The sequence below is a fragment of the Streptomyces tardus genome, assembly GCF_018101125.2.
GTDB classification, from domain to species: domain Bacteria; phylum Actinomycetota; class Actinomycetes; order Streptomycetales; family Streptomycetaceae; genus Streptomyces; species Streptomyces tardus.
Genome location: NZ_JAELVF020000001.1, coordinates 2,981,977 through 3,097,319, shown reverse-complemented (window position 1 = coordinate 3,097,319; position 115,343 = coordinate 2,981,977). Strand labels below are relative to the sequence as shown.

Here is a 115,343-nt window from a genome sequence, read left to right as displayed (position 1 = left end):
GACGTGTCGCAGGAAGTGACGAACCTGTACACAGACGGCATCACGGCACGGAAAGGTGCCTTCACCAAGGAGTGGACCGACCGGCTGCGCGAGGACATCGAGACCGCCTTCGAGGAGGCGCGCTCCCGACCCGACGGCGCGGTGGGGCGGGGTCCGCACCGCTACTACGTGGAGATACACCCCGAACAGCTGCGGGGGTTCGTGGACCTCGTCGAGCATCCCTGGGTCCGATCCGTGGCCACCGCCGTCCTCGGACCGGACTACCGCATCGTCGAGCTCGGTTTCGACGTACCGCTCGCGGGCGCGGTCAACCAGCCCTGGCACCGCGACTTCCCCATCCCCGAGGAGACGCGCACCGAACGTCGCCTCACCTCACTGGCGTTCAACCTCACCGCGGTCGACACCACCGAGGACATGGGCCCCTTCGAGATCGCCCCCGGCACCCAGTGGGACGACGAACCCGACTTCGCGCACGGGATGTTCCCTCCCCGTGAGCGCTACGGCCGCTACGAACAGCGCGCGGTGCGCAAGTACCCGCAGCGGGGCGACATTTCGGCCCGCAGCGCACTGACCGTCCACCGCGGCACCAGGAACGAGTCGACCGCGGCGCGACCCGTTCTCGTACTGGGCGTCGACGGGCCCGGGGCGAACAACGCCGACCGCCACGACACCGCTCTCACGCGGAGGTACTGGGAGGCGCTGCCGGAGCGGGTGCGCCACCACCTGAACTGCCCGGTCGTCGACAAACTGACGCCCATCACCCAGAAGCACACCATCGAGGGCCTGGTGATGGGAGACGAGTAAGGCGGTGCGGGGCAGGCCGCACCTGGTTCGTCGAGGGCGGGACGGCCCCCCGCGCACAGCGGCCCTCGCCGTACGCCCCGGCGAGGCGTCGCAGAGGGTTCGGCACGGGCACCGGACCCTGCGTCGGGATCGGGCAGCGGGTCCGGGCAGCGGTCAGGCGTCGGGGTCGGAGAAGAGGAGTTCGGCGGCGCGCCGGGTGATCTCCTGGCGGGTGTGGCCCGGGTGGTCGGCGGCGATGAGGTCGCCGGCGATGGCGGCCGAGAAGGCGAGCAGGCAGCGGGCCTCCAGTTCGACGCTGTCCGGATAGCGGTCGGCGAAGCTGCGGCGCAGATAGCCGATGCGCTCGTTGTCGACGCGTCGCAGTCGTTCGGCGACCTCGGAGTCCCGGCGGGCCCAGTCGCGGACGGCCAGGTCGATCGGCAACAGGTCGTCGGAGAAGGTGAGTTCGGCGGCGCGCTTGGTCCTGTCGAGCGCACTGTCGCCCTCGCGCTCGGCCTGTGCGATGACGTCGGGGACGCTGCGGCGCTCCCAGTCGTCCAGCATCTCGGCGAGCAGCGCGTTCCGGTCGGCGAAATACCCGTAGAAGCCGCCCTTGGTGACGCCGAGCGTACGGGCGAGCGATTCGACGCGCACCGCGTCGGGCCCGCCGGCGGCCAGTGCGCGCAGGCCTGCGTCGATCCATGCCTGACGTGGGGTACGGGCTGTCGCCACCGGGGGCCTCCGTTGCCTCGATCTCGTACTGACGACTCGCACACAGAAGCGCACTGCCGACCTGTGCCGCCGATCTCATTCATACGCAAGCGTACAGATGTTGGTAGCGTGGCGTTATACGCACCCGTACAGAAGAGTCGGCGCGCGGAAGGCCGGCTCGGGGAAGAGGTGTTCGCGATGACGCACTCCGAGCGGCACGCCGACCGACCGACCGGCCCGTGCGTGACGGGCGCCCGGCTCACCGCTGCCGCCGGCTGGACCTCCGTCGCCTTCGGTGCGACCCACGTCCGGTCGCGCCGCGCGATGTGCGCGAGGGCCTGGCGGACGGTCTGCGCGAGGGCGGGTGGAACGGCTTCACCCTCGAACCCTCCACCACACTCGCCGAGTTCAGACGTTCCGAGGCCTTCTGGGGCACCTTCGGCAGCTTCGGGGCCCCGATGCTGGTGTTCGGCTCCCACGTCGTGTGGTCCGCCCGGCGAGGCCGGCGCGTACCGGGGTGGCTGGGCTGGGCGCTGGTCGCGTGGGGCGCTCCGCTGAGCTTCGTCCTGCCGAAGTCACCGGCCTGGACGGTGCCCGCGATCGGCGCGCTCCTGATCCTCGGCGACCGCAACCGGCGGCGGAACCGGCAGCACTGACCGACCCGCTGTCGCGGTCGCCGAGACTGCCGGAGCGAGCGCCTCAGTGCCCGCCGGTGGCGGCCTCGGCGGTACGGATGGCGTCGCGGTAGGTGCGGGCCGCGGCGCGCAGCGCGGTCTCCGGATCGGTTCCGGCCAGCTCGGCACGGGCTGCCAGCTCCAGCAACTCGTAGCCCACGCCCTCGCCTTGGGGCAGCGCAACGTCGAGCCCGGCGGAGTGTGCGCGGCCGACCAGCTTCGCGGAGAGCGCCAGTGCGGGCTGCCCGAGCGGAACCCCCTCGGTGACCGAGGTGCGCTGCTTCTCGACGGCCTTGGTGCGCAGCCAGAGCGCCCTGACGTCCTCGGGGGTCTCGGCCGTCTCCTCGCCGAAGAGGTGCGGGTGGCGGTGGATGAGCTTGTCCACGATGGTCGCGGCGACATCGTCGACCGAGAACGGCTCGTCCGGGTCCTCCTGCGCGATCCGCGCGTGGAAGACGACCTGGAGCAGTACGTCGCCGAGCTCCTCGCGCAGCTCCTGGCGGTCGCCGCTCTCGATCGCCTCGACGAGTTCGTACGCCTCCTCGATGCCGTGCTTGACCAGCTCCTTGTGCGTACGGGTGCTGCTCCACGGGCAGCTCCGCCGGATCTGGTCCATGATCTCGACGACGTCCAGCAGCCGCGCTCCCGGCAGGTCGTAGGAACCGGGCAGCAGTTCCAGCAAGGGCATCGTCTCCCGGCCGGAGCCGGCCAGCCGGGCGAGGCCGTCGGTCAGCCGCGGCTCGCCCTGCGCGCCCGCGATCACCACGACGGTACGGCCGGGCAGGCAGCGCTCGACCAGTTCGCGGGCGTCGGGCAGCGGGCCGAGCACCGGTTCGACCCCGGCCTCCCGCAGATACGGCAGCTGCGGTTGCCGCTCATCCGCGCACAACACCGAGTCGGCGGCGCGCAGTTGCTCCCACGCGGGCCAGGACAGCAGCCCGGGCGCCACCCGGTGGCTGGTGGTGAGCAGGACGATTCGGCCGGGCTCGCCGGTCTCGGCAGTGGTCATGCCCCGAATCTAACGCCCCCGCTCGGCCGCCCCGCTCCGGGCCCGCCCCACGCTCCCCGGCACTCCTCCGACCCCGGGTGCGGCTCTTCATTCAGTGCATGAGGCATCCATCACTGCGGATCCCGCTGCGGGTGGGTGCGCGGGTCCGGCTGCGGGAGCGGGGGCGCCGGCCGGGCGGAGGAAGCGGGCGCGCTCTCCCAGCGCACCGCGCGCACCGCGGGAAGGGCCAACACCGCCGTACAGAGCAGGAGTTGGAAGACCGCCGCGAAACCCAGCACACCGGCGACACCGGCCGATTCGGCCACCGGCCCGGCGAGCGCCATCCCCACCGGCCCGCCCACGAACGCACCCATGGTCACGTAGGAATTGACCCGCGAGAGCGCGTCGAGGGGAATGTGGTGCTGCACGGTCGTCATCCACAGGCTCATGTTCACGGCGATCCCGACTCCTGCCAGCGCCGCTGCCGCGCACACCACCGGCAGCGGTGCGGTGAACGCCAGCGCGGCCGGCGGCGCGACCGTCGGAAACCCGCAGGCCACCGCGACCACCAGCGGACGGGAGGGTCTGCGCCCCAGCACCAGCAGACCGCCGCAGACGGCTCCCACGCCGTAGAGCGCCATCACCGCGCCCCAGTCGCCCGCCCCGCCGTACTCCCGGTCGGCCGAGGCGGGACCGAGCACCAGGTACGGGCCCCAGACCAGCAGGTTGAACAGCGCGCCGTAGGCGGTGAGCGTGTACACCCAGGAGCGGGCGGTGAACTCGCGCCAGCCGTGCCGCAGATCGCTCAGATACGTGCTCGCCGGCCCCGTGCCGCGTGGGTCCACCGGTGGGAGGAAGAACAGCAGCAGCACCGTCAGCAGATAGGCGCCCGCCGCCGCGGACAGGCCCCAGGCCGGGGAGCCGAGGGCGACCAGTGCGCCGGAGAGCGCGGGCCCGGCGATCGTCGCGGCCGAAAAGGCCAGCCCCAGCAGGGCGTTGGCGTCGGGCAGAGCGCCGCGCGGGACGAGCAGTGGCGCCATCCCCTCGTACGCGGGCCGGAAGAACGCCTCGCCCGCGCCGCTCAGCACGGTGAGCGCGACCAGCGACCACAGCTCCAGCCGCTCCGCCGCGTACAGCACCACCAGCAGGACCAGCGCGGACGCCCGCAGGCAGTCGGCCGCCATCATCAGCGCACGCCGGGGCAGTCGGTCACCGAGCACGCCACCGACCGGCAGCAGCAGCACCACCGGCAGGATGCGCGAGGCCATCACCAGGCTCAGGTCCGACAGCGAACCGCTGATCCCCAGCGCCGTGAAGGCCAGTGCGAGCGGGGTCATCGCGCTGCCGAGCTGCGAGGCGAGGTGGCCGGCGAAGAAGACCGGGAAGCCGGGCCGCGCGAACGCCGCCAGCCGACCTCCGGTCATGACACCCACCACGCCCCGCTCATGCAGCGAGGAAGCCGTCGGACCGGCTCAGTCGGCCGTCGGACCGGCTCAGCCGTGGTCGTGGCCGTCCTCCGGGCCGTGGCCGCCCGCCCCGGGCTCCTTCTCGACGGTGGCCTTCAGCCAGCTGCGCTCGCCGTCCGCGAGCTGGAACTTCTCCATGTCCCAACTGCCGTACCGCGGGCTGACCTTGATGCCCATCTTCTTGGAGGTCTCGACCAGCTTGGCGCTGATGGTCTCGTCCGCCTTCGGGTCGCCCGCCTTGACGCCGAGCGCCTGGATCAGCTTGTTGAAGAGCAGCGTGGTGCGGTACGAGTCGTTGATCTGGCTCGGCGCGAGCGCGTTCTCGCGCAGCAGGGAGCTCTCCAGCTCGGCCTTGCCGCCCGCCCGCTTCTGGTCGGAGGCGCGCGCCTCCTGCACCTCGCGGCGGCTGACCCGTACGCCCTCGTCGGCCGCGGCGCGCGCGATGACGCGGGAGCTGATCATCTCGTTGAGGTTGTAGTGGCCGAGCCGGCCGGAGCTGCGAATCAGTTCGCCCCCGCCGTCACCGGCGCGCTGCGCGTCGCGGACGGCCTCGGAGCGCGACTGCACCTGGGAGACCGTGATGCGCTCGCCGTCCACCACCGCGGCGGCACCCGCCCGGGTTTCCTCACTGCCGCAACCCGTGAGCAGCGGCGCGGCGACCGCCAGCGCGGTGGCGGCGACTGCGACGTGGGACGCGGACCTGCGGCGGTGCATGGGACCTCCTGGCTGCGGCGGCGGTCGTGCGGCTGTGCAGCGACCCGGCGGCCACGATCTTAGGCACCGGGGAGGCCCGGTCTCCACCACTTGGACAGAACTTCGAATCGCCGGGCCCGCCCCGGGGCAGGCCCGAACGGGTCCCGCACCGTTCCGGGCAGGGTTGCCGAGGTTCGGTTCTGTCCGGTTCGGGCCGTTTCGGCCCCGGTCGGCGCGGGTGGCCGGGGCCGGATCGTTGTCCCACTCGTCGTCCCGGCTCGCTCCGGCCTTTCGTTCGCGGGCTGGTTCCGGCTGGTCGTTCCGCGCTCGTCAGGTGCGAACCGGCATGATCTCGCGCAGAGTTGCCGTGTTGGCGCGGGTGATCTCCCACAGCCGTTGCTGCCGTTCGTGCACGTCGGCGACGGCGTCGTCGTGGTCGTTCAGGATCGCCCCCGCGCGTTCCACGAGTCGGTCGGCCAGATGCGGGTCGTGCACCGACAGGCCCCACTCCGGACGTTCGATGTCGGTCAGGAAATAGACCATCTTCGGGTGCGAGACCAGGCTGAGGATCGGCGTGCCGCAGCCGAACGGGATCATCCCGGCGTGGCCGCGCATACCGATCACCAGCCGTACGCGGGCGAAGAGTTCGTGGATCTCCGCGTTGCTGCGGTCGTAGAGGCGTTCGACGGGCAGGGTGAGCCCGTGGGCCCGGCGCAGATCGGCGACCAGCCGTTCGTCGTCCGGCATGTGCGGGGCGTACCGCACCTCGGCGTGGTCGCTCAACGCCCTTACGGCGCGGGCCAGTTGGTCGAGAAAATGCCCGTAGTCGTGCCCGAAGCGGTGGCCGGAGCGGTCGTAGGCGCAGTTGAGCAGGACGGTGTCGGTACGGGACGCGGGGTCGGCCCAGCCGGGCTGGATGTGCCGGGTGACGGTGGTGGGGCAGGGCTGGTAGCCGACCCGTTCCCTCAGCTCCTCGGGCAGCAGTGCGCGCACCCGTTCCACCGAGCCGTGGTTGCGCAGGCCGACGAAGTCGGCGCGTTCCACCAGAGTGCGGAGGCTGCGCAGGAAGCGCTTGCGCCGGTAGCTCTGGCCGTCGAAGACGTTGTAGCCGACCGCGAACACCGCGACGGGCACCTCGATCCGGCGCAGCAGCTCGTCGGGGACGTTCCACTGCCAGCCGCTGTGCCCGTTGGGCACGGTGTCCGGCAGGAAGAGGCCGCCGCCACCGATGACCAGGCCGCGGCGGGCGTTGACCGCCGCGAGTGCGTCCTCGTCGAAGAGGTGGTGGGCGTCGACGCCGTGCCAGCGGGCGGGGCCCGGCTCCTCCGGCTCCAGACTGCGCCGCACGGCTTCCGGCAGCACCTTGTCGCCGGCGTTCTCCTGGCCGGTGGCGTAGAGCGCGACGTGGGCGAACTGCTCGCCGGACACGGGGCGTTGACCGGCCCGTGAGCCGGCCGGGGTCGCCTCGCCCGGGTACGACGCCGGTGCCGCGTCGAGCTGGAACGGCTCCGGGCGCAGCTGCGCGCGGCACTCGCGGTGGGTGGGGTCGACGGCCAGCCCCTGACGCGCGTACTCCTGCGCAGCCGCCGCGTCCCCCCGTATCCGGGCGAGTTTGGCCAGTCGGCCGAAGGCGCGCGGGGCGACCTCGGGATCGGCGGCAGCCAGCAGGAAGTGGGTACGGGCCTCGTCGTAGCGCGAGAGCGCCGACAGCGCCCGGCCCAGGGTCTCGTGGAAACGGGGCTGGTTTGCCCTGGCCCCGGCGCCGGCGAGCACCTCGACGGCCTCCTCGTACTCGCCCGCGGCCAGATGGACGGCCCCGAGCCGGTGCGCGAGGTCCACGGTGGGGCGGGAGGCCAGGACGGAGGGCGCGAAGTGGCGGAGGAGATCGGGGTGTTGGGGCGCGCGCAGGGCGCAGTAGCGAGCACGGAAGGTCTCGTCGTCCCACTCGTGGGCGGCCCAGGCTTCGTCGACCGGCCCGAATCCGGGGCGGCGCCACGCCCAGGGCCGGTGGTCGGTGTGCAGCCGCAGCACGCGCGCGTCGGAGGGTTCCGGCAGCGGCGTGTCACCGTGCAGCCGTCGTACGGGGAAGTCGTGGGCAGCGCCGAGCAGTTGATCGGCACTCGCCGCCAACTCGGCCGGCGAATCGACCTGTTGGGCGTCCGCGGTCTGGAAGACCAGCAGCCCGTCCGGGTCCGGCGCGAGCTCGTCCGGGTGCGCACCGACGGGCTGAAGCACCGCCGCGGTGCCGGTGTTGATCCGCAGCAGGGGCGAGAGGTCGCCGCGCACCAGCATGCCGGGCGTGAGCGCGATCAGCGTGTCGTAGCCGGTGGTCCGCAGCAGGTCGGCGCGGCTGCTCCCGCGCCGCTCCACCAGTCGCGGGTGCAGTCGGCGCAGCGGTGTGATCCGCTCCTCGGGCAGCTCGGGGCGGACCAGTACGAAGTCCTCGCACAGCTCGGGGTTGGACAGAGCGAGACTGCGCAACAGCACAGCCAGACCCGGGAGTTCGGGCTCGGTCGCGAAGCAGACGAAGGCGACGCGCCGCTTCCCGGTGAGCCGCGCCGCAGCGGCGGACGCAGAGGAGGCGGTGTAGGGGGCGGTGCGAGGCGCGTTGCCGGGCGCGGGGTCGGCGGGGGTTTCGGCGGTGGTCATCTCAGCGTGATCCTCGTCTGGTCGCAGTCCTGGGCACGGGCACGCAGCCAGTCGAGCTCGGGCGCCCGCAGCGTCCGGGACAGCGGTGCGGCGGTGCGAAGCCCGATCCGGGGGCTGACGTCCAGGAAGTCCAGCAGCCGCAGCACCACAAAGGGGGTGGACGGTGTCTCGCCCCACTGCTGTTCGTCGCAGAGAGACGGGTCGGAGAGGGGCCGGCGCAGCCCGGCGTCGCCCACCCGGCCCTGCGCGCCCGGGGCCAGTGAGCGGATCGCTTCCGCCCACGGGCCGGGGCGCGGCGATTCGTCCAGCACGATGCGGATCGCGGCGCGCGTCGTCCAGCCCCCGCGGCTCCCGGCACGGGTGGCATGCACATCGACCGGGCCGGTCACGGAGGCGGGCAGCTCGTCGCAGCGGACCACCACGTCGTACGCCCCGGCGGGCGGCTCCACCTCGCCGGTCAGCACGCAGACGGTGCGGCCCTCCAGCCGGCCGCGCAGCTCGTGCACCCCGAGCGGCCGGGCGTCGGCGAGGTGGCCGTCGGGCGCCGGGTCGAGCGCGAGAAGGCGGCGGTGCCGGCCGTGGAGCACGGCCAGCCGTGCGACGTCGGGGTGCGCGGCGCCGTGTGCGGCGAGCGCAGCGGTCAGGTGCGCGGTGAAGGCGTCGCGCACCTCCGGCAGCGGCCGGCCCCCGGCCACGGCAGCGGCGAACACCCGACCCGGACCGGACCCGGAACCGCCCGCCGCTTCCGCGACGTCCGGCAGCAGGCCCGCCGCTTCATCCAGCAACTCCCGCTGCTCGCGCAGCACTTGAGGGCGGAGCAGGCACCGGGGTTCGGCGCCGTCCAGCGCCGCGTACCGCTCGTGGGCGACGATCGCCTCGGACAGTCGGCCCGACTCCTCCAGCGCCCGTCCGCGCAGTCGCCAGGCGCCCTTGGAGCGGGGGCGCAGCGCGACGGCGGCCTCGGTCAGGGCCAGTGCCAGCTCACGTTCCGGTGCGCCGCCGGCATCCAGCGCCGGCGCGACGGCCCCGAGCAGCTCGTCCAGCGGCACGGCGTCCAGCGGCACGGCGTCCTGGCGCACGGCGTCCGGCTCGTCCGGTCGCAGCGCGTACAGCAGGCCGCCGAGAGCCGCGACGAGCGCCGCGGGCGGACCGCCGCGACTCGGGTCCGGGTGGGCGAGATACCCGGCGCAGCTCCGCTCGCAGCGGCGCAGCATCGCCACTGCCTGCGGTGAACCGCCCCTGAATGTACGGGACTTGGGCCGCAGCAGTCGGGCCGCTTGTCGTCTCATGAATCTCCACCGCCGGGTGCTGGAGGCCGCACTGTGCCCCACCCGTGGCCCACGGCACCCAAGGGCCGGGCACACAGCGCGTGAACAGTCGGCGAACCCCCTGTGCGCGTCGCCGCGCCTGCGCGGGCAGGCGCGCGCCCGGGCCCGCAGTTGTCCCCCGGGGGACAACTCTCGGTCCTCGCCGGCGGTCCCCGCGCGCCCGGGCCCGCGCGCGGGATGCACATCCGCGGCTCCCGAACCGCGTCGGCCGGTCGTGGGGGCGAGTTGTTCTGCTGTTGGGTCGCAGTACACCTGTGGCTGGGTCGGCTGCCGGAAGGTGTCCTGGTGCCGAACAAGCAAGCCGTCACCGAAACGGAACCAGGGTCACCGGCCGGAGCAGCGGCGCGGTCCACGCGTCCGGACGCCCCCGCCGACACCTCGCCGCCCGCGAAGCCCGCACGCCGCGAGCACCGCGTCGACATCGATCTGATGCGGCTGATCTGCTCCTGCGCGGTGATGCTGGGCCACGTCGGGGCCACCTTCATCAGGGCGGTGGACCGCCAGGAGGAGAACGGCGCCGGAGCGTACTGGGTCGGCCACATCGCGGACTCCGCCAACGAGTTCGCCGTCCCGATGTACTTCGCCATGGCCGGCTGGGCGGTCCTGGCCGGCGCCCCGCCGCGGGACGGCCGTGCCGCCCGGCAGCGCCTGGTGCGCAACGGGCTGCCGCTGCTGGCCTGGACGGCGATCTACCTCCTCTGGGCCTGGCTGCGCAGCCGCAACGACGAGCCGATGACGGAGCTGGCGTTCACCTCGCTCTTCGGCTCGGTCCAACCGGCCTACCACCTGTGGTTCATGTACGTGTATCTGCCGCTGGTGGCAGTGCTGGCCTTCGTCGTCCTGCTGCGGGCCGGCCAACGGCCGTGGCTCCTGGGCGCGTTGCTCGCCGCCGTCGCGGTGGCGCCGGCGGCGATGGAGACGGCCGAGAAGGTCACCGGCTGGGACGGCCCGCCGGTCAGCTGGGGCTTCGGCACGTACTCGCTCGTCTACGCCGTCCTCGGCGCGCTGCTCTTCGCGCTCCCCAGGGGCGTGCCCGACCGCTACCGCTGGCTGCTGGTGCCCGGCTGTCTGGCCGCCTTCGCCGGCTGCCTCTGGTACAACACGCAGGTCCACTACGTCATCCCGAACGCCCACCTCTTCGTCGCAGCCCTCACCGGCAGCATGCTGCTGCTGGTCCACCGCGTGCGCGTCCCCGAGCGCTTCCGCCCGCGGGTCTCGCAGCTCGCGGGGGCGGCGCTCGGCGCATACATGGTGCATGTGATCGTCGTCGAGGAACTGGTCGTGCCCAGGGTCTCCGCCGACCTCGGCGCCCCTGCCGCCGCCGTGCTGCTGCCGGTGCTCTGGCTGACGACGATCGTGCTCTCCTACGCCGCCAGCCTTCTGTGGGGCCGTCTGGGTCTGCGCAAACTCCTCGGCTGAGCGCGGAAGTTCGACAGTTCGGCAGCGCACAGAGGCGCCGCCCGGCGGCCGGTGGCGAGGTCAGGGGCGGGCGGCGGCGGTGACGATGGCCCTGACCTGGTCGACGACGGCGGTGCGGTCGGCCTCGAACTGCGGGTCGGTCACGGCGTCGCCGGTTGCGAGGTGGAGGATCGGGGTGTGGACGTGGCCGGCGGGGATGTCCCCCTCGGTGGCGTCGCGCAGCAGGGTGTTGCGGTAGGCGATCTCGTTGGAGAGATAGTCGCCGCCGCCACCGGCCCGCGCCTCGGAGCCGGGGGTGGGTCCGTCGGGGCGGAAGACCGGCTCGGTCTCGCCCTCGGGGATCTCAGTGACGCCGGTGTTGTGGATCACCGGGAACGGCGATCCGTCCGTCGCGTCGATGACGGCCTCCGCGTCCAACGTCGAGTCGGACCACTGGGGTTGGGGCGTGACGGTGGGGACGCCGTCGGGGATCGGCGCGATTTCCTCGGTGCCCTCGTTCTCGTTGTCGTCGAAGCCGCCGCGCCAGGCGCCGTTGTGCTGCTCCAGGTCGAACTGCCCGTCCCGGCCCTGGCTGACGGTGATCACCGCGTCGGCCGGACGCTCTCCGGCGTGGTGCGGTACGAGCGCCCGCTCGACCGTGCCGTCGGTGAAGTCCCGCCAGCGCACCGGAAAGAGCATCGCCTCCACGACCACGACACCGTCGGCGGTCTCGATCACCGCGCCGTCCAGGGCCAGTGCCGCCGCGCCCGAGGGGTTGGCCTGGCGGACGTCGTTGTCCAGTTGGAACGGGTCGAAGCCGGTGACCACGACCCGTTTGACGTCCGAACTCCCGTACTCCTCCGGGAAGTCGGCGTCCGCCTGACCGCGCGAGCGGCGGTCGGTCTCGGCGACCAGCCCGGCACGGTCGGCCGCGTCCAGCGAGAAGTCCGGCTGCCAGCGGTTGAGCGCCGAGGTCATGCCCAGCCGCGCCCAGTACAGCGGCCGGTCGTCTCCCGCGCTCAGCTGCTCGCCGTCCTTGCCGCCCCGGTCGCGATTGCCGCCGTTCGCGCCGTCCGGCTCGTCGGGCGACTGGACCCGCTCCACCGCGGAGCGCCAGAGCGCGTCCGCGTGCCGCTCGACGACGGTGCGCGCCTCGTCGAGGTCGGTCGCTGCGCACAGCTCGCGGGTGAACTCCGCAGCGGTGTCCGCCAGTTGGGAGCGGCGCAGGATCTCCTGCGGCACCTCGCCGTCGAGCCGGGCCTCCTCGACGGTGGCGCCCTCCTCGCCGAGGCAGTCGGCGGTAGGGCCCGCCGCCTGGGCCGGGGCGCTCAGCCCGAGGGCGGGGGCCACGACGATCGCCGCCGCCGCGAGACGAAGGCCAGTTGGCTGGATGCGCACGCCGACTCCACTCCACTGGTGTACCCGCACGCCTCGCGCGGGCCGGAACGCGCGGAACGTAACAGCTGCCGTGCCCCCGCCACCACCCCCACAGGCCCGGTGTCCATCCACAACGACCGGTCGGCTCCCCAGCACCCGACCGGCCGCCCGCGCCGGCCCGCACCCGCGCCGCACGCGCGAGACCGCAGCCTCGCGCAGCAACAGCCGGTGGCCGGCCACCGGCTGAGCCGGCAACGGCGACAACCGACCGCCGTACGGCACCGGGCGGCGGTACGGCAGGTGCCGAACGGCGCGCCAGGCGGCACGCGGTACGGCGGCGCGGCGGTACGGCGGTACGGCGGCGGGAAACCGCCGTACCGCGGAGCCGTGCCGCTCAGCGGCCGGTGGCGGCACGGCGGGCGGTGAGTCCGCGCTTGGCCCTGCGCAGCATCCGCAGCGCATACGAGCTGCCCGGCACCCGTCGCAGCTGTCCGACGACGCCGGGCGGTGCCATCCCGCCGGGCAGTTCCAGCGCGGTCAGCCGGCGCTTCTTGAAGTAGCGCGCCGTGCGCGGGCCCAGCTCCGCGGAGAGCCACCGAGCGGTGTCGGCCCTCAGCGAGGGGTAGAGCTTGGCCTGCATGCAGTAGCCGACCGCCCGTACCAGCGCCGAGGTCGTCCCGTCGGTCCGCTCGCGCACCAACTGCCCCTGCGCGCCGGGCCCTTCGCCGGAGAGCTCGGGCACCAGCCAGTCGACGAGCGTCACCGGTACGCGGTTGCTGTTCTGGTAGGGCGTCAGCCGCTCGAGCAGCTGGTCGGTGCCGACCCGGGCCACCGGGATGCCGTAGTACGTCGAGGCGGTGAACATCGCGGTGGAGAAGCAGCCGACCACCAACTCCGGTCGCACCCGGTCGAACACCGTCTCCGCGAGCATGGGCGCGTCCAGCACCACCAGCTCGACGTCGGCCGCGGCGGCGGCTTCGGCCAGCGAACGCGAGTAGCTCGCGGGCGCGGTCGGGTGCGGTTTGAAGAGCACGGTGCGGTGGCCGGCGGCTGCGACACCGTTCAGCATCCGGATGTGCTGCTGCTCCTCCTCACGTGCGGTGAGCAGGTTGAGCGCGGCCAGGTACTGCCCGAGCAGTACGGCGGTGGCGCGGCGGGCGGTGGCGTCCAGGACGTCGGCCGCGTTCTCCGCGCCCGCCGCGACCTGGCTGATCTCGTCCAGCACCGCGCGGAACGCCGTGTCCGGGACCGGCTCGGCGGGCACCTGGTACTCCGAGAGCAGCAGCGGCACCAGCCCGGGGACCAGGTCGAGGTGGAGCAGCCGCTGCACCCGGCTGGCGGTGGCCTGGCGCAGCTTCTCGCGGGTGGGCCCGTAGCTCATCAGCCCGTCCGCGTACACCTCGATGTCCGCCTCGGCGAAGATCGAGGCGAGCGAGGCGGCGGGCGCGGCGTGCACCGACTCGACGACCAGCGTCAGCCGGCCGCGTACGCCCCAGCGGTCGCTCAACAGCCGCTGGAGCAGCGGTAGTTCGCGTTCGGACGGCGCCCAGGCCGAGGGGTGCAGCGGTGCGATGGTCTCGTTCCAGTCCACGACCGTGTCGAAGCGGGCGGCGAGGGTGCGCCAGCCGGCCGTCTCCGGCAGTCGGGTCGCGGTCTCGGGCACGGACGCGTTGTGCGAGGTCAGCAGGATGCGCCGGGTGCCCTCGCGGCTGCCGAACCGGCCGGCGTCCAGTGCGGCGGAGAGCGTCGCCAGCCCGTACAGCGTGGAGACCTCGAAGACCAACGTCCGTTCGCTGTCCGCCTGTTGCGCCGTCGCCGCCATGCCGTTCCGCTCCTCGTCCGCGCCGTCCGCGCCGTCCGCGCCGTTCGCGTGGCTCGCGCCGCCCGTGCCGTTCACGCCGCCCGCGTCGCTTTCCGCGCCCGCGTCGCTCGCCCGTTCGCCGGTCACGCCGCCGCCTTCCGGGCCGAGCCGAGCAGACTGCGGAGCACGCCGCGCCGCTCGGGGTTCAACTCGCGCAGTGTGGAACGGAGTACGTCCTGCGGCATCCGGCGCAGCGCGGCTGCCGCCTCTCGTCGCAGACGCTTCGCCGCCGTCGCCTCGTACTCGTGCGCGTTGCCCGCGTGGAAGGCGATCATCGCGCAGTAGGTGCGCACGATCTTCGGCAGGAAGCGGGCGGCGTCGGGGTGTGCGCAGACCTCGTCGAGGATGAGGTCGTGCGCCGGGATGAAGTCCAGCTGGCGGGCGTCCTTGATCTGGGTGAGCGAGGTCGTCACACCGCGGCGGTAGAAGACCCCGTGCAGTCCGACCGTCGCGCAACTGGCCGCGCGCAGATAGAGCTTCCAGATGAAGACCCGGTCCTCGGCCGTGCGCAGCGGCGCCTCGAAACGCAGGTCCAGCTCCTCCAGCACCGAGCGCCGGTAGACCGCCGCCCACACGAAGGGGTAGTCGACCATCGTCGCCATCTCGGCCGGGGCGATACCGTCGCGCGGGTCGAGCACCACGCCGCGACGGCGGGCCGGAGCACGGCGCACGACCCGCTCCCTCCCGGTCGCCTGGACATGGTCGGTGCGGACGAAGTCGCAGTCCAGCCGCTCGATGGCGGCGGTCAACTCGTCCAGGTAGCCGGGGGCGTACCAGTCGTCGCCGTCCAGGAAGGTGACGTAGTCACCGCGCGCGTGCTCCAGGCCGGTGTTGCGCGCCTGGGAGATGCCTCTGTTGGTCTCGTGCCGCAGCAGCTTCGCGCCGGGCAGCTCGTCGGCGGCCTGACGCAGAATTTCCGAGGTCGCGTCCGTCGAACAGTCATCGACCAGCAGGAACTCCTTCTCCGCTCCTGCGTTGCGCGCGAGCGAACGCAGCATGTCGGGCGCGAAGTCCTGCACGTTGCGGCAAGGAACGATCACAGAGAGTTTGGGCACGTGGAATCCAGTCACCGGGTCGAGGAATACCCGGAACGGTAAACACCGCGTTCGCACAGCCGGTACGTACAGGCAGCGCGGCGGTAAACGCTCGCCGTACTCTCAGCCAACCCGATCCGGCCCGGACGCACCCGACGTGCCCGGACGGCCCGCCCCCGGCACCGGCGGGCCCGGCAGCGGTGGACCGTCCGGGCGACCGGCCGGCCGACCGGCCGACCGCGGACTGTCCGGCCCGGGAACCGCACGCGCCACCCGCGCTCGGTGCGTCAGTACGCCACCTGCGCGGTGACCGCCCGGTGCTCCGAGTACGCGCCCCCGGTCACGTCCTCCGTGACGGTCGCCGCCCTGCTGAAACCGCTGCCACCCTTGGCGAGGATGTAGTCGATCCGGTTGTTGGCGGTCGTGTGGTGCTCGGGCGGGCACACCGGTCCGCCGCACAGCTGCGCGATCGGGTCCCGAAAGCCGCGGTCGTACCCCTCCTGCCACCAACCGGCCGCGCTCGTCTTCGCGTTGGCGTCGCCGGCGACGATCCGTAGGTCGCCGCCCAGCCGGTCGACGGCCTCGTCGGCCTCCTTGACGTTCTCGGCCGCGCAGTCGGGACCGTTCCAGGTGCCGGTCGGCCAGTGGATCGAGGCCACCGCGACCTCCTTGCCGGCGACGCTGTCGTGCAGCAGTACGCCCACGTTGTGGACCCGGTCCTGACTGGTCTCGGTGGGCGTCAGATTGCGGCAGGGGCCCGTACCGCCGGTGGGGGCGTCGGAGCGCCAGCGGGTCTCGTCCTTGAGCGTCAGCCGCTCGGTGCGGTAGACGACCGCGTTGGTCTGCTGGTTCTTCAGCTTGCCGCAGGGGCTAGTGCGGCCCATCGAGCCGGGCTCGGGGATCGCGATGACACCCTCGTAGGTGCCCGGCAGATCGGCCGTCAGACGGGCGGTCAGCTCGTCCAACTGCCCCTGGTCGGAGATCTGTTGGACGGTGAAGATGTCGGGCGCCGCCGACTGCTTCGCGAGGTGGGTGAGCAGCCGCTCGAAGTCGTAGTCGTCGGAGCAGTCGACCGGCAGCATGTTCTCGATGTTGTTGTTCCAGACGACCAGCGGATCGGCTGCCGACGCCTCCCCCGCCGCTGCCGTACCGGCGGCTCCGGCCCCGGCTCCGTACGCGGACGCGGACACGGACACGGACACGGCGAGCAGGGCCAGGGCGGCGAGTGCTCCACGCAGCGGGGCGCGGCGGGTTCGGGACACGGTGACTCCTTCGCGGGTTCGCCCAGCCGGTCGACGGCCTCGTCGGCCTCCTTGACGTTCTCGGCCGCGCCGACGTGATGCACGTGGACAACAAGGCGGGCGGCGCCCGGCCCGTCTGCGGGCCGGGCGCCGACGCGTCAACAGGCCTGGCGCTGGCCGGTGTTCTGGGTGCCGGCCATGCCGACCGCCGTCTCGTCGCCGATGTCCGTACCCGCGCCGCGCGCGATGTAGCAGGAGTAGCGGGTCTTGTTGATGACCTCCAGGTGGATGTGGGCGCCCGTGTCGCCGTTCACCTGGTAGCAGCTGGAGTAGCGGAACCGTCCGGTGGTGCCGAGCGGCGTCCAGGGGCCGACGGAGGCGCCGACCTCGATGCCGCCCGCCTTGTTGTCCACGTGCATCACGTCGGCGCGGCCGATCACCTCGCCGGTGCTGTCGTTGCGCGCCTCCAGCCCGATGAGCCAGCCGCCGTCGGCCAGGTTCCCGGTGGCGCAGCCCGCGCGGACGGTGACGACGGTCGTCGAGACCGGCGCTCCGGAAGCGGTCTTGGTGCCGAACGGGGAGACCACGGTGGCGCCCGGGTTCTGGTAGATGTCCACCGACCAGTCGTTCTGGTGGCCCCAGTTGGAGAAGACCGTGTGGTGGTCGGAGGGGTCGCTGAGCCCGAAGCGGTTCCAGGTCGAGGCGCCCTGGATCGGGGAGTAGACGTTGACGGGGTCCGTGGCCTGCGGCGACACGGAGCGGGTCTGCGGCGAGCCCGAATCGGATTTCGCCGACCCGGTCTTCGTCGCGTCGAGCGCCTGGCCGCCGGGGGCGGTCAGCAGCACCGAGCCGGCCACCAGGGCGGCCACCGAACCGATACGGGTGAGAAGCTCGGAACGCACCATGCCTCCTGTGGGGGGGGGGAGCTGCGGGGACAGAGGTGGAACACCCACGGCCGGGCGGAAGGACCGCCGCCGTTACCGGCGCGCAGAGGCGTGAGTAAAGCACCGAACCGCCCCGAGCGGCGCATGACCGATGTCACCAACCGCAGCACCGCTCATGCTCTCAACCGGCTTTGCGACAACAGCAGTTGACGTCTTTCGCCGCCCAACACCCGTTCGACGGACCGCACATGATCGGACTCCGCCCCGAACTCCCGTCCCACGCAACGGCGTCGGCCCCGGACTGGCCGGGGCCGACGCCGAGAGCTCAGCGGGACGACCTCACAGGGGTGCGGACTCCTCGGGCTCCACATGTGCGCGGAACCGCAGCCGCCGGTAGTCGGCGTACCAGATGCCCTCGCGCCGCAGAGTGGGCGCGGCCAGCTCCCCCACCCTGGTCAGCACGGTCGCCCTGAGCTCCTCGGGAACGTGGCCGATCAGCGCGGAGCCGAACATCAGCACCCAGTCGGCCAGCCCCTCCGAGCAGGCGCTGAGTTCGGTGGGCCGCGCGAAGTACTCGACGCTGTCGACGGTGAAGCCCTGGCGCTCCAGCAGCGTCGCGTACTCGGCCGGGGTCGGGAAGTACCACGGCACCCGCATCCCCTCCGCGAGTTCGTGCTCGGCGAGCGCGGCACGCACGGCGTCGACGATCGCGGCGATGTTGCGGGCGCCGCCCATCTCGCCGGCGAAGCGGCCACCGGGCCGCAGCGCCCCGCGCACGGAGGCCAGCACCTCCGCCGGGCGGGTCATCCAGTGCAGCGCGGCGTTGGAGAAGACGGCGTCCACCGGCTCGGAGACGGTGAAATCGTGCCCGTCGGCGAGCTGTACGGGCTGGCCGAGGCGAGCGGTGGCAGCCGCGACCATGGCCGGATCGCCGTCCACGGCGGTCACGGTGGCGCCGCGCTCGGCGATCAGCGCGGTGAGATGCCCGCTGCCGCAGCCGAGATCGAGCACATGCTCACCGGGCTGTGGATCGAGAAGGTCCACCACGGCCGTACCGAGCGCGGCGACGAAACCGAACTGGCTGTCGTAGCGCGCCACGTCCCATGCGGCCGGGTTGTCGGCGACGTTCGGGGCGGAAGGCTGGTGGTACACGGTGCTCATCCTCGGACGGTGTGGGGGCGGGTGGTTCTGTCGCGGCACGGGGGTACGGCTGTCCCGTTGTGGGGTCGGGGCTGTCGCAGCCGGGTTCGGACCGGCGTTCCCACTCTCCGCGGCCGGGGCCGCGGGACAAGTCTCCTCACCGATTTCGCGCAGAGGATTCCTCTTCCGGCAGCGAAATCGTCCCACCTCACAGCCGTACCGCCTGCCGCCCCGCCGCCGAGTGACCGCCGCGCCCGCGGGGAGGCCGACGGCAGCGCCCGCCGTACGGGCCCCGCGGGCACTGCCGCGGAGCCGCCTCGTTCGCACCCCTGCTCGGAGCGCCCCGCGGCGCGCGCATCGAGCGCCCCGGGCCGGCAATGCGCCCCCGATCTCGGCGCATTCGACCGGCAAGCGACCGAATTGCAACTACCCAAAGTGCGCAGGCGATAACAAACTGTTGAGGAATCACAGGAGGCATTCATGGACACGACACCGGCACCCTGGGGAACCAGCCGCATGCGCCCGTACCCGAGCGTGATCGCCGCGCCCGCCGCCGGGTTAGTCCTGGACCACGCCACCCAGACCGCCCGATGGGTCGACCCGGACGGCGTCCGGGTCCCCACGATGGACCGGCACAGGCGCTCGCAGACCAGCAAGGAGACGAGCACCAGGACCAGCCTCGACGGCACCACCGACGAGGGAAGCGACCAGGAAGGAGACAGCGATTGACCAGCGGTCGGCCCGTGATCGTCGTCTCCCGGCTGGACGACGCGACCTGCGACCTCGTCGTGGAGGAGCTCAACAGACGCCATGTGCCGGTGGTTCGGCTCGATCCCGGCGACTTCCCCGAAGAGGTCGCCGTCTCCGTCGTCGTCGGCGGCTGGGGCCTGGACGGGGAGCTGCGCACGCCCAGCCGGTCCACCGACCCGACCCGAGCCAGATCGGTGTACTGGCGACGCCCGAGCCCCTACACCGCCCCGGCGGGGGTCACGGGCCAGGACGCGCGCTGGTGCCGCGAGCAGGCCAGGTACGGGCTCGGGGGCATCCTCTGCTCGCTCCCCGGGGCGTACTACCTCAACCATCCGTGGCAGAACCAGCAGGCCGAGCACAAGCCCGCGCAGTTGGCGACGGCCGTCCGGTGCGACTTCGACGTCCCTCCCACGCTGATGACCAATGTGCTCTCCACCGCACGGAAGTTCGCCGAGGAGCACGGCCCTGTGGTGTACAAGCCGTTGCGCAACACCGAGTACCGGGACACCGACCGAGGCGCGCTGACCGTGTGGGTCGACGAGGTGAAGGCCGCCGACCTGGATGCCGGGGTCGCCCAGACGATGCACCTGTTCCAGAAGCAGGTGCCCACGGTGGCCCACCTGCGGGTGACGGCCGTGGGGGGCGAGATCTTCTCGGTGCGGATCGACGGCTCGCCCGGCCTGGACTGGCGGCGGCACTACGAGGAGCTGAGCTACACGCTCGTCTCCACTCCGCCACGTCTGGCGCACCGGATCGAGCGGTATCTCAAGGTCTTCGGCCTCACCTTCGGCGCATTCGACTTCGGCATCGACCGTGACGGACGCACCTGGTGGTTCGAGTGCAACCCGAACGGGCAGTACGCCTGGTTTCCCGAACCCATCACCCGCAGGATCGTCAGAGCGGTCGCCGATCGGCTCCAACACGCGGGAGAGCCCTATGCACCCTGAACCGCCCCAGCGCCCCGGCCCCTCGCAGCAGGGCCCCGGCCCGTCGGAGCTGCGCGGCCGTCTCGCGGCGGAGGTCGCCGGGGTCGGTCCGGCGCCTGCGCCGGAGTGGCTGGACGCCGTACGGGCCGTGCCCCGCGAGCTGTTCCTCGGCAGCGCCGTCTACCGGCCGGTCGGCACCGCGTGGAGCCCGGTCCGGCGCGAGCAGGTCGGCGAGCAGGAGTGGCTCCGGATGGCCCACCGGGACACCACCTGGGTCACCCAGGTCGACGGTCTGGACGCGGCGGACGCCGAGGGCCCCGTCACCGGCAGCCCGACGTCCTCGGCGACGCTGCCCTCCCTCGTCGTGCGCACCGCTGAGGTGGCCGAGCTGCGCGAGGGCGAGACAGTGCTGGAGGTGGGAACCGGGACGGGCTACTCGACCGCGGTACTGAGCCACCGGCTGGGCGCGGAAAACGTTGTCAGCGTCGAGTACGACCCGGGCCTCGCCGCACTTTCGGCCGTGCGGCTCACCGAGGCCGGCTACGCCCCGAGGCTCGCCACCGGCGACGGGCTCCAGGGCTGCCAGGAGCACGCACCGTACGACGCCGTCATCGCCACCTGCTCCGTGCGTTCGATCCCGCCGCCCTGGTTCTGGCAGCTCAGGGACGGCGGCTCGATCACCACCACGGTGAGCGGCTGGATGCCCTCCGCCGGCCTGATCCGCCTCACCCTCGACGAGGAGGGAGTGGCGCACGGCCGCTTCGCCCCGGACAACGTCACCTACATGCTCGCGCGTCCGCACGCTCCCCCGCCCCGCTCCGTCTTCTTTCGGCAGGAGGGCGAAAGGCGCGGCGCGAGGGTGGATCCGAAGCTGCTGGATCGCTGGGAGGGCCGATTCGTCGCCCAACTCGCCGCGCCCTCGGCCGAGTTGGTCGACAGCGCGCACGGCATCGTGCTGCGCGACACCGCCACCGGCTCACAGGCGTGGTGCGAACCGGACGGTGAAGGCTGGGCGGTCCACCAGCACGGGCCGCTGCGACTCTGGGACCGCGTGGAAGAGGCGCTGGAGACCTGGCAGAGCTGCGGAGCACCGGACATGACCGGCTTCGGGATGACTGCCACGCCGTGGGAGCAGACCGTGTGGCTCGGCTCGCCGGGCGGCCCGAGCTGGCATCTGCCGATCTGATCCGACCACTCCGGGAGGGTCTGGGCGGTAACGGGCGTCGGCGCGGGAGCAGGGGCGGGGGCGGTCAGGAGAAGGCGAGGACCAAGCGGCCCAACGGTCGCGTCGCGCGGTCGCCGGGTGGCTCGCCGCGGATACCTGCGTGCACTGCCCGGAGGTCGAATCCGATCTCCACGAGAGCACCTCCGGGCGGGAGTTGGCCGGAGGGTTTCCGCGAGGACGTGGAGATCACCGCCGACGTGGACTCCAGCGTCGGCGTGCCGGTTCTCACCAACAGCACCTTTCGCGACCGCAGTTGAGGCACGCAGACGCTCAACGGCCTGGTGACGGCGTGACGTTCGCGCCCGCCCCGGCCTTGCGTTCGGCGAAACGACGGCGGGCGGCGTCGATCTCGGGCAAGTGGCGGCGGGTCCAGGCACACATGCCGTTGACGGTGCCGCGCAGCGCCCCGCCGGCCTCGGTGAGCCGGTACTCGACGCGCGGCGGCACCGCCGGATGGACGGTCCTGTGCACCACGCCGTCGCGCTCCAAGCCGCGCAGGGTCTGTGTGAGCATCTTGTGGCTGATGCCCCCGATCTCGACACGCAGCTCGGTGAAGCGCAAAGTGCGGTCGCCCAGGACGTTGATGATCAGCAGGGACCACTTGTTCGCCACCCCCGCGAAGATCTCGCGGGCGAGTGAATCGGCACGCAGCACATCGGCTTCGTCGGGCGTGGGCTGCTCGGTTTCCATCAGGTTCCTCTCTCACTCGAAAGTGCGTTCTTCCACGTCAGCCCTCACTTTCCTACGGTGAGCGAGTAACCGGAAGTGACCTGGGAGGGCACTTTCATGGCCATTCTGAAGACCTGCGCACGCCTGTGGGCCGACGACCTCGACCAGGCGCTGCCGCTGCTGGAGGAGTTGACGGGCGAACGGCCGCATCTGCGGCTGGGTTTCGAGGCGGTCGGACTGGCCGCGGTGGGTGATTTCCTGGTCGTCGCGGGACCGGCCGAGGAGCGCGCGAAGTACAGCCACGCCTCGGCCACGGTCGTCGTGGACGACCTCGACACGTTGCGGACGACGCTGAAGGCGACCGGCGCCACCCTCACCACCCCCGTGACGGACGGCCCGACGGGACGGTTCCTCTACGCACGCCACCCGGGCGGCGCGGGCGTCGAGTACGTCCAGTGGCACCCGGAGCTGGTCAGCCGGATCCTCCGCGACTGAACGGCCGTACGGCGCGGGCGAGTTCGCCGGCCGCACCGCAGGGACGCCGGTCAGCAGGCTGCGGGCGCCGGTCAGCGCCGGCTGGTCGGCGGAGTGCGGGCCGCCCTCACGGGGCGAGGTCGGCCGGGCGGGTGCGGAGCTTGGCGGCGATACGGGCGAGGGCACGCCGGTCGGCCGCGGTGAGCGGGTCGATGACCAGCTCACGGACCGCACGCACATGGGTGGGGGCGGCGGCCAGCACGATGTCGTAACCGGCGTCGGTGAGGCGGGCGAGGGTGTAGCGACCGTCCGCCGGATCCGGGGAGCGCTCGACCCAGCCGCGCTGCTCGAAGCGCTTGACGACGTTCGAGAGGCGGGAGAGCGATCCGTTGGCGAGGAAGGCCAACTCACTCATCCGCAGGCGGCGTTCGGGCGCCTCGGAGACGTGACTGAGGGCGAGGTACTCGAAGAGGCTGATGCCGAACTCGCGCTGGAGCGGCTGCTCCAGCCGGCCGGGCAGCAGTACGGCCATGGAGATCGCCCCGGTCCAGGCGTCCTTCTCCTCCGCATCGAGCCACTGGACGTCCTCGGCGGGTTCATCACGAGGTTCCGAAGGCGGTGGGCTGGCCATGGAGGGGATTCTACCAACGGGATTGACTTCACGCTTGAAGTAGAATGCTGTTACGTTTACTTCAATCGTGAAGTCGCGGCGTGCTCGTGCAGACGGGCCCCGCGCAGACGTACCCATGCAGTCATGCCTGTGAGCGTCCGCGACCAGCTGCACCACGTGCTGCGCGCCGAACGCCGACGCGCGGCCGTCCACCGCCTGAGGAGAGGAACGAGACCATGACCGAGTCGACAACCCGCACCGACGAGCCCGAGTTCACCATCACCCCCGGGTACGGCGACTGGCTCCGCAAGGAGCTCCACTACAGCCAGGCCGTGCGGATCGGGGACCGCGTGGAGATCTCGGGCCAGGGCGGCTGGAGCGAGGAGTTCGAGTTCCCCGAGAGTCTGGAGGAGGAGATCGTGCGCGCCTTCGACAACGTCGGGCGCACCCTCGCCACCGCGGGTGCGAGCTGGCACGACGTGGTCGCCATGGACACGTACCACGTACCCACCGCCCCCGACACGATCGGCGAGGACCACAACCGCACGATGGTGGAGCAGATGCGGCTCCGCCTCGGCGACCGTGCGCCGATCTGGACGCAGATCGGCGTGCCGGCGCTCGGCGCTCCCGGGATGCGGGTGGAGATCCGAGTGACGGCCCACCTCGCACCGAGGCGCGACCGCCCGGCATCCGCATAACGACCGCACGGCACGGGCTGCTCGTACGGCGCGGGACCCGGTACGTGCAACACGTGCCGTACGAGCCGTACGTGTCCCGGCCGGGCGAGGCCGGGCGCGGCCGGGCGCGGCTGTCGGGCGAGGCCCGTGAACAGGGCCTTTCGCGACGGTGGTTCCGCGCATAGCGTGCACGGGACGGAGGTGCCGCACGGCACGCGGCGCACCACGGCCGCCGCAGCGGACCCCGGACGGCGACGGACGAACGGACGACGGAGGCCACGCCCGTGGGGACGAGCAACGGCGGCGAGCAGCACACCGCACACGAGGGCGGACCGTACGGGGCGCTGCGCCAGCTGCTCGACGGCCGCTGGACCTGCCGCAGGTTCCGCCCCGAACCGGTTCCGCGGGAGACCGTCGAACGGCTGCTGCGACTGGCGCAGCGCACGCCGTCCTGGTGCAACACCCAGCCGTGGCAGGTGGAGTTGACCGAGGGAGCGGGCACGGAACGGTTCCGCGCGGCGCTCCTGGAGCACGTGCGCACCCAGCCGCCGGCGCCGGACTTCCCGTTCCCCGAGCAGTACGCCGGCGTCTACCGGGACCGGCGCCGCGCCTGCGGCTTCCAGCTCTACGACGCCCTCGACATCGCCCGGGACGACCGCGAGGGCCGCTGGCGGCAGACGCTGCGGAACTTCGAGCTCTTCGACGCCCCGCACGTCGCCCTCGTCACCACCGAGGCCGACCTCGGCGTCTACGGCGCGGTCGACTGCGGGCTGTACCTGAACTCCTTCCTGCTCGCCGCGCAGAGCCTGGGCCTCGGCGCCGCACCGCAGGCCGCCCTCGCCTCGTACGCGCCGTTCGTGCGCGAGCACTTCGGGCTGCCGGAGAACCGCCGGGTCGTCGCCGGTGTCTCCTTCGGTCACCCGGATCTCGACCACCCGGTCAACGGCTTCCGCACCGCCCGCGAGGACGTGCCGACCGCAGTGACCTGGCACCCGAACTGACGCCGCAGCAGCGCCCGTTCACCCCTTCGGCCTGCCGGACGTCCTCCACGTGCTCTGTCCGCCGAGCCGACGACCGACGCCCACGAGTCGTCATCGGCAGGGCGAACGTCGCCCGAAGCCGAGCGACTCGACGGGCTCGTGAGAGCGCCCAACAGGCGGGAGCCGACGCCGTACTCTGGCAGTGACGAGCTGTGCAGAGAGGGGCAGGCCAGTGTCCTCAGACGCTACTCCGAACCCGTACGCCGAGCCGGTCGCCTTCGGCCAGCGCATGCAGATCCTGCGGTCCCGCCGTGGCATGAGTCGCGGAGTGCTGGCCGGTCTGCTCGGAAGGTCCCCGAGTTGGGTCAAACAGGTCGAGGGCGGGCGCCTTCAGATGCCGAAGCTTCCGATGGTGCTGCGCATCGCCGAAGCTCTCCGGGTCCGGGACCTCTCGGAGCTGACGGGAGAGGCGTCCACGGCAGTGCCCCTGTTCGCCGGTCCGGGACACCCGCGCCTGCCGCTCGTGCGCGAGGCCGTGGACGAGTTTCCGCTCACCACGCACCGACAGGCACCGCCAACACGTCATCTGCGGGAGCGACTTGTCCGCGCGTGGAGCGCCAGACACTCGGCAGCGAACCATCGCGACGTCATCGGCGCACTTCTGCCGGATCTCATCCGGGACGCACAACTCACCGTGGCGCAGGCGGAATCGGCGGACGAACGGCGTACCGCTCAGGCACTTCTGGCCGAGGTGTACAGCCTCAGCCAGTTCTTCCTCGCCCATCAACCGGACCCGTCCTTGCTGTGGCGGGTCGTCGAACGCGCCATGGTCGCCGCCCAGCAGTCCGAGGACCCGCACACCATCGGGGTCGCGGCATGGCTGGCGGCCCAGGCCCACCGCGACAGCGGGCACAGCCACTTCGACGCCGCCGACGCCGTGACCATGCGGACCCTGCACCACCTCGAACCGTTCCTGCCGGCCGCGAGCGACGAAGTGCTCGCCATCGCGGGGGCCCTGCGATTCGAGGCCGGTCACACAGCAGCTCGGCGCGGGGCGTCCGGTACGGCCTGGCGCTTCTGGGACGAGGCCCGCGCCGTGGCGGATCGGCTCCCGCCGGACTACTTCCATCCGGTGACCTCCTTCTCCCGTGCGGTGATGGGAGCCCACGCGGTCACCGTCGCGGTGGAGCTTCACTCGGGGGCGGAGAGCGTCCGACAGTCGGCGGCGGCGGACGCGACGTCCATCCCCTCCCGGCCGCGACGCGCGCGACATCGCATCGAGGAAGCGCGCGGCTATCAGCTCGACGGCCGCTCGGAGGCCGCACTGGCCGCGCTCGCCGGAGCGTACGAAGCAGCGCCGGAGACGGTCCGCTACAACGGTTACGCACGGCGCATCGTTCTGGAGGAGGCGGAGTCGAGAAGCCCCGCCCAGCGGCGCCGAGCAGGTGAACTCGCCGTCAGAATCGGCGCACTGGCGTCATGACACCGGGCACAATCTGTGCCCCTTCTCCTTTCTCGGCGGCCCTACCGTCACCTGTCGAGCGGCCCGACCCGCGCCCGGGTGAGTGGTGCGGGGTGGGGCCCCGAACTGACGGGAGTGCATGAGGTGTTGCGAGATTTCACGGGTGGTTGCGAACGGTTCGCGGGGCGGTCGACGTCCGCGCTCGGGCGGGTGCCGGACGGTTCCCAGGCGGTTTCCGCACGGGCGTACGGCGCAGGGGCGGGGACGTCGTGAGCGGTGGAGAGCGGCCCCGGCTCGCGCCGTGGAGCGGCGAGGACGGCAAGCCCTGCTATCTGGTCACCGACGACGACTGCCGCCTCGCCCGCCTCGCCGACCGGATGGAGGCCGAACAGCTGGCCATAGGCGTCCGGTTGCTCGACTTCGCGAGCGACCTGGTGACCGACGGAAGCACCCACCCGCACGAAATGCGTTTCCTCGCACGCCGGTTGAGCGAGGCACTGCGCGACGCACTGCGCGTGGCCGACAGCAGAGGCGATCGACTCCCCCGCGCCGACCGCGCGGCCGCTCCCCCGCCGGACCCCGACGACCGGCGTTCGGGCTGGACCGAACGCCGCTCCGCGACCGGAAGCCGCTGAACCCGCGCCCGGTCGGGCGGTGTGCGCCGTTCCCCGGCCGCCGAGCCGACGACCGACGCCCACGAGCCGCCGCCACCGACAGGGCGAACGTCGCCCGCAACGACACCAGCCCCGAACAGCGGCCGGTTGATACGCCTCAGAGGCCCGGGCCATGGTGGCCGCAACAATTCGTTGCGCTCTGAGAACACGAACTAGGCTCGTGGCATGGCTGACTTCCTCCAGGTGTCCACCGCAACGGAAAACCGCGAACAGGCTGTGGAACTTGCTCGCATCGTGGTCACAGCGGGCCTGGCCGCCGGAGCCCAGGTAATCGGGCCGATGGTCTCCGCCTTCTGGCACGCCGGCGAGTTCGGCACGGGCGAAGAGTGGCAAGTTCTCCTCAAAACCCACAGCACTCGATACTCCGACCTCGAAGCCCACCTTTTGGCCCACCACCCGTGGAGAAACCCCGAGGTTTCAGCTGTGGAGATCGTCGCCGGCTCCGCCGCGTACTTGCGCTGGGTGGCGACGACCACCGATTCGCTTCCCTCGGAATAGAAGCCTCAACTCCTGGCGCGCTCAAGGACGTCAGCCACCGTGCTGAGGTCGCGGTGTTCACCGAGCCGGGCAAGCACAGGCGCGAGTCTCGCGCGTGGACGCACCGAGGCGACCCCGGCACAGAGATCGAGGGCACGACCGGTGACCGCTGCTGACTGCTCGATTTCGCCTGCGTTCAGGTAGGAGTCGGCGAGCCACGACAGGTACAGGCTCTTGTCGCGTGCGTGAGTGTCGTCGTATTCGCGGAGAGCCTCCTCCAACACAGGGACAGCTCGCAGTGGCCGACGCAGTTCAGCCCAGCATCGACCAGTCATGATCTTGATCTCGGTCTGATCGACCCACGCCGCCCAGTCGGGCTGCGGCTCACCGTCGTCGTCGTTCAATGCCGCTTCCGCCGCGTCGAGCGCCTCTGCTGTCTCTCTTGGCTGCCCCGCCAAAGCATGCGCCCACGCCAGACGTTCGTGCAGCAGCGCGCGTACTCCGCGCGGAGCGCCGGTGCCGGCGGTACGGCACGAGCGAATCGCGAACTCAACTCCCGCCTCCCTGCTCCCGTTGGACTTCTGATAAGCGAGGAAGGCGAGAGCGTTACCGGCGAGAGCTTTGTCTCCTGCTTCGGTCGCCGCCCTGTAGCTCTCCTCGTACAGACCACTGGCGTCGGCATGCTTGCCTCCGTCGAAAGCGGCCCATCCCGCCTGCTGTGCCTGCTCGGCAAGAACCGACAGCAGCTCGCGGCCTGTTCTCTCCGAGTAGTCGCACTCTCGTGCCATGCGCTTGGTGGCTTGGTACTCACCGAGATAGATGCGGTAGGTGTCTCCTCCGCCGAGGACATCGTCCAGTCGCCGCAGGCGAGTAGTCCGTCTGCGCAACTGACTCGGAATGCTGTGCCCGATCTGCTGCCCCACCACGATTCGGTCCAGATCGGAGAAACCGACGGCCATCCCTGCACCGGCCGTTGCCCTGAAGAAATGCCGACGTTTCACTGTGCCTCCTTCGCTGGTGGCGGTGTTGGCATCTGGAGACGCGCAACTGGCGGGGCAGGAAGACTCGTTCGTCTCCCAGTCCCGAGCCGCGAGCCCGAGCAGACGACCGGGAATGCGCAAGGCATCGGAGATCCTGGCAACCTTCTCGAACGAGGTGATGTTGCCGCGACCTCGAGCAAGGAGCCCGACACGTTCCGGCTTGATATCGCACTCTGCGGCGATCTTCGAGTAACTGATCCCGAGTTCGCTGCGGGCAAGACGGAAAACGGTGCCGAAGTCGTGAGCCGCGACAGCGATCTTCACGTCTTCCCGATTGAGGAAAACACCCGGCAGCGCTGTCGGTGGTCGGTATTCGGTCATCCGGTGCCCATCGCGTCTGTGAGCAGCATTGTGCCCGATCAGTCGGGACAAAAGCCTACCCATGATGGGGATACCCGAGGGAGGGAAGGCAGCCGACCGGCAGAGCAACAGGGTTGGGGCTGACAAAACCCGCGCCCGGGTGAGTGGTGCGGGGTGGGGCCCCGAACTGACGGGAGTGCATGAGGTGTTGCGAGATTTCACGGGTGGTTGCGAACGGTTCGCGGGGCGGTCGACGTCCGCGCTCGGGCGGGTGCCGGACGGTTCCCAGGCGGTTTCCGCACGGGCGTACGGCGCAGGGGCGGGGACGTCGTGAGCGGTGGAGAGCGGCCCCGGCTCGCGCCGTGGAGCGGCGAGGACGGCAAGCCCTGCTATCTGGTCACCGACGACGACTGCCGCCTCGCCCGCCTCGCCGACCGGATGGAGGCCGAACAGCTGGCCATAGGCGTCCGGTTGCTCGACTTCGCGAGCGACCTGGTGACCGACGGAAGCACCCACCCGCACGAAATGCGTTTCCTCGCACGCCGGTTGAGCGAGGCACTGCGCGACGCACTGCGCGTGGCCGACAGCAGAGGCGATCGACTCCCCCGCGCCGACCGCGCGGCCGCTCCCCCGCCGGACCCCGACGACCGGCGTTCGGGCTGGACCGAACGCCGCTCCGCGACCGGAAGCCGCTGAACCCGCGCCCGGTCGGGCGGTGTGCGCCGTTCCCCGGCCCGGCGTGCGAGAAGCCGCCGAACTCCTCCTATGCAGAGGGGAGTTCGGCGGCTCGTGGCAGGGTGCGCCCGGGGGCGGGCCGTACGGGTCAGCCCGCGTCGCGGTAGGCGGCACCGCTGGAGTTGGCGTTGGCGCCGTTGTAGAGACCGGTTTGGTAGGTGTCGGTGGAGAGGGTGAACCAGGCGTAACGCTCCAGGTGCGGCAGCGAGTTGAGCATCTCGGTGGAGGAGCGGACGAAGGCGGTCTGCTCCTGCTCGCTGGGGTAGCGCGGCTGCGAACCGGTGAAGTCGATCAGCGCGTACTCGGTGAGCCAGACCGGCTTGCCGTAGCGCTCGGCGACCGCGTCGAGGTAGGAGCGCAGGTGGTCGGTGGCGTTCGGGCCGAAGTCGGCGCCGTACCAGTGGACCGGGATGAAGTCGACGCGCAGACCGCGCTCCTCGGCTCCGCGCATGAAGCGGTCCAACCAGCCGCCGGCGACGTCGCCGCTGTGCGCGACGGCGGGTGCGCCCAGGCGCAGACCGGTGGACTCCAGTCGCGGCCAGAGGTCGAGGGCCTCCTCCACGCTCATCGCGGACTGCTCGCCGAGGTCCGGCTCGTTGAAGCCGAGGAGCTGACTGCCCTCGCGGGCGGCACGGTCGAGTTCCTCGTCGGTGACCGAGTCCCGGCCCCAGATCATCGGCACGAACTCGGTGCCGTCCGGGGTGGCCAGGTCGGGGCCGGAGGCCCAGTTGTAGTACCAGGAGGCGTTGACATCGGCCAGCGCCTGGTCCGCGCCGGGCGCGGGGCGCGCGCTGACGCCCTTGCCGTCCGCGGCGGCGGGCGCGGAACCGGCGCCCGCCGAGGGAACGAGGACGGACGCGGCGAGCAGCGCGCAGAGGAAGGTGAGGACCAGTCGTACCGGTCCACGCCGGGAACGTGAACTCCTGTGCTTTCGGGCGGTGTTCAGGGCAGTGCCCCTTTCGGGTCGAAAGAGTGCGACGAGCGGGCGGCGCCCGATGGGGCGAGCCGCCCGGGCCGCGGTACGGGTTCGGCGGCGCCGGTCGCGCGGCTCGCGGATCGCGACACGGGAGCACGGGCCGCGATACGCGCGAGGCGCCGGCGTGGGGTGAGCGGTGCGGGAGCATCGCGCTCCCGGCCCGTGCGGTCAGCGGGCGGTGACGGTGAAGCGGCGGGGCTCCGGGTCGGCGGCGGCGCCGGAGACGTCGGGTTGGCCGTCGCCCATGACGTCGTCGCTGGGGAAGGCGTAGCCGATGGGGGTGTGCTCGTGCACCAGCCGAGCCCAGTGGTTGGTGGTCTCGGCGAGGTAGAAGTCCTCGGCGGTGGGCCCGCTGGGCTGGTCCGCGTGGGAGAGGACCGTGCTGCGGTTGAAGGCCGCCGAGACGCGTGCCATCAGCCCGCGCCGCACCTCGGTGTCGTCCGGACGCTGGGTGAACGGACCGCGGTCGCAGCTGAACACATCGCGGGAGACGGGGAGTTCGAAGCGGTCGCCGCTCTCGGGGAAGACCAGGGTGTCACCCTCGACGCGACCCTCCAGCACACCGCGTCCGCCCTGGAGGTCGACCCGCAGCGGCTCCTGCCGGTACTTGGCCCAGACCTCCTGCGCATAGTCGTCGTAGTAGTCGCCGAAGGGCATCTCCTCGGGCGGGAGGTGGTCGTGGCGTATCTGGTGGATGTGCGGGGCGATGACGCGCCGCACCCCGTCGCCGTCCGGGTGGGGCACCGAGAGGTCGGGCCAGGGCCGGCCGTCCTTCTCCGCCTGGGTGCGCAGACCGTCGGTGATGCGTCCGGGCGCACCCGGTTCGGGGGCGGCGACGGTGTGGGTGCCGGTGCCCTCCAGGGTGAGGCCGAGCGGGAGCCGGGGCACCATGTCGACGTAGCTGAGGTTGGCGTAGAGCATCTGCTCGTTGAAAGTGAACTCGGCCCAGAACCAGTCGAGTCGGTGGTTCGGATCGTTCGGGTCGTGGATCGGTACGTCCAGCAGTACCGGCCCGGGGTCGACCAGCAGCTCCAGGCGGGCGTCGCGCACGACGTAGACGCGGGCGCGGTGCATCCGCGGCAGCGTGAGCACACGGGGCTCCTCGCCGGCGGCGGGCATCGCGATGGAGCAGTCGACGGGCAGCGGAGTGCGTCCGTCGGGCGACTCCGGGTAGTAGGTGCTGCCGTCCTCGCGGAGCAGCATCCAACGGTCGGTGCCGAGTTCGAGACCGGCGACGTAGGCGCGCAGCTCGCCGGCGGAGGAGTCGTTGGCGAGGGCGAGTTCGCAGGTCTCGGGTGCGGCCGGGGCGCCGCGTGCCGCGCCGGGCGCGGGCCCGGCGGCGGCGCGGGCAGCCGGTGGCAGCAGCAGCGTCGGGAGTGCGGCGGTGGTGGCCAGCAGTGCGCGGCGGGAGATCACGGGCTGCTCCGGAGGTGTGGGGGTGGGAGCGCTCTCAGGGGTTCGCATGCTCACACCCCGCCCTGCCACCGTCAACGGGTACGTACCGGTATCGTGCCGGGCCTCACGACCCGGGCACGCCGTACACGCAACCGGGCCTGCACATCGTCCAGTTGGGGCCCTGCAGCCTCGACGCACACCGGTGACCGGGCAGAACGCGCGAGCAGCGCGGGCAGCGAGCGGATCGCGCAGGCCCCGCCCTCTTTGCGGCACCACTTATTGCCTGACTAGAGTCAGAGAATGGACACCGAGCGGCGGACACCCGGGCAGCAGGTCGAGCAGGTGCGGCGGTTCAACCGGACCGTCGCCGAGCACGTCGGAGTGCTGCACGACCAGTACCTGGGCGGCGCCCGCCCCTACGGCCAGGCGCGGCTGCTCTGGGAGATCGGCGACACGGAAACCCACGACGTCCGCAGCGTACGGGCCCGACATTCCGGCTACATCAGCCGGCTGCTGCGCGCTCTGGAGGCCGACGGCCTCGTCGCGGTCGAACCCCACCCGCGCGACCGGCGCGTACGGACCGTGAGGCTGACCGACGCCGGCCGCACGGAACGCGCCCAGCTCGACGCGCGCAGCCAGGACCTCGCCGGCTCGCTGCTCCACCCCCTCGACCCCGCCCAGCGCACCCGACTCACCGCCGCCATGGCCGAGGTCGAACGGCTGCTCACCGCCTCCGTCGTCTCGGTGGAGACCCTCGACCCCGACCACCCCGACGCCGTGCACTGCCTGCGCTCCTACACCGCCGAACTCGGGCAGCTCTTCGACAGCGGCTTCGACCCCGACCGGACCCTGCTGCCCGACCCGGGCGAACTCCGCGCCCCGCGCGGGCTGTTCCTCCTCGCACGGCTGCACGGCGAACCGGTGGGCTGCGGCGGACTCAAGCTGCCCGCCGACGCCCCGGCCGAGATCAAACGCCTCTGGATCAGCCCGCAGGCCCGCGGCCTCGGTCTCGCCCGTCGCCTCCTGTCCCAACTGGAGTCCCGCGCCAACGACTTGGGCCGCAAGGTCGTACGGCTGGACACCAACCGGGCACTCGAAGCGGCCACTCGCCTCTACCGCACCAGCGGCTACACCGAGGTCCCCGCCTTCAACGACGAGCCCTACGCCCACCACTGGTTCGAAAAGCATCTCGCCTGACGACCACCGCATCCGGTCCGGCACGCCCCGGCCCGGACCGCGGATCAGATCGTGCGCAGGTGGGCGGGCTCGGTGGTGTCGAGAAGGCGGGGGTCGGGCGCCTCGCCGGACATGCGCAGCGCGCCGCGGGCGAAGCGGAGCAGCAGCGGCCAGTTGCCCGGCTTTCTGCGGTCGACACCGCCGAGCAGCTGCTTCAGGAGGGTGAGCGAGTCGAAGTAGATGCGCTCGCTGACCAGCCGCTCGTCGGTGTCGAAGACGAAGTACGCCGTCATCCGTACTCGAAAGCGTGAACCGGTCGGCGGGAGCGAGCCGAACGGGCCACGGTGGGTGCCGATCAGCCAGAACTCCGCGACCACCGCGTCGTGGCTGTGCCGCAGATCGATCAGCTCGTGGTGCTGGTCGGGGAAGGCGACCCGGGTCGCCCGGTAGTAGTCGCGCACCGCGCTGTCGCCGTCGTGGACGGTCATGGTGGCGACGACCTCGTAGTGCGGGTGCGGGAAGGTCGCCAGGGTCGCGTCCCAGTCCTGGTCGACCTCGTCGCGGAAGTGGTCGAGCACCAGCTTCTGGCGCGCCCGCAGCACCTCGGGCGCGGGAAGGACGGTGGGGTCCGTGGGTTCGGTGGACCCTGCGGACCCTGTGGGGCCTGTGGACTCTGTGACGCCGGTGGGATCGGTGGGTTTCGTGGGGGACATGCCGCCTCGCTGGTCGGGGGTGACGAGCGGGGCCGGATGGGCACGCAGCGTCCAACGGGCCCCGTGCATACGGGAGTTGCGATGGTCACGCTCTCAACGAGGGAGCGCGCGCCGCCGTTCCCGCCGCCTGCACGGCACACCGGCGCCGACGCGCCCGGCGCCGTGCGTCTCGACACGCTCCCCCGCCCCGCGGCCACACCGCCCGTACGCTGCCCCCGACACCGCCACCCACAGCTCCGCCGACGAAACCCGCCGCCGGCCGGGAACAACCACCGGTGCGCGCCGGTTCGCACAGGCAGGACCGGCGACGAGGCCGGCGGGCCGGGTCCCCGGAGGTCCGGAGCCGTCGGGTCGAGAGCCGAGAGGTCGAGAGGAAGTCCCATGAGTGTGACGACGAGGATGCCCGCCGCCTTCCTCGGGCACGGCAGCCCGATGAACGCGTTGGAGCGCAACCGGTACACCGAGGCGTGGCGGGAGTTCGGGCGCTCGGTGCCCCGCCCGCGCGCGATCCTCGTCGTCTCCGCGCACTGGTACACCGGCGCGACCGCGGTCACCGCGATGCCCCAGCCCCGTACCATCCACGACTTCTACGGCTTTCCGCAGGAGCTCTTCGACGTGCGGTACGACGCCCCCGGCGACCCCGAGATCGCGCAGATGGTCTCGGACGTCGTCAAGCCCACCTGGGTCGGCCACGACGTGGACAGCTGGGGCATCGACCACGGCACCTGGTCGGTGCTGCTGCACGCCTTCCCGGACGCCTCGATCCCGGTGCTCCAGCTGTCGCTCAACGCCTTCAAGGACTTCGACCACCATCTCGACCTCGGCCGCAGACTCGCGCCGCTGCGCGACCAGGGCGTCCTGATCATCGGCAGCGGGAACATCGTGCACAATCTGCGGGCCGTCGACTTCGACCGCCCCGACGCGGGGTTCGACTGGGCACGCCGCTTCAACGAGAGCGCGCGGGAAATCCTGGAATCCGACCCGACCGGGGTCGCCGCGCTCGACGGCCACCGCGACTTCGACCTCGCCGTCCCCACCCCGGACCACTACCTCCCGCTGCTCTACCTCGCCGGCCTCGCCGACAGCGAGCCGCTGGACGTGCTGGTCGACGGCTACGCAGCCGGCTCGCTGTCGATGACGGCGTACACGCTCGGTCTGGACCGCCGCCCGGCCGACAGCGGGGCGAGCGGCGGCGCCGCGACCTCCCGCTGCGACGCCCCACCCCTGGACTCCAACCTCTGACCGCCGGGCCGCAATCCGACGGACCGCAACACCCGCCCGCGCCCCGTCGTCCGCACGCACCCGCACTCGCCTCGGCGGCGGGCTCAGATGCCGCCGCGCATCAGCAGCACTCCGTTCTGGCCGCCGAAGGCGAACGAGCTGGAGAGCAGGAGGCCGTCGGTGAGCGGCGCCGGTTCGTCCAGCACCAGGTTGAGGTCGATCTCGTCCCGGTCGATGTCCGCCCCGCTGACGTTCAGGGTGGGCAGCGCCACGCCGGCGCGGGCGCTCTCCAGACAGACGATCACCTCGAAGGCACCGGCCGCGCCGAGCGGGTGGCCGTAGTAGGACTTGGTCGAGGACACCGCGGGCCGGTGCGGGAAGACGGCCGAGTAGACCTCCGACTCGACCCGCTCGTTGAGGGTGGTCGAGGTGCCGTGGGCGTTGATGTACACGACGTCCTCGGGCCGGTGGTCGTCGGAGAAGACGCCTTCCACCGCGCGCCGTACGCCCGCCGCGTCGGGGGTGATGAGCCCGGCGGCGTCGGAGGAGGCGGCATAGCCGACGATCTCCCCGAGGATCGGCGCCCCGCGTTCGCGTGCGGACTCCAGGTCCTCCAGAACGACCGCTCCCGCGCCCTCGGCCATCACAAAACCGCTGCGGTGCCGGGAGAAGGGTATGGAGGCGCCCTCCGGGTCGCTGCTGCTGTTCAGGGCGCCCAACTTCCGGAAGGGCTCCATCACATGGTCGAGCACGCACGCCTCGGCGCCGCCGGCCACCGCGCGCGGCAGCCGCCCGGAGGCGACCGCCCGGTACGCCTCGCCGATGGCGACCGTGCCGGAGGCGCAGGCCGCGGCGGTCACCAGGGACTCGCCGCGCAGCCCGTACTCGATGCCGATCGCGGAGGCGATCATGTTCATCAGGCCCTTGACCACCAGCAGGGCGTGCACCGAGCGGGTGCCCTCGGTCGCGCCGCGGGCGAACTCCTGCTTGATGGTGCCTATCCCGCCGATGGAGGAGCCGAAGTAGACCCCTGTGTGCAGGGCCTTGTCGGGGTCCTCCAGCAGTCCGGAACGGCCCAGGGCCTCGCCGGCGGCGGTCAGTGCGAGCAGAGTGCAACGGTCGGACGCCCGGCGGCGTTTGGGCGAGATCCCCTCGTCCCAGCCGTCGGGCACCCGGGACACCAGCGGGATGCCCTCCACTCCGCTGGGCACGAAGTTCGTACTGCCCTTGGACAGCGACTGCCAGAACTCCTCGGTGCCGTGGCCGATGGGGCTGACCACGCCCGTTCCGGTCACGACGACCCGGCGCTGATTGGTCGGCATCATGATGGGCTCCTCATTTTCTTGTGGGCGTGAAGAAGGAAGACGGACATGAGCAGGGCCAGGAGCGCACCGGTGAGGAGTGGCACTCCGAGCCCGGAGGCAACCGGGACATACGCGCTGAAGTCGTACATGATCCCGTCGAAGAACCACCGGACCACCCGCACTGCGAGGAGCTGCGAGAGCACCACCGCGAGCACCGCGGCCGGGGCGGTGAAGCCGAAAAGGGCGCGCACCAGGACGCGCGGCCCGTGGCCGTTGAGCCGCATGACCCGCAGGAACTCCTGCTGGGTACCGAGCACGAACCGGTAGAGCGCGAGCAGCATCAGGACCAGCAGCAGGCAGGCGAGCCCGATCAGCAGCCCGATCTGCAGGTTGATGATCTCCACGATGCTGCGCCCCGAGGAGACGATCTCCTCCTTGGCGACCGACTGCGTGCGCCCCTCCAGCTGCGGGTGGGCGGAGCCGGTGAACAGCACCGGCACCCCGGACTCCGTGCCGCCGCTGCCGCCTCCTTCGGCCGCCGCTGCCAGCCCGCCCGCGGGCAGATAGACGTAGGAGGAGGTCGTCTCGTCGGTGACGCCGGTGATCCGCAGCGGGTGGACGCGGGTTCCGTCCAGCGAGCGCAGGGTCAGCAGGTCCCCGGTGCCGATCCCGTACTTCTCCCGGAACGCGCTGGTCACCACGGGGCCGGTGGTGCTGCCGAAGTACCGTGAGCGCGGCGGCACTTCGAAGACGCTCTGGGCGGTGCCCGAGGCGTGGTAGAGGGTGCTGAGCCGACCGGCCTCGTCGGTGCCGCGGGCCGGCCCTTCGCTGCCGGAACCGTCTGGCAGCACGTACATGTGGCTGAACGGCGTCTGGTCCTCCAACGCCTCCAGGTAGGAGTCGACCGAAACCCGCAGCGAGAGCGAGAAGTTGACCAGGAACGCCACCACCAGCAGCAGCACGACGGTCGCGACCGGCTCGCGCGGGTTGCGCAGCCCGCGCACCAGCCGCAACCGGTAGCCGGCGTCGGGCAGCCACCGCAGTCGCGCCAGCGGCAGCCGTCGACGGCGGACCGTCCTGGCGGGACGCCCGGGGTAGAACATGCGGTACGCGGCCCAGTTGAGCAGCGCGAGCAGCAGCCCGATCGCGAGCGACGCCAGTGCCCACGTTCCGAGGTCCACGGACATCCGCGGGTAGTCGTAGAGCTTGGCGTTGATGTCCATGGCCGGTCCGGCAGCCGCCAGCGCCACGGCCGAGGCCACCGTCCAGCCGACCAGCAGCGGCGCCAGTGGGTCCCGCAGATGTCTGGCCATGGCGCGCCGCCGGTGTCCGAGCAGGTCGAACGCCTCCAGGTCGGCCGCCTCCCGTTTGCGGTTCTCGAAGTGGTGGACGGCGAGCAGCGCGAAGATGATCACGAGGAAGATCCCCAGGATGAGCAGCGCGAGATCGCGCGGCCCCTGCGAGTCGCCGATCGCCTGCTGCACCCGGGAGTTGTTCTGCACGTCGCGCACGGTCGCGGCCTCGTACGTCCCGCTCATCCGCGCGACGTCGACGGAGGCGTCCCAGAACACGGTGGTGCGGGCCGCCTCCCGCCAGTGGGCGAAGGTCTCGGCGGTGACGAAACCGACCCCGAAGCGTTCGTGGTTCGGCTGGAGGACGATCTCGCTGTTCTTGACCGCGATGAGGTCCGGGGCCGCCGCGTAGCCCACCACGGTCAGTCGGCGCTCGCCGGCGGTGATCCGGTCGCCGAGCGCGATGCCGTGCGCCTGGGCGTAGCGCCGGTTGAGCAACAACTCGTCGGCGGCGCGCAGTTCACGGCCGGAGACGATCTGATGGCGGTTGATGCGCTCCCTGGGCTGCCCCAGCCGCAGCACCGAGGAGCCCGGCCCGGTGACGTCCGCCGTCCGGGTCGTCTCGTAGCCCGGGGTGCCCTCGGGCGGTACGTCCTTCCCGGACGCGGGCTCGAAATGGCCCGCCTCCCGGTGGTGCGAGGCGGCGAAGTCGTCCATGCCGCGCAGGGAGGAGGTGGCCGCCACCAGGAAGGTGAGGCCGAGCGAGAGCCCCAGTGCGACGACGCCCAGCAGCACCGCCAGATCCGTCCGGTTGCGCCGCAGCCGGCGGCGGGCGCGGCGGGTGAGCAGCGTGTCCAGCCGGTCGCTCACCACTCCAGCTCCCCCGCCGGACGCGGATCGGGGACCACGGTGTCCGAGACGACCTCGCCGTCGTGCAGCCGCACCACCCGGTCGGAGATCTCGGTGACCATCTCGTTGTGCGTGATCATGACGACGGTGACACCGTTCGCGCTCACCTCCTGGAGCACACAGAGCACTTCGCCGGCCGAGGTCCCGTCGAGGGCGCCGGTCGGCTCGTCGCAGAAGAGCACGTCGACGTCCCGGTTGAGCGCGCGCAGGATCGCCGCCTTCTGCTGCTGGCCTCCCGAGCACTGGTCGGGGAAGTGGTCCAGCACGTGCTCCAGTCGCCAGCGGGCGGCAAGTTCGGCCGGGCGGGGCGCCATGGGCCGGTCCAGCTCGACGTTCTCCCGCAGCGTCAGATCGCTGATGAGGTTGTACTCCTGGAAGACGAAGGCGGTGTCCTCCCGGCGGAACCGCTGGGTTTGGCGCGGGGACAGCGCGTGCACCTTCGTGCCGCCGACCTCCACCGTGCCCGAGTCGACGGGTTCCAGACCCGACAGGCACCGCAGCAGGGTGGTCTTGCCCGATCCGGAAGGGCCCAGGATCGTGCAGATCCGGCCTCGTTCGACGGTGAGCGAGACCCCGCGCAGCACCGCGAACTCCCTCGGAGTCCCGGCGAAGAAGGTCTTGCGCAGGGCTTCGGCGTGCAGCGCCGGCCGGCGGGAACCGGCCGGCGCCGAGGGCTCAACGCTCATCGTCGGCGCGGCCGATCAGCACGTAGTGGGAGTAGTAGAGGCTGTCGGCCGGCAGCACCTCACGGACCGCGAGTCCGGCGGCGGCCAGATCGTCCCGGAAGGCGTCCCAGTAGACGACCGAACGGAAGTGCACCAGCGTGCGGTTGAGCAGCACCTCCGCCAGCAGCAGCGAGTTCCCGGTTTCCGAGGCCCAGCGCTGGATGCGCGGAGCCGGCGAGTAGCGGTCGATCAGCGCGCGCTGGTACTCCTGGAAGTCGGGAAAGTACTGGCCCACCACGTAGGTGCCGCCGGGTGCCAGCAGTTCGCGCACCCGGGAGTAGAACTCCACATGCCGCGAGCGGTCCAGATAGAACAGCATGTAGCTGCTGAGGATCATGTCGAAGCGTTCCTCGGTGCGCCATTCGAAGAGGTCGGTGGAGACGACCTCCGCGTCCACCCGGCCGGCCAGCCGTTCCCTGGCCGACTCCGCCACCTTCGGGTCCAGTTCCACCCCGACCACCCGGGGCGCGGGGCGCAGCTGCGCCGGCGGCTCCAGATGCCGGCCCTCGCCGCAGCCGATGTCCAGGAACGAGGCGGGCTGCAGCCGGCGGCAGAGCTTCCGGTAGGAGCCGGAGGTGTAGAGCCGGTACGCCAGTTCGCCGAGGTCGGAGTAGAAGACCGTGTCGAAGGAGGGTTTGACCTGCTCGTAGAGGCTCATCTCCTCCAGTTCGAGGATGTAGCGGCACAGCACCATCAGGTAGTGCACATCGTCGCGGCGCAGATGGGGCGGTGTGTCCTCACCCCGGTCCTCCTCCAACACCCCGCCGCGCGCGACCAGTTCGCGTATCCGCTGATAGTCGGCGCGGTCGCGCCGCCAGGCGGGCGTGTCCTGTGCGGCGGGGTCCTCGGACCGCACCACGGCCGCGTAGTCGGGGCGCAGCCGTGCCCGGGGCGCGCGCTGCTGGAGACGCACCACCCCCAGGTTCTCGGCGAGCGCCAGCAGATCGTGGTGGATCTCCTCGGACATCCCGGTTCGCGGCGTGAGATCCCCGTCGGGGAACTCGCGGCGGATCACCGAGACCACGATGTGGCGCAGGAAGCCCTTCAGACGGTGCAGGACCACCAGTTGGAACAGCGGGCTGCTGCGCTCTCCCGCCAGGTGCGCGGCGCGGGTCAGCAGGGAAGCGATCGGACGGTGCGGAGGACGGGCGGCGAGCCGGTGCCGGGCGGCCTCCAGTGCGGTGATCTTCATGCGGCGGGCTGCTTCTCTCGGAGGGTGGCGAGGGCGGACAGGGTGTGGTCGATGTCGGCGGGCGAGTGGCCGCGGGAGACGAAGAAGCGCAGCCGCGCCTCCGACTCGGCCACCGCGGGGTAGGTGATCGGCGCGACGAAGACCCCGGCGGCGTCCAGCTCCTTCGACAGCTCCACCGCACGCGCGGTGTCGCCGGTGATCAGGGGGACGATCGGGGTGCCGTCGCTCAGCCCGGTGTCGAAGCCCAGCGCCCGTACGCCTTCGAGCAACCGGGCCGCCGAGGAGTGGAGTTCGTCCTGCCACTGCGGGTTGTGCGCGCTCATCCGCAGGGATTCCAGGGCCGCCGCGGTGTTGGCGGGCGTCATCCCCACGCTGAACACGAAGCCGGGCAGGTTGTAGCGCAGATAGCGCACGAAGTCGCGGTTGCCGGCGAGGTAGCCGCCGCAGCTGTTGAACGATTTGCTGAGCGTCCCCATCAGGATGTCGACACGCTCCGGGGAGATGCCGAAGTGCGAGCAGATGCCGCGCCCGGAGGCTCCCATCGTGCCGAAGGAGTGCGCCTCGTCGACCATCAGGAAGACGTCGTGCTCCTCCTTGAGCTTCACCAGTTCCGGCAGGTCGCAGATGTTGCCGTCCATGCTGTAGACGCCCTCGACGACGACCACGATGTTGCGGAACCGCGGGCGCAGCCGCTTCAGTTCGCGCGCCAGATGGCCCATGTCGTTGTGGTGGAAGGGGCGGCGCTTGGCGTCCGAGAGCAGTGCGCCCTGGATGATGCTGTTGTGGGCGAGCGAATCGTGCAGGATCAGGTCGTTCTCCCCGAAGAGGTGACCCAGCACGTTGACGTTGGTGCTGTGGCCGCCGACCTGGAGCACCGCGTCGTCGACCCCGATGAAGTCGGCGATCTCCCGCTCCAGTTCGCGGTGGAGCGGGATCTCGCCACCGATGATCCGGCTCGCGGAGACCGAACTGCCGTAGGTCTCCACCGCGGCGCGCACGGCGTCGGTGATCTGCGGGGCGCCGTTGGAGTCCAGGTAGTTGTAGCTGGCGAAGTTGACCAGCTCCCGCCCGCCGACGGAGACGTGCGCGCCGGCCACCCCGTCGTGCGGGATGAAGTACGGAAGGTGCGGCGAGGCGTCCAGGAAGGCGTTGAACGCCGTCACCGACTCCATCCGCTCGATACCGGCCCGCTGCCGGGGCACGGCGGCGACCGGCGTACCGGTCAACTGCCGGAGCGCGCCGCGCAGGGCGTCCACGGCGACGTCGTCGCGGAACAGTTCGTGGTCGGCGCTGAGGTCTCCGAGCAGCGGGTACTTCTTCGTCATGCTGGAGATCAGGTCCATCACCATCAGGGAATCGAAGCCGAGGTCCCTGATGAGGAGGTCGGGCCCGTGGATCTCCTCGGGCTGGAACATGCCTATCTGCGCGATGCCCTGCAGCAGGTCGTGCTCGATGTCGGACATGGTTCTCCTTCGTGTGCGATGGCGATGGCGGTGTCTGTGGCGGTGCGGAACGGTGGCGCCCATGCGGTGAGGCGGGCACCGAACAGCCTTGACGCATTGGGTGACGAGCGAATCGCCGTGTGTGACACACAGTGGGTGGGCGGAAGCCACACCGGGGCATCCGGGCAGGCAGGCGCAGGGACAGTGCGGGCCGGCTCTGCGGACGGCTCGCTGGACGAAAGCGATGTACGCGGGTGGAAGCGGGTGGAGAGGAGCGCCGGGAGGCCCGGCCTCACCTCACGGGAAGCAGCTCTCGGAGGAAGCGCGCGGCGTTGACCGCGCCGTCCTCCCGGGCCGCGACGGCGGCGAGTTCACGTGCGCGCCCGCGCATCGGCTCGGAGTGCAGACAGCGGCTGAGCGCACGGGCCAGCCCCGCTTGCGTCACCGTCGAGGGCGAGAGGCGTACGGCGTTCCCGTAGCGCGCACAGGCCTCGACGTTGAACCGCTGCTCCAACTGCAGGGGCAGCCCGACGAACGGCTTCCCTCCCAGGCACGCGGTCTGCACGGACCCCTGGCCGCCGTGCAGGATCGAGGCGTCGATGTACGGGCCCAGCCGGTGCGCCGGAAGCAGCTCGGTGAGGTGGACGTTGCGCGGTACGCGGGCGAGGTCGGCCGGACCGAGATAGCCGCGCACCGGGGCGACCACCTCGACCGGAAGCCGCTCCAGTGCCCGCAACAGCCGCATCAGCAGCGCTCTGTTCCCCGAGCTGCCCAGCGCCAGATAGACCAACGGCCGCTTCCCCGCGGCGAGTTCGAGAACGCGCTCGGGCACCGCACCCGGCAGTCTCGCGAAGATCGGGCCGATCAACCGGTGATTGGCCGGAAGACTCCGCGCGACGTCCGTGTCCATGACCGCCCCGATCTCGGTGAGCAGGTTGTGGTCCGCCTCCAGAGCGGCGAGCGTCGGCCCCGGCAGGGCGACGCCGAACTCCTTCGGCACGGTGCGGAACGCCCGGGGCTTCCACATCACCCGTGGCGCCACCGCTCTGACCAGCCCCGCCGCACCGCGGTTGACCCCGCGTCGCACCGGCCCTCGACCGGCCAGCAGCGGCACCTCCCGCAGCTGCCGCAGATGCGGCAGGGAGTAGGCGTACGGCTTGGGGAAGACCAGTGGGATCCCGTACGCCCTGGCGGAGACGAAGGCGCTCATGGTCGCCCCGATCACCACCGCCTCGGCGCCGAACTCCTCGTAGGCGGCAATCTCCGCGCGAACCCTGCGGCGCACCACGTCCTCGGTGAACGGATGGCGCACCCCCTTGCCCTGATCGACCCGGATGAGCTGTCGGGCCTCCTCGCGGCTCAGCCGCGGGGAGAGGGGGCGAAATCGGAATCCGGCCTCTCGAATCAGACCGGCGAACTCCTCGGAATAACCGAGGAATTCAACTTCACAACCCGGCTTCGCGGTCAGATGGCGTGCAACCTCGATAGCCCTGGTTGTTTCCGCCAGATTGAATGTCTCCGGCGCGAAAACAATGCGTTGCGGCATGGCGCTGTCCCCGAAGGCGGCGGCCCCGGCGCGCCGGGGCGCGCGACAGGAGCGGTGACGGTTCGTTGCGGAGCAGGGCACGTCCGGTTGCCGTGGGCGCATCGGAAGGCGTCCGGGCGGGCGCGGGCGCGCCAAGCGTGGAACACGCTCGGAATGAGCAGCCGTCGGATCCGTCAGCGGAGCGACACGGGCCGGCCCGGCCCGGCATCGACACACCTGCGACGTAAGCGATTGAACGGCGCAATGGATGCGCCTATGAATTCCCTCATGAAGATCATCCCCCGTGCGCGGCGCAGCCATTGGAGTGCGCCAGATCGTGGAAATGAGCCTATCCGCCATTCCATGGTCGTCAAGGGCGATGCCGCTCCGCCTGACGGTTACTCACGCGTACCGCAGTGCAATCCCGTAGCGGAATGGAAACGACCGGTCGGCGCGCCAAAAGTCCGCATTCGACAAATCACCACGCCAGCGCCACGCGGACGACGCGGGGACGATCATCGACAAACGACCCATACGCTCGAGAAGTGACGTGTGTCACTCACAACTCCACGAGGTGGACACGTCCGGAACACATCGCTTTACAGGCTGATTTCAGCTGTCATGACCGCGCTCAGGACTCCCGACCGGCACGCCGGCCCGCCCCGACCCGCTCCCGAAGCGCACAGCGCCGCGCCCAGTACCGCCGTACCGCGTACCACGTACCGCGTACCGCGTACCGCTACGAACCCACGATCGTCGTCAGGAACTCCCCCACCCAGGCGAGGAGTTCACGACCGACCAGCGGCTTGGCGCCGATGTTGCCCGGCTTCGGCCGCGGCACCAGCACCTGCTGCCGGTCCGGCTTGATCAGCGCACCCTTGTACACCCGCTTGAGCCTGAGCTCCTGGCTCTCGCGCAGCTCCACCGGCGAGAAACGGATGTTCGCGCCCTGGAGGGTGATGTCGGTGACGCCGCAGGCACGGGCCAGCATCCGCAAGCCCGCGACCAGCAGCAGGTTCTCCACCGGCTCGGGCAACTTGCCGTAGCGGTCGGTGAGTTCCTCCCGCACCGCGGCGATGTCCGCCTCGGAGTTGGCCGAGGCGATCGCCCGGTACGCCTGGAGCCGCAGCCGCTCTCCGGGCGCGTAGTCGTGCGGGACGTGCGCGTCGACCGGCAGCTCGATCTTCACCTCCAGCGGCGGCGCCTCCTCCACGCCGTCCTCCAGCGCGGCCCGGTAGTCGGCCACCGCCTCGCCGACCATGCGGATGTACAGGTCGAAACCGACCCCCGCGATATGGCCCGACTGCTCGCCGCCGAGCAGATTGCCCGCACCCCGGATCTCCAGGTCCTTCATCGCCACGTACATGCCCGCACCCATCTCGGTGTGCTGCGCGATCGTGGCCAGCCGCTCGTGCGCCGTCTCCGTCAGCGGCTTCTCCGGCGGGTAGAGGAAGTACGCGTAACCCCGCTCCCGGCCGCGCCCCACCCGGCCGCGCAACTGGTGCAGCTGGGAGAGGCCGAAGTTGTCGCCGCGCTCGACGATCAGGGTGTTGGCGTTGGAGATGTCGATACCCGACTCCACGATCGTCGTGGAAACCAGCACGTCGAACTTCTTCTCCCAGAAGTCCACCACCACCTGCTCCAGAGCCGACTCCGACATCTGGCCGTGCGCCGTGGCGATCCGCGCCTCCGGGACGATCTGACGCAGCCGCGAGGCCGCCCGGTCGATCGACTCCACCCGGTTGTGGATGTAGAACACCTGGCCCTCGCGCAGGAGTTCACGACGCACCGCCGCGCCGATCTGCTTCTCCTCGTACGGGCCGACGAAGGTCAGCACCGGATGCCGCTCCTCCGGCGGGGTGGTGATCGTCGACATCTCACGAATACCGGTGACAGCCATCTCCAGGGTGCGCGGAATCGGCGTCGCGGACATCGTCAGCACGTCCACGTTGGCACGCAGCTTCTTCAGCTGCTCCTTGTGCTCCACGCCGAACCGCTGCTCCTCGTCGACGATGACCAGGCCCAGGTCCTTGAACTTGGTCGACGAGGAGAACAGCCGGTGGGTGCCGATCACCACGTCCACCGAACCCTCCCGCAGCCCGTCCAGCACCGCCTGCGCCTCCGTGTCCGACTGGAACCGCGACAGCGCCTTCACCACCACCGGGAACTGCGCGTACCGCTCGTTGAAGGTGCCGAAGTGCTGCTGCACCAGCAGCGTCGTCGGCACCAGCACCGCGACCTGCTTGCCGTCCTGAACGGCCTTGAAAGCGGCCCGGACCGCGATCTCCGTCTTGCCGTACCCCACATCGCCGCAGATCAGCCGGTCCATCGGGACGGCCTTCTCCATATCGCCCTTGACCTCGCCGATCGTCGTCAGCTGGTCCGGGGTCTCGATGTAGGGGAACGCGTCCTCCAACTCCCGCTGCCACGGAGTGTCCGCGCCGAAGGTGTGGCCGGGCGCCGCCATCCGCGCCGAGTAGAGCTTGATCAGATCCGCGGCGATCTCCTTGACCGCCTTCTTCGCCCTGGCCTTCGTCTTCGCCCAGTCCGCGCCGCCCAGCCGGTGCAGCGACGGCGCCTCGCCGCCCACGTACTTGGTGACCTGCTCCAACTGGTCGGTCGGCACAAAGAGCCGGTCGCCCGGCTGGCCGCGCTTGGCCGGCGCGTACTCCACCAACAGGTACTCGCGCGTCGCCCCCTGGACCGTGCGCTGCACCATCTCGACGTACCGGCCCACGCCGTGCTGCTCGTGCACGATGAAGTCGCCCGGCACCAGCGAGAGCGGATCGATCGTCTTGCGGCGCCGCGCCGGCATCCGGGCACCCTCGCGACCCGCCGCCTTCTGCCCGGTCAGATCCGTCTCGGTCAGGACGATCAGCCCCAACTCCGGTGCCACGAAACCCGTTTCGAGCGCGCCACAGGCCACATGCACCACCGAGGGCACGATCTCCCCCAGCTCCGCCTCCAGCCTGGCCGGCACCCCCTCGCCGCTGAGCACCTCGGCGGTACGGGCCGCCGGACCGTGGCCCTCGGTCAGGAAGACACAGCGCCAGCCGCGCGCCAGCCACTCCTTGGTGTCCGCCAGCGCCCGCGCGGTGTCGCCCCGGTACGCCTCCGCGGCCTTCAATCGCGGCGCAAGCGTGTCCGCCTCCGGCTCGGCCTCCGCGTCGGCGGCGAACGGCGACACCGTCCACCACAGCACACCCAGCTCACGCGCCCGCTCCCGCACGTCCGCGATGCCCCACAGCGAGGCGGCGTCCACATCGATCGGCGCGTCGCCGCCGCCCGCCGTCGCCGCCCAGGACGCCTGCAGGAACTCCTGGCTGGTCGCGACGAGATCGGCCGCCCGGGTACGCACCCGCTCCGGATCGCACACCACCGCCATGCTGCCCTGCGGCAGCACGTCGAGCAGCAGCTCCATCTCGTCGACCAGTACCGGGGCCAGCGACTCCATCCCCTCGACCGCGATGCCCTCGGCGAGCTTGCCGAGCAGCTCCCCCAGCTCCGGATGCCGCTCCGCCAGCTCGGCCGCCCGCGCCCGCACCTCCTGCGTCAGCAGCAGCTCACGGCAGGGCGGCGCCCACAACCCGTGCTCCGCCACCTCCAGGGAACGCTGGTCGGCGACCTTGAAGTAGCGGATCTCCTCCACCTCGTCGCCCCAGAACTCCACCCGCAGCGGATGCTCCTCGGTTGGCGGAAAGACATCCAGGATCCCGCCGCGCACCGCGAACTCGCCCCGCTTCTCGACCAGTTCGACCCGGGAGTACGCCGCCGCCGCGAGACCGTCCACCACCTCACCGAGGTCCGCACCGCCCCCCGAGCGCAGAGCCACCGGAACAAGCTCACCGAGCCCCTTGACCTGCGGCTGGAGCACCGAGCGCACCGGCGCCACCACCACCGAGACCCGGCCGGTCGCCGCATCGTCCGGGCTCGGGTGCGCCAGCCTGCGCAGCACCGCCAGCCGCCTGCCGACGGTGTCGCTGCGCGGCGAGAGGCGCTCGTGCGGCAGCGTCTCCCACGAGGGGAACTCCACCACCGACTCCTCCGGCAGCAGCGAACGCAGCGCCGCCGCCAGATCCTCCGACTCCCGCGTCGTCGCCGTCACCGCCAGCACCGTACGTCCCGCGTCCCGCGCCAGCGCCGCCACCGCCAGCGGACGCGTCGCCGCCGGGCCGACCAGGTCGACGTGGTGCCGGTTGCCGTCCGAGGCGGCCCGTACCGCCTCGGCCAGCGCCTCATCCCGTACGACAGCGTCTAGCAGACCGGACAAACGCATGGACAACCCCGCTGGTAGCTGGACCGCGAACTGGCGAACGCGAGAAGGCCCGGTTCGTGAAAACCGGGCCTTCCAGCCTACGCCGACCGCGACCGCCCCCGGCACGAGCCGAAGGGCGGTCGCCGCCGGTCACGCGCCGGGGCGCGTACTCCTCCCCCGAGGTGCCCGGGCCGGGCTCCGGTGCGGAGCCCCGACCGGTTCGCGCCGGGCTCAGTCCGTCGCGATCGCGTTCAGCACATTCATCCGACCGGCCCGGAACGCCGGCACCAGCGCGGCAACCAGACCCACCAGCGCGGCCCCCAGGAACACCGTCCCGATCGTCGGCCAGGGCACGTCCAGCACCTGGAGCCCCTCCAGCACCAGCAGCTTCTGCGCCGCCACTCCCCACGCCATGCCCAGTCCGATACCCAGCAGCGCACCGAAGAGCGCGATCACCACCGACTCCAGCCGGATCATCCGCCGCAGCTGCCGCCGGGAGAGACCGATCGCCCGCATCAGCCCGATCTCCCGCGTCCGCTCCACCACCGACAGCGCCAGGGTGTTCACCACGCCGAGGATCGCCACGATGATCGCCAGCGCCAGCAGCCCGTAGACCATGTTCAGCAGCTGCCCGACCTGGTCCTTGAGCAGCGCCTTGAAGTCGGCCTGGTCACGCACCGTGTACTGCGGGTACTCCTTCATCGCCCCCTTCAGCGCCGCGTACGCCTCGTCGGCCTCGCCGTCCTTCGCCTTCGCCAGCAGCATCATGTTCAGCGGCATCCGGTCCTTCGGCACGAAGCTCTCCGCCGTCGAGATGCCCATGAACGCCACCCCGGAGTCGAGATTCGCCTCCTCGGAGGTGATGCCCCGAACCGTCAGCTCCTCGCCGGCCCCCGCATACGTGACGGTGATCCGGTCGCCGACCGAGAGCCCGTGCTTGTCGGCGAACGGCTCGTCCACCGCCACACCGCCCTCGGCGAACGCCTCCGCCATATCGCCGTCGGCCATCTTCGTCCGCACGTCCTCCGCGTAGCTGGGAGAGACCGCAGAGGCGTCGTGGTCGACCTTCCTGCCGTCCGGAAGCGTGATCTCCACCGGATCCAGCGCCCGGTACTCGGTCACGTGCTCCAGGTGCGGGGTGCCCCGCAGCCGCTCGGTCGCCGCCGGAGTGAACGTCGCCCCGCCGAACCCCTGGCCCTCCACGATGAAGTCCGCACCGACCGTGCGGTCCAGCTCGTCGGTGGCCGAGGCCACCAGCGAGGAACCGACCACCGACAGCGCCGCGACCAGCGCCAGGCCGATCATCAGCGCCGCCCCGGTCGCCCCCGTGCGCCGCGGATTGCGCAGCGCGTTCCGCTCCGCGAGACGACCCACCGGCCCCCACACCCGCAGCACCACCACGCTCAGCACCCGCACCACCAGCGAAGCCAGCAGCGGCCCCACCAGCACGAAGCCGACCAGCGAGAAGAAGATGCCGAGCGCCAGATAGAGCGAACCCTCGCCGGCGTCCCCCGAAGCGGCTGCCGCCACGAGGCCCGCCGCACCCGCGGCCGTCAGCAACCCGCCGAATCCCGCCCGCAGCCGGCTGGCCCGGGCCTCCATCGGCATCCCCACGTCCCGCAGCGCCGCCATCGGCGAGATACGGCCCGCGCGCCGTGCCGGCAGATACGCCGACACCAGCGTCACCAACACGCCCAGAGCCACACCGACCACCGGCGTCACCCAGGTGACCGTCAGATCACCGGTGCTGAGATTCATCCCGGCCATGCCCATCAGCTTCATCAGCCCGATCGCAAGCCCCACACCCGCAACCACACCGACCGCCGAACCGAGGACTCCCAGCAACAGCGCCTCGATCAGCACCGAGCGGTTCACCTGCCGACGGCTCGAACCGATCGCCCGCATCAGGCCCAGCTCACGAGTCCGCTGCGCCACCAGCATCGAGAAGGTGTTGACGATCAGGAAGATCCCCACCAGCACCGCGATCCCGGCGAAGCCCAGCAGCGCGTACTTCGTCACGTCCAGAAAGCCCAGGTCGGACTTTTCCGCCTCGGCCGTCTCCGCCTGCGTGCGCACGGTGTAGACCTCGCCGGACGCGAGCGCCTCGGAGACGTTCCTCTTCAGCAGCCCGTCGGTCACCCCGTCCGCCGACAGCACCGCGACACCGGTGAACACCCCCTGACCACCGAGCAGTTGACGCTGCACCGTGGCGGTGTCGTAGAACAGCACCGCCGCACCGGGGTTGGTCGACTCGAACTTCGCGATGCCCACGACCTTCGACCTGAAGTCGCCCGGCGCTGCGATGGTCCGCAGCCGGTCGCCCACGGCGATGCCGTGCTTCTTCGCCGTGTCCGCGTCCACCATCACCTCGGTGGGCCCACGCGGCGGGTGCCCCTCGGTGACGGCCATCGACCGCTTGTCCAGCTCGGTCCAGTTGGAGGCGACCGTCGGGGCGCCGGTGTCCGGACTGATGCTCTCGTTGTCGGCGTCCACCACGGTGACCGCCATGGTCGAGGCGAGGCCGAAGACGCTCTCCGCGCCCTGGACCCCGGACAGGTCCTTCACCAGGGAGGCGGGGACGGTTGCCGGGACCCCCGTACCCGACTGCTCGCCGCCCTCCTCCTGTTCGGGAGTGACCGTGACATTGGCGGCGGTGTCGCCGAGGAGCTTGTCAAAGGTGGTGTTCATCGTGTCGGTGAACACCAGCGTCCCGCAGACGAAGGCCACCGAGAGGACCACCGCGAAGCCGGAGAGGACCATGCGGCCCTTGTGCGCGAAGAAGTTCCGCAGCGAGGTGCGCAGGACGGTCATGACACCCGCCCGAAGGTGTCGAACGCCTTCATGCGGTCCAGCACGGTCTCGGCCGTCGGGCGCCACATCTCGTCCACGATCCGGCCGTCGGCCAGGTACAGCACCCGGTCCGCGTACGAGGCGGCGACCGGGTCGTGCGTCACCATCACGATCGTCTGCGACAGCTCGTCGACCGAACGCCGCAGGAAGCCCAGCACCTCGGCGCCGGCACGCGAGTCCAGATTCCCGGTCGGCTCGTCGCCGAAGATGATGTCCGGCCGGGAGGCCAACGCCCGTGCCACCGCGACACGTTGCTGCTGGCCGCCGGAGAGCTGCGCGGGGCGGTGGCGCAGCCGTCCGCCCAGCCCGACGGTCTGCACCACCTGGTCCAGCCACGCCCGGTCGGGCTTCACGCCGGCGATGTCCATCGGCAGCGTGATGTTCTCCGCCGCGGTGAGAGTGGGAAGCAGGTTGAACGCCTGGAAGATGAAGCCGATGTGGTCGCGCCGAAGACGCGTCAGCTTCTTGTCCTTCAGCGAGGTGATCTCCGTACCGCCGACCCAGATCTGACCGGAGCTCACCGAGTCGAGCCCGGCCAGGCAGTGCATCAGGGTCGACTTGCCCGAGCCGGACGGGCCCATGATGGCGGTGAAGGCGCCGCGGGCGATGTCGACGTCCACCCGGTCGAGCGCCACCACCCCGGTCTCGCCCGAGCCGTACGCCTTCACGAGCTGCCGGGCTCGCGCCGCAACCGCCGTGCTCTCTCCGCCGCCCCCGGTCAGGGGATTCGCTACAGCCGTTGTCACGGTGACTCCTTGGTTGAACGGAAGGTGTGTCGATCGGAAGGTCCGCTCCGGCATCCGGTGGTTCCGGCCTCGGACTTCCGCGGGCACGCCGTGTCGGCGCGGCCCCGGTCGTGGGAAGTCCGGAGGGGAACCGATGCGTCCCCCGGTTCGTTGAACGGACAGCTATGAGACTTCCGCAGTGGCGGTGCCCGGACCATGGGGAGAGACACCGTCTTCGCGGTGGGGCCAGCACCACCTGTGCGGTGGTGGCCGCACCCCGTTGCAGCCATCTCCGACGTTAGGCAGAGCAGGCGCGCGGCTCGTCGTGCACCAGGACGAGAGCGTCCCCACACCTCCCCGGTGGCCTCCCCTAAGGGGGCGGCGCCCGGACACCCTGAGTCAGCCGGTCGCACGCGGCACTCCCACCGCCGAACTGCCGCACAGGAACGGGGAGATGAGACGAGCGGACGTCAGGGGCGGGGGATGGATCGGCAGTTGCCTCGGGCACGGCGGCAGGTCGACGGGCGCACGCCAGAAGGGCCCAACCGCTCGACGGATGGGCCCTTCTCCGGTGCTCCCCTGCCAGGGCTCGAACCTGGAACAACGGATTCAAAGTCCGCGATGTTGCCGATTACACCACAGGGGATAGCAAAGGGCGTCAATCCGGACATTCGGTCAAACTGACAGCTCCCCGACGCCCGATACTACGCCGGACCACCACCCCTCCATGCGGCGGTAAAGGTCGGCACCCTGCCTCACCCCCACCACCAAGCAACCGCGATAACCGTCGCCGCTGTTCTTGCGAACAGTCTTCGGGTTGTGCTTCTTGAGCGTGGTCTTGGAGAAGACTGCCACATCAACCCCCACCACTTCAGCCCAGTACTGCTCCGCTGACGGCACGTCCGCGGTCTCATGGATCATGAGGCGCAGCTGAAGTCGCTCACGCTGCACCCCCAGAAGCTCGAGCCAGGCGAGGAACACTCTGATCATGCCGGGGTCACTGTTGACGAACTGAACCTGCTCCTGAAGTCGGTGCGGTTTGCTCTTCGCGCCTTCCGCCCAGTAGAGGCCGACGCCCACCAGGAACAGCTCGCGGTCGCTCAACACCCCCACTTCGGCGGCCGATTCACCTCTGACCCGCTCGCGCTCCCGCGCCCGCTCGGCGCGATGCGGGCCCCAACGCGCCTCGCTCATCCTCCGCAGCCGTTCCGGCGGCGTCGGCGGTTTGGGAAGATCGCGCACCCACAGCGAGACGGAGCTTTTCAAGACCCCCAGCTCGGCCGTGATCTCGTCGTATGTGCTGCCCTGCGCTCGGAGCTCGCGGGCGCGGGCGCGCAGCTCGTCCTTGGCGTTGGGGCGCCGACTCCTCTCCGGAGGCTGCTCACCGGCGAGCAGCGCGGTGAGGGTCGAGTTGCCGGGGACTCCGAGTCGGGCGCGGATCTCCCGGCGGCTGAACCCGTCGCGGCGCAGAGCGACGGCCCGGGCCCGGAGCTCCCCCTCCGCACTCACGGAACGGTCGGATCCTGTGTCGGTTTCGGGGTGCACACCGGGGGTGCGAGGTGGGGGAATCATGACCCCACAGTGGCGCGGGAGAGCGTTGTCGAGAATCGAATACCCGCTCGCTTCACCGATACGGGCGAGGAATACCGAATTCCACTTCAGGTTGAAGAGTGAACAGATTTTCCCCTCCGCACATCAGTGCGGGCCGCGCGAAATCCGGTTGCCCGCCGCCGTAGGCTGACCCGTATGAGCGAGACGGGGGACGAGGTCCGCACCCGCGCCGCGGGGGGTGCGTCCGGCCTGTTGTGGTGGGCCCGGCGGCGCAGTGCCGCGCTGGATGTCACGCTCGCCCTGCTGTCGATGGTCGAGTGCGCTTTCGAGGGCCGGGCATTCGCGGGCGAGGCCGATATCCCGGTGGCCGCGGGCATCGCGCTCGGCCTGGTGGTCGGAAGCACGCTGGTGCTGCGGCGGCGTTACCCGATCGCCGTGGTGCTGATCACGGTCGCGATCATCCCGGCCCAAATGGGATTTCTGCTCTCGCTGGTGGGCCTCTACACCCTGGCCGCCTCCGATGTGCCGAGGCGGATCATCGCGCTGTTGACGGGGATGCAGCTCGTCGGCGGCCTGATCGTGGTCTACCTCGACCTGCGCAGCGATGTCGGTCCGCAGCTGTCGAGCGACTGGTTCGTCTTCTTCGCGGCGGCCACGCTGACGCTGTCCACCGTGGTGCCGCCGGTCCTGCTCGGGATGTACGTCGGGGCGCGAAGGCGGCTGGTCGAGGCGCTGCGGGAGCGAACCGACGGCCTGGAGCGCGAGTTGCTGCTGCTCGCCGAGCGCGCGGAGGAACGCGCCGAGTGGGCGCGGGGCGAGGAACGGGCGCGCATCGCACGGGAGATGCACGATGTGGTGGCCCACCGGGTGAGTCTGATGGTGGTGCACGCTGCGGCGCTCCAGGCGGTTGCGCTGAAGGACCCCGAGAAGGCGTCGCGGAACGCGGCGCTGGTGGGCGACATGGGCAGGCAGGCGCTGACCGAGCTGCGCACGATGCTCGGGGTGCTGCGTTCGGCGGACGGGCTGCCGGCTGCCGGCGCCACCGCGGCGTCACCGGCCGCGGCGGCGGAGCGGCCGTTGGCGAAGGTGGCGGAGTACGCCGCGGCGGCGGCCCAGCGCGAGGCAGCCGCGGCGGGCCCGAGGCTGGGGGAGTTGGGGCAGTTGGTGGAGCAGTCCCGGGCGGCGGGCATGCGGGTGGAGCTCTCCGTCGAGGGCGAGGTGTGCGGTTTCGCGGCGGTCGTGGAGCAGACCGCGTTCCGGGTGGTGCAGGAGGCGCTGACCAATGTCCACAAGCACGCGGGCGGTGCGCGTACGCGAGTGCGGCTGGCGTACCGCGGGACGGAGGTGGCGGTGCAGGTGGAGAACGAGTCGCCGGTCTCGGGCGCCGACTCGGGGCTTCCGAGCGGCGGCAACGGGCTGTTGGGGATGAAGGAGAGAGTGACGGCGCTGGGCGGTGGTTTTGTCTCGGGGCCGACGGAGAGCGGCGGCTTCCGGGTCTCCGCGGTGATCCCGGACGTGACGCGCGCGGGTACGAGCGCGTAGAGGGCCGGGCGCGCGCGAGTACGGGCCACCGAGCACCGGACCTGGGCGGGCGCCGGACCGGGCGGGGTCTGCATCCCGAGCAGGACCGGCGGCACCACGGTGGACAGCGTCAGCGTGGCCGCCGCGAAACCGCACACCTCGCCCTCGACGGAGAGCGGCGGCTTCCGGGTCTCCGCGGTGATCCCGGACGTGACGCGCGCGGGTACGAGCGCGTAGAGGGCCGGGCATTCGCGGGCGAGGCCGATATCCCGGTGGACGCGGGCATCGCGCTCGGCCTGGTGGTCGGAAGCACGCTGGTGCTGCGGCGGCGTTACCCGATCGCCGTGGTGCTGATCACGGTCGCGATCATCCCGGCCCAAATGGGATTTCTGCTCTCGCTGGTGGGCGACATGGGCAGGCAGGCGCTGACCAATGTCCACAAGCACGCGGGCGGTGCGCGTACGCGCACCGCCCGCGTGCTTGTGGACATTGGTCAGCGCCTGCCTGCCCATGTCGCCCACCAGCGAGAGCAGAAATCCCATTTGGGCCGGGATGATCGCGACCGTGATCAGCACCACGGCGATCGGGTAACGCCGCCGCAGCACCAGCGTGCTTCCGACCACCAGGCCGAGCGCGATGCCCGCGTCCACCGGGATATCGGCCTCGCCCGCGAATGCCCGGCCCTCTACGCGCTCGTACCCGCGCGCGTCACGTCCGGGATCACCGCGGAGACCCGGAAGCCGCCGCTCGGAGCGGAACGCGGCGACCACCCCGCCACCCACAGCACCGCGCTGCTGGCCATGGACGTCGACGGACGCGTCTACAGCCTCGACCACAGCGGCGACTACTACCTCGGCGCGGACATCGAGACCGCGCTCACCACCCTGGTGGACGGCGTACGCCGTCCACCAGGGTGGTGAGCGCGGTCTCGATGTCCGCGCCGAGGTAGTAGTCGCCGCTGTGGTCGAGGCTGTAGACGCGTCCGTCGACGTCCATGGCCAGCAGCGCGGTGCTGTGGGTGGCGGGGTGGTCGCCGCGTTCCGCGACGCCTTCTCGGGGTCCTTCAGCGCAACCGCCGTGCTCTCTCCGCCGCCGCGGCGGGCTTCGGCGAGGGTGAGTCGGGCCGGGCGTACGCCGTCCACCAGGGTGGTGAGCGCGGTCTCGATGTCCGCGCCGAGGTAGTAGTCGCCGCTGTGGTCGAGGCTGTAGACGCGTCCGTCGACGTCCATGGCCAGCAGCGCGGTGCTGTGGGTGGCGGGGTGGTCGCCGCGTTCCGCTCCGAGCGGCGCGATCTCGGTCTCGAGGGCGCGGCCGAGTTCGGTGAGGGTGCGGGCCCAGTAGAGGCCGTGTGCCGGGTCGACGACGAAGGCGGTCGGCGCGATCTGGCGGCCGGGCGCGGTGGGGGCGAGCACGAGCCCGCCGAACTCGGCCCAGGCCTCGACGGCGGCGGGGAAGAGGGCGTGCCGGTGGCCTCCGGGGGAGGTGTGGGCACGCAGGGTGTCGGCCCAGATCTCGGCCTGGCGCATGTCGCGGCGGCCCGGCTGCCAGCCGGCGGCGCGCAGTGCCGCGTCGGCGGCGACGGAGAAACGTGTGGTCATGTCGCGGTGGATGGGTCGACGGCGCGTACGCCGAAGTGGTCGAGGAGCGCGCCGCAGGAGCGGCACGGTGGAGCGTAGCTGCCGTGGAGCGGGTCGCCCTCCTCGCGGAGGTGGCGCGTGGTGAGTTGGGCGCCCTTGAGTGCGCGGCGGGCTTCGGCGAGGGTGAGGGACTTGCGGGCGGCGCGTCCGCTGCGGGCTTCCTCGGCGGTGGTGAGACAGCGGGTGAGCAGCAACGCCTCGGGGCAGCGGCCGGTGTGGCGGGGGCGGGCGGCGGGGTCGAGCCCGTCGAGGAACTCCTGCACCAGGGGGTGGTGTGCGGGCGGGAGTTCGGCCCGGCTCGCGGTGCTGGTGAGGGTCTCGCCGTCGGTGGTGAGTGCGGAGGCGGTGGTGGGCAGGATTCCGTCGCGGCGATGGCGCAGGGTGGGGGCCGGTCTGGTGTCGGTCCTGCCCCAGTTGATGCGGGGGTCCCCGGGGTGCTCGGCGACGTGCATGGAGTGGTGCCTCCTGTGGTGCCCGCGGACAGAGTGGTGTGCGGGCCGTGCTGGTTCTGTCCGGTGCTGCGTGGTGTGTGGCTCTGCGTGTGTGCGGCACTGCGGTGTGTGCGGTGTGGCTGACGGTGGCGCGCGGTGGCGCGGTGTGGTGTTCGCGCGGCACCGGTGGGCGACCCGTGTGAGAGAAGTGGCCCGTGGTGCGGTACAGCCGATCCGACTGTGCCAAAGCTTCGGTCTTTTGCGTAGTCGGGCGCGGTACCGCCCTTGTACCGCTTCGGTGCCAGAGGTGTGCCGCGGAGTGGCAGGGTAGGCGGTGAAGGCCGCGAAGGTGGAGAAGCGGGCCCACGCCTTAGGCTGTTCGGGACAGCTGTGCCCACCTCGGGGCAGCCGTATCCACCAGGGAGTCCGCATGACGACAGGTCGGCTCGGGCAGCATCCTGCCGCGCCGCCGAACGGGACCTACGCCGGCCAGCTCGTGCGGTTTCCCGACCCCGTGAGAGCCGCGCTGTACGGCCGGGGCGTGCGGGTGGACGCGGCCGGGTCCCCGGTGTTCTCCCCGTACGCGCGCGCGGCGGCGGAGGTGGCGGAGCCGCCCGAGGGCTTCGGGGTGGACGAGCTGCGGCTGACGGACTACGTGTCGGCGAACGCCGCGCTGCACGCCTCCGGGCACGAGTTGTGGCGCGGTCTGCCGTCGGTGGCCACTCCGCACGGCTTCTCCTGGCACCACGTGCTGGGCGGCCGTCGGCTGGAGTTGGTGCCGGCCGAGGTGAAGGCGCTGCTTCGGCACCACGCGGGGCTGGCCACCGCGGTGGTGGACCACACCAAGCGGGGCACCCGGCCGCTGGAGGCGACCCGGCCGGTGCGGTTCGAGGTGCCGCGGGAGCCCGCGGTGCCTGAGGAACGCGTCCTGCACGCCGAGGAGTTGCTCGGGTACCGGCTGCCCGGCGCCTACCGGTCCTTCCTCAAGGCTGCCGGCGGGCACGCCCCTGCCGGGGTGGCGCTCGAGCCCGGGCTGGGAGTGCTGCTGGACCAGCCGTTCTTCACGGTTCGCGAGGAGTCGGCGGTGGACGATCTGGTGTACGTCAACAAGTGCCTGCGCGATCACCTGACGAAGGACTATCTCGGAGTGGCCTTCGTGCAGGGCGGCGTACTGGCGGTGAAGGTGCGCGGCGAGGGCGTCGGATCGGTGTGGTTCAGTCCGTACGACGACGCGCGCGACCGGGACGGGGTGCCGATGCCGGAGCGGATGGCGGAGCTGCTGCTGCCGTGCGGCGCGGACTTCGACGCGTTCCTGCTGCGGCTCGCGGGCAATCCGCCGGAGCTGGAGACCGTGGCCAACCTGATGGTGGACGGCGGCTTCGCCCGCGCCGTCCCGGTGGAGGGGTGAGGGCTGATGGTGACACTCGCACAGGCGCGGGAGCGCGCCGAGCACTGGGTCAACGGCGGTGTGCCGGCGTACCAGCACCGTGAGGTGCAGGTGCAGGAGTTCGATCTCGGCTACGTGGTGTGGGCGCAGGACCGCGCGGACGTGCCGACCTCCGACGGCGGTGCGGCACGGCTGGTGATCGCGCGGGACAGCGGCGCGACGACGCTGTGGCCGGCGCTGCCGCCGGAGGAGGTGATGCGGCGGTACGAGGAGTCCTACGGCGCCGGGGCCGCTGCCGCCCCGGCACCCGAGCCGCCGAAGCGGGTGGATCTGGAGTCGACCTCGTTCCTGCTGTCGCCGCCGGACTGGTTGCAGGAGGCCGCGGACCGGATGGGCGTCCCCGACAACCGCTCGGGTTCGCGTACGCCGGCCGGCTCTGCCACGCCTCCGGGCGCCGACTCCGGTACGGGCGCCGACTCCGCTGCGGGCACGGGTGGTTGGGGCAGCGGGCCGGTGCTGTCGACGCCGCCGCCCGCCTCCTGGTCCTCGCCGTCCTCCGGTGCGGTCTCCTGGGCGGACACCTCCGATTCGGGCTCGGGCCCTTCGGTCGCGCCGCCTGCGACGGTCTTCGCTCCTCCGATCAGCGGCAGCGACCAGGACGAGGAGGAGAACGGAGAGACCGGCGACGGCCGGTACAGCACCGAAGCCAGGACCCAACTGCTGCCGGACGGCAGCGGCTTGGCGGCGACCCGGCTGTCGCCGGCGTACACGCGGTCCGACGCGCCGCCCCAGCCGTCGCAGCCCGCTCCTCAGGCGCCGCCGGTCGAGTCCCCGCAGGCTGCCCGGACGCCGGTACCGGCCGATTCCGGCGAGCCCCCGGCCGGTTCGGGTGCCTCCGGCGGCGGCGCGGGCGGGGTGCACCACGCGGCGACGATGCTCGCCGACCCCGGAATGGTGGCCGACGGCACACCCCCGCCCGCCCCTTCCGCGACGAGTGGCGCGGCGGACATGGCAGACATACCGACCAGCGGTGCGCCGCGCCCGGCGCCGCCGGCTCCCGGGCGTACGGCACGGCCGGCGCGCGGAGCGGGCGGACGCTCCGTGCCCCCGCCGCCCGGCGCGCCGGGCACCCCGGGTGCCCGGCCGGGCGGAGGAGGCGCGGGCAGCGCAGCCGGCGGCCCGCCCGGAAAGGCGTACGAGCCCACGCAGTTGGTGTCGGCGGACGAGGTGGCGAGCCAGGGCGGGCAGGACCTCCAGCCCGGCCAGGGCGCCGTTCCCCCACCCGCCGACCCCTCGTCCGGCGGTTCGGGCGGGGTGCACCACGCGGCGACGATGCTCGCCGATCCGGGTACGACCGGCGGCCCGCAGCCCCCGTCGCCACCCAACTCCCCCGGCGCGCCGGGCGGTTCGGGCGGCGTCCACCACGCCGCGACGATGCTCGCCGGTCCCACCGGGCCCACCGGCCCCCCTCAGACGCACGGCCAGCACGTACAGCCCGGCCCGCCCGTACAGCACGTACAGCACGGGCACTCCGGCCACCACCCGCAGGCGCCGCCCCAGGGGGGCTACCAGCCGCAGGCGGGGCAGCCGCTCGTCGGCCCCGGGTACATGGCGGTGCTGACCTACCGTGCCCCGGACGGCAGCGAGCAGAAGCTCATCCGCCGTGCGGCCCCCGGGCTGCCGCACCCCGAGTGGCAGATCATGCAGGAGCTGCGCGGGATGAACATCCCGCCGGAGCAGGTGCTGGAGCTGCACACCGAGCTGGAGTGCTGCGACCTGCCCGGCGGCTACTGCGCGCGCATGGTCAAGGAGGCCTGGCCCCAGGTGCGGATCTCGCACACCGCTCCGTACGGGCGCGACCACGCCTCGCGCCAGCAGGGCATGCGCCATCTGGTCGAGCACCAGGGCGAGTTGCACCAGGTCGCGGACGCGCCCGCGCGGCACGCGCCGGTGCGGGCGGCGCTGATGCCGGTGCAGCAGGCGCCGCCGATCCCGCTGGAGGGCATCGGGCACGAGCTGGGCCAGGCGTTCGGGCAGGGGATGTTCCGCTTCGATCAGATGGCGGTCTCCCGGCAGGGTGTGCCGGATGTGGTGGCGCAGACGCTGATGTGGTCCGGGCTGCCGTTGGAGGTGCCGCCGTTCTTCTGGGCGCAGGCGCAGCCGGGGCGGCCGATACCGACGTTGGCGGAACTGGCGCAGGAGCGCGGCGTGCAGCCGGGCTCGGACGCGGGTTCGTACCTGGTGATGGGCAACGACTACGGGCGCCAGCTCTGTGTGCAGTACGGCACGGCGCACATCGTGGCGGTGCCGCTGGAGGGTGCGCCGGACGGGCAGCCTGCGACGCCGCAGTTCGTCAACACGGGCCTGCCGGAGTTCGCTCGTTCGTTGGCGATGCTGGGCCGGATGTGGCCGCTTCGGTACGGGCTCACACCGGACCAGGCGGGCCGCTGGACGGTGGACTTCCAGCAGCAGTTGGCGGCGCTGGACCCGGCGGCGCTGGGCTCCACCGAGACATGGTGGTCGGTCATCCTCGAACAGTTGTGGGACGGCCTGCTGTAGGGCGCGCACTCCCCGACTCCACCGCTAACTGCACTGCGACGCACCCCGGTTGCCGCCGAGACACACCCCTGGCAACCGGGGTGCCGTACGTGTTCAGGGGCCGCCGATGCCTCATCCTTGGAGACCGGTTAGGCCGTACTGTAACGCTATGGGCGAATCGCACCTCTCTGCGGGTCCTGTCCTGGTGCGGGAGTCGGCGCAGTCGTCCAGGTGAGGGGCTCGCATTGGCTTCGGATCAGTCTCCGCACGGATTCTCGGTGGTACGCGGCCGTGGTTACCGGCCCGCGCAGGTCGACGAGCAGGTGGCGGCGCTGGCGCGGGAGTGCGCGGAGCTGCAGGAGCAGGAGAGCCGACTCGCGGTGCTGGCGCGGGAGTTGACGGAGGAGACCGAACGTCTGCGCGGCGCGGTGGCGACCCTGCCCGAGCCGACCTTCGAGGCGCTCGGCGGGCGCGCTCGGGCAATCCTGCGCGAGGCGGAGGCCGAGGCCGCCGGGATCACACGGGCGGCGGCGGCCGACGCGGCCGACGAGCGCGCGGCGGCGCGCGAGGACGGGCAGTCCCGGTGCACACGGGCGGAAGAGGCCGCCGAGTGCCGGCGGGCGCAGGCCCGGGCGCGGGCGAAGGACACGGTGCGCCAGGCCCGGGCACTGGCCCGGGAGGCACTCGCCGTGACGAGGACGGACGCGGCGGAGACCGAGGAGTCGGGGCGGGCCCGGGTGGCGGAGGTGCGGAGGCGCGGCGCCGCGCTGCTGGCCAACCAGCAGCGCGAGCACCGCGAGCGCTGGGAGGCCCTCGTCCGCGAGCTGGCACGACGGGAGGTGGAGGGGCAGGCGCACGTCTCGGCCCTCACCGAACGCGGCGAACGGGCCTGGGCCGCGGCCGGCGCGCGTACGCGGAGGCCGAGGAGACCGCCCGCCACCAGCGGGAGGACGCCGAGGCGCGGGCCGCCGAGATGCTGACCGAGGCGGCGGCCCGGGCCGAGCTGGTACGGGCCGAGGTGGAGCGTTCGCAGCGCCGCAGCACCGAGCGCCGTGCCGAGCTGCACGGCCATCTGAGGTCCGTGCAGGGGATGTTGGCCGAGCTCTCCGGCCGCCCGGCCCGCCGAACAGTCGGCGCAGACCACCGCTGAGCGCGCTCCCGGCCGGTGCCCCGCCGGCGCTCCCCGGCCGGCCGACACCGACGCGCGCCGCACGCCCGTACTCCCACACGCCCCTCGCACCGCGAACTCGTCGCACCGCACGCACGCCGCACCACACGCACGCCGCACCGCGCACTCGTCGCCGCGTCCTCCTACAAGCACGCCCCCGCGCTCCCGCGCTGCTGTCGGCGCGGACGCCCCCGTCGCCGCATGCACGCCGTGCCGCACCGGCCGTGCGGCGTGCCGCACCGGCGCAGGCCAGCGCCGGACGGGGCGGGTTCGGCCGGTATCCTGCGGGTGACATTCACCCGAAGCCGAAGGGCATCCCTGTGAGCGCCAAACGCCCCGCAGCCGTCGTCGTCCTCGCCGCGGGTGAAGGGACCCGTATGCGGTCGAAGAAGCCGAAGGTCCTGCACGAGATCTGCGGCCTCTCGCTGGTCGGCCATGTGGTCTCCGCCTCCCGCGAACTGGACCCCGAGCACCTGGTGGTGGTCGTCGGCCACGCCAGGGAGGAGGTCGCCGCACACCTGGGCGCCCTGGACGGCGAGGTGCGGACGGCCGTTCAGGATCAGCAGAAGGGCACGGGGCACGCGGTCCGGACGGGGCTGGAGGCGCTGGCCGCCGAGGGGGTGCGCCCGCGCGGAACGCTCGTCGTCGTCTGCGGTGACACCCCGCTGCTCACCGGCACCACCCTGCGCTCGCTGGCCGAGACGCACGAGAGCGAGGGCAACGCGGTGACGGTGCTCTCCGCCGAGGTGCCGGACGCCACCGGATACGGCCGCATCGTGCGCGCGGAGGACGGCAGCGTCACGGCGATCGTGGAGCACAAGGACGCCGACCGGGCGCAGTTGGCGATCCGTGAGATCAACTCAGGGGTGTTCGCCTTCGACGCGGAACTGCTCGGCGACGCCCTGGGCAGCGTGAGCACGGACAACAGCCAGGGCGAGGAGTACCTCACCGACGTTCTCGGCATCCTGCGCGAGGCCGGTCACCGGGTGGGGGCCTCGACGGCCGGCGACCACCGTGAGGTCGCCGGCATCAACAACCGGGTTCAGCTGGCGCAGGCACGGCGGCTGCTCAACGACCGTCTGCTGGAGGCGGCGATGCTCGCCGGTGCGACAGTGGTCGACCCCGCGAGCACCTGGATCGACGTGCAGGTCACCGTCGAACCGGACGCTGTGGTCCACCCGGGCACCCAACTCCTGGGCCGCACCCACCTGTCGGCCGGCTGCGAGGTCGGGCCGAACACGCGACTGACGGACACCGAGGTCGGCGAGGACGCGACGGTGATCAACACCGTCGCGGTGCAGAGCCGGGTCGGCGCGGGAGCGGGCGCGGGCCCGTACGCCTATCTGCGCCCGGGCACGTCGCTGGGGCCGGGGGCGAAGGCCGGGACGTACGTGGAGATGAAGAACGCCACGATCGGCGAGGGCACCAAGGTGCCGCATCTGAGCTACGTGGGCGACGCGACGATCGGCGACCACACCAACATCGGTGCGGCGAGCGTCTTCGTGAACTACGACGGCGAGGCAAAGCACCACACCACGATCGGGTCGCACTGCAAGACCGGCTCGGACAACATGTTCGTGGCTCCCGTCTCGGTGGGCGACGGCGCGTACACCGCGGCGGGTTCGGTCATCACCCGGGACGTGCCGCCCGGTTCGCTGGCGGTGGCGCGCGGGCAGCAGCGGAACATCGAGGGCTGGGTCGCGCGCAAGCGTCCCGGCAGCGCGGCGGCGCAGGCGGCCGAATCGGCGCAGGAGCAGGGCGATTCGGACGGCGTCCGGCACTCCTGACCCTCCGGCGCGGGCCGGGTCGCACGCCGGGCGGGAGCCCCTGTGCGGTCCGGCCCGCGTGCGGGAGGAGGCGCGCACGCGACCTCTGCGCGCCGCCGCCGTTCGCGCAAGTGCCCTGATCACGCGGCCCGTCAACCGGATCGGACAGTTGCGAGCATCACTGTCCCGAGCAGCCATTGCGCCCCCTGGCTCGGCGGCCGAGGGCGTACGGTGAGAAGCGCACACTCAGCAGAACTCAAGGAGACGGTGCAGTGACCGGGATCAAGACGACCAGCGAGAAGAAGCTGATGCTCTTCTCCGGCCGCGCCCACCCGAAGCTCGCGGAGGAGGTCGCCCAGGAGCTCGGGGTGGACCTGGTCCCCACGAAGGCGATCGACTTCGCCAACGGCGAGATCTACGTGCGTTTCAAGGAGTCGGTGCGCGGCGCCGACTGCTTTCTGATCCAGAGCCACACCGCTCCGATCAACAAGTGGATCATGGAGCAGCTCATCATGATCGACGCCCTCAAGCGGGCGTCGGCGCGCAGCATCTCCGTCGTCATCCCCTTCTACGGCTATGCCCGCCAGGACAAGAAGCACCGCGGACGCGAGCCCATCTCCGCCCGGTTGATGGCCGATCTGCTGAAGGCGGCCGGCGCCGACCGCGTGGTGAGCGTCGACCTCCACGCGGACCAGGTCCAGGGCTACTTCGACGGGCCCGTCGACCACCTCTTCGCGCTGCCGGTGCTGACCCAGTACATCGGTGAGCGCGTGGACCGCGAGAAGCTGACCATCGTCTCCCCGGACGCCGGTCGTGTGCGTGTCGCCGACCGTTGGGCCGACAAGCTCGGCGCCCCGCTGGCGATCGTGCACAAGCGCCGCGACCCGGACGTGGCGAACCGGGTGACCGTCCACGAGGTCGTGGGCAACGTCAAGGACCGGGTGTGCGTGCTCGTCGACGACATGGTGGACACCGGTGGCACGATCTGCGCCGCGGCCGACGCACTGTACGCCAACGGCGCCGAGGAGGTCGTGGTCACCGCGACGCACGGCATCCTCTCCCACCCCGCGCCCGACCGGCTGAAGAACTCCAGGGTCAGCGAGTTCGTCTTCACCAACACCCTGCCCACTCCCGAGGAGTTGGACATCGACAAGATCACCGTGCTGTCGATGGCGCCGACCATCGCCCGCGCGGTGCGCGAGGTGTTCGAGGACGGGTCGGTCACCAGCCTCTTCGAGGAGGAGGAGGAGGAGGAGCGCTGAGCGCCCCTCCCACCGAGCAGTACCGGCAGTGCCGCCATCGCGCGGGAGCCGCGCACAGGCACCACCGACCGGGGTCGGGACGTTCGAGCGATCGAGCGGACCGGCCCCGTTCGCTTGCCCCGGGGCCGGATTGGGTGTACGGCGCGGCGGCGGGTACGATGCGAGGCGTTGCTCGGCGAGGGATGCCGGTCCCGCGGCCACCGCGGACGGCGATCCGTTATCGACGCGCTCTTCGTAGCAAGGTCTGTCGTGGGCCGGGTGACGCCGCAGGTCCTTCGACGAGATACGAGGAGCGTTCCCATGGCTGAAACGAAGATCAAGGCCACCGTCCGCAGCGAGTTCGGCAAGGGCTCCGCCCGCCGTCTGCGCCGTGCCGAGCTGGTTCCCGGCGTGATCTACGGCCACGGCGCCGACCCGGTGCACGTCGCCATCCCGAGCTACGACCTGATGATGGCCCTCAAGACCTCCAACGCCCTGATCTCCCTGGACATCGAGGGCAAGCAGGAGCTGGTCATCCCCAAGGCGATCCAGCGCGAGGCCATCCGCGGCTTCCTGGTCCACGTCGACCTCCTCCTGGTGAAGAAGGGCGAGAAGGTCAACGTCGAGGTCCCGGTCCACGCCGAGGGCGACCTGGGCCCCGGCCAGCACCTGCTGGAGCACGTGCTCAGCGCGCTGCCGGTGATCGCCGAGGCGACCCACATCCCCGACAGCATCACCGTCTCCGTCGAGGGCCTGGTCGCCGGCGACAGCATCCAGGCGAAGGACATCAAGCTGCCCAAGGGCACCGAGCTGGACGTCGAGGACGAGACGATCGTCCTCCAGGTCCTGGCCGCACAGGCCGAGGAGCCGGCTGCCGAAGGCGACGCGGCCGAGGCTGCCGCGGAGTAGTTCCGCGTTCCGGGCCCCGCGTGACCGCAGACCGGTCGCGCGGGGCTCTTCGTCCGCGGTGGTGCTGTGAGACGGCGCCGCGGAGCAGCCGTCGCAGTACGGCCGCGTACACCCTTCACTTCCGCAACCCCATCGGGAGCACACGCGATGAGCGAGACGTCCACCGGTCCCTGGCTCGTCGCGGGACTCGGCAACCCCGGCCCGCAGTACGCGGGCAACCGGCACAACGTCGGATTCATGGTCGCCGATCTGCTCGCCGCGCGGATGGGCGGTGCCTTCAAGTCCCACAAGGCCTCCCGCGCACAGGTGTTGGAGGGCCGCATCGGCACGCCGGGCGTGGACAGTACGAGGGTGGTGCTCGCCAAGCCGATGTCGTTCATGAACGTCTCCGGCGGCCCGGTCGCCTCGCTGCTGGACTTCTACAAGGCGGACCTGTCCCGACTGGTCGTGGTGCACGACGAGTTGGACATCCCCTACGGCACGCTGCGGCTGAAGAAGAGCGGCGGCGACAACGGGCACAACGGTTTGCGTTCGCTCACCAAGACCCTCGGCCCCGACTACCACCGCGTCCGGTTCGGCGTCGGCCGCCCGCCCGGCCGGATGGCGGTCGCCGACTACGTCCTCAAGGACTTCTCCGGCGCCGAGCGCAAGGAGCTGGAGTACCTGGTCGACCGTACGGCGGACGCGGTGGAGACGCTGCTCACCGCCGGTCTCGAACGGGCCCAGAGCGCCTACAACTCCTGAGCCGGCGGGTGGCTGTCCCGCACGCGCCGCAACGCACGCTCGTACGCCCCGCGGGCGTCCGCGCCGCGCGCCCGCGCACCTGCCCCGCAGCGCCCGTACGCCTGCGCCCGCACACCGCGCGCCGCACTCCCGCACAGTCCGCGCCGCACGCCCGGAGATCACGCCCGGGATCACGCTCGGAGATCACGCCCCGGAGATCACGCCTTGCGGTGGCCGATGAGCCGTGGTCTGGGCTCCAGCCCGTCCAGCCCGTGCCAGGCGAGGTTCACCAGATGTGCGGCGACCTCGGCCTTCTTCGGCTTGCGCACGTTGAGCCACCACTGGCCGGTCAGCGCCACCATGCCCACCAGCGCTTGCGCGTACAGCGGCGCGAGCTTCGCGTCGAAGCCGCGCGCCTTGAACTCCAGCCCGAGGATGTCCTCGACCTGGGTGGCGATATCGCTGATCAGTGAGGCGAAGTTGCCGGTGGTCTGGGTCACGGGCGAGTCCCGCACCAGGATCCGGAAACCGTCCGTGTGCTGCTCGATGTAGTCCAGCAGCGCGAACGCCGCCTGCTCCAGCAGCTCCCGCGGATGGCCGGCCGTCAGGCCCTCGGTCACCATGTCCAGGAGCTGCCGCATCTCGCGGTCGACCACGACCGCGTAGAGGCCCTCCTTGCCGCCGAAGTGCTCGTACACCACCGGCTTGGAGACCCCGGCCTTCGCCGCGATCTCCTCGACCGAGGTGCCCTCGAAGCCGCGTTCGGAGAAGAGGACCCGGCCGATGTCCAGCAGTTGCTCTCGTCGCTCCTTGCCGGTCATGCGCCGTCTGGCGCGCCGCGAGGAGGTCTTGGTCATATCGGTACTGCCGCTTCCTCTGTCGTCACTCGCCACAGGGCTCATCATGCCGTCTGCGGGTACGTGGTCCCAGCCGGTTTCCCCTGTCGCCCGGGCGCCGTGCCCCCGCGCCGCCGCAGGGGCGACCCGCAGGCACGGCCACGGGCACCTTGCCCGGCAGGTCAGAGGGGACGGGGACGTGTCGTCGGGGCACGGGAGGGTACCGCCTGATGGACTGCCGGGGTGTCCGCGGGACGCGCCGCCTATCCTTGGGCCCTTGGGGCGTCGGACAGCGCGGTCCGCGACCTGCCACAAGCGAACGAAGCGACCCGTGGCGCCCGGTGGAGGTACCGGGAGGCGCGTTCCGGGGTACGCCGGGCGGCACTTTCCGGTGTACGGCCCGCAGCGCACCTCCGACGGCCGGCCGCGCGGGTGCCGTTGAGCCGTCGATATGCGCAAGGAGCCGCACCCCATGAGCAGTGCCGACCGCACGCAGAGCTTCCCCGACCCGCGCGATCGAGAGCACACAGACCCGGCGGAAGGTCCGGAGACCCCGGAGACCGTCGAGGACACCACCGCGCTGCGCGCGGACATCCGCAGGCTCGGCGATCTTCTCGGCGAGACACTCGTACGGCAGGAAGGACCCGAGCTGCTGGAGCTCGTCGAGCGCGTACGGGCGTTGACGCGCAGCGACGGCGAGGCGGCGGCGACCCTGCTGGGCGAGACCGACCTGGAGACGGCGGCCAAGCTGGTCCGCGCGTTCTCCGTCTACTTCCATCTGGCGAACGTCACCGAGCAGGTGCACCGCGGACGCGAGCTGCGGGAGCGCCGGGCAACCGAGGGCGGCCAGTTGGCCCGTACCGCCGACATGCTCAAGGACGCCGACCCCGCGCATCTGCGGCAGACGGCGAACAATCTGGGCGTACGGCCGGTGTTCACCGCGCACCCGACCGAGGCGGCCCGCCGCTCGGTGCTGACCAAGCTGCGCAAGGTCGCCGAGCTGCTGGAGGGCGCGGGGGCTCCGGGCGCGGCCGACAGCCGCCGCACCGATCTGCGCCTCGCCGAGAACATCGACCTGATCTGGCAGACCGACGAGCTGCGGGTGGCCCGCCCGGAGCCTGCCGACGAGGCGCGCAACGCGGTGTACTACCTCAGCGAGCTGCACCGCGGCGCTGTCGGCGACCTGCTGGAGGACCTGGCCGACGAACTGGAGCGCGCCGGGGCGCCGTTGCCGCCCGACGCCCGGCCGCTGACCTTCGGCACCTGGATCGGCGGCGACCGCGACGGCAACCCGAACGTCACCCCGCAGGTCACCTGGGACGTGCTGATCCTCCAGCACGAGCACGGCATCACCCAGGCGCTGGCCCACATCGACCAGCTGCGCGGAGCGCTGTCCAACTCCATCCGCAACTGCGGCGCCACCCAGGAGTTGCTGGACTCCCTCCAGACCGACCTCGACCGGCTTCCGGAGATCACCCCGCGCTACAAGCGACTCAACGCCGAGGAGCCCTATCGGCTGAAGGTCACCTGCATCCGGCAGAAGCTCCTCAACACCCGTACCCGCCTTGCCAAGGACAGTCCGCACGTGCCGGGACGCGACTATCTGGGCACCGGCCAGCTGCTCGCCGACCTCACCCTCGTCCAGGAGTCCCTGCGCGCGCACCGGGGCGCTCTGGTCGCCGACGGACGGCTGGCGCGGGTGCTGCGCACCATCGCCGCCTTCGGCATCCAGCTGGCCACCATGGACGTGCGGGAGCACGCCGACGCCCACCACCACGCGCTCGGCCAGCTCTTCGACCGGCTGGGCGAGGAGTCCTGGCGCTACGAGGACATGCCGCGGGACTACCGACACCGGCTGCTGGCCAAGGAGTTGCGCTCGCGCCGCCCGCTGGCGCCCACCCCGGCGCCGCTGGACGAGGCGGGGGCCAAGACACTCGGTGTCTTCGGCACCGTCCGCAGGGCGCTGGACACCTTCGGGCCCGAGGTCATCGAGTCGTACATCATCTCGATGTGCCAGGGCGCGGACGATGTGCTGGCCGCGCTGGTACTGGCGCGCGAGGCCGGCCTGGTCGATCTGCACGCCGGCTGGGCGCGCATCGGCATCGTGCCGCTGCTGGAGACGACCGACGAGCTGAAGATCGCGGACGAGCTGCTGGACGCGATGCTCTCCGACCCCTCCTACCGCAAGCTGGTCTCGCTGCGCGGCGATCTCCAGGAGGTCATGCTCGGCTACTCCGACTCCTCCAAGTTCGGCGGCATCACCACCTCGCAGTGGGAGATCCACCGCGCCCAGCGCAGGCTGCGCGACGTGGCGCACCGGCACGGCGTACGGCTGCGGCTCTTCCACGGCCGCGGCGGCACCGTCGGCCGCGGCGGCGGCCCGACGCACGACGCGATCCTGGCGCAGCCGTACGGCACGCTGGACGGCGAGATCAAGGTGACCGAGCAGGGCGAGGTCATCTCGGACAAGTACCTGGTGCCCTCGCTGGCCCGGGAGAACCTGGAGCTGACGGTCTCGGCGACGCTGCGCGCCTCCGCGCTGCACACCGAGCCGCGCCAGTCCGACGAGGCGCTCGCCCGCTGGGACGCGGCGATGGACACCGTCTCCGACGCGGCACACGCGGCGTACCGCAGGCTGGTGGAGGACCCGGACCTGCCGGCGTACTTCTTCGCCTCCACCCCGGTCGGCCAGCTCGCCGAACTGCACCTGGGTTCGCGGCCGTCCAGGCGTCCGGACAGCGGCGCCGGACTCGACGGGCTGCGGGCGATCCCCTGGGTGTTCGGCTGGACCCAGTCGCGCCAGATCGTGCCGGGCTGGTTCGGCGTCGGCAGCGGACTGAAGGCGGCCCGGGAGGCCGGGCTGGACACTGTGCTCGGCGAGGCGCAGGAGCACTGGCACTTCTTCCGCAACTTCCTGTCCAACGTGGAGATGACGCTCGCCAAGACCGATCTGCGCATCGCGCGTCACTACGTCGACACTCTCGTGCCGGGCGAGCTGCGGCACATCTTCGAAGCCATCGAGGCCGAGCACGAGTTGACCGTGCGCGAGGTGCTGCGGATCACCGGCGAGGGCGAACTCCTGGAGTCCAACCCGGTGTTGCGGCAGACGCTGCGGATCAGGGACGCCTATCTGGACCCGATCTCCTACCTCCAGGTCGCGCTGCTGCACCGTCAGCGGCTGGAGGAGGACCGCGGCGACGAGCCGGACCCGCTGCTCGCACGGGCGCTCCTGCTGACGGTCAACGGCGTCGCGGCGGGGCTTCGCAACACCGGCTGACCGACGGGCAGTTCGCGACGTGCGGGCCGTTCGCGGCCGTCCTCCGGGGCGGCGCGGACGGCCCGCACGTCGCGCTGGGGGCGTACGCGGGAGCGTGGGGGCGGGCGACGCCGGCGGCCGCGGTACGCCGGCGCGGGCGGCTTGGGCGGGCGCGGGGACGTGCAGGGACGTACGCCGGCGCGGGCACGTACGCCGGCGCGGGGACGTGCGGGTACGCGGGCGCCCCGGCCTACAGCGCGACGAACGCGCCGACCATCACCGCGATCCCCGAGATGCCGAGCGTCCACCCCGTGCGCTTCATCCGCAGTCCGCCGCCGACGACCACCGCCGCCAGCGCCAGCGCGCCGCCGAACGGGATCCAGGAGTGCAGGATGCCGCCCGCGCCGGTGCGCACGACCTCGTCCGTGCCGGGCTTGATACTGACGGCGAGCGTGTCGCCGAGGTCGCGGGTGGCCGACTCGTTGATCCGTACGTCGGAGGGCGCGGAGCCGCCGGACTCGGAGACGAAGGGGCCGCTGCACCTGCTGTCCGAGCAGGCTTCGACGGTCATGGTCCCGGTGTTGCCGTCCTTGGGAAACATCGCGTGCTGCGCGTTGTCCCAGGAGGTCCACACACCCGCGACCAGCAGGACGACCGCGACGAGTCCGATCAGGATGTTGCGGCCGAGCAGCAGGGCACCGTACGCGCTCTCCCCTGCGCGTCGGGACCGGCTGCGCTTTTTGGTGGGCATGGCGGCGATCCTTGGCCATGCCCGGGACGCTGGTCAACCTGTGTTTGACCGATGACCCGCCTTGCCCTTCTTTGTCTTCATTGCCACCGATACACCCGTTTCTGCAGTGGGTTCGCGGTGCGTCCACCGCCTCTGCCCACCGCTCCCCCGGCGGGCTCGGGGGCCCGCACGGAGCGCCGCCCGGACGAAATAGGCTGGGCCGCGCACCCGTTCGCCGGATAGGAGCTTCATGGCCGTCAATCTCGTCAATCTGGAAGCCGTCAGCAAGGCGTACGCACTGCATGCACTGCTGGACGGCGTTTCCCTCGGCGTGAGCGAGGGGGACCGGATCGGCGTCGTCGGGCGCAACGGCGACGGGAAGACGACCCTGATCCAGATTCTCGCCAAGGCGGAGGCGCCGGACACCGGGCGCGTGACGCACTCCGGCGGGCTGCGGCTCGGCTCGCTCAGCCAGCGGGACTCGCTGGACCCGGCGGCGACCGTGCGGCAGGAGGTGCTCGGCGACCTCGCCGACCACCAGTGGGCCGGCGACGCCCGCATCAGGGACGTCATCACCGGCCTCTTCGGCGGGCTGGAGCTGCCCGGCTTCCCCGAGGGCATGGACACCGTGATCGGTCCGCTCTCCGGCGGCGAGCGCCGGCGCATCGCGCTGGCGAAGCTGCTGATCGCCGAGCAGGATCTGCTGGTGCTCGACGAGCCGACCAACCACCTGGACGTCGAGGGCATCGCCTGGCTCGCGAGCCATCTGCGCAACCGTCGCGGCGCCCTGGTCTGCGTCACCCACGACCGGTGGTTCCTCGACCAGGTCTGCACCCGAATGTGGGACGTGCAGCGCGGTCAGGTGCACGAGTACGACGGCGGGTACAGCGACTACGTCTTCGCCCGCGCGGAGCGCGAGCGGATCGCCGCGACCGAGGAGGTCAAGCGGCAGAACCTGATGCGCAAGGAGCTGGCCTGGCTGCGCCGCGGCGCCCCCGCCCGTACGAGCAAGCCGCGCTTCCGCATCGAGGCGGCCAACGAGCTGATCGCGGGCGAGCCGCCGCCCAGGGACAGCGCCGAGCTGATGCGCTTCGCCAACTCCCGGCTGGGCAAAACGGTCTTCGATCTGGAGGACGTCACCGTCAAGGCCGGGCCGAAGGTCCTGTTGGAGCGGCTGACCTGGCAGCTGGGCCCGGGCGACCGGGTGGGCCTGGTCGGGGTGAACGGCGCGGGCAAGACCTCGCTGCTGCGCGCACTCGCGGACGCGGCCGGCAGCGAGGGCCGGGAGCAGCCCTCGGGCGGCCGGATCAAGACAGGTTTGACGGTGCGGCTGGCGTACCTCTCCCAGGAGGTCGCCGAACTGCGACCGCAGCTGCGGGTCCTGGAAGCGGTGGAGCAGGTGCGTTCTCGCGTCGACCTCGGCAAGGGCCGGGAGATGTCGGCGTCGCAGCTCTGCGAGCGTTTCGGTTTCGTGAAAGAGAAGCAGTGGACCCACGTCGGTGATCTCTCCGGCGGAGAACGCCGTCGTTTGCAGATCCTTCGGCTGCTGATGGACGAACCGAATGTGCTCTTCCTCGACGAGCCGACGAACGACCTGGATATCGAGACCCTGACGCAGTTGGAAGACCTGCTGGACGGCTGGCCCGGCTCTCTCGTGGTGATCAGCCACGACCGTTTCTTCCTGGAGCGCACCACGGACCGGGTGTTCGCGCTGCTCGGTGATTCCCGGCTGCGGATGCTGCCGCGCGGTATCGACGAGTATCTGGAGCGGCGCGCGCAGGCCAGACAGGAGGCGGACCGGCCCGCGGCGCCCGCGCAGTCCGCGGCGACCGCCGAGAAGTCCGCCGGTTCCGGCAAGCCTGCCGCGGTGTCCCGCGCGGCGCAGAAAGAACTCCAGCGCATCGAACGACAGCTGGACAAAGTCACCGAAAAACAATCAAAACTCCACGCGGAAATGGCGGAGAACGCAACGGACTTCGCCCTGGTCGCCGAACTCGACGGCAAACTCCGCGAACTGGCCTCTCAGCAGGAGGAGCTGGAGGGCCGCTGGCTGGAGCTCGCCGACGACAGCTGACCCGGCGAATCCGCTGACGGTCCGCCACTTTGCCAACAGGTGATAACGGAGTCGTTCCGAGCCGATATCGGGCTCAACCCTTCACCGGGAACCAGTAGTCGGTTCAACTCCGTCCTTTGATACAAATGCCTGGGCTCAACAGAGTTGGGCCGTCCACACGCCGGCGGGCCTGCTGTCCGATTCGCTCGTCCCTACGGGGGAACGCGGGGATGGGGCAAATCGGTCCGTGACAGTTGACGAAGGATCTCCATGTCGCAGCCGCCTCCACCTCCGAACCAGCCACCCTCCGGCGGCTTCGGCGGTCCTCAGGACCCCTCGTACGGCTACCCGCAGACCCCTCCGCCGGGACAGCCAACCGGCCCCAACCCGTACGCGGGCGGGCAGGGCCCGTATGGGCAGCAGCCCACGGCTCCCATGCAGCAGGCGCCGGGCGGCCAGCAGCCGGGGAACAACAACAAGAAGATCCTGATGGTGTGCGCCGCGGTCGTCGCGGTCGCGGTGATCGCCGTCGGCACGGTCTTCGTCGTCACCAAGGACGACGGCGAGCCCGAGGCGGGCAAGCCCGGCCAGTCGGAGCCCAAGGGCGGCGACCCGGACGCGAAGCAGGACGAGCCCCCCAGCACCGTGCCCAAGCAGGACTCGGATGCGGAGATCGCTTGGGAGGCCCCGGTCCCCAAGGGCTTCGAGGGCGAGCTGAGCAAGCAGGCGCACGGCGTGCTCTTCTCCGGCGGCAGCATCGTCAAGTACGAGCCCGACGGCCTGGTCGCCTACAACATCAAGACCGGGAAGCCCGACTGGAAGGAGAAGTTCATCCGCGGCGAAAGCTGCAGCATGGCCTCCACCAGCAGCGGCGGCAAGACCCTGGTCCAGTGGGGCGCCAAGTGCGAGAAGGTGATGGGCTTCGACATCACCAAGGGCAAGAAGCTCTGGGAGAAGGACCTGCCCAGCCGCGAGACCAGCGACCTGCCCAACGCGGACTACGCCCATCTCGCCGTCAGTGGTGACCTCGCCGGCATGTCGTGGACCGGCGGCCGGGTCGGCTACCGGCTGAGCGACGGCAAGGAGCTGTGGTCCAGCACCGAGGCGGGCTGCTCCGACCAGGGCTACGCCGGCGGCGAGAACTTCATCGTGCTCCACCAGTGCCTGCTCGGCACCGACGGCAAGCTGCGCAAGTTCGACCAGAAGGGCGAGAAGACCGCCGAGTGGAAGGTGCCCAAGGGCGTCGAGGTCAAGCGCGTCTTCTCGACCAGCCCGCTGGTCGTCGGCCTCTCCCCGCAGGGTCTGAGCTCCAAGCTCAACAACATCGCGGTGCTCGACGAGGAGACCCTCAAGCTCAAGAAGCGCATCAAGATCGACCCCGAGCGCTACCGCATCACCTGCCAGCCCAGCCACGCACTGGACTCCTGCCTGAACGCGGTGGTCGACAAGGACAGCGGCATGATCATGCTGGAGACCGAGACCTACGACGGCAAGGAGCGCACCACCAACGCCGTCTCCGGGTTCAACCTGGAGACCGGCAAGATGGTCTGGACGGCCGAGCCGAGCGTCGAGGGCCGCACCAACCCGGTGGGCATGCACGACGGCAAGCTCCTCACCCTCGAACAGGGCAACTACGACGGCGGCGGCGGCGTCACGTCGCTCGACCCGAAGAAGGGCGGAACTCCCAAGCAGATCCTGGAGTTCAGCGCCGATGAGCGGGAGAAGGCCAGGGACACCTACTCCAACGCGCTCTACTGGGCCGACAACACCCTCTTCCTCGTCAACACCCGGCTGCCCAGCCGTATCGACGACCGCACGACCTGGCTGGTCGCGATCCGCTGAGGACCGCAGGACGGGCAGGTGGCCGGGTGGTGCGCGGGCGCGCGTACCACCCGGCTTCGTCGTGTCCACAACAATACGGACGCGGGCGCCGCGGGACCGCTTTCTGTCCGGTTCCCAGCACATCGGGCCGGCGGTGCGTGTAGCTTCCCCGGCACGGGGACATCGCGCCGGGGGGCGAGACGTGGCGCCGGACCGCATGTGAATACAGGGGGAGTGATGAGTGTGCGACTCATGGTCGTGGACGACCACAGACTGCTCGCCGAGGCCCTCGCCTCGGCCCTCAAGCTCAGGGGGCACCGGGTGGTCGCAGCCGCGGCCCCGGGCCCGGGAGCGGCCGAACTGGCCCTGGCCAGATCACCGGAGGTCTGCCTCTGGGGCACCTCGACCCCGTCCGCGCCGGGGGCGTTCGAGGGAGTGCTGCGGATCCGCAGGGAGCGCCCCACCACCGCGGTGGTGGTGCTCGGGCCGGTGCCCGACACCCGCGGGGTGGCCGCCGCGTTCGCCGCGGGCGCCTGCGGCTACGTACGGCACGACGAGCGCATAGACGGCGTGGAGCGGGCGGCACTGCGCGCCCGGGCGGGCGAGGTGGCGGTCGACCCGCAGCTGCTGAGCGAGGCGTTCGACGCGCTGCTCAATCCTCCCCCGCAGGAGGACGACGAGGGTTCCAGGCTGCTCGCGCTGCTCACCCGGAGGGAAGTGGAGGTGCTGCTGCGCGTCTCCGAGGGCGAGGACACCCAGGCGATCGCAGACGGGATGCGGATCGCGCCGAGCACTGCGCGTACGCATGTGCAGCGGGTTCTGATGAAACTGGACGTGGGTTCGCGCCTGGAGGCGGCGGCGCTGGCGGCCCGTACGGGGCTGTTGGAGCGGGCGGCGGTCCGACCGGGCAGCGATGCGGGAGACACCGGCGGAGCAGGGGGTTCGTAGCGGATCGACGGTGTCGGGATTTCGCCGAAACGATCCTGCGATGTCCACCGAACTCCGTTGACCTACCCGGCAGTTGGAAGTTACCGGCGGTACCCCTGCACGCGATGGCAGTTGCGAAGTACATAGCTGGGGCAACGACACTGCGTGTCAGATCTTTTGCCAATCCCCTTCCCCAGGGCCCGTCGATCCGTACGCTGTTCAACGACGCCGGTGGGGGCCGGAGTCGTTCAGAGGGGAATGCGCAGGACAGAAGTCCGACCACGGGGCACACCTGTGGCCGCACATCATCGACCAGTCACTACCGGCGGTGAGCGCGCCCGCGCGAACCTCATCCGATCTCCGGCACACATGGGGGTGCACGTGCAACGTATTCGAGTCCTGGTCGTCGACGATCACAGAATCTTCGCCGAATCGCTGGCCGCCGCTCTCGCAGCGGAACAGGACGTCGAAGTGGCCGCAGCGGGCAGCACACAGGCCGCCGTCCGCTGCCTGAACCAGGCGAGCGCCGCGGGCAGACCGTTCGGCATCCTGCTGATCGACGCGGAGCTGAGCGGAACAACGGGCCCGGGCACACAGTCTCCGGTCGAACCGGCCGCAGGCAGCGCGGGCCGTTCGGAACTGGCCGCACTGGTGGCCGCCACGCCCGAACTGCGCACGGTCATCCTGGCCGAGCGCGACGACGCGGGGAAGGCCGCTGCCGCGCTCCAGGCGGGTGCCTGCGGCTGGGTGGCCAAGGACTGCTCACTGTCCCGGCTGCTCCAGGTGCTGCGCGGTGTACTGCGCGGGGAGACCCACCTGCCGCCCGCCCTGCTGACCGGCGTCCTGCGGGAGTTGACCACCACCCGCCGGCACCGGACCGAGAGCGAACAACTCGTGGCGATGCTCACCCCTCGCGAACACGAGGTGCTGCGCTGCATGGTCGGCGGACTCGGCCGCAAGGCGGTCGCCGAGCGGCTCTTCCTCTCGCCGCACACGGTCCGCACCCATATGCAGAACGTGCTCGGGAAGCTGGGAGTGCACTCCACGCTGGCCGCGGTGGCGCTCGCCCGCAGGGCGGGCGTGAGCCCGGTCGACACTGCGGAGCGTGCAGCCGTCTGACCCGCCGGTACCGGCACCGGGTGCCGTCAGCGCCCCGGAGCCGGTACCGGCCACACGGCCCGTACCGGCGGTGGCGCCCGAAGTCGCCACGACGCCCGTACCGGTGACCGCGCGCCGGCCGGACGCCTCGCGGGAGCCGCGTCAGTGCGGGGTGTTGTCGAACGGCGCCGTCAACTGCCTGAGCAGTGCGGCCAGTTCGGAACGCTGAGCAGTGGAGAGCTCGACGAGGATGGCGCGCTCCTGGACGAGCAGTCCGGCCAGCGCCCGGTCCGCCCGGTCCCGGCCCTCGGCGCTCAGCCGGACGAGCACCCCGCGCCGGTCACTGGGATCGGGCAACCTTTCGACCAGGCCCTTCTTGGCGAGCCGGTCGATGCGATTGGTCATGGTGCCGGAGGTGACCAGCGTCTGAGTGAGAAGCTGCCCGGGCGAGAGCTGGTACGGGTCGCCGGCTCGGCGCAGCGCCGTGAGCACGTCGAACTCCCAGGACTCCAGCCCGTGTTCGGCGAAGGCGATGCGGCGGGCGCGGTCGAGATGGCGCGCGAGCCTGCTGACTCGACTGAGCACCTCCAGGGGCTCCACGTCGAGATCGGGGCGTTCGCGACGCCATGCTGAAACCAGTCGATCGACCTCGTCCTCCATGGTGGACAGTGTAGTAGTTCTGTCGGCATGAAGTTTCTTCACGTCAAGATAAAAACACAGGGATGTCGCCGCCCCACGGGTGGAAGGCTTCGACCGCGGGACCCGGCTGACAGGCAGCGGGCCCGCATCCGCAAGGAGGACGCTCATGCCAGCCGCCCCCGAGTGGGACCCCCAGGTCTATCTACGCCACTCCGGTCATCGCACCCGCCCCTTCCTCGACCTCCTGGCCCGCACGCCCGAGCCCGTGGGCAGGGGATCCGCCCTGCGGATCGCCGACCTCGGCTGCGGGCCCGGCAACGTCACCGCGTTACTCGCCGAGCGCTGGCCCACCGCGCACATCACCGGCTTCGACAGCTCGCCCCAGATGCTCCGCAGCGCCGCCGCGCACTCCGGCCCCACTCCGGGCGGCGGCACACTGGACTTCGCCCGCGGCGACATCGCCGACTGGGAGCCGGACACGACGTACGACCTGATCGTCTCCAACGCCGCGCTCCAGTGGGTGCGCGGCCACGCCGACTCGTTCAAGTCCTGGCTGGACGCGCTCTCCCCGGGCGGCGTCCTCGCCTTCCAGGTGCCTGGCAACTTCAACGCCCCCAGTCACGCGCTGCTGGGCGAGCTGTGCGACTCCCCCCGCTGGCGCGAGCGACTGCGCGAGCAGGGGCGGCGGTACGTCCACATCCTGGAGCCGTACGAGTACCTCCAGCGCCTCGCCGAGCTCGACTGCGAGACCGAGGCCTGGGAGACCACGTACGTCCAACTGCTCCAGGGGCGGGACCCGGTGCTGGACTGGGTGCGGGGCACCGCGCTGCGGCCGGTGCTGACGGCGCTGGAGGGCGACGAGGAGGCCCGCGAGGAGTTCCTGGCGGAGTACCGGGACCGGTTGCGCGAGGCGTACCCGGCGGGTCCGCACGGGACGACGTTCCCCTTCCGCCGGATCTTCGCGACGGCGCGCAAACGGGATGGCTGAGCACACGGACGACGGCGGCGACGGCCACGACGGCGCGGGGCGGCCGGCCGGGACGGCGCGGGGTCGCGCACGCGGTCGCCGGCCGGGCCGGGCAACGCCGGTACGACGAGGGGCCCGACGCGGATCACGGGGATCTCGCGTCGGGCCCTTGCACGCCGTGGCCGTGCGGCCGAGCGCACGGCTGAACGGCGGCTGCCTCAGCCTGCGTTGAGGATGGTCGCGACAACCGGGCCGGCGTTCTTGCCGCCGTGCCCGCTGTTGGGGATCACGGCAGCGACGGCGAGGTCGTCCTTGTACGCGGTGAACCAGGCGTTCGGCTTCTTCTGGCCGTCCACCTCGGCGGAGCCGGTCTTGGCGCCCTTGTCACCGCCCACCGAGGCCATCGCCTCGGCCGCGGTGCCGTTGGTCGCGGTGCGCTTCATCAGCGCCCGCAGCTCGCCCGCGGTACCGGCGGACAGCCCGTTCGGAGCCTTGGCCACCTGGCGGTTGTCCAGCGACGGCGAGACGATGATCGGCTGCTTGAAACTGCCGTCCTTCACGGTGGCGGCGACCGAGGCCATGGTCATCGGGTTCATCCGCACCGCGCCCTGACCGATCAGCGAGGCGGCCATCTGGGCGTCGGACTGGGTGGGTACGGCACCGTCGAAGGTCCCGGTGCCCACCTGCCAGTCGAGGCCGAGACCGAAGGTGTTGCGGGCGTACGAGCCGAGGTCGCCGTTCTCCAGCTTGGGTGCGCGGCTGATGAACGCGGTGTTGCAGGAGGCGGCGAAGCTGTCGGCGAAGGTGCCGTCCTTTATGTCGAACTTGTCGAGGTTCTGGAACTTCCAGCCGCCGTAGGTGAAGTACTTCGGACACGGGTGCTTGGCCGCGCTCTCGGCCAGGCCCTTGTCCAGCAGCATGCCCGCGCTCACGACCTTCCAGGTCGAGCCCGGCGCGAGCGAGCCGCGTATCGCGGAGTTGAAGCCGGTCGCCGGGGTGTTGGCGATGGCCAGCAGCTCACCGGTGCTGGGCTTGATCGCGACCGCCGAGCCCTTGGCGCGACCGTCCAGGGCCTTCATCGCGGCCTTCTGGAGATCGGCGTCCAGCGTGGTCTTCAACTGGCCCGGGGTGCCCTTGGAGAGGACCTTGAGCGTCTTGGCATCCTTCGCCTTCTCGCTCTCCTCGACCTTCTCGCCCTTCTTGGGCTGCGTGACGATGCGGGTCTCGACGCCGGCGGTGCCGTCGGTCCTGTCGCCGTAGCGCTTGCGCAGATCGTCCAGGATGTCGCCGAGTTCGGGGTGTGCCTGCTTGGTCAGTTCCTTGCCGTTGCGGTCGACCGCCGTAATCGGCGGGTCCCCGGCGGCGTCCGTGACGAGCGACTGGCCCTTCTTCAACTCCGGGTGGAGAACGGTGGGTTGCCAGTCGATGACGACCTGGCCGCTGGAAGTGTCGCGCTCCACCTTCAGCTTGGTCCGGTAGTCGAGGGTGGTGGCCAGCTCGCCGTGCGAGATCTCGGCGACCACCGAGTACGCGACCGTCCCACCGCTCGCGCTGCTGCCGCTGGTGGTGACGGTGCCGACCTTGCCGTCCTTGGCGAAGCTGGTCAGCGCCTTGGTGGCAGCGGCCTTGTCGTCGGTCAGCGCAGCCGCGTCGGCTATGTCGCCGGCTTCCCACGCCGTCAGGAACTTCTTGGCCGTGGCCCGCACTTCCTCGGAGCTGGGCGGGCCGGTCTCCACCGACTCCGACTTGCTCTCCCCGCTGTCCGAACCGCTGCGCTGGGACTGGTCCGACGACTCGTCGTCCCCACCCCCGACGAGGGCGTACGCCCCGAAGCCCGCGGCGCCGACCACCGCAGCGGCGACGGCACCGATCACCGCCATTCTCTGACCTTCACGCATAACGTATTCCTGACTCTCCACCCCAACCCCGACAGCCACGGGGCCTGCGACGCACCCTAGAGCACTCCCGTGAACGCGCTCACCGGTACCCGCCAGGCCGCCGGCGGCCTCCCGCGCCCCGCCGCCCAACTCCCGCTGTTCACAGGGGCGTCGAGGCCGGCAGGGCTCTGCGCGGACGAGCCGTGGCCGCCTCAGATCCAGGTGTCGAACCACATGCGGGCGCGCCACTGGTCGAGCGAGATCTCGCCCGCGGTGTAGAGCGGCCAGAAGTAGACGAAGTTCCAGACCACCAGCAGCGCGAGCGCCCCCGCGACGATCAGTCCGACCGTTCTGCGGAACTCCGTACTGCCCGGTGGACCGGCGATCGCGCCGAGCAGTTGGGCGACTGCCAGGCACAGGAACGGGACGAAGACGATCGCGTAGAAGTAGAAGATCGTCCGGTCCGAGTAGAGGAACCAGGGCAGGTACCCGGCAGCCAGTCCGCACAACAGGGCACCGGAGCGCCAGTCCCGGCGCATCGCCCACCGGTAGAGGGCGTAGGCCAGGGCGGCGATGCCCAGCCACCACAGCACCGGGGTGCCCAGCGCCAGCACTTCGCGGGCGCAGCCGCTCTGCTCCGTGCAGCCGCGTTCGCCCAGCTCGCGCGACTTGTAGTGGTACGAGACCGGCCGTCCGACGATCAGCCAACTCCACGGGCTGGACTGGTAGCTGTGGTCGGAGGTGAGGTTGACGTGGAAGGAGTAGACCTCGGCCTGGTAGTGCCACAGGCTGCGCAGGGACTCCGGCACCCAGGTCAGGTCGACCACCGGCAGCGAGACCTCGCCCAGCAGCGGAAGCTTCACCTCGCTCGGCGACTGCCCCTGCCGCCCGGCGGCCCAGTCCCTGAAGTACCCGCCCCTGGTCGTGAACCAGCCGATCCAGCCGACGACGTACAGCACCAGCGCCACCGGTACGAGCGAGAGGAACGCGGGGACGGCGTCGCGGCGCAGCGCCGTGCGCCACGGCCTGGCGGCGCCGGCCGTACGGCGTGCGGAGACGTCCCAGAAGAGCGCGAGCAGACCGAAGGCCGCGAGCACGTACAGGCCGCTCCACTTGGTGCCGATCGCCAGGCCCAGGCTGACGCCGGCGGCGATGCGCCACGGCCGCAGCCCCAGACTCATCCGACCCACGGCGACGTCGGGCCGGTCGGCGGGAAGCGCGGCGGCGAGTCCGGCTCTGGTGCGGTCGCGGTCGATCAGCAGGCAGCCGAAGGCGGCCAGCACGAAGAACATCAGCACCAGGTCCAGCAGCGCGACCCGGCTCATCACGAAGTGCAGCCCGTCGACGGCCATCAGACCGCCGGCCAGGCAGCCCAGCGCGGTCGACCGGAAGAGGCGGCGGCCGATGCGGCAGACCATCAGCACCGACAGCACACCGAGCACGGCCATCATGAAGCGCCAGCCGAACGGTTCGAGCCCGAAGAGGCGCAGCCCGACGGCGATCAGCCACTTGCCGACCGGCGGATGCACGACGTACGACGGGTCCTCGCCCAGCGGTGTGCCGGGCCGGTCGGCGAGGATCTCCTTGTTGGCGTCCTCGCCCCAGGAGCCCTCGTACCCCTGCTCCAGCAGCGACCAGGCGTCCTTGGCGTAGTAGGTCTCGTCGAATATCACCGCGTTCGGCGTGCCCAACTGCCAGAAGCGCAGCAGCCCGGCGAAGAACGCGACCAGCAGCGGCCCGCCCCAGGCCCAGCCGCGGAACTCCGAGGCCAGCGCCGACCAGCTCCCCGCGGAAGGGCGGGAGCGTTCGGGGAACGGCGGCACCAACCGCTCGCGCGTGGACATCCGCGGACGCGGTCGGTAGCCGTATCGCCGCAGCCGGCCCTGCCAGGAGGACGACTGATCCGTGCGGGAGTCCCCCCGCTGGTCCTGGTGCGTCGACGGCACGGTGTCGCTGCTCACGTCGGCCATCGTAGGGAACGCCGCTTCCGGCGCGGGGCCACCGGGTCCTGTGAAGCGGCGAGTTGGCCCGTTCCGCCCGGCTGCGGCGGGTACGAGCCGCGGCTGCGCCGGGCCGGTCGGGGCGGTGGCGGACCGGGCGGGCCCCGGTCGGAACGACCGGGGGCCGGTGGCGCGGGCGCGGGCGCGGCGGCCGGTGGGTGCGCGTGCCGCGGCGGGCAGGTGGAAGGATGCGGCACGTGACTGGAACGCTCGTACTCGCCGGAACGCCCATCGGGGACCTCGCGGACGCACCGCCGCGCCTGGCCCAGGAGTTGGCCGCGGCCGACGTCGTCGCCGCCGAGGACACCCGGCGGCTTCGACGGCTGACGCAGGCGCTCGGAGTGCGCACCGGCGGCCGGGTGGTGTCGTACTTCGAAGGCAACGAGGCCGCGCGCACACCGGAGTTGGCGGACGCCCTCGTCGCCGGCGAACGCGTGTTGCTGATCACCGACGCGGGCATGCCCTCGGTCTCCGACCCCGGCTACCGGCTGGTGGCCGCCGCGGTGGAGCGGGGCGTACGCGTCACCGCCGTGCCGGGGCCCTCCGCCGTGCTGACCGCGCTCGCGCTCTCCGGGCTGCCGGTGGACCGCTTCTGCTTCGAGGGCTTTCTGCCGCGCAAGGCCGGGGAACGGCTGGGCAGGCTGCGGGAGGTGGCCGAGGAGCGGCGGACGCTGGTCTACTTCGAGGCTCCGCACCGGCTCGCGGACAGCCTGGCCGCGATGGCCGAGGCGTTCGGCACCGAGCGGCGGGCGGCGGTGTGCCGCGAGCTGACCAAGACGTACGAGGAGGTGCGGCGCGGTCCGCTCGGCGAGCTGGTGAGCTGGGCCGAGCAGGGTGTGCGCGGCGAGATCACCGTCGTCGTCGCGGGCGCCGAGGAGTCCCGGGACGCGGTCGACCCCGAGGAGTTGGTGCGCCGGGTCGCCGTGCGCGAGGAGGCCGGCGAGCACCGCAAGGAGGCGATCGCGGCCGTGGCCAAGGAGGCCGGGCTGCCGAAGCGGGCGGTCTTCGACGCAGTGGTGGCCGCCAAGCGCCGCGAGGCCTGAGGGCGCGGCGCGGGCGGTCCGAGGCGGGCGCTCCGAAACGGGAGGTCCGAGGCGGGCGTAGCGCGGGCCCGCGGTCGAGGCGCGGTCGTCGAGACGCCCGAGGCGGCCGGTTCGGGGTCGGGGCTGCGTGGTGGGTGACCGGAGGGGCGGTTGTCGCGGGCGGAACGGGTGTTGCCGACGGCAATGGATGGTGCGGAACTCTGTCGGCAAAGGGATTGCCGACCGATTCACGCGGAGCGGCAAAGAGTTACACTTTCTGGTAAAGCTCGGGCGGCACTTTCTGCGTTGTCGGCGCCAAATTTCAGCAACGGGCCAAGAATCACACCGTTTTCGGAATCAGCTGCTGCTATTTCCGCCGTCGAGGCGTCCACTGGGGAGTGGAGAGGAGCTGACGTGACGGACATCAGAGGATCGGGTGAGGAACCGGGCACCCGGCAGCGCCCCCGCTTCGACCGCGTCCAGGAGTCGTACGGGTTCGCATGTCTGCACTGCGGGCACACCTGGGAGCAGACCTACGAGATCGAGCACCACCTCGACCGCGACAACAAACCCTTCTTCTACTACTACACCGGCGAAGAACGCGTACCGTCGCCGCTGTCCACGCTGACCTGCCTGAATTGCGGCGAGCACACGGTGCGCATCACGGGTACGGCCCGGATATCCGCGGTGCGGTCGGCATTTCCGCATTCCGGCGGCGGCGCACCGCGCGCCCGGCGCCGCCGCTGACCCGGCGCAGGACCGCCGGGCCGCGAACACCTGGGGTCGGGGCGAGGACGGCCCGACCCTAGGATCGCCGTATGGCCCACGACGGACGCAAGGGACAGGCGCCGCCACCGCTGCCGGAGGCTCTCCGGATCGCGGTCGCGGACTCCCACACCCATCTGGACATGCAGGACACCACTGTCGAGCAGGCACTGGAGTCCGCCGCCGAGGTCGGGGTGACGACCCTGGTCCAGATCGGCTGCGATCTGGAGCGCGCCCGATGGGCGGCGCGGATCGCGGCCGAGCACGAGGCGATCTGGGCGGCCGTGGCGCTCCACCCGAACGAGGCGGCCAGACTCACCCTGGAGGAGAGCGGGGCGGCTCTCTCGGAAGCGCTGGAGGGCATCGCCGAGCTGGCGCGGCTGCCGCAGGTGCGGGCGATCGGCGAGACGGGCCTGGACTACTTCCGGACCGGCCCCGAGGGCGTCGGCGCGCAGCAGGAGTCGTTCCGCCGGCACATCGCGCTCGCCCGGGAGACGGGCAAGGCGCTGGTCATCCACGACCGCGAGGCGCACGCCGACGTGCTGCGTCTGCTGGAGGAGGAGGGAGCACCGTCGACGACGGTCTTCCACTGCTTCTCCGGGGACGCCGAGATGGCCCGCCACTGCGCCGAGCGCGGCTACTACATGTCCTTCGCCGGCAACGTCACCTTCAAGAACGCCCAGCCGCTGCGCGACGCCCTGGCGCACGTTCCCGCGGAGCTCCTGCTGGTCGAGACGGACGCCCCCTTCCTCACCCCCGCGCCGTACCGCGGACGGCCCAACGCGCCCTATCTCGTGCCGATCACGCTGCGTTGCCTGGCCGAGGTAAAAGGAGTGTCCGAGGACGAGCTGGCGAAGCACATCGCGGCCAACTCGGCGCGCGTTTTCGGCTACTAAATCCTCCTGCGGCCCGGCCGGGGCCGGTCACAGCGCGCAACCCCGGCACCTCGCCCAGAGTGGCAGTCCAGCCCCTGACGCCACCGATAGTCACTTTCCGTGTCGAGACAGTTTTGATGAGTAGTCACCGCTCGGTTAGCCTCCCGGCCCACATCGCAGTGAGCGCTGGGAGCGACCGTGAACTCATCGCAGGCAAGCCACCGAGCCGCACGCGGCGGCGGACGCCACTCGGCCGGCTCGGCCCCGTCGAAGGAGCCGGACACCGGCGGGGAGCGGCGGCGCAGACGCTCGGGGCCGGCGGCCGGCGGCGAGGCGCTGCGCAAGCTGCTTCCCCAGGCGCTGGTGCTGGCCGTGCTGGCGGGCGGAGCGTCCGCCTTCGTGGCGCACGACAAGGTCGTCGAGCTGAGCGTGGACGGCGAGACGACCTCGCTGCGCACCTTCGCCTCCAGCGTCTCCGAGCTGCTGGAGGACGAGGACGTCGAGGTCGGCCCTCGCGACCTCGTCGCCCCCGGCGCCCATGAGTCGCTCTCCGACGGCGACCGTGTCGCGGTCCGCTACGGCCGTCCGATGAACCTCACGGTGGACGGCCGCGACCAGCGGATGTGGACCACCGAGCGCACCGTGGAGGGTGCGCTGCGGCAGCTCGGCGTACGGGCGGAGGGCGCGCACCTGTCCACCTCGCGCAGCAAGCGGATCGGCCTCGACGGGCTGCGGCTCGCGGTGCGCACCGAACGCAGCGTCTCCTTCCTGGCCGACGGCAAGGTGCACAGGCTGCGCACCAACGCCCCCACCGTGCGCGGGGCGCTGGCCGGGGCGGGGCTCCGGCTGCGCGACCGGGACACGGTGTCGGTGCCGCTGCGAAGCTTCCCGCGCGACGGCCAGGAGATCTCGGTGCAGCGGGTGCGCGCCGACAAGAGGGTCACCGAGGAGATGCTGCCCTTCGCCGTCGAACGGCGCCGCACCTCCGAGCTCCACCGGGGCACCGAAGTGGTGGAGCAGCAGGGTCGGCAGGGCGTGCGGCGGGTGACGTACGAGCTGCGCACCGTGGACGGCAAGGCGCAGAAGCCCAGGCGGCTGGGGTCGGAGGTGGTGCGCGAGCCGCGGCGCCAGATCGTACGGGTCGGCACGCGGCCGAAGCCCGCGAGCGTGGCGACCGTACGAGGTTCGGGCGGGCTCAACTGGGCGGCGCTGGCCCGCTGCGAGTCCGGCGGCCGGGCGAACGCCGTCGACCCCTCGGGCACGTACGGCGGGCTGTACCAGTTCGACCTCCGCACCTGGCAGAGCGTCGGCGGCGCGGGCCGCCCCCAGGACGCGAGCGCGCAGGAGCAGACGCTGCGCGCGCAGAAGCTCTACGCCCAGAGGGGGGCGAGTCCCTGGCCGGTGTGCGGCCGTAAACTGCACCAGTGAGTCCAGTGAGCACCGCCTCCGAGCCGCCGGCCGGCCCTTCCCCAGACCAGTCCCCAGACCAGTCGTCGGACCAGCCGTCCGGCCTCTCGTCGGGCGCGAGCGCCGACGTCCCGGCGGAGCAGCCGCCGGGCGCCGTGTCGGACCCGCTGCTGGGGCCCACCGACATTCGTGAGCTGGCCGCCTCGCTCGGGGTGCGTCCCACCAAGCAGCGCGGCCAGAACTTCGTCATCGACGCCAACACCGTGCGCCGCATCGTCCGTACCGCCGGTGTGCGCCCCGACGACACGGTGCTGGAGATCGGCCCGGGCCTCGGCTCGCTGACCCTCGGGCTGCTGGAGACCGCTCGCGCGGTGACGGCGGTCGAGATCGACGACGTGCTCGCGCAGGCGTTGCCGGGGACGGTCGCCGAGCGGCTGCCGGAGCGCGCCGACCGGTTCGAGCTGGTGCACCGCGACGCGCTGCGGGTGACCGAGCTGCCGGGCGAGCCGCCCACCGCCCTGGTGGCCAACCTGCCCTACAACGTGGCGGTGCCGGTGCTGCTCCACGTGCTGGCGACGTTCCCCACGGTCGAGCGCACGCTGGTGATGGTCCAGGCCGAGGTCGCCGACCGGCTGGCCGCCGCCCCCGGCTCCCGGGTGTACGGAGTGCCGTCGGTGAAGGCCAACTGGTACGCGGACGTGCGCCGTTCGGGCTCGATCGGCCGCAACGTCTTCTGGCCCGCGCCCAACGTGGACTCGGGGCTGGTCTCGCTGGTGCGGCGCGATCCGCCGCGCACCCGGGCGAGCCGCCGCGAGGTGTTCGCCGTGGTGGACGCCGCCTTCGCCCAGCGCCGCAAGACTCTGCGGGCCGCGCTGGCCGGCTGGGCGGGTTCCGCGGCACAGGCGGAAGCCGCGCTGACCGGCGCCGGTATCGATCCGCGCACCCGCGGCGAGGCGCTGACGGTGGCCGACTTCGCGGCCATCGCCGAGCAGCGCTCGGACAGCGCCTCAGGCAGTGCCCCCGACGGCGCCTCCGGCAGCCGCACCGAGGGCGGTGCGGAATGAGCCCGGACCCTAGCCCGAGCACGCCGCGTACCGGCACCGGGTCGGCTGCGGGCGCGCCCCTGCGTACGAGTGGCAGCGGCGAGCCGGGAGACGGCGGCAGGCCGGGAGACGACTCGACGGCCGTGACGGTGCAGGTGCCGGCGAAGGTCAACGTCCAGCTGGCGGTGGGGCCGCCGCGCGCGGACGGCTTCCACGAGCTGGCGAACGTCTTCCTCGCGGTCGGCCTGTACGACCGCGTCACCGCGCGCCCGGCGGAGCGGCTGGAGCTCGGCTGCACCGGGCCGGACGCCGACCGGGTGCCGCTGGACGGCACCAACCTCGCGGCGCGCGCCGCGACTGCGCTCGCGGCCCGACACGGAATCGAACCCGCGGTGCGGCTGGACATCGAGAAGGACATCCCCGTCGCGGGCGGCATGGCCGGCGGCAGCGCGGACGCCGCCGGCGCCCTGCTGGCGTGCGACGCGCTGTGGGGCCTGGAGACCCCGCGGGAGCAACTGCTGGAGATCTGCGCCGAGTTGGGCTCGGACGTACCGTTCTCACTGGTCGGCGGGGCCGCGCTCGGTCGCGGTCGGGGCGAGCGACTCAGCGTCCTGGAGGTCGGCGCCGAGTTCCACTGGGTTTTCGCGACGGCCGACGGCGGGCTGTCGACTCCCGCCGTGTACCGCGAGTTCGACCGTCTGACGGGCAGCGCGGCGTCCGAGCCGCAGCCGTCCGAGGCACTGCTGGCGGCGCTGCGCCGGGGCGACGCGGAGCAGTTGGCGGCCTGCCTCGCCAACGACCTGGAACCCGCGGCGCTTTCGCTGCGGCCCGAGCTCGCCCGGACGCTGGAGACCGGCCGAGGCGCGGGAGCGGCGGCGGCACTGGTCTCCGGCTCCGGGCCGACCTGCGCGTTCCTCGCGAAGAGCGCGGAGGGCGCGGAGAGCGTCGCCGGGGCGCTGCGCGAGGCGGGCGTGTGCCGTACGGCCCGCACCGCGACCGGCCCCGCACCGGGCGCCCGGGTGCTCCCCGACCGGACGGCGACGAACCGGACGCCGTAAGCCGGACGCGGGCGGGCCGGACGTGGCGGGCCGGACGCCCCAAGCCGGACGCGAGGCGGACCGGGCACGGTGAGCCTGAGCCGGGACTCTCGTACGGGCCCCGGCTCACGGGGCGTGCACGGCTCGTGTGCGGGCTCGTACGGCCCCCCGTGCGCCCGCGCAGAGCGCCTGGCTCGGGCGTACGCCACCGGGCTCGCGCGTACGCACGCCCGCGCCCGGCCCGGACTCAGCGGGCCGGCCCCGGGCTCAGCGGCCGGCGTCGAGGGCGCGGCGCAGATCGAGGTTGCTGATCAGCACGCCGCCGTCGACCGGCAGCGTGACGCCGGTGACCCAGGACGCGTCGCGCGAGGCGAGGAACGCCACCGCACCCGCGACGTCCTCGGGGCGGCCGACACGGCCCAGCGGATAACACTCGGCGGCGCGTGCGAGGCTCTCTGAACGGCCGCTCCAGGACGGTGTGTCGACGGTTCCGGGCGCGACCAGGTTGACTCGTACGCCGCGGCGCGCGGACTCGCCGGCGAGGGTTCGGGTGAGGCCGGCGAGGCCCGCCTTGGCGGCGCTGTAGGAGTGGCCGCCGAAGTCCTGCTCGCCGTTGACCGAGCCGATGAACACGACCGCGCCCCGTCCCTCGGCCGCCGCGAGGTGCGGCAGGCAGGCACGTGCGGTGCGGAAGGCACCGTGCAGGGTGATGTCGAAGTCGCCGATCCAGGCGTCGTCCAGGATGTCGTCAAGGTGCTCGGCGTCCATGCTCCGCGGATCGTTCCGGAAGGCGGCGGTGACCAGCACGTCCAGTCCGCCGAAGGTCTCCGCGGCGTGGTCGACGGCGGCCCGGACCGAGGCCGCGTCGCCCACGTCGCAACCCAACGCCTCGGCGGTCCCGCCCAGTTGCCGGATCTCCTCGGCGATCACCGAGGCCCGGTCGGGCACGAGGTCGGTGACGGTGACGCGCGCGCCCTCGGCGGCGAGCCGGTGTGCGGCGGCGGCGCCGATGCCGCTGCCCGCGCCGGTGAGCAGTGCGGAGTACCCGTCGAGTCTGCGGAGTTGGTCAGCCATGTCGCCAGCCTAGGACCGCACCGCACCGCCGGTCACGCGCCCCGGTGCACACTCGCGCACCGGATACTCAGGGCCGGATATGAGTACCCGGGCGCATGTGGCGGCGGCGACCCGTGGGCGAGTCTGGGGCTCATGACCACAGCCCTCGGATCTCCCTCGAGCGCGGCCGAACTCGCCGCGGCCACCCCCGATTCCAGGGACCGCTACGTCGATCTGCTGCGTGTCGCCTCGCTCGCCACCGTGGTGCTCGGCCACTGGACGATGGCGGTGGTCACGCTCGGGCCGGACCGCTCCGCACAGGCCGGCAATCTGCTGGCGGAGGTGCCCGAACTCCAGCCGATCACCTGGCTGTTGCAGATCATGCCGGTCTTCTTCCTGGTCGGAGGCTTCTCGCACGCGCTGTCCTACCGCTCCCTGGTCCGACGGGCCGGCGGGGGCGGGCCCGGCGTGTACCCGGCGTTTCTGCGCGCCAGGCTGCAGCGGCTGCTGGGGCCCGTGCTGGTGTTCGTCGCAGTGTGGGCGGCGGGCGCACTGGCCCTGCAACTCCTCTTCGCCGACGGACCGTTGACCGCGACAGCGACCCGACTGGTGGCCCAGCCGCTGTGGTTCATCGGGATCTATCTGGCGATGGTGGCGTTCACCCCGCCGCTGCTGCGCCTGCACGAACGCTGGGGCTGGGGCGCCTTCGGCGCGCTGCTCACCGGCGCGGCCTCGGTGGACGTACTGCGGTTCGCCCTCGGGGTGCCCCACGTGGAATTCCTCAACTTCGCCTTCGTCTGGCTCGCCGTGCATCAGCTGGGCTTCCTGCGCGCCGACGGAGCGCTGCGCATGCCCGGGGTGCCCGCGGCGCTGGCGCTCGGCGGGCTGCTGTCCACGGCGGCGCTGGTGTGGCTGGGGCCCTATCCGGTCTCCATGGTGGGCATGCCCGGCGAGAAGGTGAGCAATATGGCCCCGCCCACGCTGGCACTGCTCTGCCACGGGGTCTGGCTGGCCGGCGCGGTCGAGCTGCTGCGCCGGCCGGCCTCCGGGCTGCTGGCCCGTCCTCGGGCGTGGCGCGCGGTGGTCGCCGCCAACGGCCTGGCGATGACCGCGTTCCTGTGGCATCTGACCGCGCTGCTCGGGGTGTACGGCGTGCTGCTCGCGCTCGACGTGCCCTTCCCCGAGCCGGCGAGCGCCGCCTGGTGGGCGCAGCTCCCGGTACGGATCGGCGGCGCGCTGGCGCTGACGGCCGCACTCGTGGCGCTCTTCCGCCGCTTCGAACTCCCGCCCCCGGCACGGCCGTTCACTCTCGCCCCGCGCGGCGCGGGCCCGCTCGCCGCGATCGGTGCGACGCTGGCCCTGCTCGGCGTGCTGGGGCTCTCGATGGTCGGCTTCGGCGAGATCACCGAGGGGCGGACGGCGACCCTCGTCGCGGTCGACATCAGCGCGCCGACGGCGATCGGCATGGTGCTGATCGGCCGACTGCTGGTCGAGCGCGCGGGCAGCGCCCGGCGACGCGTCGCCGACCCCGCTCACCGGGGGTGAGCCGTCCGCCGCCACGACCGCGCCGGGCGACGGACATCCCCCGGCGTGCGCTTGACCTGAACCGCGGTTGAAGTTCTAGGTTCGCCCCATGAACACCTCGTGGGACTCCGACCAGCTGGATCTCGACGCCTACCTGCGGCGCGTGGACCACCACGGCGAGCGCACCGCCACCGTCGGGACCCTGCACGCGCTGCACCGCGCACACATGCTGCACATCCCGTTCGAGAACCTGGAGATCACCGCCGGGCGACCGGTACGGCTCGATCTGCCGAGCCTGGAGCGGAAGATGGTCCGCAGCCGTCGCGGCGGCTACTGCTTCGAGCACGCACTTCTCTTCGGCGCCGTGCTGGAGGCGCTGGGCTTCGGCGTGGAGGGCTTCATCGGCCGCGTGCGGCTGGGCCAGGGCGACGGTCCGGACCTCTCCGAGACACACGCGGTGCTGCGCGTGACCACGCCCGACACCGGCCAACGCTGGCTCAGCGACGTGGGGTTCGGCAGCGCGGCGCTGGCGCCCGTTGAGTTCGCCGACGGCGCCGAGGTCTCGGCCGGCGGGCGACGCTGGCGGCTGCGGCAGGAGGACGAGTGGCACTGGGTCCTGCAGCAACTCGTCGTGGCCGGGGGCCGTACCCGCACGGGCGAGGCCGGGGGCCGTACCGGCGGGGGCGAGGCCGGGGACGACGGCAGCGGCGCGGTGGTCGAGGCCGTCGACCAGCACGCCTTCACGCTCTCGCCGCGCCGCCCGGTCGACTACGAGGTGGGCAACTTCTACGTCTCGACCTGGCCCCGATCGCCTTTCGTGACACGGCCGTTCGCCACGCGCGTCACCGCTGAGGGCGTGGTCCACGGACTCGACGGCCTGACCTACCGCGTCACTCACCCCGACGGCTCGGTGACCGACGAGCACACCTACCGCCCGGAGGAGGTACCGACGGCGCTGGAGGGGGTCTTCGGTATCGCACTGGACGACCGGGACGCGTCCACGATCGTCCAGCACCTGCGGGAACGGGCCGAGCGGTAGCGGCCCGGGCGACGGGGGCGGGACGACGGGGACCCGGCCCGCCCCCGGCGTCGCCCGCCCGCCTCGACGCCACCCGGCAGGCGCCGACCTCGCCCCGGCAGGTCGGAACCCTGCGCGGGCCGGTCGGATCGGTCGGCGCGGGCCCGGCCTCGGCGCGGGTCGGGTCGGCGCGGGTCGGCGCGGGTCGGCGCGGGTCGGGTCCGGGCGCGGGTCGGAACAGGTCGCGTCGGATCAGGTCAGGTCAGGTCAGGTCAGGTCAGGTCGCGCAGGCTGGCGCGCAGGGCGCGTACGAGTGCCTGCGCGCGGGGGTCCGAAGTGACCGACTTCTGAAGCCCGTTGGTCACGTACCCGAAGCCGACGCCGGCGTCCTGGTCGGCGAAGGCCAGCGATCCGCCGCGGCCCGGGTGGCCGAAGGAGCTCGGTGAGAGCATCGGGGAGGCTGGCGAGTGGAGCATGTGGCCGAGCCCGAAACGGGTCGGGACGACCAGCACCCGGTCCGGTCCCTGCGACTCCTCGCTGCGCGCGGCGGTCAGAGTGGCCGGGGTGTAGAGCCGTACGCCGTCCACCTCGTCGAGCAGCGCGGCGTAGAAGCGCGCCAGCGAACGGGCGGTGGCGATGCCGTTGGTGGCGGGCAGCTCGGCGGACCAGTGGGCCGGCGAGTTCTGGTCCGGGAACGGGTCGATGGCGGCGAAGGCCCTGCGGGTCAGCGACTGCGGGTCGCGGTAGGCGGCGCCCACCTGCGGTTTGGCGCGGACCCGAAGGCCCTGCCCGGCCGGGGGTTCGGGAGCGCTGACCTCCCGGAGCTCTCCGACGCGGTGGTGCTGCTCCTCGGGCAGCCCGATCCACAGGTCCAGTCCCAGCGGCCCGGAGATCTCCTGTGCGAGCCACCGGCCGAGGCTCAACCCGGTGATGCGGCGCACCAGTTCGTCCAGGAGCCAGCCGTAGGTGAGCGCGTGGTAGCCGTGTGCCGTGCCCGGCTCCCACTGCGGGCGCTGCGCGGCGAGCGCGGCGGGGCCGCTCTCTCCGTCCACCGCACGGGAGGGGGTGAGCGGGGTGTCGAGCGCCGGCAACCCCGCGCGGTGGGTGAGGAGGTGACGCACCAGCACGCGTTCCTTGCCGTGCTGCTTGAACTCCGGCCAGTACGTGCCGACAGGCGCGTCCAGGTCGAGCTTTCCGCGCTGCTGGAGCAGATGCGGCACCGCCGCGGCCGGGCCCTTGGTCGCCGAGCGGACCACCTGGACGGTCTCCCGGCGCCAGCCCTCGCCGCCCCACAGGTCCACCACCGGGCGGCCGTCCCGGTAGACCGTGACGGCGGCGCCGAGTTCGCCGCGTTCGGCGAAGTTCCTCGTAAAGGCTTCCCGTACGGGTTCGAAGCCGTCCGCGACGCTGCCCTGGACATCCACCACGAGCCCCGTACTCCTGTCGTCGTTCTGGATCTCGGCCGGGGTGTCCGTCCTGATCTCCGTTGTCGTCCTCCGCCTCCCCGAGGAGGCAGCGCACACCGTCGGTCGTGCCGTCGTGCGCGTCGGCCGTGCGCCGGGCCGGGCGTGCGGCCCGGCGATGCGCTCGGAGGACGGGTGTGGCCGGTCGTTGCTCCCCCCATGGTGCTACGCAGCCGGTCGCGCCGACGATCTGGGGTCCTCTCCGCACCGAGGGCCGAGCAGCCGCACGGCCCCGACTGCCCGTCGCGGGACGGCGGTTCGACCCTCGTCGCGGACTGCCGGGGCGCACGGGCGCACGGACAGACGTCGCGGGGGCGTGGCGTACGGGCAGAATCGCACGACGGGACCGCACGCGCGGGAGGGGCGTGCGGCAGGGCTTCGGCGGCACGGGTGAGCGACCTCACACACACTTTCCGGCTTCCCCACGGCCTCCCGATCGTCATAACGGGTGAAGGCGAAACACCGCTGGAGGAGCGTTCGATGGCCACTGTGACGACGCAGCACGCCGTGCCCGCGCAGATGATCGCCGACGAGACACGTCCGTTCCTCGTCGGCCTGCACTACGACACCGCCGACCCGCTCGCCGTGCGCGTCGTCTTCCCGGCCGAGGCCGCGCTCGACGGCGTGGAGACGAGCTGGTTCTTCGCCCGGGAGCTGCTCGCCGCCGGGGTGGACCGACCCACCGGCACCGGCGCCGTACGGCTGTGGCCGCGCGGGGAGGGCACCGTCTTCCTGGAGCTCCAGGCACCCGAAGGCGTCGCGGTCGTCGACCTGTCCGCGGTCGCGGTGCGCGAATTCCTGCGCGAGACCTACGCGTTGCTGCCGACGGAGGCGGAGGCCGCGACTTCGGAGGTCGGCATCGAACGCGAGTTGGCGGAGCTGCTGCACCGCAGCTGAACGCCCCGCCCGGCGTTCAGTCGCGGGTCGTGGTGGGACGGCCGGCGTCGAGAACGCTCCTCTCGGCGCTCCGCCCGGAGGCGGAGGCGACCAGCGCCACGCCGACGAGGGCGGTGTGCGGGCCGAAGGCGCGGTCCGCTAGCCGCCGCACCAGACGGAACGGCGTCACACTGCCGCCGTCGGGTGCGCGGTCCGGCGCCGCGGCCGTCGACCCCGTACCGGCCAGAGCTGCCAGATGCGGCGCCTGGCCGTGGGCGAAGAGTGTGACGAGCGCGGGGCCCACGAGGGCGGCAAGCCTCCCGTCGAGGGCAACGAGCCGGGAGAGCCGCGACCGGCAGCCGCCGCAGTCCTCGAGGTGGGCCCGCAGTTCCTGCGCGGCGTCGACCGTGTCGACTCCCCTGATGTGCGCGGGCATGCGCGCCCGGTGCCGACCGCACTCGCCGTCCGGTGCGTCACCGGGCTGGGCGCGCAGAAACGCCTGGCGCATGTTCTCCCGAGCCCGGTGCATCAGCACCGCCGCCGCGTTGCGGTGTGTGCCCAGGCGGCTTCCCGCGGCGGCCAGCGGAAGCCGCTCCACCTCGGTCAGCCACACCGCTTTGACCTGGCGTTCGGGCATCTCCCGCAGCACTTTCGCCAGCAGCCCAACCTGGGCGGTACGCGTCCCCGGGCCGGTCGCGGCGGCCCCCGCGGCAGCGGTCAGCGCGAGACTCGCCACCAGGTTCCGTACGCCGGCGCCCAGCTCCGCGGCGATGTCGTCGACGTGCTCGCGACCGGCCACCACCTGCCGCCAGACGCGGAAGGCGGCGTCGGCGACCAGATCCTCGGCGGACCAGCCGTGTCCGGAGCGCGAGCGCGCGTAGGCCACCAGGCGGGGCTCCTCCTCGCGGTAGACGCGGGCGAAGCGCTCGGCATCCGTGGGCCCGGAGGGCGGAGCGCTGGACACGGGCGGGTTCTCCGGGGTTTCCGGCATCAGGAAAGCACTCTCCGGTGTCGGGAGACAGGCTCGCAGCGCGGGTCTGCGCGCGTCATCGCCGAGGGTGTGGCGGACGACATCGACGAGCCGGGACACTTTGAGCGTATGTCCTTGATGTCCGCTTTATCCATGGGTTGTGTGATAGCTCACTTGGTTGATTCGCGAACCAAGCGTGAACAATCCGCGTCGCGCGGGTCTCAACCAGTGCGGGACCGAGCCCGCCGCGGCGGACCAGACGTCGCGACAGCCCCCGCGAGCGCCCGGGGCCCGCTCCGAACGGGCCCGGACGAAGCCCCACAAGGGCAGAGCCAAGGAGCACCACCCATGACCGCGTACATCGAAGACCGACTGGAAGCCCGTATCGTCGCCACGGCCCACATCCCCTCCGAGGTGACCGTCGCCCTGCGCTACGAGCGGGACGACCCCTACGCGGTCAGCATCCTCTTCCCCCCGCGCAGCACGCTGGAGGGCAACGAGGTCGTCTGGATCTTCTCCCGCGACCTGCTGGAGGCCGGCCTTCGCGCCCCCGAGGGCGAGGGAGACGTACGGCTGTGGCCCAGCGGCCGGGACCACACCGTCGTCGAGCTGCACACCCCGGACGCGACCGCCATGGTCGAGTTCGACACCACCGCGCTGCGCCGCTTCCTGTGGCACAGCTACCGGCTCACCCCGCGCGGCGACGAGCACCTCGAACTCGATGTGGACGGCGCCCTGTTCGAGCTCTTCGACGACGCGCAGTGACCGGGGGCCGCCCCGGGCGACCACCCGCCCCGACCGGACACGCCCCGACCCGACCCGGCCCGGCCCGAGGCACCCCCGGGCCGCCGGCCGCGCCGCGCAACCGGCGGTCCGAACCCCTGACGGCGGGTCCGAACCCCTGACGGCGCAACCGGCGTTCAGCGCCCGAACCCCCTGAACGCCACCGAACACCATCGAACGCCACCGGCTCGCCACAGCTGAACGTGGCGGGCGGCGCACACCGCGCAATCGCCTCCGGCAACCCCGCCGACCGGCGGCAACAGCCCAGGTCGGCCCGGCTCCTGGCCCTCCCGCGCGGTCCCCGGCACATGCTCCGCGGGCTTACCCTCTTGATCAACACGAGGGCGCGCGGCCACCGCCGCTGCCACCCCGTGCACGGGCGCGGCCCGGGCGGTGAACTCCGCGCGTCTCCGCCCGCCCGGGTCGGCGCCGGCCACTGACGCCCGCCGACCGGCCGGACGTACCGAAACGACGTCGCTCCGCCACCGCGGGGCGGCGCCGCTGCGTGCGCACGCCTCCGCCCGGACCCCGTCTCGTTTACCGCTCCCGGAGCCTGCGTTGAACCTGCTGCGCGTCGCCACCTTCGTCACCGCCATGCTCGTCATGCTCGCCGCCGCGCGCTGCGGCGGATGAGCCCCGGCGACGGCCCGGCGCAGCGGCGGCACGCCCGCGGCGCTACAGCGGGTCGCCCTCGATCGCCTCGTACGCCTCGCGCAACTCCCGGAGCAGCGGGTGGAGTTCGGGGAACTCCCGGTCGTCGACACGACTGATCGCCCGTACCCCGGTGACCGCGTTGGTGGCGAACACCGCCTCGTACTCGACGAGTTGCTCATCGGCCACCGGGGCGTACCGGTGCCCGGGCAGCTGCGCGAGCAGCGCCCTGGTCACCCCGGGCAGCGACGCGGCGGACGGCCAGACCACCTCACGTCCGCGCACCAGGCCGACGTTCCACGTTCCGCCCTCGGAGAGCCGTCCCGCCTCATCGGTGAACAGCACGTCGTCCCAGCCCGCCAGGCGCGCGGCCCGCCCGTGGCGCAGCGCGCCGAAGAGCCCGACGCTCTTGACCGCGGGGCAGTCGCGGACGAAGGGCACCGTGCACACCGCCAGCGGTCCGGCCGGGACCGCGGGCGCGGGCCGGGTGGTGACCAGCACCTGCGGCTGCGCCCGGGCGCCCAGTGCGGCGAGCGTGAGCGACGGGTCGAAGACCGTCACCCGCGCGGTCAGCGCGCCCCGGTCCGGGACCATCCGACGTACCAGCCGCCGTACGCGGTCCGGGTCCAGCTCCGCGTCGAAGAGGGCTGCGCAGTCCCGGGCCAGACGCTCCAGGTGGAGGCCCAGCCCCCGCACCCGCCCGTCGGCGATCCGCAGCGTGGTGAAGTGTCCATAGTTGGTCAGCGCCAGCGCCGTGAGCGCGGCGCTGCTGACGGGTTCCCCGTTCAACTCGGCCATGTGCAGCAGGATCTCACCACCGCGCGCCCCGTCCCAAAGGAAGACGCCCGAAGCAGGCCTACCCTCGGTCCGGTGACAGCCACCCGCGGCGAGAGGGACCGAAACCGGCGATGGCCACTACCTACGTACTGATCCACGGCGCGGGCGAGTCCGGCTCCTGCTGGCGGGCGGTGGCCGCGGAGCTGAAGCGGTACGGCGACACCGCGATCGCACCCGACCTGCCCTGCGACGACGATCTGGCCGGACTGCGCGAGTACGCGGACGCGGTGGTCGACGCCGTCGAATCGGCGCGGGTGCGGGGGCGGGTGGTCGTGGTGGCGCACTCCTTCGGCGGCTTCACCGCACCGCAGGTGGCCGAGCGGCTGGAGGCCGAGGAGCTCGTGCTGGTCTCCGCGATGGTGCCGGCTCCGATGGAGCCGCCGGGCGACTGGTGGGAGAACACCGGCTTCGAGGACGCCGTACGTCGCGCCGCCCGCGACGACGACGGGCTGACCGGCAACGAGGACCCCTTCGTCTGCTTCTACCACGACGTCCCGCGACCGATCGCGGAACGGGCGCTGGCCGCCACCCGGCAGCAGTCCGGCGCCCCGGTGGGCCGGCCCTGGCCGCTGCCGCGGTGGCCCGCGGTGCGCACCCGGTACGTGCTGTGCACCGGCGACCGCTTCATGCCGGCGGAGTTCGCCCGACGGATGGTCGCCGAGCGACTGGGCGTCGTGCCGGAGGAGTTGGAGACCGGCCACATGCCGATGCTGAGCCGGCCCGGCGAGCTGGCGGCGCTGTTGCGCGGCTGACCCGCGCCGGGGCGGGCCCGGGAAAGGCGGGGCACAGAGCCGGCCTGCAGACCGCGGGGCACAGAGCGGCGGGGCCGGTCCGAGCGCGTATCGCGCTTCGGACCGGCCCCGCCGGGGTCCGTCGGAGGCGGTGGCCCCCTGCGGCTCCTCTTGCTCCGGTGCTCCGGTGCTCCGGTGCTCCGGTGCTCCGGTGCTCCGTCAGGCTTCGGTTCCGTCAGGCTCCGGCGCCGGTGGGCACCGCGACGGTGGAACCGCCCGGGCCCGCCTGCGGGCCGCTGTCGTCGGGGCCGTGGCCGCCGTCGCCGCCGCCGAAGCCGCCCAGGCCGTCGGTGCCGCCGCCGGAACCCTTCGAGCCCTTCTGGCTGTCCAGGAACTGCTGGAGCTTCTCGCCCTCGACATCGACGTTCGGCATGATCCGGTCCAGCCACTTCGGCAGCCACCAGGCCTTGTCACCGAGCAGTGCGAGCACCGCCGGGACGATGGCCATACGGACCACGAACGCGTCGAAGAGGATCGCGATGGCGAGGCCGAAGCCCATCATCTTGATCATCGGTTCGCCCGCGCCGATGAAGCCGGCGAAGACGCTGATCATGATGACCGCCGCGGCCGTGACCACGCGCCCGCCCAGCTTGAACCCGGTGACGACGGCCTCGCTCGCCCGCTCGCCGTGGACGTACGCCTCCCTCATCCGCGTGACGAGGAAGACCTCGTAGTCCATCGCGAGACCGAAGATCACACCGATCATGAAGATCGGCATCAGGCTCATGATCGGCCCGGTCTGCTCCACACCGATCAGGCTCGCGAGCCAGCCCCACTGGAAGACCGCGACCACTGCGCCGAGCGCCGCGAGCACCGAGAGCAGGAAGCCGAGCGCGGCCTTCAGCGGCACCAGGATCGAGCGGAAGACCATCATCAGCAGCAGGAAGGCGAGTCCCACAACCAGCGTGAGGTACGGAACCAGCGCGTCGTCCATGACCTTCGAGAAGTCGATGGTGGCCGCGGTCATGCCGCTGACCAGGACGGTCGCGCCGGTCTTCTCCTCCAGCGTCTTGGCCTCGTCGCGCAGCGCGAGGACCAGGTCCTCGGTCTCGGTGCTGCTCGGACGCGAGTCCGGGATCACGCCGATGGTGGCCAGGTCGCCGCCCTTGTTGAGCTCGGGCGGTGCGGCCATCTTGATTCCGTCTACGCCGGAGACGGCCTTGTGGACCTGCTCCGCGGCAGCCTTCGGATCGTCGCTGCTCTTGACGTCGGCGATGACCGCGAGCGGTCCGTTGAAGCCCGCGCCGAAACCGTCGGCCATCAGGTCGTACGCCTGGCGCTGGGTGGTGGACTCGGGCTGGTTGCCGTCGTCCGGCAGGCCCAGGCTCAGACTGGAGACCGGCAGCGCGGCGGCGCCCAGCGCCAGCACCGAGGTCACCAGGACGATCACCGGGCGGCGCAGCGTGAAGCGGGCCCAGCGGACACCGGCGCCCTGCTTGGCGTTCTCCTCCTCGGCGGAGGGGACCAGGGTCTCGGGGTTGGCCTTGCGGACCTTCTTGCCGAAGATGCGCTTGCCGACGATACCGAGCGCCGCGGGCACCAGGGTGATGGCGACCAGCACGGCCAGGACGACGGCACCGGCCGCTGCCATACCCATCTTGGTCAGCAGCGGAATGTTGACCACGGCGAGACCGGCGAGCGCGATCACAACGGTGAGGCCGGCGAAGACGACCGCGGAACCCGCGGTGCCGACCGCACGGCCGGCCGCTTCCTCGCGGCTGTGCCCCTCGATCAGCTCCGCGCGGTAGCGGGAGGCGATGAACAGGGCGTAGTCGATACCGACCGCGAGGCCGATCATCATCGCGAGCGTGGCGGTGGTGGTGGAGAGACCGAGCGCCGGCCCGAGCGCCGCGATCGCCATGATGCTGGTGATCACACCGATCAGCGCAGTGATCAGCGGCAGACCGGCGGCGACGAGCGAACCGAAGGTCAGGACGAGGACCACCGCGGCGACACCGATGCCGATGATCTCGCCGTTGCCCATGTCCGGCTCCACCATGGTGGCGTCGCCGTTCATCTCGACCTTGAGGCCGCCGTCACGGCCGTCCTCGACCGCCGCCTTCAGCTTCTCGCGGTCGCTCTCCTCGATGCTCATGGCATCGGTGGTGTAGTTGACCTTCGCGTACGCGATGGTCTGGTCCTGGCTGATCGTCCCCTCGACCTGGAAGGGGCTGACGGCCATCGCGATCTGGCCGCCCTTGAGCTGCCCGACGACCTTCTCGATCGTGGCGCGGTGCTCGCCGTCGGTCAGCTTCTCGCCGTCGGGCGATTTGAAGACGACGGTGGCGCTGGCGTTCTGCGCGCTGGACTTCTCGCCGTGCTCCTCGGCCCTCTCGTCCATCAGGTCGAAGGCCTGCTGGGACTCCGTACCGGGCAGTGCGAAGTCGTCGTCGACGGTGCTGGACACCGTCGATGCGCCCGCGCCGGCACCTATCAGCAGCACCACCCACAGCAGGGCGACGATGCGGCGTCGCCGAAAGGCGAGTCTGCCGAGTTTGTACAGAAACGTTGCCACGAATCTCTCCGGTTCGAGATGCTTGGTGCGGGCACGGACGGGTCAGCGGTCGGTAGCACTGCTGGACGGTCGAGCTGAATCTGACAGCTCATGACAGAAGACGCCGCAGAGGTCCTTCCCGGTGTTCCGGTCAGCCGATTGAGGCGCACATCACAGAGAACCGGTGGAACCCGCCCCCGCGTTCGTCACTCACCCTCACAGGTCACCCGCGACCGGGCGGTTGACCCCCCGGTCAACGCCCGTGCACGAGCGTACCGGCGAACGGGTGAAGCGGCACCGCGATATCGACGTCCCTGAACCGGCGACGGCTCCCGTCCGCCGCCTCCCGTCCGCCCCCGTGCCGGAGAGCCGCCCACCGCCGGCGTCCGGCCGCCGGCGGCCCCGAGGCCGCGACGCGGACACGACTTGCCGCCCCCGCGCACCGGCCGAACCATGGGTGGGGTGAGCGACGGCGCGTACCTCCGGTTTCCGCACCTCAACGGCGATCAGCTCTGCTTCGTGGCAGAGGACGACCTCTGGGTCGCACGGATCCCCGAGCCGGGCGGCGGGCCCGCACGGGCCTGGCGGCTGACCGCCGACCGCACCCGGCTCGGGCCTCCCCGCTACTCCCCCGACGGCACCCAGATCGCGTACACGACCTGGCGCAGCCTCGATCCGGAGATCCATCTCACACCGGCCGACGGCGGCCCCGCGCGCAGGCTGACCCACTGGGGCGCCACCGACACCAGGGTGTGCGGCTGGACGCCCGAGGGCGACATCCTCGCCGTCGCCTCCCACGGCCAACCGTTCTCCTACTTCTCGTGGGCCTACCGGCAGCCGCTGGACGGGAGCACCGGCAGCCGGCTGCCCTGGGGACCGTGCGCGGGCATCGCGGTGAGCGATCTGGCGGGCGTGCGCCGAACTCTGCTGCTCACCGGTACGCCGCCGCACGAGCCGGCCGCCTGGAAGCGCTACCGCGGCGGCGCCACCGGACGCCTGTGGCTGCACGGCGAGCGGCTGCTCCCGCACGTGGCCGGGCATCTCGACTGCCCGATGATTGTGCCGAGCGCGGTCTGCGGCGCCGAGGCCGAGGGCCGGGTCGCTTTCCTCTCCGACCACGAGGGCATCGGCAACCTCTACTCCTGCCGCCCGGACAGCACCGACCTCCGTCGGCACACCGACCACGCCGACTTCTACGCCCGGCACGCGGCCACCGACGGCCGCCGGGTCATCTACCAGTGCGGCGGCGACATCTGGCTGGTGGAGGACCTGGCCGCCGGCTCCGTTCCGCGCCGGCTCGACATCCGCCTCGCCGGACCGCGTTCGGGGCGGCGGACCCACCAGGTGCCCGCGGCGAGCAACCTGGACTCGCTCGCCGTCGACGCCACCGGCCGCGCCAGCGCGGTGTGCGTACGCGGCAGCCTGTACTGGCTCACCCATCGGGACGGCCCGGCGCGCACCATCACCGAGGAGCCGGGCGTACGAGTGCGGCTTCCGGAGATGCTGGGCGGCGCCGGGGAGGTCGCCTACATCACCGACGCCGACGGCGAGGACGGCATCGAGATCGCCCAACTCCCGCGTGCCAGCGGCGACCAGCGGCGCCGCAGGCTCGCCACCGGGCAGCTCGGCCGGGTGCACGAGCTGGTCGCCTCGCCGGACGGCCGCACCCTCGCGGTGGCCTCGCACGACGGACGACTGCTCCTGGTGCCCACCGGTTCCGACGACGGTCCGGGCGACCCCGAGGCCGACGCGCAGGAAGCGGCGGACACGACGGACGGGGCCGGGGGCGCCGAGGTCACCGAGCTGATCCGTTCCATCAACGGGCCGGTCCGTGATCTCGCCTTCTCGCCCGACTCCGCCTGGCTGGCCTGGGCACACCCCGGCATCGGGCGCTCGCTGCGCCAGGTGAAGATCGCGCGGCTGAGCGATGTGACGATCCTGGACGTCACGGGCGGCCGGTTCGAGGACGAACAGCCGGTGTTCACCAGGGACGGCCGCTACCTCGCCTTCCTCTCCTGGCGCGGCTTCGACCCGGTGTACGACGTGCACACCGGCGACCTCTCCTTCCCGCTGGGCTGCCGCCCGTACCTGGTGCCGCTCAACTCGGCGACCCATTCCCCGTTCGCCCTGACACCGGAGGGCCGGCCGGCGGGCGGCGGCCTGGACCCGGCCGACGGCGGGGGCGGCGAGGGCATGGTGTCGGTCGAGGCCGAGGGGCTGGCGAGCCGGGTGACGCCGTTCCCGGTGACCGCGTCCAAGTACTCGGCGCTGTGCCCGGTCGCCGGCGGCGGGCTGATCTGGCTGCGCTACCCGATCTCGGGCGCCCTCGGCGAGACCTTCGCCAATCCGGCCGACACCTCCGGCCGCCCCACCCTCGAACACTTCGACCTGGTGAAGGCCAAGCGCACCGAACTCACCGGCGACGTCGACTGGTTCGCGATCAGTGGCAACGGCAGGCGGCTGGTCGTCAACGACGACGGCGATCTGCGCGCCGCACCCGCCAACGACTCCCCCGACGCGGACTCCGTCGTCCACATCGACCTGCGCCGCGTGCTGCACGCGGCCGATCCGGGCGCGGAGTGGCGGCAGGCGTACGAGGAGGCCGGCCGCATCACACGGGCGTACTTCTGGGAGCCGGGCATGTGCGGTATCGACTGGGACGCCGTACTCGCCCAGTACCGCCCGCTGGTCGACCGGGTCGCCTCGCCCGACGAGTTCGCCGACCTGTTGCGCGAGGTGCTCGGCGAGCTGGGCACCTCGCACGCCTACGTCGCCCCCTCGCGGCGCAACGAGGGCCCGCCCCACTACCAGCGGCCCATCGGGATGCTCGGAGTGAACTTCGCCCGCACCAGGGACGGCGGTTGGCAGATCGCCCGCATCCTGCCCGGCGACTCCTCGGACTCCAGGGCGCGTTCGCCGCTGGCCGGCTCCGGCGTGCGGGAGGGCATGGTGCTCACCCACGTGGACGGGCGGCCGGTCGACCCGGTGGCGGGGCCGTACCCGCTGCTGGACGGCGCGGGCGGCACCACCGTGGAGCTGACGGTGCGCTCCCCGCAGGGCGGTCCGCCCCGCCGGGTGGCGATCGTGCCGCTGATCGACGACCGTCCGCTGCGCTACCAGGACTGGGTCGCCGGGCGGAGGCAGGTCGTGCGGGAGATGAGCGGCGGGCGCTGCGGCTATCTGCACATCCCGGACATGGGCGGCTCCGGGTGGGCCCAGTTCAACCGCGATCTGCGCATGGAGGTCTCGCGCCCCGCCCTGATCGTGGACGTGCGCGGCAACGCCGGGGGGAACATCAGCGAGTTGGTGATCGAGAAGCTGACCAGGACCATCCTCGGCTGGGACGTGACCCGCAACGCCCAGCCCGTCTCGTACGCCGGCAACGCCCCGCGCGGGCCGATCGTCGCGCTCGCCGACGAGGCGACCTCCTCGGACGGCGACATGATCACCGCCGCGTTCCGGCTGCTGGGCCTGGGGCCGGTGGTGGGGATGCGCACCTGGGGCGGGGTCGTCGGAATGACCGGCCGGCACCGGCTTGGCGACGGCACGGTGATCACCGTGCCGATGAACGCCGCCTGGTTCGACGCGTACGGCTGGGACGTGGAGAACCACGGCGTCGAACCGGACATCGAGGCGCTGCGCAGCCCGTTGGACTGGGCCGAGGGCCGTTACGCGGTGTTGACGACCGCGGTGCGCACGGCACTTGAGCTGCTGGACCGCCACCCCGCGCTCGCCCCGCCGAGCGACGTCGGAGTCCCCGACCGCCGGCGGCCACCGCTGCCGCCGCGCGGCCGGGGCGCGTACCGGTAGCGGAGGCGGGGCGCGCAACGGCACTGAGATGTACGGGAGTTGGGGCCGGGGCGGCGTTGAGGGCGGTGGGATCCGGGAGCTCTGATCATCCATGTCCGGACATGCGATGAATTGTGAAGCATGTCACGCTGGTCACTGCCCCCACCACCCACATTTCGCTTGGAGTGACCAGACCATGGGCATGGCAGACCAGTTCAAGGACAGGGCGAAGGAAGCTGCGGAGCGCGCCAAGGGCGCGATGCAGCAGGGCCAGGGCGAGGAGAAGAACTCCGAGCAGTCTCAGAAGTCCCAGCACTCCGAGCGGTCCCGGCACTCCGAGCAGTCGGGGCAGCCGGAGCGGTCGGGCCGGGGCGAGCAGGATCACCGGTCCCGTGAGGGCGGTGCGCAGGACGGCTTCGGGCGGGACGGCGACCGGCAGCGCGGTACGCAGGAGTACGACACCGACACCGGCCGCCCGAGCGAGGGCGGAATGTCGCGCGAGGCGCAGACCGGCGGCTCGCGCGACACGATGCGCCAGGGCCCGCGCGGAGACGACCCCGGCCGCGCACCGCAGCACGACCGCGACACCAACGAGCGCACCGGCATGCGCGAGGAGCGGTCCGGGATGCGCGAGGAGGAGGCCGGGTCGGGCGATCGGACCGTCGGGCCGCGGCAGACGGAGCGGGTCCACTACGTCGACCGGTCGCAGCCGCGCGAGGAGAAGGAGCAGGGCTACCAGCAGGACAGCCTGGACGATGTCGGCGACGACTGGGACAAGCGCTGACCCCTGCGCCCGCCCCGGAGCAGAGAACAGGAGGGGACGCACCCGCGCCGGGTGCGTCCCCTCCTGCGTGCCGCCGGGGTCAACCGCGGGCCGCGGGCCTGCCGTTGACGGTCCCGCGGTCCGCACGGGCCTTCTCGTCGGCCTCGCCGCCCGCGCCGACCAGCCCGGTGTGCAGCCGGCCGCGAGCCGCCGCCAGCCGCGGCTCGAACTTGGCGAGCTGCCGCCGAGCGCCGAGCGCGACCACGGAGGGCAGATACCCGCGGGTGCCCTGCAACCCGCGCAGCCACCACTGCCCGTAGACATGTGCCGAGCGGCGCTCGATACCGGCGACGAGCCGGTCGACGGCAGGGCTCAGCTCGTACGTCTTGTTCATCGGCCAGGGCAGCTCCTGCCGTACGTCGCGCAGGAGTTCGTCCGCGTCGGCGCCGCGCACCATGTCGGTGTCGGTCCAGCTGAGGTAGCCGACACCGACCCGTACGCCCTGGTGGCCGACCTCGCCGCGCAGGCTGTGCGCGAACGCCTCCACGCCCGATTTGGAGGCGCAGTACGCCGTCATCATCGGCGCCGGTGTGATCGCGGCGAGCGAGGCGATCTGGAGGAAGTAGCCCCGGGACTCGGTGAGCAGCGGCAGGAACGCCCGGCCGGTGACGGCGCCACCGATGAGGTTGACCTCGATGACGCGGCGCCAGGTGACGGGGTCGCTGTCCACGAACGGGCCGCCGCCCGCCACACCGGCGTTGGCGACCACCACGTCCACCCGGCCGAAGTGCTCGCGGACCTCCTGCGCCACCAGGGCCATCGCCTCGTGGTCGGTGACGTCGGCGTGCCAGTGACGCGAGTCGGTGTCCAACGAGTCGCTGACGCGAGCGAGTTCGTCCGGCTCCAGCCCGACGAGCGCGATCCGGGCGCCGCGAGCCGCTAGCTTGCGGGCGAGCAGCGCGCCGACGCCGCGCGCCGCGCCGGTGACGACGGCGACCTGACCCTGAAGCGGATGGCGACTCACGCGGCCTCCTCGGAGACGGACGCACCGCCGGCGGACGCACCGCCGGGCGGCTTCGTGGAGGACGGCTTCGTGGAGGACGGCTTCGTGGAGGACGGTTCGGTGGCGGAGGTGTCGGCGGGAGCCGCGGGGGCGGTCAGGTGCGCGGCGGCCAGCTTCCGCAGTACGCCGGCGACGGCCTCCGGCGCCTCCATCGGGGTCATGTGGCCGAGCCCGCTGAGCTTGTGCAGCTCGGTGAGGTGCGGCAGGTTCTCGGCCAGGTGCACGGCGTGTGCGAAGGGCGTCAGCCGGTCGTGCGTACCGTGCACCACCGCGGTCGGCACATCGAGGTCGCGCAGCTTGGCGTGCAGGTCCAGGCCGCTCAGCACCCGGCCCCACGCGGCGCGGGGGCGGCGCGGGGCGCTGTGCACGATGCGCACGGCCGCGTCCCTGGCCTCGGGGCCCACTCCGGCGCCCATGGTCACGTAGCGGATGAGCGCCTTGGACAGCGGCGTGATCGGTCCGAACGGCGCTCCCGCCCCCAGGGTGGCCCGGTGGGCCAGCTCCCGGGCTCTGGCGCCGGGCATCGGAATGACGGAGGAGGTGCCGGGGAGCGACCGCGCGCCGGTGCTGCACAGCATCAACGCTGCCGCGTGCTCCTGCAGTTGGGCGCGTCCGGCCGCGGCCATGATGGTCATGCCGCCCATCGAGTGGCCGCCGATGACGGCCTGCTCGCCGGGTTCGAGGGTGGCGTCGAGCACGGCGCACAGGTCGTCGGCGAGGGTCGCCGGGCTGTAACCGGTGGGCCTGCCCTCCAGGCCCGCGGTGGTCAGCCCGTGTCCGCGCTGGTCGTAGACCACGACGCGGTGCCCCTCGGCGACGAGGCTGCGCACGATCGGCGCCCAGAACGCGGTGGAGCAGGTCCAGCCGTGCGCGAGGACGACCGCCGGTCCGCCTTCGGGGCCGTGGACCTGGACGTACAGCTCGACGCCGTCGGCCGAGGCGACCTCCAGTTCGCGGACCGGTGCGGGCGGCGCGAACGGGCCCTGGGTCACGTGGTGGGGACGGGTCACGCGGATGCCTCCTGCTTGTCGGTGTTGCCGCGCCGGCTCCTGCCGCCGCCGCCCGAGGTGTCCCCCGAGCCGTCGGCGGTCGGTCGCAGCACTTCGTACTCCTCCAGGCGCACCTCGCGGGTGAGCCTGCGGAACTCGCCGGTGGTGCCGGGCCAGACGGTGGTGTTGCGGCCGTTGGCGTCCAGGTACCAGCTGTCGCAGCCGCCGGTGGTCCAGACGGTGCGCTCCATCCGCTTCTGGACGAAGTCGTTCCAGTCGTTCACCGCGGAGGAGCGGGCGTCGAGGGCCACCCGGCCGCCGAGGCTGTCCTGGTGCCGGAGGTGGTCGACCAGGTAGTTCAGCTGCGATTCGATCATCAGGATCATCGAGCTGTTGCCCAGGCCCGTGTTGGGCCCGATGACGGTCAGGAAGTTGGGGAAGCCGGAGACGGTCGAGCCGCGCAGCGACTCCATGCCGTCCTTCCAGACGTCGGCGAGCAGCCGCCCGCCCGCGCCCTTGACCCGCTGGGCGATCGGCATGTCGGTGACGTGGAAGCCGGTGCCGAAGATGATCGCGTCGACCTCCACCTCGGTGCCGTCCGCGCCGACCAGCGTGTTGCCCCTGACCTCGCGCAGACCGGAGGCGACGAGGTCGACGTTCTCGCGGGCGAGCGCCGGGTAGTAGGCGTTGGAGAGCAGGATGCGCTTGCAGCCGATGCGGTAGTCCGGAGTGAGCTTGCGCCGCAGCTCCTTGTCCTTGATCGCCTTGCGCATGTGCGAGGAGGCGAGGTTCTCCACCAACCCGAGCATCCCGGGCCGCTTGGTGAAGGCGCTGACCTGCAACTCCCGTACGCCCCACAGAATTCGGCGGCGCAGCGAGCCGGTCAGCGGCACCCGGTCGTGCAGCCAGTGCTCGGCCCTGCTGATCCGGCGGTCCACTCGGGGCATCACCCAGGCGGGAGTGCGCTGGAAGACGGTGAGCCGCTCCACCTCGGGCTGGATCGAGGGCACGATCTGGATCGAGGACGCGCCCGTGCCGATCATGGCGACGCGCTTGCCACGGAGGTCGTAGTCGTGGTCCCACTGGGCGGAGTGGAAGACCTTGCCGGTGAAGGTGTCGAGGCCGGGGATGTCCGGCACCTTCGGGTCGGAGAGCGGGCCGCCCGCGGAGACGACGGTCTCGGCGGTGTACGAGCCCCGGGTGGTCTCGATCGTCCAGCGCAGGTCCTGCTCGTCCCAGGTGATCTGCTCGACGTCCGTACCCAGCCGCAGGTGCGGCCGGATCCCGAAGGTGTCCGCGACCCGCTCCAGGTACGCCCGGATGTGGGCCTGACCGGAGAAGCTGCGCGGCCACTCGGGGTTGGGGGCGAAGGAGAAGGAGTACAGGTGCGAGGGCACGTCGCAGGCGCAGCCCGGATAGGTGTTGTCGTGCCAGGTGCCGCCGACCGCGTCCCTGCGCTCCAGCACCACGAAGTCCGTGATGCCTGCGCGGCGCAGGCGCACCGCGGCGCCCAGGCCGCCGAAGCCCGATCCGATCACCGCCACCCGTACGTGCTCGCGCTCGTTCCCACGTCCGGTCATGCGCTGCCTCCCGACTGTTCGCCTTCGAACCATGCCAGTAATCACTGGCATGGTTCGCAGAGTAGGCCAGCTCACATACCGAGCGGTAGGGGGAGGGCGGGAAAAACTACCGGCGGTTTGTACCCCGCGTTTCGGGCTCCCCCTCCGGCATAGGCTTACGGCGTGGGCAAGTCCGAGGAACACCAGCGCCAGGCCGACCGGCGACCGGCCGGTCCGGCCGACGCGACCGCGACCGGCACCGGGACCGCGTACGCGACCGCCGAACCGCAGGGCCGTGAGTACCGCGCCACCGAGCTGGCCGAGGCGGCCGGCATCACCCCGCGCACCCTGCGCTTCTACCGCGAACGCCGGCTCCTCCCGCCGCCCCGCAGGGAAGGCCGCATCGCCTGGTACGACGAGCGCCACCTCGCCCGGCTGCACACCATCGCCGGCCTGCTCGCCCGCGGCCACACCCTCGGCGGGATCGCCGAGCTGATCCTCGCCTTCGAGAAGGGCCGGGACTCCGACAGCGCCGCCGAACTCCTCGGCGTCTCCCGCGCCCTCGCCCCGCGCTTCTCCGAGGAGACGACGGTGCGGCTGACCCCGGAGCAACTGGCCGCGCTCTTCCCCGAGGAAGACACCCCGGAGAACCTCTCCACCGCCATCGAGCTCGGCTACCTCTCGATCGAGGGCGACGAGATCACTCACATCAGCCAACGGCTGCTGGACGCCTCGACGATGCTGGTCGACAGGGGCGTTCCCCTCTCCGCGGTGCTGGAGGCCGGACGAAGGATGCGGCGTCATGTCGAGGCGATCAGCGCAGACTTCGCCGGGCTGATCAAGGAACATCTGCTGACCGCGGGCAGGTTCGAGGACATCTCGGATGCGATCGAGGCGCTCCGGCCGTCGGCGAAGCAGGTCGTGGAGGCAGAGCTGTCGATGGCGATGGACCGCCAACTGAGGCGCGAGATCGAGGAGTTCTTCGGCCTTCCGGAGGAGCGGCGCGGCCCGGCCGGCGGCACGGGCACCCGGGACTGAGAAACCGGACCGGCGCCCCTGCCGGCGCTCCGTGCGGGACTCGGCCCGGCCGATTCGGTCGGCGATCCGGTCCGGTGTTCGGGGGCGGCGCCGGCCCGCGTTGGCCCGGGCCGGTGCTCTGCTCCGGGCCGCAGGACCGCCCGCCTCTGCCGGCGCCGGACCGGGCAGCCGGACCGGGCTCCAGGGCCGGGCAGCCGGGCTGTGCGGCGGCTGCGGGAACGGCGACGCCCGGCCGGTGACCGAGCGGTCGCGGCCGGGCGTCGTACGGCGCTCTGGGCGGTGAGCCGCCCGGGTCAGCGGGCGGTCGTGTCGTCTTCCTGGTGCTCGGCCACGGCGCCCGCCGCGAGGTCGGATGCGGAAGTGCCGCCGCTCTCCCCACGGGCGTCCGCCTCGGCGGGCGGCTGGACTGTCGGGGTGGCCAGGGACGCGACCACACCGACGGCGAACGAGGCGATGGCGAGCATGCTGCGCTTCTTCATACCAACGCAACGACCGTCCCCACCCCTCGGTTACGCCGACAAGCGCACCACCCGGTGATCCGACGCGCCGGACTCAGAGGCCGTAGACAACCGACACCGGGGCGTGGTCGCTCCAGCGCTCCGGGTGGCTCGGGGCGCGTTCGACCTCCGCCTTCAGTGCTCGTGCGGCCAGTCCCGGCGTCGCCAGGTGGTAGTCGATCCGCCAGCCGGTGTCGTTGTCGAAGGCACGCCCGCGGTAGGACCACCAGCTGTAGGGGCCCTCCTGGTCCGGGTGGAGCGCGCGCACCACGTCGACGTAACCGCCGTCCGCCGGGTCGAGCACCCGGTCGAGCCAGGCGCGTTCCTCGGGGAGGAAGCCGGAGTTCTTGCGGTTGTTGCGCCAGTTCTTCAGATCGGCCTCGCGGTGCGCGATGTTCCAGTCGCCGCAGACCAGCACCTCGCGACCGTCGGCCGCGGCGCGGGCGCGCAACTCCGTCAGATACGGCAGGAAGGACGCCATGAAGCGCTCCTTCTGCTCCTGGCGCTCGGTTCCGACCTGCCCGGCCGGCAGATAGAGGCTCGCGACGGTCACACCCGGCAGGTCGACCTCCAGATAGCGACCCGAGTCGGCGAACTCGGCCACCCCGAAGCCCGTACGCACCGCGTCCGGCTCTCTGCGGGTGAGCATCGCCACACCCGCCCGGCCCTTCGCCCCCTCGGCCCGAGCCGGCTCGTACACGGTGTGCCAGCCCTCCGGGTGCCGCGACTCGGCGGTCAACTGCTCGGGCTCGGCACGCACTTCCTGCAGACAGACGACGTCGGCGTCGGTCGCGGCGAGCCAGGGCAGATAGCCCTTTTTGGCCGCCGCCCGCAGCCCGTTCACGTTCACGGAGGTCACCTTCAGCATCCCCGCACCCTACCGACCCCCGCGGCGCTGCCTACGATGCCGGAATGGAGATCCTGACCGTGCGCTACGACCACCCCGACGTGCAGAAGCTGGTCGCCGAGGTGCAGCAGGAGTACGTGCGCCGCTACGGGAGCGGGGGCGATGTCACCCCGCTCGATCCCGAGATGTTCCAACCGCCGCGCGGTCTGTTCCTGCTCGCCCTCGACGACGGGCTGCCGGTCGCCACCGGCGCCTGGCGCAGCTGCGAGAGCGCCGACGAGGAGGAGTACGAGGACGGCGACGCGGAGATCAAGCGGATGTACGTCATACCCGCCGCCCGCGGCCGAGGGCTGGCCCGCCGCATCCTGGCGATGCTGGAGGACGACGCCCGCGCCGCCGGTCGACGCCGGATGGTGCTGGAGACCGGCACCGCGCAGCCCGAGGCGATCGAGCTGTACCGCTCCAGCGCGTACGTCCCGGCGCCCCGGAAGTTCGGGGTGTACCGCTTCGAGGAGGACAGCCGCTGCTACGTCAAGGACCTGCGCGCCTGACCGGCCGTCCGGCACGCGCCGTTTGGCGCCCCGCGGTCCGGCGCCCCGCGGCCCGTACGACCGCCGCCTGCGCGCGGGGCGCGGTCACGGGCGCTGGGCGTCCCCGGTGGAGAGCGTGTACAGATACTGGACGAGCGTGATCAACACATGCTTGCTGGACTCGCGTTCACGCACATCGCACTCGATCAGCGGCACCTGGGGCGCGAGGTCGAGCGCGTCGCGTATCTGATCCAGGCTGTGCTTCGGGCCGCCGAAGTCGTTGCGCGCCACGATGAACGGGGTGCCGTGCTGCTCCAGCCGGTCGATCGCGTACCAGGAGTCGGCCAGCCTGCGGATGTCGACCAGTACGACCGCGCCCAGCGTCCCCGCGAAGAGCCGGTCCCACAGGAACCAGAAGCGCTCCTGTCCGGGGGCGCCGAAGAGGTAGAGGACCGTCTCTGCGTTGAGGCTGATCCGGCCGAAGTCGAAGGCGACCGTGGTGGCGGTCTTGCTGCGGACCGCGGAGTTGTCGTCCACGTCCTGCCCTGCCTGGGTCATCGTCTCTTCGGTGTTGAGCGGCCGGATCTCGCTCACCGAACGCACCATCGTCGTCTTGCCGACGCCGAAGCCGCCCACCACGACGATCTTCAGCGCGCTGGTGGTGGTGCTGAGCAGCGGAGTGCGGTCCGCCGCGCTGTCAGAGATTGCGGAGTCCAACGAGTACCTGCTCAAGTACGAGGGGATCGGGGAGACTTGACGCCGTGGGGAGCGGCTGGGGATGGCGTGCGGTGACCCTACCCGCAGCCAGCAGGTCGGACAGCAGGATCTTGACGATGCTCACCGGCAGCCGCAGCTCGGCGGCGATCTCGACCACCGCCGTGGGCCTTCGGCACATCGCCAGGATCGCCCGGTGCTCGGACTGCATGCCCGGCGCCGGATCGAACTCGCTGACCACCAGCGTCACCAGGTCGAACGCGGTGGAGTTCGCACGGCTCCGTCCTCCGGTGACCGTGTAGAGCCGGTCGGGACTGTCGTCCCTGCCGGGCCTGCTCATACCGCACCGCCGCCGGAGTTCCGGGGCGGTGTGCTGAGGTAGTCCCCGAGCTGCTCGACGAGTTCGTTCATGTTGTGGCCGACCAGCCCGACGTCCGCGGAGTCGTCGGCGACGATGGCCAGATGGGCGCCCTGGCCGGCCTCCACGATGAACAGGATGCCGCCGTAGAACTCGGTCATCGCCTGCCGTACGCCGCCCGTACCGTCTCCGAACTCCAGCGAGGCGCCCTGGGACAGGCTCTGGATTCCGGCGGCGATGGCGGCCAGTTGGTCGGCCTGGTCCACCGTCAACTCAGGGGTGTGGCACAGCTTCAGGCCGTCTCTGGACAGGACCAGTGCGTGCCGCGCGCCGGCAGTGCGCTGGAGCAGCCGCTCCAGCAGCCAGCCCAGGTCCGCCGTGTTGGTGTGCTGCGGGCCGGTCGCCGGCGAGCCGGGGAAAGGGGCGGTCATCGGACGTCATCCTCCGGTTGCGAGTACGAGGTTGGAGGGGCGGGGGGCTGTGGTGTCGCGCTGTTCGGCGCGGCGAGGGGATCGTGCGGCGTTGCGTTCGGCGGTGCTTCGGCCCCGGCGCCGGCGGCGGGCTGCCCTTCGGCCCCTGCGCCACCGGGCCGAGACGGCTCGGCCGACGCCTCGCCGCGGGACTGCTCGTCGCCCGGCCTGCCCGTCGTCCGGCTCGACGGGACCGGCGGGTTCGGCCGGGGCGTCGCCCACCGGACGGGGGCTACGAAGCGTGCTGACGCGTTGGGGGAGGACGAGCGGGAAGTCCTCGCCCGGCGCTCCGTCCGACGCTTCGTCCGACGCTTCGTCCGACGCTTCGTCCGGCTCCGGAGAACCGGACACGGCGGGCTGGGCGACCGGACCGGAGCCGGCCGGACCTGCCGTCTCGGCCCCCGGCACCGCATCGGCTCGGCCACCCGGCAGCGGCCCGAACAGCGGGTCCCCGTCGGCAGGTTGAGCCGAGAACGCTTCGAGCACCGCCGCGGCGGCGATACCCGGCGTCGCCTCGTTCTCGGCCAACGGGCGCTGTTCGACAACTGGTTGGGGTCCGTCGAAACCCAACGACGTCCCCTCCGGGCGACGTTCAGCTCCCGACGCGGGTACGGCCTGCGGCTCGGCCCACTGGGCGGAGCCGCCCCCGGGCGCCTCGCCCCTGTCGACCGGTACGTAGCGCGCCCCGGGCTGGCTGCCCTGCTCCTGGGGGCGGTGGATGACGAGTTGCGGGATCCGCACGATCACCCCGGTGCCGCCGCGCGCAGAGGGGCGGAAGGAGACAGCCAGCCCGTGCTTGCGCGCCAGGCAGCCGACCACCGGGAGACCGAGCCGGGTGCCGGAGAGCGTCGTCAGGTCCAACGCCTCGCCGGACACGGCCCGTTCGGCCCGCCTGAGTGCGAAGTCGCCCATCACCAGGCCGCTGTCCTCGATGGTGACGACCAGCCCGGCCGGCACCTCCTCGACGTACACGTGCACTTCGGCGGTGGGCGGCGAGAAGTTCGCGGCGTTGTCCAGGAGTTCGGCGAGTGCGTGCATGACGCCCTCGGCCGCGTGACCGGCGATCGCCACGTCCACCGTGGTGTGCAGTCGAACCCGCTGGTAGCCGGCGATTCGCCCCATCGCGCCCCGGAGGATGGACTCCATCACGATCGGTTTGGCCCAACGCCGCCCGGAGCGCGCCCCGGTGAGCACCGCGATACTGTCCGCGAGCCGGCCGGCCTGCGCGGTGCGGTGGTCCAGATAGAGCAGGTCGCCGAGCACGTCTTCGTCCGCGTGCTGGTGCTCCATCTCTCGGAGGTCCGCCAGCATGCTGGTGGAGAGCGCCTGCATACGGCCGGCGGCGTCCGCGCACGCGGTCAGCGCCGCCGCCTTGCCGGCCTCGCTGCGCCCCAACTCCTGCGCCACCGTGCGCAGTACCTGCTGGTGCGAGGTGTTGGACGGCTGGGGCAGGGCCTTCAGCGCGCTGTCCGGCGCGGAGCCGGACCGCAGCCGGTCGAGCAGAGCGGGCAGCGTCTGCTCCGCGAAGCTCCTGGAGCCCGCCTCGTTCTCCGCGAGTCGGGCAAGCAGCGCCCGTTGCCTCGCACGCTGGACGGCCACGACCACGACGGCGTTGCAGAGCAGCAGCGCCGAGAGCCCGGTGGCGAGGGCCACCTGTGTCCGATAGTCGGCCGGCGCGCGCCATGTCGTGACAGCCGCACCGGCGCCGGTCAGCAGTGCGGTGACCAACAGCGGAACGAGAGCTGACCGCAGCGGCGAACGCTCCGTCCGTTGGCGCGCGTTGGTTATCTGCGCTGTCATCTATCGGGTCCTTGGACGGATCGGCAGGAGCCTCCGAGAACGGCACTCCTGATCAATTCGATAACACTATAGGTGAACCTCTGGTCACCATGGAGCGATACTCAGCGCCCACACACGCACTTCACCGGCTGCCGAATCGGCAGAGAACGCACAGAAACGGCGAACTACCCCCGCTGCCGCGCTCGCCCCTTCCGCGAGCATTCACCACCCCGTCATCCGCCACGCGCCTCCCCCGCGCGCCCCGCGCCGCGACGAAACCGCACTTCACTCCCCGTACCCGGCGCCCGAACCCCGCGTACCCACTCACACTTCGAC

The 115,343-nt window shown here is 71.9% G+C and carries 96 protein-coding genes, 1 tRNA gene and 1 pseudogene (1 of these 98 running past the window's edge); 46 read left to right on the top strand and 52 right to left on the bottom strand.

Annotated features, from left to right (window positions below; translation table 11 throughout):
* On the top strand, positions 1-804 hold the 3' portion of the coding sequence (locus tag JGS22_RS13270; protein ID WP_211043090.1) for a phytanoyl-CoA dioxygenase family protein. It extends 48 nt beyond the left edge of the window; 804 of the gene's 852 nt are visible here — the last part of the coding sequence; its start codon lies off the left edge, out of view; the stop codon is at positions 802-804.
* Positions 805-957: 153 nt separating this feature from the next.
* Here the strand turns inward: JGS22_RS13270 and JGS22_RS13265 are convergent, their stop codons facing one another.
* Positions 958-1,515 (bottom strand): TetR/AcrR family transcriptional regulator, encoded by a 558-nt coding sequence (locus JGS22_RS13265; protein WP_211043093.1) that lies wholly within the window; start codon positions 1,513-1,515, stop codon positions 958-960.
* Positions 1,516-1,820: 305 nt separating this feature from the next.
* Between JGS22_RS13265 and JGS22_RS13260 the strand changes: the two genes are divergently transcribed.
* A complete protein-coding gene (locus JGS22_RS13260) occupies positions 1,821-2,150 on the top strand; it encodes a DUF6463 family protein (protein WP_211043095.1) in 330 nt (109 codons plus the stop codon).
* A gap of 43 nt (positions 2,151-2,193) precedes the next feature.
* Here JGS22_RS13260 and JGS22_RS13255 read toward each other — a convergent pair whose 3' ends face one another.
* From JGS22_RS13255 to JGS22_RS13235, 5 genes are all read right to left on the bottom strand, one after another.
* Positions 2,194-3,177, bottom strand: a complete 984-nt coding sequence (locus JGS22_RS13255; protein WP_211043097.1) for a nucleoside triphosphate pyrophosphohydrolase — start codon at positions 3,175-3,177, stop codon at positions 2,194-2,196.
* Positions 3,178-3,287: 110 nt separating this feature from the next.
* The gene (locus tag JGS22_RS13250) at positions 3,288-4,580 is read right to left on the bottom strand and encodes an MFS transporter (protein ID WP_211043066.1); all 1,293 of its coding nucleotides are present in this window, start codon (positions 4,578-4,580) and stop codon (positions 3,288-3,290) included.
* Between the two features lie 69 nt (positions 4,581-4,649).
* Complete coding sequence (locus JGS22_RS13245) at positions 4,650-5,336, bottom strand: SurA N-terminal domain-containing protein (RefSeq protein WP_211043064.1); 687 nt, start codon at positions 5,334-5,336, stop codon at positions 4,650-4,652.
* 309 nt (positions 5,337-5,645) lie between these two features.
* Complete coding sequence (locus tag JGS22_RS13240) at positions 5,646-7,964, bottom strand: polysaccharide pyruvyl transferase family protein (RefSeq protein WP_211043062.1); 2,319 nt, start codon at positions 7,962-7,964, stop codon at positions 5,646-5,648.
* Positions 7,961-9,253, bottom strand: coding sequence for a tetratricopeptide repeat protein (locus JGS22_RS13235; RefSeq protein ID WP_216814976.1), 1,293 nt, complete (start codon positions 9,251-9,253; stop codon positions 7,961-7,963). The genes JGS22_RS13240 and JGS22_RS13235 overlap by 4 nt, the downstream gene beginning before the upstream one ends.
* A 324-nt stretch (positions 9,254-9,577) precedes the next feature.
* Between JGS22_RS13235 and JGS22_RS13230 the strand changes: the two genes are divergently transcribed.
* Positions 9,578-10,711, top strand: a complete 1,134-nt coding sequence (locus JGS22_RS13230) for an acyltransferase (RefSeq protein WP_308405649.1) — start codon at positions 9,578-9,580, stop codon at positions 10,709-10,711.
* 60 nt (positions 10,712-10,771) lie between these two features.
* Here JGS22_RS13230 and JGS22_RS13225 read toward each other — a convergent pair whose 3' ends face one another.
* The 6 genes from JGS22_RS13225 to JGS22_RS13200 form a co-directional block, all read right to left on the bottom strand.
* Entirely contained in the window at positions 10,772-12,088 is a 1,317-nt protein-coding gene (locus JGS22_RS13225) for a PA0049 C-terminal domain-containing protein (protein ID WP_308405648.1), read from the bottom strand.
* A gap of 373 nt (positions 12,089-12,461) precedes the next feature.
* Positions 12,462-13,889 (bottom strand): polysialyltransferase family glycosyltransferase, encoded by a 1,428-nt coding sequence (locus JGS22_RS13220; protein WP_211042637.1) that lies wholly within the window; start codon positions 13,887-13,889, stop codon positions 12,462-12,464.
* 122 nt (positions 13,890-14,011) lie between these two features.
* Positions 14,012-14,983 (bottom strand): glycosyltransferase family 2 protein, encoded by a 972-nt coding sequence (locus tag JGS22_RS13215; RefSeq protein WP_211042633.1) that lies wholly within the window; start codon positions 14,981-14,983, stop codon positions 14,012-14,014.
* 266 nt (positions 14,984-15,249) lie between these two features.
* Positions 15,250-16,224 (bottom strand): hypothetical protein, encoded by a 975-nt coding sequence (locus JGS22_RS13210; RefSeq protein ID WP_211042632.1) that lies wholly within the window; start codon positions 16,222-16,224, stop codon positions 15,250-15,252.
* Between the two features lie 137 nt (positions 16,225-16,361).
* Positions 16,362-17,108: a hypothetical protein gene (locus JGS22_RS13205; RefSeq protein ID WP_211042360.1), complete on the bottom strand. Its 747-nt coding sequence runs from the start codon at positions 17,106-17,108 to the stop codon at positions 16,362-16,364.
* A gap of 318 nt (positions 17,109-17,426) precedes the next feature.
* Complete coding sequence (locus tag JGS22_RS13200; protein ID WP_211042361.1) at positions 17,427-18,248, bottom strand: class I SAM-dependent methyltransferase; 822 nt, start codon at positions 18,246-18,248, stop codon at positions 17,427-17,429.
* Between the two features lie 459 nt (positions 18,249-18,707).
* On the opposite strand from JGS22_RS13200, the gene tgmA reads away from it, so the two are divergent.
* The 3 genes from tgmA to tgmC are packed head-to-tail and all read left to right on the top strand — an operon-like array spanning position 18,708 to position 21,089.
* Positions 18,708-18,956: a putative ATP-grasp-modified RiPP gene (gene tgmA, locus JGS22_RS13195; RefSeq protein WP_211042362.1), complete on the top strand. Its 249-nt coding sequence runs from the start codon at positions 18,708-18,710 to the stop codon at positions 18,954-18,956.
* On the top strand, positions 18,953-19,924 hold the full coding sequence (gene tgmB / locus JGS22_RS13190) for an ATP-grasp ribosomal peptide maturase (protein WP_211042363.1): 972 nt from the start codon (positions 18,953-18,955) through the stop codon (positions 19,922-19,924). Before tgmA ends, tgmB begins: the two co-directional genes overlap by 4 nt.
* The gene (gene tgmC, locus JGS22_RS13185) at positions 19,914-21,089 is read left to right on the top strand and encodes an ATP-grasp peptide maturase system methyltransferase (protein ID WP_211042364.1); all 1,176 of its coding nucleotides are present in this window, start codon (positions 19,914-19,916) and stop codon (positions 21,087-21,089) included. The genes tgmB and tgmC overlap by 11 nt, the downstream gene beginning before the upstream one ends.
* A gap of 64 nt (positions 21,090-21,153) precedes the next feature.
* Here tgmC and JGS22_RS13180 read toward each other — a convergent pair whose 3' ends face one another.
* A complete protein-coding gene (locus JGS22_RS13180; protein WP_211042365.1) occupies positions 21,154-21,357 on the bottom strand; it encodes a hypothetical protein in 204 nt (67 codons plus the stop codon).
* A 41-nt stretch (positions 21,358-21,398) separates the two neighbouring features.
* The gene (locus JGS22_RS13175) at positions 21,399-21,818 is read right to left on the bottom strand and encodes a winged helix-turn-helix transcriptional regulator (protein WP_211042366.1); all 420 of its coding nucleotides are present in this window, start codon (positions 21,816-21,818) and stop codon (positions 21,399-21,401) included.
* A gap of 96 nt (positions 21,819-21,914) precedes the next feature.
* Here JGS22_RS13175 and JGS22_RS13170 point away from each other — a divergent pair, with 96 nt between their 5' ends.
* The gene (locus JGS22_RS13170; RefSeq protein WP_211042367.1) at positions 21,915-22,292 is read left to right on the top strand and encodes a VOC family protein; all 378 of its coding nucleotides are present in this window, start codon (positions 21,915-21,917) and stop codon (positions 22,290-22,292) included.
* Between the two features lie 106 nt (positions 22,293-22,398).
* Here the strand turns inward: JGS22_RS13170 and JGS22_RS13165 are convergent, their stop codons facing one another.
* On the bottom strand, positions 22,399-22,902 hold the full coding sequence (locus JGS22_RS13165) for a MarR family winged helix-turn-helix transcriptional regulator (RefSeq protein WP_211042368.1): 504 nt from the start codon (positions 22,900-22,902) through the stop codon (positions 22,399-22,401).
* 215 nt (positions 22,903-23,117) lie between these two features.
* Between JGS22_RS13165 and JGS22_RS13160 the strand changes: the two genes are divergently transcribed.
* From JGS22_RS13160 to cutA, 5 genes are all read left to right on the top strand, one after another.
* The gene (locus JGS22_RS13160) at positions 23,118-23,579 is read left to right on the top strand and encodes a Rid family hydrolase (RefSeq protein ID WP_211042369.1); all 462 of its coding nucleotides are present in this window, start codon (positions 23,118-23,120) and stop codon (positions 23,577-23,579) included.
* Positions 23,580-23,842: 263 nt separating this feature from the next.
* Positions 23,843-24,559 carry a nitroreductase gene (locus JGS22_RS13155; RefSeq protein ID WP_211042370.1) on the top strand — a complete coding sequence of 239 codons (717 nt, stop codon included), beginning with the start codon at positions 23,843-23,845 and terminating at the stop codon, positions 24,557-24,559.
* Positions 24,560-24,770: 211 nt separating this feature from the next.
* Entirely contained in the window at positions 24,771-26,021 is a 1,251-nt protein-coding gene (locus tag JGS22_RS13150; RefSeq protein WP_211042371.1) for a helix-turn-helix domain-containing protein, read from the top strand.
* 248 nt (positions 26,022-26,269) lie between these two features.
* Entirely contained in the window at positions 26,270-26,635 is a 366-nt protein-coding gene (locus JGS22_RS13145; protein WP_308405647.1) for a hypothetical protein, read from the top strand.
* 204 nt (positions 26,636-26,839) lie between these two features.
* Positions 26,840-27,172, top strand: coding sequence for a divalent-cation tolerance protein CutA (gene cutA, locus JGS22_RS13140; protein ID WP_211043696.1), 333 nt, complete (start codon positions 26,840-26,842; stop codon positions 27,170-27,172).
* Between the two features lie 5 nt (positions 27,173-27,177).
* Here cutA and JGS22_RS13135 read toward each other — a convergent pair whose 3' ends face one another.
* Positions 27,178-28,512 carry a helix-turn-helix domain-containing protein gene (locus JGS22_RS13135; protein ID WP_211043694.1) on the bottom strand — a complete coding sequence of 445 codons (1,335 nt, stop codon included), beginning with the start codon at positions 28,510-28,512 and terminating at the stop codon, positions 27,178-27,180.
* A 309-nt stretch (positions 28,513-28,821) separates the two neighbouring features.
* On the opposite strand from JGS22_RS13135, the gene JGS22_RS13130 reads away from it, so the two are divergent.
* Entirely contained in the window at positions 28,822-29,187 is a 366-nt protein-coding gene (locus JGS22_RS13130) for a hypothetical protein (RefSeq protein WP_308405647.1), read from the top strand.
* A 127-nt stretch (positions 29,188-29,314) separates the two neighbouring features.
* Here JGS22_RS13130 and JGS22_RS26315 read toward each other — a convergent pair whose 3' ends face one another.
* On the bottom strand, positions 29,315-29,986 hold the full coding sequence (locus tag JGS22_RS26315) for a glycoside hydrolase family protein (RefSeq protein ID WP_268980951.1): 672 nt from the start codon (positions 29,984-29,986) through the stop codon (positions 29,315-29,317).
* A gap of 384 nt (positions 29,987-30,370) precedes the next feature.
* Positions 30,371-31,618: a beta-1,3-glucanase family protein gene (locus tag JGS22_RS13120; protein WP_372454308.1), complete on the bottom strand. Its 1,248-nt coding sequence runs from the start codon at positions 31,616-31,618 to the stop codon at positions 30,371-30,373.
* 279 nt (positions 31,619-31,897) lie between these two features.
* Here JGS22_RS13120 and JGS22_RS13115 point away from each other — a divergent pair, with 279 nt between their 5' ends.
* The gene (locus tag JGS22_RS13115; RefSeq protein ID WP_211040701.1) at positions 31,898-32,794 is read left to right on the top strand and encodes a bifunctional helix-turn-helix transcriptional regulator/GNAT family N-acetyltransferase; all 897 of its coding nucleotides are present in this window, start codon (positions 31,898-31,900) and stop codon (positions 32,792-32,794) included.
* Positions 32,795-32,838: 44 nt separating this feature from the next.
* Here JGS22_RS13115 and JGS22_RS13110 read toward each other — a convergent pair whose 3' ends face one another.
* Positions 32,839-33,486: an ester cyclase gene (locus JGS22_RS13110; protein WP_211040700.1), complete on the bottom strand. Its 648-nt coding sequence runs from the start codon at positions 33,484-33,486 to the stop codon at positions 32,839-32,841.
* A gap of 381 nt (positions 33,487-33,867) precedes the next feature.
* Between JGS22_RS13110 and ygiD the strand changes: the two genes are divergently transcribed.
* The gene (gene ygiD, locus JGS22_RS13105; RefSeq protein ID WP_216814975.1) at positions 33,868-34,728 is read left to right on the top strand and encodes a 4,5-DOPA-extradiol-dioxygenase; all 861 of its coding nucleotides are present in this window, start codon (positions 33,868-33,870) and stop codon (positions 34,726-34,728) included.
* Between the two features lie 83 nt (positions 34,729-34,811).
* On the opposite strand, the gene JGS22_RS13100 is transcribed toward ygiD, so the two are convergent.
* The 11 genes from JGS22_RS13100 to JGS22_RS13050 form a co-directional block, all read right to left on the bottom strand.
* Positions 34,812-36,032, bottom strand: coding sequence for a beta-ketoacyl-[acyl-carrier-protein] synthase family protein (locus JGS22_RS13100; protein ID WP_211040699.1), 1,221 nt, complete (start codon positions 36,030-36,032; stop codon positions 34,812-34,814).
* Positions 36,029-38,173, bottom strand: coding sequence for a hypothetical protein (locus tag JGS22_RS13095; protein ID WP_211040698.1), 2,145 nt, complete (start codon positions 38,171-38,173; stop codon positions 36,029-36,031). Before JGS22_RS13095 ends, JGS22_RS13100 begins: the two co-directional genes overlap by 4 nt.
* Entirely contained in the window at positions 38,170-38,898 is a 729-nt protein-coding gene (locus JGS22_RS13090; protein ID WP_211040697.1) for an ABC transporter ATP-binding protein, read from the bottom strand. Before JGS22_RS13090 ends, JGS22_RS13095 begins: the two co-directional genes overlap by 4 nt.
* Positions 38,888-40,129 carry a class I SAM-dependent methyltransferase gene (locus JGS22_RS13085; RefSeq protein WP_211040696.1) on the bottom strand — a complete coding sequence of 414 codons (1,242 nt, stop codon included), beginning with the start codon at positions 40,127-40,129 and terminating at the stop codon, positions 38,888-38,890. The genes JGS22_RS13090 and JGS22_RS13085 overlap by 11 nt, the downstream gene beginning before the upstream one ends.
* The gene (locus JGS22_RS13080) at positions 40,126-41,592 is read right to left on the bottom strand and encodes an aminotransferase class I/II-fold pyridoxal phosphate-dependent enzyme (RefSeq protein WP_211040695.1); all 1,467 of its coding nucleotides are present in this window, start codon (positions 41,590-41,592) and stop codon (positions 40,126-40,128) included. Before JGS22_RS13080 ends, JGS22_RS13085 begins: the two co-directional genes overlap by 4 nt.
* 271 nt (positions 41,593-41,863) lie before the next feature.
* Complete coding sequence (locus JGS22_RS13075; protein WP_211040694.1) at positions 41,864-43,117, bottom strand: glycosyltransferase; 1,254 nt, start codon at positions 43,115-43,117, stop codon at positions 41,864-41,866.
* 718 nt (positions 43,118-43,835) lie between these two features.
* Positions 43,836-47,372 carry a transcription-repair coupling factor gene (gene mfd, locus JGS22_RS13070; protein ID WP_211040693.1) on the bottom strand — a complete coding sequence of 1,179 codons (3,537 nt, stop codon included), beginning with the start codon at positions 47,370-47,372 and terminating at the stop codon, positions 43,836-43,838.
* Between the two features lie 210 nt (positions 47,373-47,582).
* Positions 47,583-50,162 (bottom strand): ABC transporter permease, encoded by a 2,580-nt coding sequence (locus tag JGS22_RS13065; RefSeq protein WP_211040692.1) that lies wholly within the window; start codon positions 50,160-50,162, stop codon positions 47,583-47,585.
* Entirely contained in the window at positions 50,159-50,947 is a 789-nt protein-coding gene (locus JGS22_RS13060) for an ABC transporter ATP-binding protein (RefSeq protein WP_308405646.1), read from the bottom strand. The genes JGS22_RS13065 and JGS22_RS13060 overlap by 4 nt, the downstream gene beginning before the upstream one ends.
* Before the next feature lie 553 nt (positions 50,948-51,500).
* Positions 51,501-51,572: transfer RNA gene (locus tag JGS22_RS13055), tRNA-Gln, on the bottom strand.
* 29 nt (positions 51,573-51,601) lie between these two features.
* A complete protein-coding gene (locus JGS22_RS13050) occupies positions 51,602-52,495 on the bottom strand; it encodes a hypothetical protein (protein WP_372454307.1) in 894 nt (297 codons plus the stop codon).
* Positions 52,496-52,672: 177 nt separating this feature from the next.
* Between JGS22_RS13050 and JGS22_RS13045 the strand changes: the two genes are divergently transcribed.
* Positions 52,673-54,019: a histidine kinase gene (locus JGS22_RS13045; RefSeq protein WP_211040689.1), complete on the top strand. Its 1,347-nt coding sequence runs from the start codon at positions 52,673-52,675 to the stop codon at positions 54,017-54,019.
* A 251-nt stretch (positions 54,020-54,270) separates the two neighbouring features.
* Entirely contained in the window at positions 54,271-54,918 is a 648-nt protein-coding gene (locus JGS22_RS27110) for an SUKH-3 domain-containing protein (RefSeq protein WP_216814974.1), read from the top strand.
* Here JGS22_RS27110 and JGS22_RS13035 read toward each other — a convergent pair.
* From JGS22_RS13035 to JGS22_RS13025, 3 genes and pseudogenes are all read right to left on the bottom strand, one after another.
* Positions 54,875-54,994 carry an SUKH-3 domain-containing protein gene (locus JGS22_RS13035; RefSeq protein ID WP_216814973.1) on the bottom strand — a complete coding sequence of 40 codons (120 nt, stop codon included), beginning with the start codon at positions 54,992-54,994 and terminating at the stop codon, positions 54,875-54,877. The genes JGS22_RS27110 and JGS22_RS13035 overlap by 44 nt on opposite strands.
* A gap of 116 nt (positions 54,995-55,110) precedes the next feature.
* Positions 55,111-55,596: pseudogene (locus JGS22_RS13030) on the bottom strand (SUKH-3 domain-containing protein); the annotation flags it as partial.
* Positions 55,593-56,087 carry a YwqJ-related putative deaminase gene (locus JGS22_RS13025; RefSeq protein ID WP_216814972.1) on the bottom strand — a complete coding sequence of 165 codons (495 nt, stop codon included), beginning with the start codon at positions 56,085-56,087 and terminating at the stop codon, positions 55,593-55,595. The gene JGS22_RS13025 and the pseudogene JGS22_RS13030, both read right to left, overlap by 4 nt.
* A gap of 409 nt (positions 56,088-56,496) precedes the next feature.
* Here JGS22_RS13025 and JGS22_RS13020 point away from each other — a divergent pair, with 409 nt between their 5' ends.
* The 8 genes from JGS22_RS13020 to pth all read left to right on the top strand — a co-directional run bounded on the left by JGS22_RS13020 (position 56,497) and on the right by pth (position 65,819).
* Complete coding sequence (locus JGS22_RS13020) at positions 56,497-57,474, top strand: SMI1/KNR4 family protein (protein ID WP_211041382.1); 978 nt, start codon at positions 56,497-56,499, stop codon at positions 57,472-57,474.
* Between the two features lie 6 nt (positions 57,475-57,480).
* Positions 57,481-60,012, top strand: coding sequence for an SUKH-4 family immunity protein (locus JGS22_RS13015; protein WP_211041381.1), 2,532 nt, complete (start codon positions 57,481-57,483; stop codon positions 60,010-60,012).
* Positions 60,013-60,236: 224 nt separating this feature from the next.
* The gene (locus JGS22_RS13010) at positions 60,237-60,971 is read left to right on the top strand and encodes a cellulose-binding protein (RefSeq protein ID WP_216814971.1); all 735 of its coding nucleotides are present in this window, start codon (positions 60,237-60,239) and stop codon (positions 60,969-60,971) included.
* Positions 60,965-61,141, top strand: coding sequence for a hypothetical protein (locus tag JGS22_RS13005; protein WP_211041379.1), 177 nt, complete (start codon positions 60,965-60,967; stop codon positions 61,139-61,141). Before JGS22_RS13010 ends, JGS22_RS13005 begins: the two co-directional genes overlap by 7 nt.
* Before the next feature lie 338 nt (positions 61,142-61,479).
* On the top strand, positions 61,480-62,946 hold the full coding sequence (gene glmU, locus JGS22_RS13000) for a bifunctional UDP-N-acetylglucosamine diphosphorylase/glucosamine-1-phosphate N-acetyltransferase GlmU (RefSeq protein ID WP_211041378.1): 1,467 nt from the start codon (positions 61,480-61,482) through the stop codon (positions 62,944-62,946).
* 251 nt (positions 62,947-63,197) lie between these two features.
* On the top strand, positions 63,198-64,187 hold the full coding sequence (locus JGS22_RS12995; RefSeq protein ID WP_211041377.1) for a ribose-phosphate diphosphokinase: 990 nt from the start codon (positions 63,198-63,200) through the stop codon (positions 64,185-64,187).
* Between the two features lie 300 nt (positions 64,188-64,487).
* Entirely contained in the window at positions 64,488-65,075 is a 588-nt protein-coding gene (locus JGS22_RS12990) for a 50S ribosomal protein L25/general stress protein Ctc (protein ID WP_211041376.1), read from the top strand.
* Between the two features lie 147 nt (positions 65,076-65,222).
* Positions 65,223-65,819: an aminoacyl-tRNA hydrolase gene (gene pth, locus JGS22_RS12985; RefSeq protein WP_211041375.1), complete on the top strand. Its 597-nt coding sequence runs from the start codon at positions 65,223-65,225 to the stop codon at positions 65,817-65,819.
* Positions 65,820-66,016: 197 nt separating this feature from the next.
* Here pth and JGS22_RS12980 read toward each other — a convergent pair whose 3' ends face one another.
* The gene (locus JGS22_RS12980) at positions 66,017-66,700 is read right to left on the bottom strand and encodes a TetR/AcrR family transcriptional regulator (RefSeq protein WP_236073883.1); all 684 of its coding nucleotides are present in this window, start codon (positions 66,698-66,700) and stop codon (positions 66,017-66,019) included.
* A 406-nt stretch (positions 66,701-67,106) separates the two neighbouring features.
* On the opposite strand from JGS22_RS12980, the gene ppc reads away from it, so the two are divergent.
* Positions 67,107-69,911: a phosphoenolpyruvate carboxylase gene (gene ppc, locus JGS22_RS12975; protein ID WP_211041373.1), complete on the top strand. Its 2,805-nt coding sequence runs from the start codon at positions 67,107-67,109 to the stop codon at positions 69,909-69,911.
* Between the two features lie 229 nt (positions 69,912-70,140).
* On the opposite strand, the gene JGS22_RS12970 is transcribed toward ppc, so the two are convergent.
* Positions 70,141-70,641 carry a hypothetical protein gene (locus JGS22_RS12970; protein WP_211041372.1) on the bottom strand — a complete coding sequence of 167 codons (501 nt, stop codon included), beginning with the start codon at positions 70,639-70,641 and terminating at the stop codon, positions 70,141-70,143.
* A 229-nt stretch (positions 70,642-70,870) separates the two neighbouring features.
* Between JGS22_RS12970 and JGS22_RS12965 the strand changes: the two genes are divergently transcribed.
* The 4 genes from JGS22_RS12965 (at position 70,871) to JGS22_RS12950 (ending at position 76,540) form a co-directional block, all read left to right on the top strand.
* The gene (locus tag JGS22_RS12965) at positions 70,871-72,694 is read left to right on the top strand and encodes an ABC-F family ATP-binding cassette domain-containing protein (RefSeq protein ID WP_211041371.1); all 1,824 of its coding nucleotides are present in this window, start codon (positions 70,871-70,873) and stop codon (positions 72,692-72,694) included.
* Between the two features lie 249 nt (positions 72,695-72,943).
* Positions 72,944-74,515, top strand: coding sequence for an outer membrane protein assembly factor BamB family protein (locus JGS22_RS12960; RefSeq protein WP_216814970.1), 1,572 nt, complete (start codon positions 72,944-72,946; stop codon positions 74,513-74,515).
* 216 nt (positions 74,516-74,731) lie between these two features.
* Positions 74,732-75,442: a helix-turn-helix transcriptional regulator gene (locus JGS22_RS12955; RefSeq protein ID WP_211041184.1), complete on the top strand. Its 711-nt coding sequence runs from the start codon at positions 74,732-74,734 to the stop codon at positions 75,440-75,442.
* A gap of 348 nt (positions 75,443-75,790) precedes the next feature.
* Positions 75,791-76,540 (top strand): helix-turn-helix transcriptional regulator, encoded by a 750-nt coding sequence (locus tag JGS22_RS12950; RefSeq protein WP_211041183.1) that lies wholly within the window; start codon positions 75,791-75,793, stop codon positions 76,538-76,540.
* Positions 76,541-76,681: 141 nt separating this feature from the next.
* On the opposite strand, the gene JGS22_RS12945 is transcribed toward JGS22_RS12950, so the two are convergent.
* Positions 76,682-77,179, bottom strand: coding sequence for a MarR family winged helix-turn-helix transcriptional regulator (locus tag JGS22_RS12945; RefSeq protein ID WP_211041182.1), 498 nt, complete (start codon positions 77,177-77,179; stop codon positions 76,682-76,684).
* A gap of 145 nt (positions 77,180-77,324) precedes the next feature.
* On the opposite strand from JGS22_RS12945, the gene JGS22_RS12940 reads away from it, so the two are divergent.
* Entirely contained in the window at positions 77,325-78,146 is an 822-nt protein-coding gene (locus JGS22_RS12940) for a trans-aconitate 2-methyltransferase (protein WP_211041181.1), read from the top strand.
* 197 nt (positions 78,147-78,343) lie between these two features.
* Here the strand turns inward: JGS22_RS12940 and JGS22_RS12935 are convergent, their stop codons facing one another.
* Positions 78,344-80,023, bottom strand: a complete 1,680-nt coding sequence (locus tag JGS22_RS12935; RefSeq protein WP_236073138.1) for a penicillin-binding transpeptidase domain-containing protein — start codon at positions 80,021-80,023, stop codon at positions 78,344-78,346.
* Positions 80,024-80,214: 191 nt separating this feature from the next.
* Positions 80,215-81,972: a dolichyl-phosphate-mannose--protein mannosyltransferase gene (locus tag JGS22_RS12930; RefSeq protein WP_211041180.1), complete on the bottom strand. Its 1,758-nt coding sequence runs from the start codon at positions 81,970-81,972 to the stop codon at positions 80,215-80,217.
* Positions 81,973-82,199: 227 nt separating this feature from the next.
* On the opposite strand from JGS22_RS12930, the gene rsmI reads away from it, so the two are divergent.
* The 6 genes from rsmI (at position 82,200) to JGS22_RS12900 (ending at position 88,172) form a co-directional block, all read left to right on the top strand.
* Positions 82,200-83,045 carry a 16S rRNA (cytidine(1402)-2'-O)-methyltransferase gene (rsmI, locus tag JGS22_RS12925; protein ID WP_216814969.1) on the top strand — a complete coding sequence of 282 codons (846 nt, stop codon included), beginning with the start codon at positions 82,200-82,202 and terminating at the stop codon, positions 83,043-83,045.
* A 393-nt stretch (positions 83,046-83,438) separates the two neighbouring features.
* The gene (locus tag JGS22_RS12920; protein ID WP_308405645.1) at positions 83,439-83,771 is read left to right on the top strand and encodes a hypothetical protein; all 333 of its coding nucleotides are present in this window, start codon (positions 83,439-83,441) and stop codon (positions 83,769-83,771) included.
* A 71-nt stretch (positions 83,772-83,842) separates the two neighbouring features.
* Positions 83,843-84,685, top strand: coding sequence for a TatD family hydrolase (locus JGS22_RS12915; protein WP_211041178.1), 843 nt, complete (start codon positions 83,843-83,845; stop codon positions 84,683-84,685).
* A gap of 177 nt (positions 84,686-84,862) precedes the next feature.
* On the top strand, positions 84,863-86,092 hold the full coding sequence (locus JGS22_RS12910; protein ID WP_308405644.1) for a resuscitation-promoting factor: 1,230 nt from the start codon (positions 84,863-84,865) through the stop codon (positions 86,090-86,092).
* Positions 86,093-86,226: 134 nt separating this feature from the next.
* Positions 86,227-87,135 (top strand): 16S rRNA (adenine(1518)-N(6)/adenine(1519)-N(6))-dimethyltransferase RsmA, encoded by a 909-nt coding sequence (gene rsmA, locus JGS22_RS12905; RefSeq protein WP_211041187.1) that lies wholly within the window; start codon positions 86,227-86,229, stop codon positions 87,133-87,135.
* Between the two features lie 122 nt (positions 87,136-87,257).
* Complete coding sequence (locus tag JGS22_RS12900; protein WP_308405643.1) at positions 87,258-88,172, top strand: 4-(cytidine 5'-diphospho)-2-C-methyl-D-erythritol kinase; 915 nt, start codon at positions 87,258-87,260, stop codon at positions 88,170-88,172.
* A gap of 246 nt (positions 88,173-88,418) precedes the next feature.
* Here JGS22_RS12900 and JGS22_RS12895 read toward each other — a convergent pair whose 3' ends face one another.
* Complete coding sequence (locus tag JGS22_RS12895; RefSeq protein ID WP_211041176.1) at positions 88,419-89,225, bottom strand: SDR family NAD(P)-dependent oxidoreductase; 807 nt, start codon at positions 89,223-89,225, stop codon at positions 88,419-88,421.
* A gap of 132 nt (positions 89,226-89,357) precedes the next feature.
* Here JGS22_RS12895 and JGS22_RS12890 point away from each other — a divergent pair, with 132 nt between their 5' ends.
* Positions 89,358-90,749 (top strand): acyltransferase family protein, encoded by a 1,392-nt coding sequence (locus JGS22_RS12890; RefSeq protein WP_211041175.1) that lies wholly within the window; start codon positions 89,358-89,360, stop codon positions 90,747-90,749.
* An 88-nt stretch (positions 90,750-90,837) separates the two neighbouring features.
* Positions 90,838-91,767 (top strand): arylamine N-acetyltransferase family protein, encoded by a 930-nt coding sequence (locus JGS22_RS12885; RefSeq protein WP_211041174.1) that lies wholly within the window; start codon positions 90,838-90,840, stop codon positions 91,765-91,767.
* Between the two features lie 251 nt (positions 91,768-92,018).
* Here JGS22_RS12885 and JGS22_RS12880 read toward each other — a convergent pair whose 3' ends face one another.
* The gene (locus tag JGS22_RS12880; protein WP_211041186.1) at positions 92,019-93,170 is read right to left on the bottom strand and encodes a serine hydrolase domain-containing protein; all 1,152 of its coding nucleotides are present in this window, start codon (positions 93,168-93,170) and stop codon (positions 92,019-92,021) included.
* 519 nt (positions 93,171-93,689) lie between these two features.
* Here JGS22_RS12880 and JGS22_RS12875 point away from each other — a divergent pair.
* Positions 93,690-94,106 carry an SsgA family sporulation/cell division regulator gene (locus tag JGS22_RS12875; RefSeq protein WP_211041173.1) on the top strand — a complete coding sequence of 139 codons (417 nt, stop codon included), beginning with the start codon at positions 93,690-93,692 and terminating at the stop codon, positions 94,104-94,106.
* A 16-nt stretch (positions 94,107-94,122) separates the two neighbouring features.
* Here JGS22_RS12875 and JGS22_RS12870 read toward each other — a convergent pair whose 3' ends face one another.
* Positions 94,123-95,049, bottom strand: coding sequence for a sigma-70 family RNA polymerase sigma factor (locus JGS22_RS12870; protein ID WP_211041172.1), 927 nt, complete (start codon positions 95,047-95,049; stop codon positions 94,123-94,125).
* Positions 95,050-95,403: 354 nt separating this feature from the next.
* Here JGS22_RS12870 and JGS22_RS12865 point away from each other — a divergent pair, with 354 nt between their 5' ends.
* Positions 95,404-95,820 carry an SsgA family sporulation/cell division regulator gene (locus tag JGS22_RS12865; protein ID WP_211041171.1) on the top strand — a complete coding sequence of 139 codons (417 nt, stop codon included), beginning with the start codon at positions 95,404-95,406 and terminating at the stop codon, positions 95,818-95,820.
* A gap of 693 nt (positions 95,821-96,513) precedes the next feature.
* On the opposite strand, the gene JGS22_RS12860 is transcribed toward JGS22_RS12865, so the two are convergent.
* The gene (locus JGS22_RS12860; RefSeq protein ID WP_211041170.1) at positions 96,514-97,287 is read right to left on the bottom strand and encodes an aminotransferase class IV; all 774 of its coding nucleotides are present in this window, start codon (positions 97,285-97,287) and stop codon (positions 96,514-96,516) included.
* Positions 97,288-97,397: 110 nt separating this feature from the next.
* Between JGS22_RS12860 and JGS22_RS12855 the strand changes: the two genes are divergently transcribed.
* A complete protein-coding gene (locus JGS22_RS12855) occupies positions 97,398-98,078 on the top strand; it encodes an alpha/beta hydrolase (RefSeq protein WP_211041169.1) in 681 nt (226 codons plus the stop codon).
* Positions 98,079-98,292: 214 nt separating this feature from the next.
* Here the strand turns inward: JGS22_RS12855 and JGS22_RS12850 are convergent, their stop codons facing one another.
* Positions 98,293-100,632 carry an MMPL family transporter gene (locus JGS22_RS12850; RefSeq protein WP_211041168.1) on the bottom strand — a complete coding sequence of 780 codons (2,340 nt, stop codon included), beginning with the start codon at positions 100,630-100,632 and terminating at the stop codon, positions 98,293-98,295.
* Positions 100,633-101,064: 432 nt separating this feature from the next.
* Here JGS22_RS12850 and JGS22_RS12845 point away from each other — a divergent pair, with 432 nt between their 5' ends.
* Together JGS22_RS12845 and JGS22_RS12840 are read left to right on the top strand one after the other, a co-directional pair.
* Entirely contained in the window at positions 101,065-104,421 is a 3,357-nt protein-coding gene (locus tag JGS22_RS12845) for a S41 family peptidase (RefSeq protein ID WP_236073136.1), read from the top strand.
* Positions 104,422-104,602: 181 nt separating this feature from the next.
* Entirely contained in the window at positions 104,603-105,184 is a 582-nt protein-coding gene (locus tag JGS22_RS12840; RefSeq protein WP_211041166.1) for a hypothetical protein, read from the top strand.
* Positions 105,185-105,263: 79 nt separating this feature from the next.
* Here JGS22_RS12840 and JGS22_RS12835 read toward each other — a convergent pair whose 3' ends face one another.
* Genes JGS22_RS12835 through JGS22_RS12825 form a run of 3 tightly spaced genes read right to left on the bottom strand, consistent with a single transcriptional unit; the run spans position 105,264 to position 108,795 of the window.
* The gene (locus JGS22_RS12835; protein WP_211041165.1) at positions 105,264-106,187 is read right to left on the bottom strand and encodes an SDR family oxidoreductase; all 924 of its coding nucleotides are present in this window, start codon (positions 106,185-106,187) and stop codon (positions 105,264-105,266) included.
* On the bottom strand, positions 106,184-107,236 hold the full coding sequence (locus JGS22_RS12830; protein ID WP_211041164.1) for an alpha/beta fold hydrolase: 1,053 nt from the start codon (positions 107,234-107,236) through the stop codon (positions 106,184-106,186). Before JGS22_RS12830 ends, JGS22_RS12835 begins: the two co-directional genes overlap by 4 nt.
* The gene (locus tag JGS22_RS12825) at positions 107,233-108,795 is read right to left on the bottom strand and encodes a flavin-containing monooxygenase (RefSeq protein WP_211041163.1); all 1,563 of its coding nucleotides are present in this window, start codon (positions 108,793-108,795) and stop codon (positions 107,233-107,235) included. Before JGS22_RS12825 ends, JGS22_RS12830 begins: the two co-directional genes overlap by 4 nt.
* A gap of 162 nt (positions 108,796-108,957) precedes the next feature.
* Between JGS22_RS12825 and JGS22_RS12820 the strand changes: the two genes are divergently transcribed.
* Positions 108,958-109,812, top strand: a complete 855-nt coding sequence (locus JGS22_RS12820; protein ID WP_211041162.1) for a MerR family transcriptional regulator — start codon at positions 108,958-108,960, stop codon at positions 109,810-109,812.
* Positions 109,813-110,105: 293 nt separating this feature from the next.
* On the opposite strand, the gene JGS22_RS12815 is transcribed toward JGS22_RS12820, so the two are convergent.
* Together JGS22_RS12815 and xth are read right to left on the bottom strand one after the other, a co-directional pair.
* Positions 110,106-110,291, bottom strand: a complete 186-nt coding sequence (locus tag JGS22_RS12815; protein ID WP_211041161.1) for a hypothetical protein — start codon at positions 110,289-110,291, stop codon at positions 110,106-110,108.
* Between the two features lie 73 nt (positions 110,292-110,364).
* The gene (gene xth / locus JGS22_RS12810) at positions 110,365-111,177 is read right to left on the bottom strand and encodes an exodeoxyribonuclease III (protein ID WP_211041160.1); all 813 of its coding nucleotides are present in this window, start codon (positions 111,175-111,177) and stop codon (positions 110,365-110,367) included.
* A gap of 44 nt (positions 111,178-111,221) precedes the next feature.
* Between xth and JGS22_RS12805 the strand changes: the two genes are divergently transcribed.
* On the top strand, positions 111,222-111,707 hold the full coding sequence (locus tag JGS22_RS12805; protein ID WP_211041159.1) for a GNAT family N-acetyltransferase: 486 nt from the start codon (positions 111,222-111,224) through the stop codon (positions 111,705-111,707).
* An 84-nt stretch (positions 111,708-111,791) separates the two neighbouring features.
* Here the strand turns inward: JGS22_RS12805 and JGS22_RS12800 are convergent, their stop codons facing one another.
* Genes JGS22_RS12800 through JGS22_RS12785 form a run of 4 tightly spaced genes read right to left on the bottom strand, consistent with a single transcriptional unit; the run spans position 111,792 to position 115,028 of the window.
* Complete coding sequence (locus JGS22_RS12800; protein ID WP_211041158.1) at positions 111,792-112,403, bottom strand: GTP-binding protein; 612 nt, start codon at positions 112,401-112,403, stop codon at positions 111,792-111,794.
* Positions 112,384-112,740 (bottom strand): DUF742 domain-containing protein, encoded by a 357-nt coding sequence (locus tag JGS22_RS12795; RefSeq protein WP_211041157.1) that lies wholly within the window; start codon positions 112,738-112,740, stop codon positions 112,384-112,386. Before JGS22_RS12795 ends, JGS22_RS12800 begins: the two co-directional genes overlap by 20 nt.
* The gene (locus tag JGS22_RS12790; RefSeq protein WP_211041156.1) at positions 112,737-113,189 is read right to left on the bottom strand and encodes a roadblock/LC7 domain-containing protein; all 453 of its coding nucleotides are present in this window, start codon (positions 113,187-113,189) and stop codon (positions 112,737-112,739) included. The genes JGS22_RS12795 and JGS22_RS12790 overlap by 4 nt, the downstream gene beginning before the upstream one ends.
* 6 nt (positions 113,190-113,195) lie before the next feature.
* A complete protein-coding gene (locus tag JGS22_RS12785; protein ID WP_216814968.1) occupies positions 113,196-115,028 on the bottom strand; it encodes an ATP-binding protein in 1,833 nt (610 codons plus the stop codon).
* Positions 115,029-115,343: the final 315 nt, after the last annotated feature.

Excerpts from the sequence above, each read along its gene's own strand:
- JGS22_RS12785 (WP_216814968.1), bottom strand. The coding sequence starts at position 115,028 with ATGACAGCGCAGATAACCAACGCGCGCCAACGGACGGAGCGTTCGCCG.
- JGS22_RS12815 (WP_211041161.1), bottom strand. The coding sequence starts at position 110,291 with ATGAAGAAGCGCAGCATGCTCGCCATCGCCTCGTTCGCCGTCGGTGTG.
- JGS22_RS13235 (WP_216814976.1), bottom strand. The coding sequence starts at position 9,253 with ATGAGACGACAAGCGGCCCGACTGCTGCGGCCCAAGTCCCGTACATTC.
- JGS22_RS13015 (WP_211041381.1), top strand. The coding sequence starts at position 57,481 with ATGGTGACACTCGCACAGGCGCGGGAGCGCGCCGAGCACTGGGTCAAC.
- JGS22_RS12965 (WP_211041371.1), top strand. The coding sequence starts at position 70,871 with ATGGCCGTCAATCTCGTCAATCTGGAAGCCGTCAGCAAGGCGTACGCA.
- tgmC (WP_211042364.1), top strand. The coding sequence starts at position 19,914 with ATGCACCCTGAACCGCCCCAGCGCCCCGGCCCCTCGCAGCAGGGCCCC.
- JGS22_RS13065 (WP_211040692.1), bottom strand. The coding sequence starts at position 50,162 with ATGACCGTCCTGCGCACCTCGCTGCGGAACTTCTTCGCGCACAAGGGC.
- cutA (WP_211043696.1), top strand. The coding sequence starts at position 26,840 with ATGGCTGACTTCCTCCAGGTGTCCACCGCAACGGAAAACCGCGAACAG.
- JGS22_RS13090 (WP_211040697.1), bottom strand. The coding sequence starts at position 38,898 with ATGAGCGTTGAGCCCTCGGCGCCGGCCGGTTCCCGCCGGCCGGCGCTG.
- JGS22_RS13115 (WP_211040701.1), top strand. The coding sequence starts at position 31,898 with ATGGACACCGAGCGGCGGACACCCGGGCAGCAGGTCGAGCAGGTGCGG.
- JGS22_RS12960 (WP_216814970.1), top strand. The coding sequence starts at position 72,944 with ATGTCGCAGCCGCCTCCACCTCCGAACCAGCCACCCTCCGGCGGCTTC.
- JGS22_RS13085 (WP_211040696.1), bottom strand. The coding sequence starts at position 40,129 with ATGAAGATCACCGCACTGGAGGCCGCCCGGCACCGGCTCGCCGCCCGT.
- JGS22_RS13160 (WP_211042369.1), top strand. The coding sequence starts at position 23,118 with ATGACCGAGTCGACAACCCGCACCGACGAGCCCGAGTTCACCATCACC.
- JGS22_RS12860 (WP_211041170.1), bottom strand. The coding sequence starts at position 97,287 with ATGGCCGAGTTGAACGGGGAACCCGTCAGCAGCGCCGCGCTCACGGCG.
- JGS22_RS12935 (WP_236073138.1), bottom strand. The coding sequence starts at position 80,023 with ATGCGTGAAGGTCAGAGAATGGCGGTGATCGGTGCCGTCGCCGCTGCG.
- pth (WP_211041375.1), top strand. The coding sequence starts at position 65,223 with ATGAGCGAGACGTCCACCGGTCCCTGGCTCGTCGCGGGACTCGGCAAC.
- JGS22_RS12930 (WP_211041180.1), bottom strand. The coding sequence starts at position 81,972 with ATGGCCGACGTGAGCAGCGACACCGTGCCGTCGACGCACCAGGACCAG.
- JGS22_RS13045 (WP_211040689.1), top strand. The coding sequence starts at position 52,673 with ATGAGCGAGACGGGGGACGAGGTCCGCACCCGCGCCGCGGGGGGTGCG.
- JGS22_RS12990 (WP_211041376.1), top strand. The coding sequence starts at position 64,488 with ATGGCTGAAACGAAGATCAAGGCCACCGTCCGCAGCGAGTTCGGCAAG.
- JGS22_RS13170 (WP_211042367.1), top strand. The coding sequence starts at position 21,915 with ATGGCCATTCTGAAGACCTGCGCACGCCTGTGGGCCGACGACCTCGAC.
- JGS22_RS13255 (WP_211043097.1), bottom strand. The coding sequence starts at position 3,177 with ATGACCACTGCCGAGACCGGCGAGCCCGGCCGAATCGTCCTGCTCACC.
- mfd (WP_211040693.1), bottom strand. The coding sequence starts at position 47,372 with ATGCGTTTGTCCGGTCTGCTAGACGCTGTCGTACGGGATGAGGCGCTG.
- JGS22_RS12875 (WP_211041173.1), top strand. The coding sequence starts at position 93,690 with ATGGCCACTGTGACGACGCAGCACGCCGTGCCCGCGCAGATGATCGCC.
- JGS22_RS12865 (WP_211041171.1), top strand. The coding sequence starts at position 95,404 with ATGACCGCGTACATCGAAGACCGACTGGAAGCCCGTATCGTCGCCACG.
- JGS22_RS13135 (WP_211043694.1), bottom strand. The coding sequence starts at position 28,512 with ATGACCGAATACCGACCACCGACAGCGCTGCCGGGTGTTTTCCTCAAT.
- ygiD (WP_216814975.1), top strand. The coding sequence starts at position 33,868 with ATGAGTGTGACGACGAGGATGCCCGCCGCCTTCCTCGGGCACGGCAGC.
- JGS22_RS12845 (WP_236073136.1), top strand. The coding sequence starts at position 101,065 with ATGGGTGGGGTGAGCGACGGCGCGTACCTCCGGTTTCCGCACCTCAAC.
- JGS22_RS13020 (WP_211041382.1), top strand. The coding sequence starts at position 56,497 with ATGACGACAGGTCGGCTCGGGCAGCATCCTGCCGCGCCGCCGAACGGG.
- tgmA (WP_211042362.1), top strand. The coding sequence starts at position 18,708 with ATGGACACGACACCGGCACCCTGGGGAACCAGCCGCATGCGCCCGTAC.
- JGS22_RS12950 (WP_211041183.1), top strand. The coding sequence starts at position 75,791 with ATGGGGGTGCACGTGCAACGTATTCGAGTCCTGGTCGTCGACGATCAC.
- JGS22_RS13110 (WP_211040700.1), bottom strand. The coding sequence starts at position 33,486 with ATGTCCCCCACGAAACCCACCGATCCCACCGGCGTCACAGAGTCCACA.
- JGS22_RS13200 (WP_211042361.1), bottom strand. The coding sequence starts at position 18,248 with ATGAGCACCGTGTACCACCAGCCTTCCGCCCCGAACGTCGCCGACAAC.
- JGS22_RS13220 (WP_211042637.1), bottom strand. The coding sequence starts at position 13,889 with ATGGCGGCGACGGCGCAACAGGCGGACAGCGAACGGACGTTGGTCTTC.
- ppc (WP_211041373.1), top strand. The coding sequence starts at position 67,107 with ATGAGCAGTGCCGACCGCACGCAGAGCTTCCCCGACCCGCGCGATCGA.
- JGS22_RS13245 (WP_211043064.1), bottom strand. The coding sequence starts at position 5,336 with ATGCACCGCCGCAGGTCCGCGTCCCACGTCGCAGTCGCCGCCACCGCG.
- JGS22_RS13100 (WP_211040699.1), bottom strand. The coding sequence starts at position 36,032 with ATGATGCCGACCAATCAGCGCCGGGTCGTCGTGACCGGAACGGGCGTG.
- JGS22_RS12890 (WP_211041175.1), top strand. The coding sequence starts at position 89,358 with ATGACCACAGCCCTCGGATCTCCCTCGAGCGCGGCCGAACTCGCCGCG.
- JGS22_RS12825 (WP_211041163.1), bottom strand. The coding sequence starts at position 108,795 with ATGACCGGACGTGGGAACGAGCGCGAGCACGTACGGGTGGCGGTGATC.
- JGS22_RS13035 (WP_216814973.1), bottom strand. The coding sequence starts at position 54,994 with ATGGACGTCGACGGACGCGTCTACAGCCTCGACCACAGCGGCGACTAC.
- xth (WP_211041160.1), bottom strand. The coding sequence starts at position 111,177 with ATGCTGAAGGTGACCTCCGTGAACGTGAACGGGCTGCGGGCGGCGGCC.
- JGS22_RS13240 (WP_211043062.1), bottom strand. The coding sequence starts at position 7,964 with ATGACCACCGCCGAAACCCCCGCCGACCCCGCGCCCGGCAACGCGCCT.
- JGS22_RS12980 (WP_236073883.1), bottom strand. The coding sequence starts at position 66,700 with ATGAGCCCTGTGGCGAGTGACGACAGAGGAAGCGGCAGTACCGATATG.
- JGS22_RS13025 (WP_216814972.1), bottom strand. The coding sequence starts at position 56,087 with ATGCACGTCGCCGAGCACCCCGGGGACCCCCGCATCAACTGGGGCAGG.
- JGS22_RS12840 (WP_211041166.1), top strand. The coding sequence starts at position 104,603 with ATGGCAGACCAGTTCAAGGACAGGGCGAAGGAAGCTGCGGAGCGCGCC.
- JGS22_RS12790 (WP_211041156.1), bottom strand. The coding sequence starts at position 113,189 with ATGACCGCCCCTTTCCCCGGCTCGCCGGCGACCGGCCCGCAGCACACC.
- JGS22_RS12855 (WP_211041169.1), top strand. The coding sequence starts at position 97,398 with ATGGCCACTACCTACGTACTGATCCACGGCGCGGGCGAGTCCGGCTCC.
- JGS22_RS12795 (WP_211041157.1), bottom strand. The coding sequence starts at position 112,740 with ATGAGCAGGCCCGGCAGGGACGACAGTCCCGACCGGCTCTACACGGTC.
- JGS22_RS12805 (WP_211041159.1), top strand. The coding sequence starts at position 111,222 with ATGGAGATCCTGACCGTGCGCTACGACCACCCCGACGTGCAGAAGCTG.
- JGS22_RS13080 (WP_211040695.1), bottom strand. The coding sequence starts at position 41,592 with ATGTCCGACATCGAGCACGACCTGCTGCAGGGCATCGCGCAGATAGGC.
- JGS22_RS12895 (WP_211041176.1), bottom strand. The coding sequence starts at position 89,225 with ATGGCTGACCAACTCCGCAGACTCGACGGGTACTCCGCACTGCTCACC.
- JGS22_RS12955 (WP_211041184.1), top strand. The coding sequence starts at position 74,732 with ATGAGTGTGCGACTCATGGTCGTGGACGACCACAGACTGCTCGCCGAG.
- JGS22_RS13205 (WP_211042360.1), bottom strand. The coding sequence starts at position 17,108 with ATGGTGCGTTCCGAGCTTCTCACCCGTATCGGTTCGGTGGCCGCCCTG.
- JGS22_RS12915 (WP_211041178.1), top strand. The coding sequence starts at position 83,843 with ATGGCCCACGACGGACGCAAGGGACAGGCGCCGCCACCGCTGCCGGAG.
- JGS22_RS13005 (WP_211041379.1), top strand. The coding sequence starts at position 60,965 with ATGCTGACCGAGGCGGCGGCCCGGGCCGAGCTGGTACGGGCCGAGGTG.
- JGS22_RS13250 (WP_211043066.1), bottom strand. The coding sequence starts at position 4,580 with ATGACCGGAGGTCGGCTGGCGGCGTTCGCGCGGCCCGGCTTCCCGGTC.
- JGS22_RS12970 (WP_211041372.1), bottom strand. The coding sequence starts at position 70,641 with ATGCCCACCAAAAAGCGCAGCCGGTCCCGACGCGCAGGGGAGAGCGCG.
- JGS22_RS13075 (WP_211040694.1), bottom strand. The coding sequence starts at position 43,117 with ATGCCGCAACGCATTGTTTTCGCGCCGGAGACATTCAATCTGGCGGAA.
- JGS22_RS13165 (WP_211042368.1), bottom strand. The coding sequence starts at position 22,902 with ATGGCCAGCCCACCGCCTTCGGAACCTCGTGATGAACCCGCCGAGGAC.
- JGS22_RS12945 (WP_211041182.1), bottom strand. The coding sequence starts at position 77,179 with ATGGAGGACGAGGTCGATCGACTGGTTTCAGCATGGCGTCGCGAACGC.
- JGS22_RS12885 (WP_211041174.1), top strand. The coding sequence starts at position 90,838 with ATGAACACCTCGTGGGACTCCGACCAGCTGGATCTCGACGCCTACCTG.
- JGS22_RS13175 (WP_211042366.1), bottom strand. The coding sequence starts at position 21,818 with ATGGAAACCGAGCAGCCCACGCCCGACGAAGCCGATGTGCTGCGTGCC.
- JGS22_RS12940 (WP_211041181.1), top strand. The coding sequence starts at position 77,325 with ATGCCAGCCGCCCCCGAGTGGGACCCCCAGGTCTATCTACGCCACTCC.